This window comes from Nocardia transvalensis, from assembly GCF_015477765.1.
Classification (GTDB): Bacteria; Actinomycetota; Actinomycetes; order Mycobacteriales; family Mycobacteriaceae; genus Nocardia; species Nocardia transvalensis_A.
The window spans coordinates 564,494-679,836 of record NZ_JADLQQ010000005.1 but is presented as its reverse complement, the minus strand read 5'-3'; the positions used below and the strand labels follow the sequence as shown (position 1 = coordinate 679,836).

General features: G+C 68.4%; 44 protein-coding genes and 2 pseudogenes (2 of these 46 running past the window's edge). 25 read left to right on the top strand and 21 right to left on the bottom strand.

The genetic code is table 11. The annotated features are described in order from the left end of the window. The 5 genes from IU452_RS18110 to IU452_RS18090 all read left to right on the top strand — a co-directional run. On the top strand, window positions 1-7,188 hold the 3' portion of the coding sequence (locus tag IU452_RS18110) for a type I polyketide synthase (RefSeq protein ID WP_195110194.1). The gene continues 7,347 nt to the left of window position 1, outside the view; only the last 7,188 of its 14,535 coding nucleotides appear in the window; its start codon lies beyond the left edge, outside the window; it ends in the stop codon at window positions 7,186-7,188. A 150-nt stretch (window positions 7,189-7,338) separates the two neighbouring features. Continuing rightward, window positions 7,339-8,214, top strand: a complete 876-nt coding sequence (locus IU452_RS18105) for a hypothetical protein (RefSeq protein WP_195110193.1) — start codon at window positions 7,339-7,341, stop codon at window positions 8,212-8,214. Window positions 8,215-9,833: 1,619 nt separating this feature from the next. Next, a complete protein-coding gene (locus tag IU452_RS18100) occupies window positions 9,834-10,019 on the top strand; it encodes a hypothetical protein (RefSeq protein WP_195110192.1) in 186 nt (61 codons plus the stop codon). Window positions 10,020-10,227: 208 nt separating this feature from the next. After that, window positions 10,228-12,429 (top strand): UvrD-helicase domain-containing protein, encoded by a 2,202-nt coding sequence (locus IU452_RS18095; RefSeq protein WP_195110191.1) that lies wholly within the window; start codon window positions 10,228-10,230, stop codon window positions 12,427-12,429. Window positions 12,430-12,485: 56 nt separating this feature from the next. Continuing rightward, window positions 12,486-14,108 carry a DHA2 family efflux MFS transporter permease subunit gene (locus IU452_RS18090; protein WP_195110190.1) on the top strand — a complete coding sequence of 541 codons (1,623 nt, stop codon included), beginning with the start codon at window positions 12,486-12,488 and terminating at the stop codon, window positions 14,106-14,108. Window positions 14,109-14,116: 8 nt separating this feature from the next. Here IU452_RS18090 and IU452_RS18085 read toward each other — a convergent pair whose 3' ends face one another. The 5 genes from IU452_RS18085 to IU452_RS18065 all read right to left on the bottom strand — a co-directional run bounded on the left by IU452_RS18085 (window position 14,117) and on the right by IU452_RS18065 (window position 31,651). After that, window positions 14,117-25,012 (bottom strand): non-ribosomal peptide synthetase, encoded by a 10,896-nt coding sequence (locus IU452_RS18085; RefSeq protein ID WP_195110189.1) that lies wholly within the window; start codon window positions 25,010-25,012, stop codon window positions 14,117-14,119. 49 nt (window positions 25,013-25,061) lie between these two features. Continuing rightward, window positions 25,062-26,642, bottom strand: a complete 1,581-nt coding sequence (locus tag IU452_RS18080) for a salicylate synthase (protein WP_195110188.1) — start codon at window positions 26,640-26,642, stop codon at window positions 25,062-25,064. Beyond that, window positions 26,642-28,222 (bottom strand): (2,3-dihydroxybenzoyl)adenylate synthase, encoded by a 1,581-nt coding sequence (locus IU452_RS18075; RefSeq protein ID WP_324192689.1) that lies wholly within the window; start codon window positions 28,220-28,222, stop codon window positions 26,642-26,644. The genes IU452_RS18080 and IU452_RS18075 overlap by 1 nt, the downstream gene beginning before the upstream one ends. A gap of 106 nt (window positions 28,223-28,328) precedes the next feature. Further along, complete coding sequence (locus tag IU452_RS18070; RefSeq protein WP_195110187.1) at window positions 28,329-29,798, bottom strand: tryptophan 7-halogenase; 1,470 nt, start codon at window positions 29,796-29,798, stop codon at window positions 28,329-28,331. Continuing rightward, window positions 29,795-31,651, bottom strand: coding sequence for a non-ribosomal peptide synthetase (locus IU452_RS18065; RefSeq protein WP_195110186.1), 1,857 nt, complete (start codon window positions 31,649-31,651; stop codon window positions 29,795-29,797). Before IU452_RS18065 ends, IU452_RS18070 begins: the two co-directional genes overlap by 4 nt. 574 nt (window positions 31,652-32,225) lie before the next feature. Here IU452_RS18065 and IU452_RS18060 point away from each other — a divergent pair. Genes IU452_RS18060 through IU452_RS18040 form a run of 5 tightly spaced genes read left to right on the top strand, consistent with a single transcriptional unit; the run spans window position 32,226 to window position 41,260 of the window. Then, window positions 32,226-33,311 (top strand): ParB-like nuclease domain-containing protein, encoded by a 1,086-nt coding sequence (locus tag IU452_RS18060; RefSeq protein ID WP_195110185.1) that lies wholly within the window; start codon window positions 32,226-32,228, stop codon window positions 33,309-33,311. Further along, the gene (locus IU452_RS18055) at window positions 33,308-37,267 is read left to right on the top strand and encodes a non-ribosomal peptide synthetase (RefSeq protein WP_195110184.1); all 3,960 of its coding nucleotides are present in this window, start codon (window positions 33,308-33,310) and stop codon (window positions 37,265-37,267) included. Before IU452_RS18060 ends, IU452_RS18055 begins: the two co-directional genes overlap by 4 nt. A gap of 23 nt (window positions 37,268-37,290) precedes the next feature. After that, window positions 37,291-38,856, top strand: a complete 1,566-nt coding sequence (locus IU452_RS18050) for a phenylalanine aminomutase (D-beta-phenylalanine forming) (RefSeq protein ID WP_195110183.1) — start codon at window positions 37,291-37,293, stop codon at window positions 38,854-38,856. Between the two features lie 36 nt (window positions 38,857-38,892). Next, window positions 38,893-40,038 (top strand): class I SAM-dependent methyltransferase, encoded by a 1,146-nt coding sequence (locus IU452_RS18045; RefSeq protein WP_195110182.1) that lies wholly within the window; start codon window positions 38,893-38,895, stop codon window positions 40,036-40,038. A gap of 34 nt (window positions 40,039-40,072) precedes the next feature. Continuing rightward, complete coding sequence (locus IU452_RS18040) at window positions 40,073-41,260, top strand: 3-deoxy-7-phosphoheptulonate synthase (protein WP_195110181.1); 1,188 nt, start codon at window positions 40,073-40,075, stop codon at window positions 41,258-41,260. 329 nt (window positions 41,261-41,589) lie between these two features. Here IU452_RS18040 and IU452_RS18035 read toward each other — a convergent pair whose 3' ends face one another. Continuing rightward, complete coding sequence (locus IU452_RS18035) at window positions 41,590-41,754, bottom strand: DUF6374 family protein (RefSeq protein WP_195110180.1); 165 nt, start codon at window positions 41,752-41,754, stop codon at window positions 41,590-41,592. Between the two features lie 153 nt (window positions 41,755-41,907). On the opposite strand from IU452_RS18035, the gene IU452_RS18030 reads away from it, so the two are divergent. Next, a complete protein-coding gene (locus IU452_RS18030) occupies window positions 41,908-42,285 on the top strand; it encodes a DUF6300 family protein (RefSeq protein WP_228817989.1) in 378 nt (125 codons plus the stop codon). A gap of 30 nt (window positions 42,286-42,315) precedes the next feature. Here the strand turns inward: IU452_RS18030 and dnaE are convergent, their stop codons facing one another. The 8 genes and pseudogenes from dnaE to IU452_RS17885 all read right to left on the bottom strand — a co-directional run bounded on the left by dnaE (window position 42,316) and on the right by IU452_RS17885 (window position 91,903). After that, the gene (dnaE, locus tag IU452_RS18025; protein WP_195110178.1) at window positions 42,316-45,876 is read right to left on the bottom strand and encodes a DNA polymerase III subunit alpha; all 3,561 of its coding nucleotides are present in this window, start codon (window positions 45,874-45,876) and stop codon (window positions 42,316-42,318) included. 127 nt (window positions 45,877-46,003) lie between these two features. Beyond that, entirely contained in the window at window positions 46,004-46,789 is a 786-nt protein-coding gene (locus tag IU452_RS18020; protein WP_195110177.1) for a thioesterase II family protein, read from the bottom strand. Window positions 46,790-46,878: 89 nt separating this feature from the next. After that, complete coding sequence (locus tag IU452_RS18015) at window positions 46,879-47,337, bottom strand: nuclear transport factor 2 family protein (protein WP_186000869.1); 459 nt, start codon at window positions 47,335-47,337, stop codon at window positions 46,879-46,881. Next, window positions 47,334-51,695, bottom strand: a pseudogene (locus IU452_RS39510) (SDR family NAD(P)-dependent oxidoreductase); the annotation flags it as partial. The gene IU452_RS18015 and the pseudogene IU452_RS39510, both read right to left, overlap by 4 nt. 78 nt (window positions 51,696-51,773) lie before the next feature. Next, window positions 51,774-58,351, bottom strand: a pseudogene (locus IU452_RS39505) (SDR family NAD(P)-dependent oxidoreductase); the annotation flags it as partial. 7 nt (window positions 58,352-58,358) lie between these two features. Further along, window positions 58,359-72,626: a type I polyketide synthase gene (locus IU452_RS17970; protein WP_195110176.1), complete on the bottom strand. Its 14,268-nt coding sequence runs from the start codon at window positions 72,624-72,626 to the stop codon at window positions 58,359-58,361. Window positions 72,627-72,673: 47 nt separating this feature from the next. Beyond that, window positions 72,674-90,535 (bottom strand): type I polyketide synthase, encoded by a 17,862-nt coding sequence (locus tag IU452_RS38200; protein WP_228817987.1) that lies wholly within the window; start codon window positions 90,533-90,535, stop codon window positions 72,674-72,676. Between the two features lie 321 nt (window positions 90,536-90,856). Next, window positions 90,857-91,903 (bottom strand): aldo/keto reductase, encoded by a 1,047-nt coding sequence (locus IU452_RS17885; protein WP_195110175.1) that lies wholly within the window; start codon window positions 91,901-91,903, stop codon window positions 90,857-90,859. Between the two features lie 190 nt (window positions 91,904-92,093). Here IU452_RS17885 and IU452_RS17880 point away from each other — a divergent pair, with 190 nt between their 5' ends. The 4 genes from IU452_RS17880 to IU452_RS17865 are packed head-to-tail and all read left to right on the top strand — an operon-like array spanning window position 92,094 to window position 96,500. Continuing rightward, window positions 92,094-93,356, top strand: a complete 1,263-nt coding sequence (locus IU452_RS17880; RefSeq protein ID WP_228817985.1) for a cytochrome P450 — start codon at window positions 92,094-92,096, stop codon at window positions 93,354-93,356. 18 nt (window positions 93,357-93,374) lie between these two features. Then, window positions 93,375-94,640, top strand: a complete 1,266-nt coding sequence (locus IU452_RS17875; RefSeq protein ID WP_195110173.1) for an LLM class flavin-dependent oxidoreductase — start codon at window positions 93,375-93,377, stop codon at window positions 94,638-94,640. Further along, complete coding sequence (locus IU452_RS17870) at window positions 94,637-95,620, top strand: LLM class flavin-dependent oxidoreductase (protein WP_195110172.1); 984 nt, start codon at window positions 94,637-94,639, stop codon at window positions 95,618-95,620. Before IU452_RS17875 ends, IU452_RS17870 begins: the two co-directional genes overlap by 4 nt. Window positions 95,621-95,657: 37 nt before the next feature. After that, complete coding sequence (locus IU452_RS17865) at window positions 95,658-96,500, top strand: SDR family NAD(P)-dependent oxidoreductase (RefSeq protein ID WP_195110171.1); 843 nt, start codon at window positions 95,658-95,660, stop codon at window positions 96,498-96,500. Between the two features lie 63 nt (window positions 96,501-96,563). Here IU452_RS17865 and IU452_RS17860 read toward each other — a convergent pair whose 3' ends face one another. Genes IU452_RS17860 through IU452_RS17850 form a run of 3 tightly spaced genes read right to left on the bottom strand, consistent with a single transcriptional unit; the run spans window position 96,564 to window position 98,855 of the window. Beyond that, window positions 96,564-97,400, bottom strand: coding sequence for a methyltransferase domain-containing protein (locus tag IU452_RS17860; RefSeq protein WP_195110170.1), 837 nt, complete (start codon window positions 97,398-97,400; stop codon window positions 96,564-96,566). Next, window positions 97,381-97,629: a ferredoxin gene (locus IU452_RS17855; protein WP_195110169.1), complete on the bottom strand. Its 249-nt coding sequence runs from the start codon at window positions 97,627-97,629 to the stop codon at window positions 97,381-97,383. Before IU452_RS17855 ends, IU452_RS17860 begins: the two co-directional genes overlap by 20 nt. Before the next feature lie 8 nt (window positions 97,630-97,637). Further along, window positions 97,638-98,855 (bottom strand): cytochrome P450, encoded by a 1,218-nt coding sequence (locus IU452_RS17850; RefSeq protein ID WP_228817983.1) that lies wholly within the window; start codon window positions 98,853-98,855, stop codon window positions 97,638-97,640. Between the two features lie 187 nt (window positions 98,856-99,042). Between IU452_RS17850 and IU452_RS17845 the strand changes: the two genes are divergently transcribed. Both IU452_RS17845 and IU452_RS17840 read left to right on the top strand, forming a co-directional pair. Next, window positions 99,043-99,840: a phytanoyl-CoA dioxygenase family protein gene (locus IU452_RS17845; protein ID WP_195110168.1), complete on the top strand. Its 798-nt coding sequence runs from the start codon at window positions 99,043-99,045 to the stop codon at window positions 99,838-99,840. Between the two features lie 34 nt (window positions 99,841-99,874). Further along, window positions 99,875-100,801 carry an SDR family NAD(P)-dependent oxidoreductase gene (locus tag IU452_RS17840; protein ID WP_324192687.1) on the top strand — a complete coding sequence of 309 codons (927 nt, stop codon included), beginning with the start codon at window positions 99,875-99,877 and terminating at the stop codon, window positions 100,799-100,801. Window positions 100,802-100,814: 13 nt separating this feature from the next. Here IU452_RS17840 and IU452_RS17835 read toward each other — a convergent pair whose 3' ends face one another. Further along, window positions 100,815-101,762, bottom strand: a complete 948-nt coding sequence (locus tag IU452_RS17835; protein WP_195110166.1) for a LysR family transcriptional regulator — start codon at window positions 101,760-101,762, stop codon at window positions 100,815-100,817. 755 nt (window positions 101,763-102,517) lie between these two features. On the opposite strand from IU452_RS17835, the gene IU452_RS17830 reads away from it, so the two are divergent. Next, on the top strand, window positions 102,518-102,886 hold the full coding sequence (locus IU452_RS17830; RefSeq protein ID WP_195110165.1) for a response regulator transcription factor: 369 nt from the start codon (window positions 102,518-102,520) through the stop codon (window positions 102,884-102,886). Between the two features lie 66 nt (window positions 102,887-102,952). On the opposite strand, the gene IU452_RS17825 is transcribed toward IU452_RS17830, so the two are convergent. The 3 genes from IU452_RS17825 to IU452_RS17815 are packed head-to-tail and all read right to left on the bottom strand — an operon-like array spanning window position 102,953 to window position 105,857. Then, a complete protein-coding gene (locus tag IU452_RS17825) occupies window positions 102,953-103,228 on the bottom strand; it encodes an acyl carrier protein (RefSeq protein WP_195110164.1) in 276 nt (91 codons plus the stop codon). After that, entirely contained in the window at window positions 103,225-104,733 is a 1,509-nt protein-coding gene (locus IU452_RS17820; protein ID WP_195110163.1) for an amino acid adenylation domain-containing protein, read from the bottom strand. The genes IU452_RS17825 and IU452_RS17820 overlap by 4 nt, the downstream gene beginning before the upstream one ends. Continuing rightward, window positions 104,730-105,857: an acyl-CoA dehydrogenase family protein gene (locus IU452_RS17815; RefSeq protein ID WP_195110162.1), complete on the bottom strand. Its 1,128-nt coding sequence runs from the start codon at window positions 105,855-105,857 to the stop codon at window positions 104,730-104,732. The genes IU452_RS17820 and IU452_RS17815 overlap by 4 nt, the downstream gene beginning before the upstream one ends. A 291-nt stretch (window positions 105,858-106,148) precedes the next feature. On the opposite strand from IU452_RS17815, the gene IU452_RS17810 reads away from it, so the two are divergent. The 7 genes from IU452_RS17810 to IU452_RS17780 form a co-directional block, all read left to right on the top strand. Further along, window positions 106,149-107,177 (top strand): ketoacyl-ACP synthase III family protein, encoded by a 1,029-nt coding sequence (locus tag IU452_RS17810; RefSeq protein ID WP_195110161.1) that lies wholly within the window; start codon window positions 106,149-106,151, stop codon window positions 107,175-107,177. A gap of 574 nt (window positions 107,178-107,751) precedes the next feature. Further along, window positions 107,752-108,897: an acyl-CoA dehydrogenase family protein gene (locus IU452_RS17805; RefSeq protein WP_195110160.1), complete on the top strand. Its 1,146-nt coding sequence runs from the start codon at window positions 107,752-107,754 to the stop codon at window positions 108,895-108,897. A 107-nt stretch (window positions 108,898-109,004) separates the two neighbouring features. Beyond that, the gene (locus tag IU452_RS17800) at window positions 109,005-111,311 is read left to right on the top strand and encodes an amino acid adenylation domain-containing protein (RefSeq protein ID WP_195110159.1); all 2,307 of its coding nucleotides are present in this window, start codon (window positions 109,005-109,007) and stop codon (window positions 111,309-111,311) included. Further along, the gene (locus IU452_RS17795; protein ID WP_195110158.1) at window positions 111,308-112,027 is read left to right on the top strand and encodes a thioesterase II family protein; all 720 of its coding nucleotides are present in this window, start codon (window positions 111,308-111,310) and stop codon (window positions 112,025-112,027) included. Before IU452_RS17800 ends, IU452_RS17795 begins: the two co-directional genes overlap by 4 nt. Window positions 112,028-112,045: 18 nt before the next feature. Further along, a complete protein-coding gene (locus IU452_RS17790; RefSeq protein ID WP_195110157.1) occupies window positions 112,046-114,004 on the top strand; it encodes a primary-amine oxidase in 1,959 nt (652 codons plus the stop codon). A gap of 39 nt (window positions 114,005-114,043) precedes the next feature. Then, the gene (gene thpD, locus IU452_RS17785; RefSeq protein ID WP_195110156.1) at window positions 114,044-114,952 is read left to right on the top strand and encodes an ectoine hydroxylase; all 909 of its coding nucleotides are present in this window, start codon (window positions 114,044-114,046) and stop codon (window positions 114,950-114,952) included. After that, window positions 114,949-115,343 carry the 5' end (the start) of an aminobutyraldehyde dehydrogenase gene (locus IU452_RS17780; RefSeq protein ID WP_324192686.1) on the top strand. The gene runs 1,036 nt beyond the window's last position, so the window shows 395 of its 1,431 coding nt (coding positions 1-395); the start codon lies at window positions 114,949-114,951; the stop codon falls past the right edge of the window. The genes thpD and IU452_RS17780 overlap by 4 nt, the downstream gene beginning before the upstream one ends.

Sequence of the window (115,343 nt, the reverse complement as noted above, 5' to 3'; positions counted from 1 at the left end):
GCCACCTACGGCCGAGACCGGCCAGGGGACCGGCCGTTGTTGCTCGGTTCGGTGAAGTCGAATATCGGTCATACGCAGGCGGCTGCGGGTGTTGCCGGTGTGATCAAGATGGTGTTGGCGTTGCAGCACAGCGAGGTGCCGCGCACGTTGCATGTGGATGAGCCCTCGCCGCATGTGGATTGGGCGGCGGGGGATGTGCGGTTGGTGACGGAGCCGGTGCCGTGGCCTGTGGGGGAGCGCCCGCGTCGTGCGGGGGTGTCCTCGTTCGGGATCAGTGGCACCAACGCCCATCTCATCATCGAAGAACCACCCGCGCTCGAGATCGATGCGCCGAAGCGTGAGGGGGAGCCGGAAACCGGCACGGCCCCAGTGGTTTCGGGTGTCCACGCGTGGCTGGTTTCGGGTCGGTCGGCCGAAGGTCTTGCGGGACAGGCGGATCGGTTGTCTTCGTGGGTGGCTGCGCGTTCCTACTTGGATCCCGCTGATGTGGCGTGGTCTTTGGCGACGACGCGGTCGGTGTTCGAGTATCGCGGTGTGGTCGTCGGTGCCGATCGTGACGAGTTGGTCGATGGTGTGGCGGCGTTGGGTGGGGGTGTGCCGTCGGGGTCGGTGGTGTCGGGTGTGGCGCGGTCGGGTGTGCGGGTGGTGTTCGTGTTTGCGGGGCAGGGGTCGCAGTGGGTGGGGATGGGTCGTGAGCTGGCGGCGTGTTGTCCGGTGTTCGCGGCCAGGTTGGCCGAGTGTGCGGCGGCGTTGGCGCCGTTTGTCGACTGGTCGTTGACTGATGTGTTGTCCGGTGTGGAGGGTGCGCCGGAGCTGGTGGCTGCGGATGTGGTGCAGCCGGTGTTGTGGGCGGTGATGGTGTCGTTGGCGGCGGTGTGGGAGGCCGCGGGGGTGAGGCCGGATGCGGTGGTGGGTCACTCCCAAGGTGAGATCGCGGCCGCCACCGTCGCCGGGATGCTGTCGCTCGAGGATGGTGCGCGGGTGGTGGCGTTGCGGTCGCAAGCATTGAAAGCCCTGGCGGGTGCCGGGGGCATGTTGTCGATCGCCCAATCGGCGACACGGGTGCGGGAGCGTCTGGCCCGGTGGGGTGAGCGGCTGTCGTTGGCGGCGGTGAATGGTCCTGCGGCGGTGATTGTTTCCGGTGAGCCGCAGGCGTTGGAGGAGCTGCGGGCCGAACTCGAGGTCGAGGGTGTGCGGGCGCGGTTGGTGGCGGTGGATTATGCCTCGCACAGCCCGCAGGTGGAGCGGCTCGAGACCGAGATCCTGTCGGCGCTGGACGGGATAACTCCCCGGCGTGGTCGGGTGCCGATGGTGTCGGCGATGACCGGGGAACCACTGACCGGTGAGGAACTCGACGCTCGATACTGGTACGAGAGTTTGCGTGCCCCGGTCGAATTCGAGCGCGCGATCCGCGCTCTTGCTGCCGAGGGCCATGAGGTCTTCATCGAAATCACCCCGCATCCGGTGCTTTTGGGGCCCATGACCGACACCCTCAACGACATCGCGCACGAGATCGGGCCGGGCACAGCACCAGCCGTCGTCTGTGAAACCCTCCACCGCGATGATGGCGGCGCCACCCGGCTACTCACCTCCTTCGCCGAGGCGTTCGTCCACGGCGTATCGGTGGATTGGCGGGCCGTTCTCCGCCGAGGCAAGCAGATCGGGTTGCCGTTGTATGCGTTTCAGCATCAGCGGTTCTGGCCGCGGGCGGGTGGTGGCGACCCTGCCGGCGACGCGGTATCGCTCGGGCTCGGCGCCGTGGGCCACCCGCTGCTAGGTGCTGCCGTCGATCTCGCCGGTGGGGCGCGTGTGGTGTGTACCGGGCGGTTGTCGACACGGACTCATCCGTGGTTGGCCGACCATCGGGTGGGTGGCGTCATCCTGTTGCCGGGCACCGGTTTCGTGGAACTCGCGGTGCGCGCCGGTGACCAGGTCGGCTGCGGTCTGCTCGAGGAGCTGACGCTGCAGGCGCCCCTCGTACTTCCCGCCGACGGCGGGACACAGATTCAGGTCGTCGTCTCCGGCCCCGATGCCGCCGACCGCCGGGAGATCGAGATGTTCTCCCGCCCGGACGGTGAGGACGAGTGGACGCAGCACGCCATCGGCACCCTGGCTCCGGCAACCACGGCGGCGAATGCTCGAGCCGATCTCACGGTGTGGCCGCCCCGGGACGCCGGCGCAGTCGATATCACCGGTATCTACGACGGCCTGGACGGTCCCTACGGTTACGGACCTGCCTTCCACGGGCTACGGAAAGTCTGGCGACACGGCGAGGAACTCTACGCCGAAGTCGCGCTGCCCGAAGCCGTTGCCGAGGACGCGGGCCGGTTCGGGCTGCACCCCGCGCTGTTCGACGCGGTTCTGCACGCCGGCGGGCTGGCGGCCGAACCGGACGAAGCGCGTCTGCCGTTCGCGTTCACCGGTGTGACGCTGCACGCGAGTGGAGCGTCGACACTGCGGGCGCGCCTACGACGCGACAACGACGGCAACCTCGGCGTGTACGCCACGGACACCACCGGCGCACCGGTCATCACGGTGGATGCATTGACCACCCGGCCGGTGTCCACGGATCAGCTCCGGACAGTCGGCACCGGTATCGCGGACGCGATGTTCACCGTCGACTGGACGCCGATACCCACCGGAAAGCTCCCCGCCGGTGAATGGGTGCTCGTCGGCGACGATCTCTTCGGCGTCATCGCCCCCTTGGCCGGCGCCGGAGTCGCGGTAGGGCATTTCGCCGATCTGACGTCTCTGGCCGACGCGGCCGAAACCTGCCCGAGGGTGGTGCTCGCGTGTGCCGGTGCCGAGGCGACCGACGCCGACGCCGCACGACAGGCGACAGGCCGAGCCCTCGATCTTGCTCAGCAGTGGATCAGCGAGCGCCGATTGGCGGATGCCACGCTTGTCGTGCTGACCCGCGGTGCGGTCGCCGCAACGGAAGGCGAACGGGTGACCGATCTCGCGGCGGCCGCCGCACGGGGACTTCTGCGTTCGGCACAATCGGAAAATCCCGACCAGGTCCTGCTGATAGATCTACCGGCCGAGGCAACGGCCGAGGCCGTGACGATCCTGCCTTCGGTGTTAGCGACCGACGAACCGGAACTCGTCCTTCGCGGCACGACCGCCTATGGGCGACGCTTGACGCGTCCTGCCAACAGACCGGCCGCAGTTGAACGCCCTCGCCGCCGAGGCCGGCGGACGGCGCTGGTGACCGGCGGGACCGGTATGTTGGGCGGCCTGGTGGCCCGTCACCTGGCGGCGACGGGGCGAGCCGATATGGTCATAGCGACAAGTCGATCGGGCCCTGCGGCACCGGATGCGGCCGCACTCGCCGCGGACATCGCAGCCGAGGGCACCGCGGTCAGTGTGATCGCCTGCGATACAGCCGAACGCGAACCCCTCGCGGCGCTGCTCGAGAGGGTCCCGGTCGAATATCCGTTGAGAACGGTCATCCACGCCGCGGGTGTCCTCGACGACGCGACGATCCCATCGCTGACGCCACAGCGAGTGACAACAGTCATGCGCCCCAAGGTCGACGCCGCATGGCATCTGCACGAACTCACCGAGGATCTCGATGAGTTCGTCCTGTTCTCCTCCGCGGCATCGACCTTCGGTGTGCCAGGCCAAGCGAACTACGTGGCTGCCAATGCCTTCCTCGACGCACTCGCCGCCGATCGACGCGCCCGTGGATTACCCGGCACTTCGCTGGCCTGGGGACTGTGGGCGGATATCAGCGGGATGACAGGACGACTCACCGATGCCGAGCTGGCGAAGATGACCAGCACCGGTGCACGAGCCCTGAGCGCGGCCCAGGGACTCGCCCTGCTCGATGCGGCGCTCACCCGTGCGGAACCTGTCCTCGTCCCGGCCCGATTCGACCTCGCCGGGCTCCGCACCCGAGCCGCCGGAGGTGAGCAGGTGCCACCGCTGTGGCGGACCGTGGTGGGCGCGGTGACCAGACGTGCCGCCGCGTCCGATGAACCGGATGGGCATACGCTTCGGCGCCGGCTCGCCGCGCTGTCCGCCGCAGAGGGCCACGAGCTGGTGGTGGACATGGTGCGCTCGCACGTCGCCGCAGTTCTCGGCCATGCCGGCGCCGAGGCCATCGACCCGGCACGGGCGTTCACCGACCTCGGATTCACCTCCCTCACCGCGGTCCAGCTGCGTAACCGGGTCAGCACGGCCACCGCGCTGCGGCTGCCCGCGACGCTCGTGTTCGACTACCCCAACCCTTCCGCACTGGCCGTACACCTGCGCGGTCTGCTCGGCGGAGAATCCGCTACCGCCACAACGCTTCCGACCGTGGCGGCGGCACCCGGCGAACCAATCGCGATCGTGGGCATGAGTTGCCGCTTCCCGGGCGGTATCGCCAGCCCGGAAGACCTGTGGCGGATGCTCGCCGACGGGCAGGACGCGATCTCCAGCTTCCCGGACGACCGCGGCTGGGACATCGATGCCCTCTACGACGCGGACGCCGCCCACACCGGTACCTCCTACACCAAGGCTGGCGGATTCGTGGCCGACGCAAGCGAGTTCGACGCCGGGTTTTTCGGTATCAGTCCTCGCGAAGCACTCGCCATGGACCCACAGCAACGGTTGCTCCTCGAGCTCACCTGGGAAGCCTTCGAACGTGCGGGGATCGATCCCACAACCCTGCGCGGCAGCCGGACCGGGGCGTTCGTCGGTGGCTATGCGTCGGGTTACGAGATGAGCGTGCTCGCCGAGGGCGGGGCCGAGGTCGAGGGCCATTTGATGACCGGGGTGGCCACGAGCATCCTGTCCGGGCGTCTTGCCTACACCTATGGCCTCGAGGGGCCGACGATGACGGTCGACACGGCGTGCTCATCGGCCCTTGTCGCGCTGCACCTCGCGGCGCAGGCACTGCGCTCCGGTGAGTGCTCGATGGCGCTGGCCGGTGGGGTGACGATCATGGCGACGCCGGGGACGTTCATCGAGTTCTCCCGGCAGCGTGGACTGGCGCCGGACGGCCGATGCAAGGCCTTCGCCGCCGCGGCCGACGGCACCGGGTTCGCCGAGGGCGCGGGCATCCTTGTGGTGGAGCGGCTTTCGGACGCACACCGCAACGGGCACAGGGTTCTGGCGGTACTGCGCGGCAGCGCGATCAACCAGGACGGTGCGTCGAATGGGTTGACCGCACCGAACGGGCCGTCGCAGCAGCGGGTGATCAAGGCGGCGCTGGCCAACGCGGGGGTGCGTGCCGATCAGGTCGACGCCGTCGAGGCGCACGGCACCGGCACCACACTCGGTGATCCGATCGAGGCGCAGGCGCTCATCGCGACCTACGGCAAGGACCGCCCCACCGACCGCCCGGCGTGGCTCGGCTCGGTGAAATCGAATATCGGGCACACCCAAGCCGCGGCCGGCGTCGCCGGCGTGATCAAAATGGTGCTCGCCCTGCGACACGGTCGGTTGCCGGCGACGTTGCACGTGGACGAACCATCGCCGCACGTGGACTGGTCCGAAGGGAATGTACGGCTGGTGACCGAGCCGGTGCCGTGGCCGACCGGGGCAGAGCCACGTCGCGCCGGGGTGTCCTCTTTCGGTATCAGCGGCACCAATGCGCACGTGATCCTGGAGGAGGCACCCGAGACCCCGATCGTGCGCACAGAGCACTCGCGGCCCGCGCTCGTCCCGCTCGTGCTGTCCGGACGGACCAAGGACGCCCTGAAGGGACAGGCGTCCCGGCTCCGTGATCTCCTCGTACACCAGCCGGACCTCGACCCGGTGGACGTCGGTTTCTCTTTGGCGACAACACGACCCGCATTCACCGAGCGGGCGGTGGTGCTCGGCGACGACCGTGACGGACTGCTCGCCGGGCTGTCCTTGGTGGCCGCGGGCGTGCCCACCAAGGATGTCTTCACCGGCACGGCGGCGGCCGAGAAGACGATGTTCATCTTCCCCGAGGCCGACGTCGACCTGCTCGACTCCCTCAGCGGAGTCCTCGACGAGGTGCCCGGCTTCGCCGCGAAGATCGCCGAATATGACCAGGCATTGGCTCCCTACCTCGGCGCGCCATTGGCCGATGTGCTGCGCCGACCGGCCGCGCTCACCGCGCGCCGACCCGTTCTGTTGGCCGTGCTGGTCGCGCTGGCCGAGCTGTGGCGCTCCGCTGGCGTACAGCCTGCCGCGGTCGCCGGGCACGGTATCGGTGAGATCGCGGCCGCACACCTGGCCGGTGTGCTGTCGTTCGCCGACGCGATCGCACTCGCTGCCGCGTCGAACGGCGAGCAGGTCGAGGTCGATCCGCGACCGTCGACGATACCGCTGCTTTCCGCCACGCAGCCGACGGAGGGCAACCGATGGTGCCGGGCCGAAAAGCAGGATGCGCCAGTGCACGAGTGGCTGGATGCCGGAATCGACGGCGGGTTCGGCGTGTACATCGAGCTGAGCCTCGACCCTGTTCTCACCACCGATATCGCGCGTGCGCTGGGGGAGAAGGGCCTACGCAACGGACGCGACGTCACCGTCACCCGGACACTGCGCCGCGGCCAGCGGGCACTGCGGTCGTTCGTGGCCGCGTTGGCCGCCGTCCACGTCCGCGGTATCGCGGTCGACTGGACCTCCGTTCTGCCCGGCGGGCGCACCGTCGAGTTGCCGACCTATGCGTTCCAACGCCAGCGGTACTGGCCGTCGGTGCCGCCCGTCGAGAACGGTCGGCCGATGGTTGCGTCTGCTGGTGAGCACCGGTTCTGGGCCGCTGTCGAGACGGGCGATGTGGACACTTTGAGCGGTGTACTCGGGCTGAGTGAACCACTGCGGGAGGATATGCCGCTCGGCGCCGCCCTGGCGATCCTGTCGTCCTGGCGTCACCGGGAGCAGTCACCGGATACCTCGGGCGAGCCGGGGGAAGACACCCCGTCCCTCGGCTGGGTGCACCGGTTGACCGCGACCGCCTCGGGCGAACGGCAAGACCTGATGCGTCGGCTGGTTCGGGAAGCGATCGCCGCGGTACTCGGATACGACTCGCTCGACCTCGTCCCCGCCGACGGTGACGTGCTCGAAATAGGGATGACCTCACTGACCGCTGTTCAACTGCGGCACGTCATTTTCGATCGGACTGGACTACAACCACCAGAAGGCTTTATCTATGACTTGTACTCGCCGGCCGCTATCGCGGACTTCCTCCTCGAGGGGCTGTCGGCGACGCTGACGGAGGGAGGTGGATAGCGCATTGACACCTGCCCGCACGTATGCCGAGGCTTTGTTCAATTGCCACCTCAACTGCATACAAGCGGCCTTCAGTTGAGCAACGCTCCTTGATACAGTGCCTTTGTTGTCAGCGAAAACGCCGTCCTGTCCGGCATAGTCGGCCATGCTGTGGCGAACGCTCTACGATGGGATGAACAATTGCCAAACGATAGTTCGTGGAACGTCATCTCTCCCTCGACATCGAACCGAATTTTGCTTGCCGTCGACTTTCCCGCCGCCGGACGCCGCGAGGCGGGTTTCGGTGATCTCGCGGGGAAAATGGGATCGGCCTGGGGCGGCTACACTTTTCTGCAGACTACTCCTCCTACGGTGAACCTGACCGACCGTCCAACCGGCGATTTCTATACCGAGCATTGGCTGCAGGGCACTGATTGGAGTCAGTGCGAAGTTGTCGCGGTCTTCGGCTACTGCGTCGGCAGTGTTTATGCGGCGGAACTCGCCAAGCGTTTGGTCGAATGGCAGAGCGCCGAACCGAAGGTCGTTCTCTTCGACCCGCAATTGACCGATCACCAATTGCTCGTGATGGAAATGACCAAAATGGTCACCATGGCTGGTCCGGTTTTCTCCGACGACGAAGGGCGACAAGCTCGGCAAAAAGCGAAGGAGATCATCGAGAAACACGAGAACGATGTGACCGCCGCCGCGATCGATATCGTTGCCCTGTACCATGAAATGATTTCGCTGGCATTCCAGCGTATCGGCCTCGCCGACGCCCGCCGCGACGAAGTGGTCCGGCTGTTCGAGTCCTATATGTCCTGGCTCGCCGCCGCGGGACAGGTCGACCCGAGCGAGGTCTGGGGCCGGTCGACCGCGATCACGTCCTCGGACTGGGTGGGAATGGAAAGCCGTGGCGAGACGACCGTACTCAACGCCAGCAAGGTCGTCGGCGCCACATTTCCGCTGGACGTCAGCCACGCGGACCTGATGCGATCGGACGAGGCCGTCGCGCTGCTCATGGACCACGCCGGCATCCCGACCTCATGACAACCGACGTGCCGTCCGTCGGATTCGCTGAGCCGGGGAGCGCCTCGACAGTGGCCACGAGTAAGGAAAAAGCGCTGTGGCTACTGGAACAGCTGATCCCGGAGACGGGCATCAACAATATCGGGCTCGCTTTCCAGGTGGCGGGTCGGCTGCGTCCTGACGCGCTGCGAGCGGCCCTCGCGGTCGTTGTCGGCAGGCACGAGGCCTTGCGGAGAGCTCTTCCGGAGTCCACTCTTGGTTCTGCCTGTTCTTGGTTCTGTCGACCACGACGAAAAGCAAGGTGACAAGAGTGAACAAGTACATCCCGGCGGTGATTGTGAGGCCGAGCGGGGAAAAGATGACCGACGCAATGCTTTCGCCGCGCAAACCACGTATCACGGCCATCACTATGTAAGCAACCGGTAGGATCGTTGCGGCGAAGACGATCATCGTCCGCTTGTACCACGGGTAAGTCGACGGTCCGATCAAGGTAACGCGCCGCTTGTTCGGCCTCGTACTCCTGCCGCACCTGGTACCCCGATGGCCCACCACGAGCAGACACGACCGCGGATAGATCGATATCGCAGTCGGATCCCAGCCGAGCCGCAAACTCGGTCACCCGCACATCTCGGCCGTGATCGAATGCCACATGCGCGAGTTCATGCAGGAACACATGCCTCAGTTGGGCAGGGTCCAGGCCATCGGTACGTACGAGAATCAGATTCCTGTCCCGACACCGCAGCCACAGCCCGCACACGCCCTCCGGCATCGAAGCTGGCAGAGGCGCGCACTCTATGGGCCCCCGAACGGCCTCAACCGCCTTCACGAGCTCCTCGAGCGTCGGGTCGACAGGTAACTCGAGACTGTCGACAAGAGCTTGCACGCGAGCACGCGTGGAAATCCTGCGGGCAGAAACCCTGCGGCGCAAGCGTTCCGGCGCCAGCGTGGAGACCTTGTGCCAAACACTGATCACAAGATTCAGCATCTCACGCTGTCGCACTCTTCCCCGTTCCGTGGGCGGTGAGCTCGAGTAGTGACCAGCTTTCGCCAACCTCGGCCCACGGGCCCCCCAACACGATCGGCCGCGAGGTTTGTTTGCCGCGCGCTGGGGATCCAGCCCGTATCGCGTATCTGCTGGGGCTGAATCCCTTGACAGTGCACCGAGTCCTGGCTCTTCGGTGTGCTCCGCGTCGAGTCAGGTTGGAAGGGCGTGCTTCGATCTGGGGTCTGCGCGCTGCGGCGGCCGCGTGCGACCTCGTGCAGGCCGCTGAAGTGTCCGGTAATGTTCGGCTACCGCTTCCTCGACCATTCGATGGGTTACGCACGGTCGGTTCGGCTCAACATGAACGACGCTCGCGTTCCAGCCCACGTTCCTCGGCACTGCCACCATAGACAGCAAGCGCGGCAACGGAATTCCTCGTGGCACCCGGAGACGGCTCGGCCTAGGACGCCTCCTTCCCGCGACAGACCCTAGGCAGGACGTGCCTGATACCCGCGCACACGCTAAGGCGCAGACACGGGCGGTTGGGCGCACATACCCAACGGCAGGATCACTTCGACCGATTGGTGGAGTGACACGTGAAACAGGCTGCACAACCGTAGACCTCGTCACGCCCTCAGGTCCTGTCGACGTTGCTGCCATGACGATCCCCTCGGATCGCACCCTGAAACCGCGAAGTGACGTCGAGCGATACCTGGACAGCGCCGGCACTGCCACGTCCAAGCCTGGCAGCGATGTCATTGCCGATCGGACGACGAACCGGTTCATCGAAACACGTGCCGCCGCTATCGAACTGCCGGACCAGCACTCGTTCGAGGACTGCTGACTGAGGTGCATCGATCAGGCGATCCGCCGCCTTGCTCGCACGACACGGTCAAACCCTCACGCAGAGCGTTTTCGGCGCAACAGTCCACATTCGAAAGAAAAGCAATTTCAGGTAATATTGATCGAAGTTCAAAAGAATACGAAAAAGGCCCCTCAATTAATTATCTCACAGTGAGGCTAACGTGTCAAACTCCGAGCATGATGCTGAATTGCAGGCCGAACGTGAATACGTGGCATTCCTCTACCGCGAGCTAGATTCGGCGCGAGATGAGGCGGAGCAGCGGCTGGAGGAGTCACTGCAGGAAAACACAACGCTGAGTCCGGAGGAGCGGTGGGAGCGACAGGTGTCGGTGAACAACCTGACGGGCAGGTTGGAGGCCTACCGTGCCGCCGAGAACGGGTTGTGCTTCGGGCGGCTGGACCGTGTCGCGGAAGACCTTGCCTATATCGGGCGTATCGGACTATTCGACGAGGCGCGCGACTACGAGCCGCTGCTGCTGGACTGGCGTGCTCCTGCGGCCCGCCCGTTCTACACCGCCACTGTCGCCTGCCCCGAGGGCGTGGTGCGGCGGCGGCATTTCCGCGCCCGCGGCCGTGCCGTCACCGGATTTCACGACGACGTCCTCGACCTTGCGGCAGCGACCGACGGGTCCGATGCCGACGCGGCACTGTTGGCCGCGGTGAACGCACCACGGGAGCGGACCATGCGGGACATCGTCGCCACGATCCAGGCCGAACAGGACGAGATCATCCGCCTGCCCAACACCGGCATCGTGGTGATCGAGGGCGGACCAGGAACCGGGAAGACCGCGGTCGCGCTGCACCGGGTCGCCTACTTGCTCTACACCCATCGAGAACGGTTGTCGCGCTGGGGAGTTCTCGTCATCGGGCCCAACCCCACGTTTCTCGACTACATCGGCGACGTCTTGCCGTCGCTCGGCGAGACCGACGTCGTCTTCGCGACCCCGGGTGAACTCATGCCGGAGGTGCGCACGGTTACCGAGGAACGACCCGAGGTCGCGCGCGTGAAGGGCGGCCTCGCGATGGTCGAGGTGCTGGCTGCGGCGGTCTCGGACCGGCAAGGGCTGCCCGACCGACCCATCCCGATCATGTTGAGTGACGTGACGATCGAAGTGGACAGCCGAGTGGCGGGTGCGGCGCGAGAACGCGCCCGCGCAACCGGCTTGCGCCACAACGATGCTCGCGAGATCTTCCGCGAGCAGTTGATCGAGGGATTGGTCGAGCGGGCGGTGGCCGAGATCGGCGAGGGCTGGCTGACCGCCAGCGACACTCATGTGCACGAGGAACTGGCCGCCGATGCGCGAGCGGAACTGCAAGGCAGCGGCGAGGTGCGCACAGTCGTGGATCGGCTGTGGCCGTACCTGAGTCCGCAGCGGCTGCTCTCCGAGCTCTACACCTCGCGCGCTCGGATCGAGACCGCCGCGACGGCGCTGGATGAACAGGATCGCGCCCTGCTGTTCCGCGAGCAAGGCACGGCCTGGACCGTTTCCGATGTGCCACTGCTCGACGAGGCGGTCGAACTGCTCGGCACCGATCGCACCGAGGAGAAGAAGGCGGCCCGCGAGCGGCGTGAACAGATCGAGTACGCCAAAGGGGTGCTGGAAATCCTCGACACCGACGAGGAATTGGATGAGGAGCGATTGCGAGCGGCCGACCTCGTCGATGCCGAGACACTCGCCGAGCGACACCTCGCGCGAGATCATCGCTCATTGGCCGAGCGGGCCGCGGTGGACCGCGAATGGACCTACGGTCACGTGGTTGTCGACGAAGCTCAGGAACTGTCGGATATGGATTGGCGCGTGATCATGCGCCGGTGCCCGAGCAAGTCGATGACCATCGTCGGTGATCTCGCCCAGCGACGATCGTCCGCCGGCGCAAGGTCCTGGGCCGACATGCTCGACCGCTACGCGCCGAGCCGGTGGATCCACCGCAAGCTCACCATCAACTACCGCACCCCCGGCGAAATCATGGATCTGGCCGCGAAAGTGCTCGCGCTGGTCGATCCTGCAGCGGAACCTCCGAAGTCGGTGCGCCGCACTGGTATACCTCCGGCTGCGATCGCGGTTTCGGAGCGGGAGTTGGCCGTAGTCGTCGCCAACCTGATTCACGACAGTGAGCTCGCCGACCGGCTGGTCGGCGTGATCGCCCCCGACGGCACCCACCTCGATATCGGGCACGATGTGCTGACTCCGGCGGCAGCCAAGGGATTGGAATTCGACACCGTTGTCGTCGTCGATCCGCAGGCGATTCTCGCGCATCCGTCCCAAGGTCCGGCCGACCTCTACGTCGCGCTGACGCGCGCGACCCAACAGTTACATCTTGTCCATACGCAACCCCTGCCAACCGTATTCGATGATCCGGCGGCGCTGGTGTCGACCCAGTCCGCATGAAATCCGCACGAATACCCGAACAACGCCTCGCAGGACAACAAAACCAAGGAGATGTCATGCCGTCTTCGGCCGCGGCCCGCCGCTGGTTGGGCCTGGGCTTCCTCGCGCTCGGAGTGTCCCTGATCGTCGTGGATACCACGATCGTGAATGTCATTGTCCCCTCACTGGTTTCGGAGCTGGGGGTCAGTTCCGTGCAGGCCCAGTGGATCCAGGAGAGCTATCCGATCGTGCTCGCGGCGCTGCTGCTGCCGACCGGGCGGTTGTGCGACATTTTCGGGGCACGGAGACTGTTTCTCACCGGCGTGACACTGTTTGTCGCCGCCAGTGTGCTGGCCAGCGTGGCACCGAACGGCGCCGCGCTGGTGGCGGCCCGGTTCCTGCAGGGTGTGGCTGCCGCGATGATCATGCCCAGCTCGCTGGCCATCGTGAACACCGCATACACCGGCGTCGACCGGGGGCGGGCGTTCGCGGTGTGGGGGGCAACGATCGGGGTGTCCGCCGCGGTGGGGCCGCTGCTCGGGGGTGCCCTTGCCGAGCTGTCGTGGCGCTGGGTCTTCGGAATCAACGTCCTGCTGGGCGCGGTGATCGTCGCCGGTGTCGCGCTGTTCTTCCCGGCGTCGACACGTCTGGCGGGCACGGTCGACATGCCCGGCGCGATCGCGTCGGTCGCCGGGTTCGGGCTGCTGGCGTTCGGGCTGATCGAAGGACGAAGCTATGGGTGGATCGCCAGTATCCGTCCGGTCGAATTCGCCGGGGTCACATGGCATAACGGGCCCTCGGTGGTCCTGATCGCATTCGTGGTGGCTGTGATCGCTCTGGCCGCCTTCGTGCGGCGCCAACGGGTGCTCACCCGCGGTGGGCGGGTCGACGCACTGCTGGATGTGCGGTTGTTTTCGATCCGTTCGTTCCGCTATGGCAACTTCACGCTGCTGATCGTCGCGCTCGGCGAATTGGGCATCATCGCCGTTCTCCCACTGTGGCTGCAGTTCACCTTGGACTACAGTCCGCTGCAGTCGGGTCTGGCGCTGGTGCCGCTGGCGGTGGGGACATTCGTGGCCAGCACCGCGAGCATGAGCCTGGTTGCGAGGTTCGCACCGGTGCGGTTGGTCCGTCTCGGGCTGATTCTCGAGATCGTCGCGCTCGTCGTCCTGGGGTCGTCGGCTACACCCGACACCCCGTGGTGGCCGATTGCGTTGGCGCTGTTCGTGCTCGGGATCGGCAACGGTTTCGCCTCCGCTCAGATCGCCAATGTCATTCTCGCGGGTGTGCCCCCGTCGAGTGCCGGCCAAGGCGCGGCCGTGCAGGCCACCACCGCCCAAATCGGCTCCGCACTCGGCATCGCCGTGCTGACGACCACCTATTTCACCGTGCTCGGCATGGGCGTTCGCGACCGCCTGACCGGCGCCGGGATCGCGCATGCACAGGACTATGCGGCGTCGGTCACCGCCAGTGCCGGCGCGGTCATCTCGTCCATGCGCGCCGACCCGGGCACCGCCGCGGTCGCCGAAGCCGCCCGCGCGGCGATGAGCCAGGGCGTCGGCACAGTCGGCTACGTGGCCGCCGCGCTGCTGGCGGCTGCCCTCCTCGCCACGGCCCTGATCCCACGCCCTGGGTCGCGAGCCGATACCGGGAGCGACCGCGCCGACACGACGGCCGAGACCGATTTGTCCGTGGAATAGCAAGCGGCTCAGCCGGATTCGCCCACTGCCGTCCCGGCGCCGCGTTCCCCGCCGGGACGACGGCGAATCGGCGCGGGACGGCGGCGGGCACCCTGCGGAACCTCCCGAAGGCGTTGGGCTACACCGGCCACGGTGGGCGCCTCGAACAGCGCCCGCACGGAGACATGTGCGCCGAGCGTGCTTGCGACTCGGCTCACGAACCGGGTTGCGAGTAGCGAATGCCCGCCCAGCGCGAAGAAATCGTCGTCGATCGACACCTCCGGCACGCCTAACACCTCGGCGAACAGCCGACACAGCGCCTGCTCGCGGGCGTCGCGGGGAGCGCGCCCCTGCGCGGTTTCGGGCCGCGGCGCCGGCAGCGCGAGCCGGTCGAGTTTGCCGTTCGGGGTGAGCGGCAAACTCGCCATGACCACCACGGCCGAGGGCACCATGTACTCCGGCAGCCGAGATCGCAGGTGCTCGACCAGCTCCCGCGTCGCCACGCCGTCTCGCGCCGCCACCACATATGAGCTGAGTCGTCGGTCTCCGGGACGGTCCTCGCGGACGACGGTGACCGCCTGTGTGACGTCCGGGTGTGCCGTGAGCGCGGCGTCGACCTCACCTGGTTCGACCCGATACCCGCGAACCTTCACCTGGTGGTCCGCACGACCGACGAATTCCAACCGCCCGTCCCGACGCCACCGGACCCGGTCACCGGTCCGATACATCCGCTCGCCGACCGGGCCGTGCGGGTCGGCGACGAATCGCTCCACGGTGAGATCCGGGCGACCGAGATAGCCCCGGGCCACCCCCGAGCCGCCGATGTACAGCTCGCCGATGACGCCGGGCGGCACCGGCCTCAGTCGATCGTCGAGCACGTAGACACGAGTGTTACCCACCGGTCGCCCGATCGGCGGAATGTCATCCGGGCCGTCGAGTACGGTCGCCGTCGACCACACCGTCGTCTCGGTGGGGCCGTAGAGGTGCACGACCTCGGTGGCCGAGGCCTGCAGGGCCGTCGCGAGTTCTCGTGGGAGGGCCTCCGCACCCACCAGCACACGCCGCCCGCTCGCGACGGACGGGTCGTGGGCGATCAGTGCCTGCCACAGCGACGGCGTCGCCTGCACGACGGAGACCGCTTCGTCGGTCAGCACCCGGATCAGTTGCTCGGGATCTCGGCCGGGCCCCGTGCCCGTCAGAACCATCGTCGCCCCCGTGACCAGCGGGAGATGGAATTCCGGGGTGGCCATGTCGAAGGCGGCCGTGGTCTGTGCCAGCATCCGGTCGCCCGGCGTGAGACGAACGATGTCCTGGATGGCGCTCAGGAAATTTCGCAGTGCCAGGCCCGGAGTCACGACGCCCTTCGGGCGTCCGGTGGAGCCGGAGGTGTAGATCACGTACGCCGGATGGCCAGGGTGCAGGGGCGCGCGCCGGTCGGCGTCGGTCAGCACGGCATCGGGCTGTGCCGCGATCGCCGCCACCACGTCGGGGGAGTCCACCACCAGTGTGGGGGCCGTCGTTCCCGGCGGGATGCGATCGTCGACGGTCGATGCGGTGAGCAACAGGGCCGGGCGGGCATCGCGCAGGACGAGATCGATTCGCGTCGAGGGATGGTGCGGATCGAGCGGCAGGTAGGCCGCGCCCGCCTCGAGGACGGCCAGCAACGCCACCACGAGTTCCACCGTCCGGGGCAGCAGCAGAGCCACAATCGTCTCCGGTCCCGCACCCCGCTCGATGAGCACGCGCGCCAGCCGGTGTGCCCGGGCGGCAAGATCGGCGTAGGAAACCGTCTCGCCGTCGAAGACGAGGGCAGCCGCATCGGGTGTCCGTCGTACTCGGCGGTCGAACAGGGCGGGCAGAGTCGCGCCGGGCAGAGGTCGATCGGTGGCGTTCCATTCGGCCAGAATCCGGTGGTGCTCCTCGGGAGCCAGCACCTCGATCGCTCCCACCCGTCGGGATGGGTCGGCGACGAAGGCGCGCAGCACCCGCGTCCAGCGATCCAGGAAGGTGGCGACGGTGTCGACGTCGAACAGGTCGGTGGCGTATTCGAGGAACCCGTCCAATCCGGCGGGAGAGCCTTCGGAGTCGCGAAGTTCGTGCAGATTGAGCGTCAGGTCGAATTTCGCGACCGTCGTCGGGATCGACATCCTGCTCGCCCGCAACCCCTCGATCGTTCCCTCGGGGGGCGCGGTGTTCTGTAGCGCGAGCATGACCTGGAACAGCGGGTGATGCGCAAGCGACCGGTGCGGTTCGAGGACCTCGACGAGGTAGTCGAACGGCACATCCTGATGGTTGTAGGCCCCCAGCACGGTTTCACGGGCCCTGGCCAGCAACTCCGCGACGGTGGGATCACCGCCGACATCGATCCGCAACACGAGGTTGTTGACGAAGAATCCGACCAGATCGTCCATGGCCTGGTCGGTACGTCCGGCGATCGGACTGCCGATCGGGACGTCCGTACCCGCCCCGAGCCGCGTGAGCAGCGTCGCGAGCGCGGCCTGCAGCACCATGAACAGGGTGCCGCCGGTGCGGTGGGCCAAGTCGATCAGCTCGTGGTGCAGTGCGGTGTCGAGCCGGACATCGACCTGAGCCCCCCGGTACGTGGCCACGGCGGGCCGCGGGCGGTCGGTGGGCAGAGCCAGCTGTTCGGGCAGGCCGGCCAGCGCCCGACGCCAGTAGGACAGTTGAGAGGTCAGCAAGCCGTCCGGGTCGGTGGGCTCGCCGAGCAATTCGCGCTGCCAGAGGGTGTAGTCGACATAGTCGGCCGGCAGGGGCTCCCATGCGGGGGGTTGTCCGCGGCGGCGGCGTTCGTAGGCGGTCGTCAGATCCCGCCACAGCGGACGCAACGACCAGCCGTCGGCCGCGATGTGGTGCACCACCAGCAGCAGAACGTGGTCGGTGGGCGTGATCCTGAGCAGGTGCACCCGCAGCGGCGCTTCGACCGACAGGTCGAAGGCGTAGCGGGTCGCGGCGGACAGGGCGTTCGGTAGATCCGCCTCGTCGATCGCCGCGACCGTGAGCGGCGCGGTCGCCTCGTCGACCGATTGCACGCGCTGGAACGGCGTACCGTCACGCTGGTCGAATACCGTCCGCAGGCTCTCGTGCCGGGTCATGACATCGCAGATGGCCAGGCACAGGACACGATCGTCCAACTCGCCCGACAAGCGGTGGGCGAGCGGGATGTTGTAGGTCGGCGAGGGTCCCTCGAGTTGATGGAGGAACCACAGCCGGCGCTGGGCATAGGACAGCGGGACAAGGTCGGGTCGCGCTCGCCGGGTCAGTGCGGGGCGCGCCCGATCTGCGGAGTCGAGCTGATGCACCAGCTTGGAAACCGTCGGGTTGTCGAACAAGGTCCGCAGGTCGAGTTCCGCATCGAAGGCCGCGCGGATCCGGGCCAGTAGCCGGGCCGCCAGCAGGGAATGGCCACCCAGCGCGAAGAAGTCGTCGTCCAGGCCGACCTTGTCGACCCCGAGGATCCGGGCGAAGAGTTCGGCGAGGAGCTTCTCGCGTTCCGTACGTGGCTCGTGCCCGTGCTCGTGGCCGGCGCGCTCCGGAGTCGGCAACGCCGCGCGGTCGAGCTTCCCCTGCGGGGTGAGCGGCAGATGCTCGAGGACCACCAGGTTGGTCGGCACCATGTGCTCGGGCAGTTCGGCGCGCAGGTGCTCACGGACATCGCGTAGCAACGAGTCCACCGCGAGGGCGGGCTCGTTGGCGGGCCGTGCAGGCATGGCCGCGACGCCGCCCTCGGCGGGGGCGAGCACCGCGGTCGGCACGAAATCCCCCGACGTCCCGCAGGCGGAGGTGTCGACGAAGACGATATCGAGAGTGTCGTCGGCGGCAGTCCACGTGACCGCGACCCAGTAGCCCAGCTGCGCACCCAAGTCGTGGAATGCCTCGGGGTCGAGCGGGTCCCGCTCGGCCCGCCACCGCGGGCGGGGCGGGATGCCCTCGCGCAGATCGGCGGCGAGTTCGGCGTCGGCGGCGGCCCGGCGATGGGGCACGCCGGTAATCCGCAGCCGTGCCGGTCGTTGCCGCATCAGGTGCTCACCCAGCTCGGCCAGTGCGGATTCCTCCCCGAACTCGCCACTGTGCCCGATCCGTGTTGCCTCCATGTGCCGCGACCAGGTGAGGTGGGGAGCGTCGTGCAGTGGGACCGTCCGCACCGGATGTTTGTGCAGCACTACGTCGTAGCGATACCGGGTCAGCTCGTTGTGGTGGCGCCCGCGCTTCAATCGCACGTCGGCACCGGCGACGGTGTCGAGCCGCCCCGGCAGTGCGGCGAAGAACGCCGGATCGATCAGCAGTTCCTTCTCCAGCGCCAGGGCGCGGTCGACCGCGTGGCGGATCGAGGCGATGTCGTCCGACTGCGCCCGATGCGCCTGCACGGCGGTGGTGAACAGGCGATGGAGGCGCAGATTCCGCACGTCCCCGAGGAACACTCGGCCGCCGGGCGCCAGCAGGTCGAGAACTCCTGTCAGCACGTCGAGCAGATAATCCACGGACGGGAAGTACTGAACGACCGAGTTGAGAACGACGGTATCGAAGACCCCGCGCGGCAGACCGGCGAAGTCGTGCGCCGGCTGTGCTCGCAGCACGACTCGGCCGGCAATGTCGGGGTCGGCGGCCACACCGGCTCGCACGGCCTGTACCGCGGCCGGGGAAACATCTGTCGCCCAATATATTTCGCAGTGCCGTACCAAGGGGCCGAGTAGCAGGCCGGTGCCGACGCCGATCTCCAGCAGTCGCCCGGGGCGTAGCTCGCGAATCCTGGCGACCGTCGCATCCCGCCATTCCCGCATGTGCGGCAACGGAATCGGGGCACCGTCGTAACTGCTGGTCCAGCCCGCGAAGTCGGCGCCGAGCCCGCCCGCGCTCGGCGCGGCGTAGAGCGTGTCGTAGATCTGTCGCCATTCGGCGACCTGCTCGCTGCGGCTTGCCGATTCGCCCCGGCGCTCCGGGCCGGACGTGGGCACTAGGTAGGCGACCAGGCGCACGTCGTCCTCGTCGACCTGGCGTGCGTCGACGGCCGCGTCGGCGATACGCGGGTGGCGAAGCAGGGCGTGGCGGATCTCGCCGGGCTCGATGCGAAAACCGCGGACGCTCAATTGCTGGTCGGCCCGGCCGAGGTGATCGAGCCCGCCGTCCGGCCGGCGCCGCCCGAGATCACCGGTGCGATAGAGCCGCTCGCCGGATGTGCTGTAGGGGTCGGCCACGAACCGGGCCGCGGTCAGGCCGGGGCGGTTCAGGTAGCCCCGGGCCAGTCCCGGCCCGCCGACGTACAGTTCACCGGCCACCCCGATCGGCGCCGGTTGCAGAGCGCGATCGAGGACATGGACGCGCAGGTCGGGCAGTCCGGTTCCGATGGCGCTGGTGGTCTCGCGGACTACCCGGTCGGCATCGAGCGTGAGATGGGTGACGTGCACGGTGGTTTCGGTGATTCCGTACATGTTCACCAGAACCGGTCCGTCCGGATGTCGCTCGTACCAGCCGGCCAGCCGCCCCAGGTCGAGCGGCTCTCCGCCGAAGACGACCAGGCGCAGCGATCCTGTTCCGGCGTGCTCGCCGCGGTCGCTGTCGGCCTGCATCAACGGATAGAACGCGGACGGTGTCTGACTGAGTACGGTGACGTTGTGCCGGGCGAGCAGGTCCAGGAAGGCCGCGGGTGTGCGGGAGACCTGGTGCGGGACCACGACCAGCCGTCCCCCGTACAGCACGGCGCCGAACAGTTCCCACACCGAAAAGTCGAAAGCGTAGGAATGAAACAGGGTCCAGGTGTCGTGGTTGCCGAAGCCGAGTAGTTCCCTGGTGGTGGCGAACAGCCGAACGACATTGCGGTGCGACACCATGACCCCCTTGGGGGTCCCGGTCGACCCGGATGTGTAGATCACATAGGCGATGTGGTCTGCGCGCAGAGTTCGGGGTCGGTCGGCGTCGGTCGGCGGCGTGCTCGGACATCGGTCGAGCCGGGCCGCCGTTTCCGGTTCGTCGAGCACCCAGACGGGAACAGATACGTCCGCCGGGACGCGGTCTCGGGTTTCGGCCACCGCGAGCACCACTGCCGGGCGGGTGTCGTTGAGGGCGAGGGTGATTCGCGCCCGTGGGTAGGAGGGATCGATCGGCAGATACCCGGCACCGGCCGCGAGCGTGCCGAGGACGGCGACCACCAGATCCGCCGAGCGCGGCAGCATCAACGCGACGATGTCCTCGGGGCCGACGCCCTGCGCGATGAGCGCATGGGCGAGCCGGTGTACCCGGGTCTGCAGCTCCGCATAGGACAGTGCGGTATCACCGTGAACGACCGCGGTCTGCTGTGCGGCAGCCTGGGCCGCGGCCTCGAACAGGTCCACGAGTGTCCGGCTGTCGGGGGAGAACCCGGTCGGGGACACAGGCACCGCGGGGCCCGCGAGAGTGAGCAGCTGATCGCGCTCGCCGTCGCCGAACAGATCTAGTCGGCCGACCGCCCGATCGGGTTCACCGACGGCCTGCTCCAGCAATCGAACCCAGCGTGCGACGACCGCCTCGACGGTGGTGCGATCGAAAAGGTCTGTGGCGTACTCCACAAGGCCGGTCAGTCCACCCGGCGCTCCATCGGAGTCGAACTTCTCGGTCAGCGTGAACCACAGGTCGAACCGCGCGGTCTTGGTCGGCACCCAGCTCATTCGGGCGCGCAGACCGGGGAGATGGAATTCGGGCGTCGGCGCGTTCTGCATGGTGAGCGCCACCTGGAACAGCGGGTGATGGGCCGACGAGCGCCGCGGATTGAGCCGTTCCACCAGATATTCGAAGGGCACATCCTGGTGCTCGTAGGCGCTCAGCGCGGTATTGCGCACCTGTGCGACGAGTTCGCGGAAAGACGGATCTCCGGTCAGGTCCGTCCGCAGCACAATGGTGTTGACGAAGAAACCGATGAGATCGTCGGTGGCACGGTCGGTGCGTCCGGCGATCGGACTGCCGATCGGAATATCGGTGCCGCCCCCCAACCGACCCATCAATGCGGCCAGACCCGCATGCAGGACCATGAAGACACTGGCCCCGCTCGTTCGGGCACACTCACGCACGGCTCGATGCAGCGCCGCGGGCAGGGCGATCGGCAGCTGGTCGCCGCGGTGCGAGGCGACGCGCGGGCGCGGCCGGTCGGTCGGCACGGTCACCAGATCGGGCAGGTGGGCCAACTGGTCCACCCAGTAGCGCAATTGGCGACTCAGCATGCTGTCGGGATCGTCCTCGCCACCCAGCATGTCCCGTTGCCACAGTGTGTAATCCGCGTATTGGACCGGCAGCGGATTCCCGTCCGGTGCGGCGCCGCGGGTCCGGGCGGCGTAGGCGCGAGACAGTCCGTGCGCCAACGGCCGCATCGACCAGCCGTCGGCGGCGATGTGGTGGACCACCAGCACCAGGATGCTGTCCTCCGGTGAGACGGCGAGCAGTTCGGCGTGTACCGGCGGCCGGGCGGACAGATCGAAGCGATGTCGCGCTGCGGCAACCAAGGCCTCGGGCACCGCGGCGCGGTCGACGTGGGTGACGGCAAGTTCAACCCGCGCGGAAGCGATGGACAGCACGCGCTGGAACGGTGATCCGTCGACCTCGGGGAAGATCGTGCGCAGGCTTTCGTGCCGCGCCACGACATCGTTGATCGCCTCCTGCAGCGCGCGCCGGTCCACCCGGCCCGACAGCCACAGTGCGAGCGGGATGTTGTACGTCGGGGAGGGGCCCTCCCACTTCCACAGGAACCACAGCCGCTGTTGGGCGAACGACAACGGCACCAGCTCCGGACGCTGCCGGGGTGCCAGGGCGGGACGGGCGCTGCGGTTCTCGCCCAGCTGCCGGACCAACTCGGCGACCGTCGGCGCGTCGAACAGCGTCCGGATGCTCACCTCGGCACCCAGCGTCTGCTGCAGGCGTACCACCAACCGGGCGGCGGTCAGGGAGTGCCCGCCGAGTGCGAAGAAATCATCGTCCAGCCCCACGCGCTCGACCCCCAGCAGTTCGGCGAACTGCGCGGCGACGATTTCTTCGATGGGGGTTCGTGGCGCACGGGTCTGCGCGCCCGCGGTCTGTGCGACGGGAGCCGGCAACGCGCGGGTATCGAGCTTGCCGTTCGGGGTCAGCGGTAGCGCGGAGATCTCCACCAGATGGTTCGGCACCATGTGGCCGGGCAACAGCCGACCTAGGTGACTGCGGATCGCTGCCGTGTCCAGCTCGGCGCGGTGCGCCGCTACGAGGTAGGCGACCACGTCGTTGTGTTCGGCCGAATCACGGGCGATGGCAACGACTTGCGCGACGGCAGGATGGCGGCGCAGCGCAGCTTCGATCTCGCCGAGTTCGATGCGATAGCCGCGGACCTTGACCTGTCGATCGGCGCGGCCGCGGTACTCCAGTCGCCCGTCGGCGGTCCAACGGGCCAGATCACCGGACCGGTAGAGCCTCGACCCGGGAGGTCCGAAGGGATCGGCGACGAACCGGCCGGCGGTCAAGCCGGGACGGCCGGTATAGCCGCGAGCCACGCCGTCGCCGCCGATGTACATCTCGCCCGTCACGCCCGGAGGCGCCGGTGCCAGTGCGGCATTGAGGACATGGACGCGGGCCGCGGGGAGCGGGCGGCCGATGATGTCCGCATCCGAGACGGAGTTGCGGGGGAGAGCGTGGCGAGTGACGTGCACCGTCGTCTCGGTGATGCCGTACATGTTGATCAGCCTCGGTCCGCTCGGGTGCCGGGCCGACCATTCCGCCGCGAGGTGGGGCGGGAACGGTTCGCCGCCGAATACTATGGCCCGCAGCGCAGCGGAGGCCAGTACCGCCGGGGCCTGCCGATCGGCGTCCAGGAGTTCGCGGAATGCGGACGGCGTCTGACCGAGTACCGTCACCCCCTCCTGCGCGAGCAACTTCAGCATCGCCGTAGGTGTCCGGGAAACCTCGTAGGGGACGACGACGAGACGCCCACCGTGCGCCAGCGCCCCCCATACCTCCCACACCGAAAAGTCGAAGGCCGCGGAGTGGAACATCGTCCAGACGTCCGATTCGGTCGGAGTCACCACCTCACCGGCCGCCTGCAGCAGCCAGGCCAGATTGCGGTGCCGGACCTCGACTCCCTTGGGGCGGCCGGTCGAGCCGGAGGTGTAGATGACGTAGGCGATGTCATCGGGCGACGGGCCGACCGGCGGCCGCGAGATCGGGCCCGGACTCGGCGCCACCTCGGGTCGACGGACCGAGACGGCAGGAACATCCCCGGTGTCGCGGTCGTCGGCCACCACAACCAGTGCCGGCGCGGCGTCGCGCAGGATGAAATCGATGCGTTCGGCGGGATAATCCGGGTCGATCGGCACGTAGGCGGCACCGGACATCGTCACGGCGAGCATCGCGACAACGAGGTCGATCGACCGCGGAAGCAGCAGAGCGACCGAGCGGCCCGGCCGCGCGCCGCGGGCGATGAGTGTTTCTGCGAGATCTCGTGCGGTCCGGTCCAGTTCGGCGTAGCTCATCGACACGGCGCCGAGGGTGAGCGCAATCGCCTGCGGCTGTGTGGTCACGCTTTTCGCGAACAGATCCGGCAGTGTCCGAGGCTCGTGCGCGCCGAGTGTGGGTGCCGAGACGCGGTCGAGCAGGCGGCGCTCGTGGTCCAGCATGACGGGTGCCCGCGTCAGCGGGACCTCGGGGGCGGATCGGGCGAACCAGCCGATCAGATTCTCGATGCGTGCACAGTGACGATGCGCATCGTCGAGGGAGGCGGCTCCGCCCGCGGCGTCCACGGCGAGTTCCAGGGTCTGCGCGCGTTCGTGGGCCACGAAGGACACGTCCTCCACCACCGGATTCGGCGGCGAATCCGATACCAGGCGGACGGGGCCTGCCGAGCGTGATTCGGACCGCAGGATGGTGATCAGCGGACCGAAGAAGCGGTGGGTCCGGCCGGATCGGGCCAGGTCGCGGGCCAACTCCTCGCCTCGGAACGACTGGTGGGCCTGGGCTTCCCACAACGCGGTTGTCGCACACCGGATCGCCTCGCCGACGGTGGGCGTCGAGGAGAAACGCAGCCGCAACGGGAGCACGGTTGCCGTGCTGGCGGGTGCGGTCGCCGTGACCGGAGAGGTGCGAGCCGCGGCCGACAGCCCGATGACGACATCGCGTCGACCGGTGAGTCCGGCGACGTACCAGGCGACCGCGGCGACGAATACGGCAGGCCATGCCGAGCGATACCGCCGGCCCGCGGATACCACCTGCGTGTGCAGGTCCGCCCGAAAGGATGTCGCCGCACGCACCACCTCCGCATCCCGCGGTGAGGTGGGTGCCAGCTCGATCAACCTGGGCATGTCGGCGACGCCGTTCATGCGGTCGTGCCAATAGGCGCGGTCACCGTCGTATGCACGGGACCGGCGGTAATTCTGCTCCTCCGCGAGAACCTCGTCGAGTCGTGAGAACCACCGTGGCGCGGGTGCTCGCTGCTCGGTGGCTGTCTGGTAGAGCTCGGCGACGCGGCGCTCGAACAATTCGGCGCCGACGACGTCTTGGACGATGTGGTGGTACCGCTGAACCCACCACGCGCGTTCGGGTGCGAGCAGCAGGAGGGTCTGATCGATCAGCCGCTCGGCACGGATATCGAGGGGGCGGCGGCGCTCGGCCTCGACCCACTCCTGCGCGGCATGGTCCGGATCCGCGCTCGGCCGGAGATCGACGATCTGCGGCGACCAACCCTCGAGGGGCCACAGCACCTGACGGACGCCGTCGGCCGTGTCGACCAGGCGTGCCCGCAGCGGCTCCGCCTCGTCGAGCGCGGCGGTGACGGCCGCCCGGAAGCGGGCGATCTCCAGCGGTCCGTGCAGCTGTGTCGTCCTGCACCAGACGTAGCGGTCGGCGGCGTCGATGGCGGCGGCCACCCAGATCTCGTGTTGAGCGGCGGTCAGCGGCCAGGACGGGATGTCGGCATCGGACACGGCGAACCCTCCCCTGTTTCGGTCGTTGTCGAGTCGGAGCCGGTCGCTCTCACCCGACCGGATCCTTCGGCAGGAGCGTCAGCCATTCGCCGATGGTCGACGCGGCGGCGAGGTCGGTGAGCCGGACGGGCGAACCGGGTCGGCTCCACAGCGTGGCCAGCCGCATCAGGCCGACCGAGTCCAGCGCCAGGTCGGGTCCGCTGGAATCGAGCGAGATCTGGTCGGCGGATACCCCGAGCACGGCCGCGACGTCGGTGATCAGCTGCTGTTCGCGGCTGATCGGGGTGCGCACGTCATTGGCCACGATCGTTCGGGAGACGCTGCGCAACTTCTCGCACGTCTCGACGAATTCGCGGGCCGGACTGGATGTTTCGATGATTCCCGCGCCGGCCCGCAGCCACGTCCGCTCCGGCCGCCGATACATGGCCCGCAGCACGAGGGCCGCGTCGAAGTCGCCGTCCTCGGCCGCCATGAGCACCGCGCCCGCATAGAGTTCGCGGCTCGGTTCGACCCTATGGATGTATTCGCAGGCCGCGGCGCGCGGGATGCCGGATGCGGTGATCGCAGGGAAGAGCCGGGCCAAGGCATCCCAGGCCGTGTGGTCCAGAGTCAGTTGCCCCGATACCCGCGATGCCAGATGCAGTACCGTCCCCCGCTCGACGATCTTCATGAACTCGTCGACGACGACAGAACCTGGGGCGCATACCGATTCGAGGTCGGAGCAGGCTGCCTTGACCGACAGCGCATGTTCGGAGACCTCCTTCGAATCGGTGGTGAGCACGACCGTCCGCGCATCGTCCACGGCTGGGTCGCCGGTGCGGGCGCGAGTCCCGGCCAGCGGCTGCGTGGACACCCGCCGGTTCGCGTCCAGTTCGAGAACGGTTTCCGGGCTGAACCCCGCGGCGTCGAGACCATCCAGGCGCAACCGGAACGACCGTGCCGGAGTGTTCTGTTCGCGGCCCAGTAGGAAGGAGCCGTTGAAGTCCACATCGATCTCCGAGGGAACCTCCACTTCGCGCGAGAGGATGACCTTGCACAGCTCACCGGCACGGATCCGCTCCACCGCGCTCGCCACACGCGCCACATAGGCGTCGTCGGTTCGGCCGTCTGCCTGATCCGGTATGACCGGTCCGCATGGCCGGGCGCCGGCGCCGCTGAGCACGCCGACGACCGGGTCGGCGTCCGCGGGGTGCAGGGCGCGCACCCAGCCGTCGTCGGCACCGAACCGGGCTTCGATCTCGGGGACGAACAAATGCACCAGTATCGTGTCCGGATCCAGGTCCGCGGTCGCGGCGGTGCCGAGCAGGCCCAGCTCGAAGGCCGCGGTGCCGAACGCTCTCCACCCTTCGATCCCGACTCGGTGCAGCATCTCCTCGAGCGGGGCCAGCGGATGGGCGCCGGTCGGTGCCTGCTCGCAATGGCCGTCGGCGGCGCGCAGTGTCACGGCGCTCGGAGTCACGATGATCTCGGCGGCGCGACCGAGACCGGCGTACCAGATTTCTGCGCGCTCGTAGAGGACGAACGCCTCCATCCGGCGGCTCTCGGCGTAGTCCGCGAGTGCGACCGCCGCGACGAGCGGCGCGGTGGCCGATTCGATCCGTCGGCAGGTGTACTGGAGAGATTCGGGCATCAGGACCCTTCCGTCACGGGGGTTGCGGCATGCTGTCGCTGCTCGGTGACCATTCGTGCCGCTCGTCGGCGATCGGGCTTTCCCAGGGCGGTCAACGGCAGCTGGTCGAGGATGTGGATACGCTGCGGCCACTTGTATGCGGCGACACCCCGCCCACGCAGGAAGGTGCCCAGCGCCGCCGGTGACAGCCGCGTGGTATCGGCGGCGTCGCGCAGGCGCAGGCAGGCGGTGACCTGCTGTCCCCAGGCCGGGTCGGGGACCGGGACCACGACCGCATCCTCGATATCGGGGTGGGTGCGCAGGTGGGTCTCGATTTCCGTTGGATCGACCTTCTCTCCGCCCCGATTGATGATGTCGTCGGCCCGGCCCGCTACGACCAGGTTCCCCTCCGGGGTCAGCCGGACCAGATCGCCGGTGCGGTAGAACCCGTCCGCGGTGAAGGCGCGGGCATTGTGTTGTCCGGCCCGGAAGTAGCCGCGCAGCGTGTACGGTCCGCGGACCAGCAGTTCGCCGGTCTCGCCGGGAGGGACAGGGTCGTCGTTCCCGTCGACGATGCGCAATTCGTCACCGGGGGACAGGGGACGGCCCTGAGTGCTCTCGATCACCGGATCCGGGTCGTCGAGCCGCGTGGCGACCAGCAGCCCCTCGGCCATCCCGTACACCTGCTGCAAGGTGCCGGGCAGCGCCACGTTGATTCGGTGTGCCGAGGGTTGTGTAAGTTTCGCCCCGCCGACCTGGACCAGCCGAATCGTGCGGACATCCGGCGCCAGCGCGTCGACCGCCTCGGCCCACAGTGTGGCCAGCGAGGGGACCAGCGAGGTCACGGTCACGTTCTCACGAGCAATGATCTCGAATGCCTCCGACGGATTGGCACTGCGGGACAGCACGACTCGGCCGCCGCATCCGAAAACACCGAGTACGCCGGGACACGCCAGGGCGAAGTTGTGGGCGATCGGAAGTACGGCCAGGTATGCATCGTCCCGATCGATCCGGCACAGCTCTGCCATCGCCCGGGCGTTGTAGGCGTAGTCGTCGTGAGTGCGGGGAATCAGCTTCGGCAGCCCCGTGGAGCCACCGGACAGCAGGAACAGCGCCGGTGCCGCGGGGTCGGGCAGCGACGGAATATCGCCGGCGTCGAGGTCGCGTGATACGGCGCCGTACGGTTCGGTCCCGGCGGGCGCGGCACCACCCACGACGACGACGTGTTCGAGAGCGCAGACCGACCGCAGTCGCTCGACCGCGGTCTCGACCCGGTATCCCGGCAGATCCCCGCCGACGATGTAGCCGTATGCCTGCGCGACCCGGTGCAGGTGAACAATCTCCGACTCCCGATGAGCGGGCAGGGCTAGTACCGGGACCGCCCGAGATCGCAGCAGGCCGAGCAGCACGACCACGGTCTCGACCCGATTCGGAAGATGCACGATCACGCGGCAGCCGTCGGTGAGTCCGCGGTCGACCAACCCGGCGGCGAATCGGTCGGCCGCCCGGTCCAGCTCACGGTATGTCATTTGCTGTGCGTCGTCGACGACGGCGATGCGGTCCGCGAATGTGGTTGCGGCCGTTCGGAAGACCTCGCTCACTACGACGCCTCGCCAATAACCGCTCGCCCGGTAACGCGTGGCCTCGGCCGCCGGCCACGCGGTGAAGTCCCGGTCCTGCGGCGTCATAGCATCGCGGAACATCTCGTCACGCCGCTTGCCATCGCCGCCCGTCCGCGCTGGGGACCAAGCCGCCCTCGAACAGCGGGGTCTCCCCACCACTGTCCTCACCGAGCAGGGCACGCGCCTGCATCTGGGCGCTCTCGGTCATCAGCTCGGATACCAGCGGGGCGTCGTGGATGTCGTACACGTCACCGGAGCCGTCGAGGTGGGTGAGCGAGTCGGTAATGCTGCGGGCGGTCGCCTCGGCCCGGCTCGCCTCCGATGCGGCCAGGTCACCGGAGGACACTCCGCCCACGAGATCCACGAATGCCTCGGCCGCACTTCCCTCATGGCGGGTGATCTTGCGGGCATGCCAGAAGTACGACTCCTCGTCGGTGTGGGTCTGGTAGAAGGCGGTGAGGAAGTCGTGGAAGAGGTCGAACTCGCGGTGGTAGCGCGCCGCGAACTCGCCGAAGCACCGGTCTTCCGGCAGCTCTCCCGCCAGCACCGTGTTGATCGAACGAGCCGCCAGCAGTGCGCTGTAGGTGGCCAGGTGGACACCGGAGGAGAAGACCGGGTCGATGAAGCATGCGGCGTCTCCGACCAGGGCCAGGCCCGGCGTCCATAGTGTCTCGCGGGAGTATGAGTAGTCCTTGCGGACCCGCAGCACATCGTAGGGTTCGTAGGTGGCGCGTTTGGCGTCGCTCAGGTACTCGGCAATGAGCGGGCATTGTTCGATGAACGATCCGAACGCTGCTTCCGGATCGTGCTGGATCGCGTCGGCCTGCTCCCGGTGGACGACCGCGCCGACGCTGGTCAGCTCGTCGGACAGCGGGATGTACCAGAACCATCCGTTGTCGAAGGCGGCGCAGAGGATGTTTCCCGAATTCGGTTCCTCGAGGCGGCGTCCGCCGGTGAAGTAACCGAACAGCGCCAGATTGCGGAAGAACGTGGAGTACCAGCGTTCTCCGGGCACCTCACGGTGGATCCGGCTGCTGCCGCCCGAAGCGTCGATCACGAACGACGACCGCGCGATCCGTTCCTCGTTGTCGGGGGTACGGTATCGAACCCCGGCAACCCGCGTGCCGTCTCGGACCACCCCCATGGCCGGACAACCCTCGCGGACCTCGACGCCCACCCGCTCGGCGTTCCGGAGCAGGATCTCGTCGAATTTGGCGCGTTCGACCTGATAGGCGAACGAACTCGGGCCCGCCATCCGGGGCGAGGCCGCGAATGCGAAGGTCCACGGTTCGGGATTGGTCCCCCATCGGAACGTGCCGCCGCGCTTACGGGGAAAACCCGCGTTCGCGATCGCCGCGTCGGCGCCTATCAGCGGGCAGATGCCGTGGATTGTCGAGGGCAGCAGGGATTCACCGATCTGATACCGGGGGTGCCGCTGCTTGTCCAGCAACAGGACGCGATGGCCGTCGAGGGCTGTCAGTGCCGCTGCCGTGGACCCGCCAGGTCCGCCTCCTACGACGATGACGTCGTACTCGGATCGTTTCGTCTCGGTCATTTGTCCCTCCCTTGTCCCGACGCCTGTTCGACCGCATCCGTATGCAACTTGTGTGCGAGCGCGGCGATGCTGGGGTTCTGCAAGACATCGCGGACGAAGCACGAGATGCCCCGCCCCCGCAGCCGGGCGGCCACACGGGCGGCCAGCAGACTGTGGCCGCCCAGATCTACGAAGTCCGCGTGGATATCTGGGTTCGCGATGTCGAGGACTTCAGCCCAAATGGTGGCGATCGTCTGCTCGAGCGCGGTCCGCGGCTCGGTGGTGTCGCTGCCGCCGGCGGGCACGGTGAGTAGTGCCGCCAGGTCGATCTTTCCGCTGGGCAGCGTCGGCATCTGGTCGATGAGAACGAACGCGGCCGGTACGGCGTAGTCGGGGAGAAGTTCGGTGAGCCGTTCGCGCAGCGTCGACACCAATCCGTCGCGGGTCTCGACCGCGACGACATACGCGACGAGCCGCGTGTGCCCCCGATGCTGATCGGCGGTGACCGCGGCGTTGCGCACCTCGGGCTGGGCGAGCAGAGCGGCCTCGGCCTCGCCCGGCTCGACGCGGTGGCCGCGCACCTTGACCTGGTTGTCGAACCGCCCGAGGAACTCCAACGAGCCGTCGGATCGAAACCGGCAGCGGTCTCCGGTGTGGTACCAGCGGATCGGCTCGCCGTCATGGATTTCGGTGTGGAACCGCAGCGCGGTGAGTCCGGTGTCGTTGAGGTAGCGATCGGCGACGCCGGCACCGCCGACCCACAGTTCCCCAGGCTCGTCGCCGACTACCGGGTGGCCGGAATCGTCGACGAGGCGGACGTGGCTGTTGGCGATAGGGTGCCCGATCAGGGGCTCGGCACCGTCGCCCGAGCGGTGCCAGGTCGTGAACACGGTGCACTCGGTCGGTCCGTAGAGATTGAATGCGGTGGTGTGCGCCCGCCCGGAAAGTCTGCTCCACAACCGTTGTCCGACCCGTTCGCCGCCGACGAGGACGACCCGGGGATACGGTTCGGCATCGAGCAATCCGTGCTCGGTCATCTCTTCCAACAGCGTCGCCGGCCCTTCGACGACCGACAGCTCACGGTCGCGAATCGCCCGCACATACAGCTCCGGATCTTTGCGGACGGTATCCGGCAGCAGATGCAGCTCGTATCCGCCGCACATCCACAGAAGCGGGTTCCATGCCGCGTCGAAGCTCAGCGACAAGCCGTGTGCGATCCGGACCGGACGCGGTGAATTCGCAACTGCCGGAAAGAAATTCCGTTCGATCTCCTGGTAGAGATTGACGAGGCTGCGGCTGTTGATCACCACGCCTTTGGGCCGGCCGGAGGTTCCCGACGTATAGATGATGTAAGCCGGGAGATCGGGCCCGGTCGGGTCATCGGTGCGGACCGTGCTCCGACGCGAATCCGTGCTCGCCCGGCCGCCGAGGGCACTCGGCGTCACCACCACGGCTCCGTCGGTCTCGAATGGTGGATCGGTGTCGGCGATGATCAGATCGGGCCGCGCGTCGGAGATGATCGCTCGGAGCCGGTTTTCCGGGGCCGCCGTATCGAGAGGCAGATACACGGCGCGTGCTTTGCCCACGGCCAACAGGGCCACCACCGCCCACTCCGAGCGCGGCAGGAGGCAAGCCACCAGGCTGCCGGATTCGACGCCGCGGCCGACGAGACTATGGGCCAGGCGAGCGCTCCACTCGTTCAGTTCGCCGAAGGTCCAGCTCCCCGAATCCGTTACCAGCGCTACCCGGTCAGGTGTTCGGGCGGCCCGCTGCTCGAACAGCCAGGACCAATGAACCTCGGGAATCTCGCAAATCGGTCCGGATCCGAACTGTTTCTCGTGCTGCTGCGTCGGTCTGTCCAGCGTGTATGACATCGCTCCCCCGGTTCACGCGTACTGTTTTCCGCTCGTGCGGTCCGATGAATCGAGACGACCGAAATCGAATCGGAACGACCGGGATCCCGGAAGGATCGGCCGGCCGACCAGAAGAATGCATGGTGCCGATTCGAGGGATGAGGCCATCTCGATCACCGAGCGCTGTCGATCATGGTTGTGTCCTCTCGCCGAATTGTCAAGCACGGCAAAGGTTCTGGCTTCATGTGTAGGTTTCCGATGGATAGCTGATTGGTCCGTGCGAGGCGATTCGGGCTGGACTGATATCGGATCGGACGGGTTTGCTGAGGCCTGTGTGGTCGCCGATGAGTTTCAACCTTGACTATCGACGGCCAGCGGGTTAGCTTGCTTCCGAGCAGAATTATGCGGAACTGCTGACTATTCGGCTACTCGCAGATCTGGGGTTGGGGCTACCCGAGCGTTGCGGTCGGGTGCAAATGTATGACGTAAGGGGGGATATTCAGATTGATTCATTCGATTTCGGACCGGTGCGCAATGCCTGATGCCGCCGGTGCCCACTACCGGATAAGCGAGCTCTCGTGATTTAGGTAAGTGAATGCATTCGGATAATCATGTACGTGTTCTGATTGATCCCGATGAATCCTCGGATGATCGGTCCGTCGCCCGGGAATGGTTGGCGTCCGTTGCGACCGTGCCGGTGGAGATGGTCCCGGTGCACACGATTCGATCCGGACCCGCGCTGCGGATGGACGAACGGAGAAGCGCCGAACATATCCGCCTGCTGACCGAGTCGACCGATCCGTTGCCGCCCCTCATCGTTCACCGCTTCACCATGACGCTCATCGACGGCGCCCATCGCCTGTGTGTCGCGCGAGCGCGCGGGCAGGCCGTCGTGCCGGTGCAGTTCTTCGACGGTACTGAAGCCGATGCGTATGCGCTGGCAGTGCAGGTGAATGTTACGCACGGCCTGCCACTGTCGGTCACGGAGCGAAAGGCTGCGGCGGCACGTTTGATATCGACCCATCCGCACTGGTCGGATCGCTTGATCGCAATCACTACGGGGCTGTCGCACAAGACCGTAGGCGTCGAGCGCCGTCGTGTAACCGGTGACTCCTCCCAGTTGCACGCCAGGACCGGTAAGGATGGCAAGGTTCGCCCGCTGGTCGCCGCGGAGGGGAGACGGATCGCGGCGGAAATCATCCGTGACAATCCGACGGCTTCGCTACGCGAGATATCGAGTATTGCCGGGATCTCGACGGGTACGGTCCGGGATGTGAGGGCGCGCTTGAGTCGTGGCGAAGACCCGGTTCCGACGCGCGGAGAACCGAAACACATCGATTCTCCCCCTCAGTCCCCGCGGCTCTCCGATGATTCGGATGAAACTACCGTCGAGGTCGAGCGGAATGCTCCTGTTCCGGAGGTACCCGTGCTCCCGAAGCGGACGGTCACCGTGCCCATTCAGTCTGCGATACTGCAAACTCTCCAGAGCGATCCGGCGCTACGCTTCAATGTCAAAGGCCGAGCTATTCTTCGGCTGGTCAGAAATACGATAAGCGAAACTGGGGCAGCGGAACAAGTTCTCCTCGATGCCCCCAGTCATTGCCACGGCTCGCTCGCGAAACTGGCTCGCGCCAATGCGCAATTTTGGAACGATCTCGCCAACAGGCTGGAGAATCAATGACCCCGTTGTCGTTCGCGCAGCAACGATTGTGGTTTCTGCACGAGATGGGTGGGCCCTCGCCGGCTTACAACGTCCCGGTCGCGTTGCGGATTTCCGGCGATCTGGACCGGGCCGCCCTGCGCGCGGCCGTCCAGGACGTCGTCGACCGGCACGAGAGCCTGCGCACTGTCATCGCCACCGAAGCCGGGCAACCATATCAGGTGCTGTTGGATGTGGATCGGGCCCGGTTACCGTGGGAACACCGCAGCGTCGACGAGGCCGACCTGTCCGATGAGCTCGGTGAAACCGCCCGGCACACTTTCGATCTCACGAGCGACCTACCGGTGCGCGCCACATTGTTCGAGACTGGGCCGGGTCAGCATGTGCTGCTGATCGTCATGCATCACATTGCGTCGGACGGCTGGTCGGTCGGGCCGCTGCTGCGCGATATCGGCACGGCCTTCGAGGCGCGCCGGTGCGGGCGCGCGCCGGATTGGGCGCCACTGCCGCTGCAGTATGCCGACTACGCTGAATGGCAACGCGACGTGCTGGGGGACGCAGGTGACCCGGACAGTCTTGCTGCCCAACAGCTTTCGTATTGGAAGAAGCAGCTTGCCGGGTTGCCGGAACAGCTGGACCTGCCCACCGATCGGCCCCGGCCCGCAGTGGCCTCGCATCGCGGCGGGTACGCCACACTATGGTTGGAGCCGCCGCTACATCAGGCGCTGATCGAGTCGGCGCGCGGTCATCGCGCGAGTCTGTTCATGGTTTTGCAGGCCGCGCTGGCGGCCTTGTTCGCACGGCTGGGAGCGGGTGAGGACATCGCGATCGGCGCGCCGATCGCCGGGCGCACCGACGATCTGCTCAACGATCTGATCGGACTGTTCGTCAACAATCTGGTGATCCGGTCGGATGTCTCGGGCAATCCCACGTTCACCGAACTCGTCGCCCGCGTCCGCGAGACGGCGTTGGCTGCCTACGAGCATCAGGACGTGCCATTCGAGTACCTGGTCGACGAGTTGAACCCAACCCGTTCGCTGGCACGCCATCCGCTGTTCCAGGTCATGCTCGCCCTGCAGAACGCGCCGGACATGATTCCGTGCCGACTCGCTGGACTGGACACCCAGCTGATTCCGGTTCCGGCGTTGACCGGCACGACCAAATTCGATCTGGGCTTCGGGGTTTGGGAATACGGCACATACGCCTCCCCGGAGGGCCTGCAGATCGTCGCCGAGTACGCCACGGATCTGTTCGCCCCCACCACGGTCGAGTTGCTGCTGCAGCGGTTGCGGAGATTTCTGGAAGGCGTGGTCGTCCACCCGGACCGGAGCGTCAGCCGCATCGATATCCTCGGCGCCGACGAATACCGCACGCTCGTCACCGAATGGAGCCGGAACCGGCACGGTATCACGGAAGCGACGATCCCACAGCTTTTCGAGTCACAGGTGCGGCGAACTCCAGACGCCACCGCGGTGGTCTACGGCGACATCTCGCTGTCGTACCGGGAACTCGATGTCCGCGCCAACCGTCTCGCGCACGCGTTGCTCGCCCGCGCGGTGGCACCCGACCAGATCGTCGCCACGGCCGTACCCCGCGGAATCGAGTTGCCCGTCACCGTTCTCGCGGTGCTGAAGGCCGGGGCGGCCTATCTGCCCATCGATCTCGAATATCCTCGCGAGCGCATCGAATTCATGCTTGCCGACGCCCGACCCACCGTGGTCCTGGTGACCACCGAAACCGCATCGGTGATCTCCGGCGCGGAAACCGTTCCCCGGCTGGTGATCGACGACCCGGACGCGGTGGATTTCGGCTCCGGTCGTGCGGACGACCCGACCGATGCCGATCGTGTCGTCCCACTGCATCCTCAGCACTGCGCATACGTGATGTACACCTCCGGCTCCACCGGGACACCGAAAGCCGTTGCCACCACCCATATCGGAATTGCCAGCCAGATCACCGCTCAGGTGACCCGGCTGAACGTGACCGCGCAGAGCCGGGTCCTGCAGTTCGCCTCGCCGAGTTTCGATGTCTCGCTGTGGGAGCTGTGTATGGCGCTGATGTCGGGTGGGACGGTTTTTCTCGCCGATGCCGCGACGCTGGCTCCCGGCGCGCCGCTGATGCGATTTGTCGAGGAACGGCGGATCACCCACGTCACCTTGCCGCCGTCCGTGCTCGCGGCCCTGCCGCCCGGGAGCGAATCGTCGCCCACTATGACGACGATGGTGTTGGCCGCCGAGGGGCCCTCGCGGGAGTTGATCGTTCGTTGGGCGCGCGGGCGCCACATCATCAATGCCTACGGTGCCACCGAGAACACCATGTGCGCCACGATGAGCGAGCCATTGGCGGAGACGATCGAAGGTGAACCTCCGATCGGCCGGCCGAATATCAACAGCGAAGTGTATGTCTTGGGGAGCGGCCTGCAGCCCGTCCCATGCGGGGTGATCGGCGAGCTCTACATCGCCGGGCTGGGGTTGTCGCGCGGATACCACCGTCGGCCCGGCCAGACCGCCGAACGCTTCGTAGCGTGTCCGTTCGGACCTCCCGGACGGCGAATGTACCGCACCGGTGACCTGGCCCGGTGGCGGGCGGACGGCAACCTGGAATGCCTTGGGCGAGTGGACGATCAGATCAACATGCGGGGCTTCCGGATTGAGCCACGCGAGATCGAGAGCCTGCTGGTGCAGCACCCGGACGTGGTTCGCGCTGTCGTGCGAACTCGTGCGGAACAGCCCGGAGACATCCGGCTTGTGGCGTATGTGGTGCCGGCCCGGCCGGGGTGTCGTCCGACGACCGTGCGGGAATACGCCCGAAGCCGGCTACCGAAGCATATGGTGCCGGCCGCCGTCGTACTCGTGCAGAGCTTTCCGTTGACGCCCAACGGCAAGTTGGACTGGGATGCCCTTCCGCCTCCGACATACGACGACACCGCGACCGGTGCCCGCGCCCGGACCCCGCAGGAGCAGACGCTCGCCGAATTGTTCGCCGAGGTGTTGGGGCGCACCACCGTCGGGGTGGACGACAACTTCTTCGACTTGGGCGGTCACTCCCTGCTGGCCACACAACTCATCGAAAAGATTCGAATCACCCTCGACGCCGACATCGGGGTGGCGGCGCTTTTCGAGGCGCCGACACCGGCGGGTCTGGCAGGACGATTGGGGATCGACGACGGCGATCGTGCTTTCGATGTGATCCTGCCCCTGCGCTCCGCGTCCGGCGGGCCCGCACTGTTCTGCGTTCACCCCGTGGGTGGGCTGAGCTGGCCTTACGCCGGGCTCATGAAACACCTCGACCGCGACGTCTCCCTGTTCGGTATCCAGGCCCGGGGCCTCTCCCGCCCCGAGCGGCTGCCGGAGAGTGTCGAGCAGATGGCCCTCGACTACCTCGACCACATCCGGTCGGTCCGACCGGCCGGGCCGTACAACCTGCTCGGATGGTCGTTCGGCGGCATCGTGGCCCACTCGATGGCCGTCGAACTGCAACGCCGTGGCGAAAGCGTCGACGCACTGTTTCTGCTCGACGCGCACCCTCAGTGGCATCCGAGCGACGACGGTGCGGTCGACGAACGATTGCTCCTGGCCAGGGTGCTGGAGATCTTCGACTGCGACACCGATGGCCTGACCGACCGATCCCTGACGCCCCTCGCGGCGCTGAACGTGGTCCGTAGTCGAGGCGGCCCCCATGCCCTGGCCAGCCTGAGCGAGCGACACCTGACCTCGATGGCCGAAGTTCTCACGAACAACACCACGCTGATGCAGGGCTACACCCCGGCGGTCTATGAGGGAGACGTCGTGCACTTCACCGCCGTGCGCGCACAGTCCAACGACGATCCGGCAGCGGAAATCTGGCGTCCGTACGTCGAGGGCCACATCGAAACCATCCCGGTCGACTGTGCACACGACGACATGACACGGCCGGAGCCACTGGCCCGAATCGGGTCCGTTGTGGCCGAGAAACTGCAGCGAATCCGCATCCCATGACCACGAATCAGGAGGCCGAGACGATGACATTCACAGTGAAGCTGGGCGAGGACGTCCGACTGGACCAGCTCGAGCATCTTGCGGTGAACCGGATACCCGTCGCACTGGATGACGCGGTGCGCGTGCGGGTACGGGCGTCACGCGATGTCGTGGACCGGTTCGTTGCCGAGGGCCGGGTGATCTACGGCGTCAACACCAGTCTCGGCGGTTTCGTCGATCACCTCGTTCCGGTCGACCTTGCCGGGTCCTTGCAGAAAAACCTCATCCGTACGGCCGCCACCAATGTGGGCGAATACCTCGACGAAACGACGGTGCGGGCGATCATGTTGTCCCGCATTGTATCTCTGGCCCGCGGTAACTCGGGTATCTCCCTCGACAACCTCGACAAACTGGTCGCGCTCTGCAATGCAGACGTGGTCCCGTGTGTGCCGCGCAAGGGTTCGCTCGGGGCCAGTGGGGATCTCGGTCCGCTGGCGGCCATCGCGCTGGTGTGTATCGGTGAATGGAAGGCGAGTGTCGATGGCCGCGTGCTGCCCGGTGCGCAAGCGCTCGCTTCGGCGGGGCTGGAACCGATGGAGCTGAGCTACAAGGAGGGGCTGGCGCTGATCAACGGAACGTCGGGGATGGTGGGCCTCGGCGCGCTGGTGCATCAGGGGGCCCAGCGACTGGTGGACACCTACGTGCTGGTGTCGGCCCTGTCGGTCGAGGGCTTGGCCGCAATGACCCGGCCGTTCACTCCGGCGGTTCATCGGACCAAACCCCATGTGGGTCAGCTCGCGGTGGCCGAGAAATTGTGGACGGCGCTGGCCGACTCCGGACTCGCGGTCAGCGAGGAACGCACCGCCGAGAAACTGGCGGGCGAGATGAGCCTGTCTCCCGGGGCAGCGTCGGCTCCGATCGAGGACGCCTATTCGATTCGCTGTACGCCGCAGATCCTCGGGCCCGTGGTGGACAATCTCGCCACCATCGGTGCGACATTGCAGAACGAACTCAATTCGTCGAACGACAATCCCATCGTCTTGCCCGAAGACCAGCAGATCTACCACAACGGTCATTTCCACGGCCAATATATCGCGATGGCAATGGATCACCTGGTCATCTCGCTGGCGACGGTGACGAATCTCGCGAACCGCCGGGTCGATCGGTTCTTGGACAAGAGCAGCAGCAACGGTCTGCCCGCATTCCTGTGCGCCCAGGATCAGGGTTTGCGCATGGGCCTGATGGGTGGCCAGTTCATGACCGCCTCAGTGACCGCGGAGACGCGGGCGACGAGCGTACCGATGTCGGTGCAGTCCCTCACCGCGACAGGTGATTTCCAAGACATCGTGTCGCTGGGTCTCGTTGCCGCGCGCCGGGCGAACGAGGCGCTGGTGAACGCCGCTTACGTCGTCGCATTCGAGCTGCTGTGCGCCTGCCAGGCGGTGGACATCCGGGGGTCCGACGGGTTGTCGAGCGCAACGCGAACCCTCTACGAGCGGGTACGCCGCATTGTCCCCTTCCTCGAACTCGATGTCCCACTGACCGATTACCTCGAGGCCCTCGCCGCCGAACTACTGACCCCGACCGTCCCGGCGGTCCACCGTGTGTGACGCCATACCGCTTTCCGCGAGGACAGGAGCAGATTCATGACCGACGGTGGCCTCAGTGCCTCTCGCACGATGACTGTGGAGACAGCGCAGCTGCCCGTGATCGATTACGGTGCGTTCGCGCCGACCGGTTCGGACGACGAGAAGACGGTGATCGCGGCCCATGAGCTGTACACCGTTCTCATCGGGCTGTGGGCGCCGGCGATCATCGAGGCCGCCCACGACCTCGGCGTATATCCGCAGCTGTCCGGTGCGGGAGTGAGTAGCGACCAGGTGGCGGATGTTCTCTCGCTGCCCGGCACTGCCTCGCGCATCCTGCTGGACGGACTGCACGCCTGCGGCATCGCCGAGCGGTTCCGGTCCGACGACGGGATTGTCCGGTACCGGCTGCGGGAGCGCTTCGCCCCGCTGCTGCTCGGTGGCGGCGCCTACCATCTGCTCGGAAAGCTGTCCTATGACCGGAGCGTGGCCTGGTCGGCGTGGTGGCGCCTCCCAGATTCGATCCGCAACGGTAATCCGGGTCCCGGGGAATCGGACGGCCGAAATCAGAACTCCGAGCAGGACTTCGTGGCGCTGGTGAGTGGAATCAATTTCTGGGCGCCGCATGTCGTCCAACAGCTTCGAGCGGGCCTCGCCGAGGACCTCGGATGGGATCTGTCGCACCCGAGATCGATACTCGACGTTGGCTGCGGCACGGGAATCTACAGTCAGCTGTTACTACGCAAACAACCCGAGTGGACCGCCGTCGGAATCGAGACGCCAAAGGTGGCACACATTGCCCGCGAGCAGGCACTGCGCTTCGCAGTGGCGGACCGATTCGACTGCCGTGAAACGGATTTTCTCGAGGACGGCTGGGATGTTTCGTGCGACATCGTGCTCCTGGTCAATGTCGTCCATCTCCTACCCGCTGCCACCGCAGCCGAATTCATCGAGCGGGCGTCGCGAGCCGTGCGACCGGGCGGCTGCCTGTGCGTCATCGACACCATTCTCGACGATTCGAAGGACACCTTCGACCAACCGCAGGACCGCTTCGCCGCGATGTTCGCGGTCTCCATGCTCGCTACCGGTGGGGGAGACGCCCACTGTGTCTCCGATTACCGGCGGTGGCTGCACGCTGCCGGACTGCGCCCGACAGCGGTGCGGGAGACGCCGATGCACCGGGTGCTCATAGCGGTTGCCCCCTGAATCCTCCCGAGAAAACTATCACGAGGTACCGCTGGTGACCCGCCTCTCCAATGCCATCTATGTCGATGCGGCGCAGCAGCCGCAGTGGAGCGATCGGAAATCGTTGGCTCGCGTATTGGAAGAATTGCGCCGACGGTTGCCGCTGGTTGATGCGCAGTCCTGTCATGCACTCGGGGACGAGTTGGAGTTCGTCGCTCGCGGAGACTCGTTTGTGGTGCAGGCAGGCGAATGCGCCGAGCTGTTCGAGGATTCCGCACCCGCCAGAATGCTGGCCAAAAATGCTCAGGTGAACGAGCTTCGCACTATCGTCGCGTCGGTCGGGCTACGGACCGTGGGAATCGGCCGATTCGCCGGACAGTACGCGAAACCGCGGTCGTCAGCCCTCGAAATTCTCCCGGACGGAACCGCGGTGCCCGTCTATCGCGGAGATGCGGTCAACGGGTTGGCGGAAACGAAATCGGCTCGCCGGGCCGACCCGCTGCGATTGCTCGCCGCCTATGACAATGCCGCACGAGCGCTGAGCGTCCTGCACAGCCGGCCCTCACCGATAGATCGTGACACTGTCACCTATGTCAGCCATGAGGCCCTGCTGCTCGGTTTCGAACGCGCTCTGGCCCGCCCGGATCCGGTGGTGGGAGCAAGCTATGCCTCCTCGGCACATATGGTTTGGGTAGGGGATCGAACCCGGCAACCGGACGGGGCACATGTGGCCTTCGCCGAGAGCATCAACAACCCGATCGGAATCAAGATCGGACCTACCGCCGAACTCTCCGAAGTGGTCGGCGTGGTGGACCGTTTGGCGGCTGGTCGGCGCCTCGGTCGGCTCTGTCTCATCGTGCGCCTGGGTGTCGATGCGATCGGTCAACGGTTTCCAGCCCTGATCACCGCTTTGGGCCGCACGGCCGGTGAGGTCGTTTGGCTGTCGGACCCTATGCACGGCAACACGATTCGAACACCGGACGGTCAGAAGACGCGGACCATGACCGACATCCTGGGGGAGATCGAACAGTTCTGGGACATACTCCGGCGGCATGGCCGCTGGCCCGGCGGAGTACACCTGGAGGTCACGCCGGACCCGGTAACAGAATGCGTATCGACACACAGTGAGGCGATCGCCGGCTCGGCACCGAGAAGGTTCGAATCCCCCTGCGACCCGCGCCTGAATGCCGATCAAGCCCGGACGGTGATGCACTGTGTAGCCGAATTGATAAAGGCTGGTTGAGATCTGCGACATATTCACGGTCACTGGACAGATGTTCTGGTGGCGGGTTGATTCAAGGTAACGTCGCGGCTCGGAAAGCAGATGCACCGAGCGGCCACATTCGAGCCGGTCAGGCCCATTTTCAGTACGGCTTCCGGTTCCCTTACACACCAGCGGTCGGCGGTTCGAACCCGTCTGCGCCAACCCAGAGAGCCTTCTTCGAAGGCGGGGAGATCGACCGGGCGGCGAACCTGCCTCACGCCATCGACGTCGGCTGGGTCGGCCGTGTGTCCGCTGCGGCTCCGCAATGCTCCCTATTCGGAATTGGCGCGGCGGGTTGGGTGGGTTGGTCAGGTTTGCTCGGTGAGAATTCGTAGGCTTTCGGCGAGCTTTGCGGCTAGGTGTTCTAGTTGGTCGGGGGTGATGCTCTTGCCGAAGGCTGCTGCGTCGAGGAGTTGGCGCCGGACATTGTCGATCTGCGTCTGGGCGAACGAGATTCGAGAGAGTTCGAGCACTGGGGGAGAGTACCTCATCGTGGGATCCGTTCTTGCGGGCTGCGGTATTGACAACTGACGGTTGGGGATTGGGAGTGTTGTTTGTTGGACAAGGGGGTGGGGATCTAGTCGAATCGTTTATCGACGCCTGCTCACAACTGAAGAAAGGCGGCGATGGTGACGCGAACGGGGGATGGGCGACCCGGCGGTTCGTCGGGTCTGGAATGCGAGCTCTTGTTGGTGGACGATCTTCCGTGTCACCGGTGTGGTGACGCGTTGATTTGCTCGGTGCGGGCGCCGCATTCGTTTCTGCGCGAGGACGGTACCGAGGTGCGCGGAATTCGGACCGTGGGGCTCTGTCCGAACTGTGACAAGGGAAATCCCGCGGCGCACGCGGTCATCGAGCACGTCGCGAGGCATCGCGAGATGACCTGTTCGCCCCTGTCCGAGCTTGCCGCGGTGTTGGGAGACTGGCTGAGCGAGGTCTTGCCCGCGCGGGTCGACGACGCCCAGCTGGCGGTGCTCCGTACGGGAGGCTCCTGTCCGGCCTGACAAGCCGCGGATGTGGGGCGAAAGCGGCTGTCAGGTCAGCACTTTGACGCCTCGGACCGCCCGCAGCTCGCCCAGCAGTGCCGAGCTCACCGTCACCGGGTAGTCGTCGACCGCGAGCGTGGTGCGCCGCTGTCGATAGAACAGCACCAGACGCACCGGCGTTCCGCCGTGGTGGGACCGCAGCGCCGACTTGAGTTCGAGCACGCTGTCCCGATCGGTGGTCTCGGCATTGATCTCGAGCATCAGAGGGGGCGCTTGGTCACCGCGTTCCACGGAACTGACGTCGAGTGGTGCGAGGTGCGTGCCGAAGACTCCCATTTTTTCCTCCCGCCAATTGACTCGACCCTCCACAACCACAACCGCGTCCACGACGAGATCGGCCGCGAATACGGCGTAACTCTTGGGAAAGAACAAAACCTCGACCGACGCATCCAGGTCCTCGATGACGGCGATCGCCCAGCTTTCACCCTTCTTGTTGACCCGGCGTTCCAGCGAGGAGATCATTCCCGAAATCGTGATCGTCCCCTCGCGCGGAGCGTTGGCCAAAACGGCCGCGATCGGCTTCGGAGCCGCCTTGCGGAGAATGTGATTCGTACCGTCGAGGGGGTGACCGGAGACATAGAGGCCCAGCATTTCTCGCTCGATTCCGAGCAATACTTTGCGAGGCCATTCCTCGCCGTCGAAGCTCAGGTGGCTCAGTGGCGAGGAATCGCTGGAGCTCTCCTGGGCGCCGCCCTCGATACCGAACAGATCGAACTGCCCCATCGCCTCTTGCCGCTTGAGGCCGGTGACGGCATCCACCGCCTCCTCGTGGACGTCGATGAGCGCCTTGCGGGGATGGCCGAACGAGTCGAACGCACCGGCCTTGATGAGCGATTCCAGGACGCGCTTGTTGCAGCAGACCAGTTCCGACTTCTCGACGAAATCGGCGAACGAGGTGTACTTGCCCTTTTTGTTACGGGTCTCGATGATCGACTCGACCACGTTGGCCCCCACGTTGCGAATTCCGCCGAGCCCGAACCGGATGTCGTTGCCGACGGCGGAGAACCGCAGTGAGGACTCGTTGACGTCCGGCGGCAGGACCTTGAGGCCCAGCTGCCGGCACTCGGCCAGGTAGATCGCCGACTTGTCCTTGTTGTCCGCCACCGAGGTGAGCAGGGCCGCCATATATTCGGCCTGATAGTTGGCCTTGAGGTAGGCGGTCCAGTAGCCGACCAGTGCGTACCCTGCGGCGTGTGACTTGTTGAACGCGTACCCGGCGAACGGCAGGACCGTGTCCCACAGGGCCTGCACCGCCTCGTCGGAGAATCCGTTCTCGCGCATGCCCGCCCGGAAGCCCTCGAATTCCTTCTCCAGGACCTCGAGTTTCTTCTTACCCATCGCCCGGCGCAGCACGTCGGCGCGGCCCATCGAGAAACCGGCCACGCGCTGGGCGATCTGCATGATCTGTTCCTGGTACACGACCAGGCCGTAGGTCTCGGCGAGGATGTCGCGCAGCGGCTCGGCCAGTTCCTCGTGGATCGGCTCGATCGCCTGCCGGCCGTTCTTGCGGTCGGCGTAGTTGTTGTGCGTGTTCATCGCCATCGGCCCCGGCCGATACAGCGCGTTGACGGCGATGATGTCCTCGAAGCCGGTGGGCCCCAACCGGCGCAGCAGATCGCGCATGGCGTTGCCATCGAGCTGGAACACGCCGAGGCTGTCGCCGCGGCCCAGCAGCTCATAGGTCTTCGGGTCGTCGGTCCCGAGCGAGTCGAGCTCCACCGTCTCGCCGCGGTTGGCCTCGATGTTGTCGATCGCATCGCCGATCACGGTGAGGTTGCGCAGCCCGAGGAAGTCCATCTTCAGCAGACCGATGGCCTCGCAGGACGGGTAGTCCCATCCGGTGATGACCGCGCCGTCCTCGCGCTGCCACAGCGGAATCACATCCACCAGCGGCTCCGAGGACATGATCACCGCGCAGGCGTGCACGCCCGCGTTGCGGATCAGGCCTTCCAGTCCGCGGGCGGTCTCGAAGATGGTGGAGACGTCCTTGTCGGTCTCGATCAGCGAACGAACTTCGGCGGCCTCGGGATAGCGCTCGTGCTTCGGATCGACGATGCCCGCGAGCGGGATGTCCTTCGCGGCCACCGGCGGCGGAAGCGCCTTGGAGATCCGGTCGGCGATGGAGAACCCCGGCTGACCGAAGTGGACCCGGGCGGCATCCTTGATCGCCGCCTTGGTCTTGATCTTGCCGAAGGTGATCACCTGCGCGACGCGATCGGTGCCGTACTTTTCGGTGGCATAGCGCACCATCTCCCCGCGGCGACGATCGTCGAAGTCCATATCGATATCGGGCATGGACACGCGCTCGGGGTTGAGGAATCGCTCGAACAGCAGGCCGTGCTCGATGGGGTCCAGGTTGGTGATGCCCAACGCGTAGGAGACGAGCGATCCGGCCGCCGACCCACGACCCGGGCCGACCCGAATGCCTTCCCGGCGTGCGTGGTTCATCAGGTCGGCGGTGATGAGGAAGTAGGCGGGAAACCCCTTCTGCACGATGATGTCGATCTCGAACTCGGCGCGGCGGATGTACTCGTCGGTCACGCCCGCGGGCAACCGCCACTCCAGGCCGCGCATGACCTGCTCGCGGAACCACGAGGTCACGTCGTAGCCCTCGGGCGCCTCGTAGATCGGCATCCGGTCGGTGTGCTGCCACACCTCGGCATAGGACTCGACCCGCTCGGCGATCAGCAGGGTGCTGTCGGCCGCACCCGGGACCTGGGTGTCCCAGTACGCCCGCATCTCCTCGGCCGATTGCAGGTAGTAGCCGTCGCCGTCGAACTTGAACCGAGTCGGATCGCTGAGCGTCTTGCCGGCCTGGACACACAGCAGCGCGGCGTGGGCGTCGGCCTGATCTTTGGTGACGTAGTGAGAGTCGTTGGTGGCCACCGGGGGCAGGCCGAGTTTCGCGCTGATCTCGAGCAGGCCCTCGCGGACCGACCGTTCGATGGGCAGGCCGTGGTCCATCAATTCGACGAAGAAATTGTCCTTGCCGAAGATGTCCCGGTAGTCGGAGGCGGCCTGGAGGGCCTCGGCATGCTGGCCGAGCCGCAGCCGGGTCTGCACCTCGCCGGAGGGGCAGCCGGTGGTGGCGATGATTCCCTCGGAGTGCGCGGCGATCAGTTCCCGGTCCATGCGGGGCTTGCGGTAGTAGCCCTCCATGCTCGCCAGCGAGGACAGCTTGAACAGGTTGCGAAGCCCTCGGGCGTTCTGCGCCAGCATCGTCATGTGCGTGTAGGCGCCGCCGCCGGAGACGTCGCCGCCGACGCCCTCCCCGTTGGAGCCGCGCTGGTTGGCCTGGCCCCAGAACACCGGCTTCTTGTGGAAACGGCTCCCGGGAGCGACGTAGGCCTCGATGCCGATGATGGGCTTGATGCCCATCTTCGTGGCGACCTGGTAGAACTCGTCCGCGCCGAACATGTTTCCGTGATCGGTCATGCCCACCGCGGTCATACCGAGTCGACCGGCCTCCTCGAACAGTGGCTTGATCTTCGCCGCACCGTCCAGCATCGAGTATTCGGTGTGAACATGCAGGTGAACGAACGAGGACAACGGACGCCTCCAGACGCGACTCAGGCTCGGATCGACCTATTCGAGCCGAGCCGACGATCGAGGGTCAAACAATCGACACGCACACTGTGACAACCATTGGTTGTCTTGGCTGGCCCTGTGCCGCAAGCTATTCCGCGCGCGGACCGGACACGCTGAGCAAGGTTTTCGTGATCGTGTCGAGGACGGCGGTCCGGTGGGCGGTCAGGTAGAAATGCCCGCCGGAGAAGACCAGGGTCTCGCACGCCGCGGTGGTGTGCCGCGCCCAGTCGCGCGCCTCGTCCACGGTCGTCTTCGCGTCGTCGTCACCGACGAGCACCGTGATCGGGGATCGGACGGTGGCCCCGGGGGCACACCGGTAGGTTTCGATCGCCTTGTAGTCGCTGCGGATCGCGGGCAGGATCATGCGCAGTATCTCCTCGTCGCCGAGCAGCGTGCTGTCGGTGCCGCTGAGGGATCGAAGCTCTGCGACGATCGCGTTGTCGTCGCCGGTGTGCACGTGTTCGTCGCGATGCCGGGACGGTGCGCGGCGACCGGAGGCGAACAGCATGGTCAGCACGACCCCGTCCCGCTCCTCGAGCAGTCGGGCGACCTCGAAGGCCAGGATCGCACCCATGCTGTGGCCGAAGAAGGCCAGCGGGATATCGGTCCACGGCGTCAGAGCGGCGTAGATCTGTTCGGCGAGTGCCCCGACATCGTCGATACACGGGTCCAGGCGCCGGTCCTGTCGCCCCGGGTATTGCACGGCCAGCACTTCCACCGCACCCGAATTCGAACCGGACAGCGCCGCCGACACTGGGAAGAAGAAGCTCGCCGAACCCCCGGCGTGCGGGAAGCAGACCAGCCGGATCGTCGGTGCGGATGCCGGATGGGGCCGTCGGATCCAGGGCGCGTTGCCCACCGTCGGTTCGGCCATGCGTGGGGTACTCCTGTGTTCTCTCGGTCGAAATTCCCGCTCCGCCAACCGGTAATCGGCCGGCGGAGCGGGGGATGGGCTCGCGGTGGTCAGTAGCGGCGCTCGCCGTCGCCGCTCAACGGCGACCACCACTGGGTATAGTTCGTGGCGCCGTCACCGAAGATCCCGCCGGCGCCCTCGACGACCTTTCCGTTCTCCCACTTGAGCATCTGCACGCCGGAGATGTCGAGCACGTCGAACGGGGAGGTGCTGCCCTCGGGCGCGCCCTTGCGTACGGCGTGGATGTGGTTGGCGTCGATCGAATAGCCGTCCTCGTTGTTGATGAGCAGCGTGACGGGCCGCATGCTCCAGGTGCCGCCGGAAGCCTCCAGCATGCCCTGCACGTAGTCCATGAAGTCGTCGATGCCGATTCGCCAACCCGCCTGCGCGTGGCTGCCCGGCGCGAGGAAGCGCAGGTTCTCCGACCAGTATTGCGCGGTCTTCTCGCGGTCTCCGGAGCTGACCGCCTCATAGGCGGCGGCGACCAGTTCGGGGGTGATCTCGGTCATTTCTTCCTCTCTTGTTCGGTTGTCACCGGCAGTGCGGTGAGCCACGAATCCACCGCTCGCGCGGCGTCTTCGGCATGCTCTCCCACGATCGTGAAGTGGTCGCCCGCGACCGTGAGGTCGGCGTCGCAGAGCTTCCAGGACGGTCCCCAGTCGGCGTCGGCCAGCGGGGTTTCGTCGGTGTCGGGCAGCGCGTCGGCGGCGCGCAGGAACAGTGTCGGGACGCCGATGCGCTGCGGCTCCCAGGTGCCGAAGACCTCGAAGTAGCCGCCCATCGCGGTCAGCGACACGTGGTCCATCGACACCAATTCGCTGCGCCGCGCGAACAACCCGTGCGTGAACGCCCTGCTGAGCCTGGGGTTCATCTCCAGGGGCAGATAGGTGTCGACGAGCACGACGGCGGTCGGCGGCGAATCGGTCTGTTCCAGGCGGGCGGCCACCTCGTGGGCGATCCATCCGCCCGACGAGTAGCCCAGCAGTGCGTAGGGCTCGCCCGCCGCGTGCTCGAGCACCGCCTGCGCCTGCGCCTCGGCCAGGGCGGCCACGGTGGCCGGGAGCCGCTCTCCGGCACCGAATCCCGGCTCCGGCAGCACGACGGTGTCACGGCGGTCGCGCAGTGTCGCCGCGAACCGCGCGTATTGGTGCGCGCCGGACATCGCCACCACCGCGGGGAAACAGATCAACCGCGGTCGATGCGGCCCACGGGCCAGTGGTACCGGATTCGGTCGCCGGTCGAGTTCGTCCGGTCCGTGGAACACCGGGCGCAGGCGCGCCGCCACGCGCGCCAGCTCCATGCCCGCATCGATCCGGTCCTCGACGCAGGCGAGGCGGAACAGGGCGCCGAGCGTGTCGTCGGCCGCCGACGACGTCGGCGCGGCCGTCTGCGCCAGTTCGTCGGACAGGAATCGGATCAGCGCGGGTGGCGTCGGGTGATCGAACACCAGGCTCGCGGGCAGGCGCAGTCCGGTCACTCGTTCCAATCGGTTACGCAGATCGACGGCGGTCAGCGAGTCGAAGCCGAGCTCGGTGAACGCCCGCCCGGCGTCCAGTTCATCCGGCGAGGCCTGGCCGAGCACGAGGGCAACCTCGCGCCGGACCAGGTCGAGCAGCGCCAGTTCGCGCTCCCCGTCGGACAATTCGGCCAGTCGCGCGGACAGATCCTGCTGCGCCGCCGCGGGCGTGCCCGTCCGGGTGGGGCGGATCAGCCCGTGCCAGATCGGTGGCAGCGGCTCCCGGGCGGCCGTGGCCCGGAGCCCGGCGGTATCCGCATGGACCGGCACGAGCAGGGGTTCCGGCCGGGTCAGTGCCGCGTCGAACAGTGCCAGACCCTCCTCGACCCGCAGCGGGACGAGCCCGCCGCGGACGAGCCGGCGTTGCTCGGTCGCCATGCCGTCCTCGATGTCCCAGGGGCCCCACGCCAGCGAGACCGCCGGGAGTCCGTTCGCGGCGCGGTGGGCGGCGAGTGCGTCGAGGAATGCGTTGCCTGCCGCGTACGCGGCCTGGCCCGCCGAACCGAGGATGCCCGCCACCGACGAGAAGAGCACGAATGCCGTGGGGTTCCCGGCCAATTCGTGTAGGTGCCAGGCCGCGTCCACCTTCGGGCGCAGCACCCGCGCGAGTTGTTCGGCGGTGAGCGACTCGACCACGCCATCGTCGAGCACACCGGCGGCATGCACCACTGCGTGCACCGAACGACCCGCGAGCAGGGCGGCGACCTGGTCGCGCTCGGCGATATCACAGGCGGCCACCTCGACGCGTGCGCCCAGATCCGCCAATTCCGTACGCAGGGTGTCCATTCCGCCACTCCGGCTGACCAGCAGCAGGTCGCGGACGCCGTGTGCGGTGACGAGGTGGCGGGCCAGCAACTGCCCGAGGGCCCCGGACGCACCGGTGACGAGGACGGTGCCGCCGCTCAAATCCACCGGGGCCGAGGCGGTCCCGGTGAGCTGCGCGAGCCGGGGCACGTGCACGCCGCCGTCGCGGATCACGGCCTCCGGTTCGCCGGAGGCCAGCACCGCGGCCAGCTGTCGCCAACCGGGTCGATCGGCGCCGGATGCGATATCGACCGTGGTTACCCGGCCGGGATGCTCGGCCTGGGCCGCGCGCAGGAGACCGGTGAGCGCGGCCATGATCGGGTTCGTCGCGGCGTCTCGGGTCACCACGACCAGGCGGCTCGTCGAGAAGCGCGAGTCGGCCAGCCACGCCTGCAGGAGCGCGAGGACGCGGGAGGTCAGCCGCGTGGTGGCCGCCGGCAGGTCGCCGCAGGGTTCGGTCGGTGCGAGGAAAACCGCATCGGGGGTGGCGCCGGAAGTCGTTGCCGCCGAGGCCAGCTCGGCCAGGTCGGCATACGGCTCGACGCGGGCGCCGCTGTCCTGCACCATCGACGTCAGCCATCGCTCCTCGTCGTCGAGGACGACCCACCACGACGGGACGGCGGCCTGTTTCGCGGGCAACTCGTGCCAGCGCACGCCGAGCAGCGCCCTGGGGGTCTCGGTCCGCACCTGGTCGATGGCCAGCCGGCGCAGGGTCAACGCTTCCACGCTGCCCACCTCGTGGCCGTCGGCGTCGGAAAGATGAAGTGCCACGGTGTCGTTGCCGGTCGACCGGAGCCGCACACGCACAGCGGTGGCGCCGGAGGACACGACACGGACACCGCGCCAGGCGAACGGCAGGTTGGGAGCGGAGTCGGAGGCGTCGACGAAGTCGCCGAGCCCGATGGCGTGCAGTGCCGCATCCAGCAGGGCAGGGTGGACGACGTGTCCGGTGACGTCGGTTCCCTCCGGCAGGGCCACCTCGGCGAACACCTCTTCGGACGTCCGCCACGCGGCACGCAGACCACGGAACGCTGGGCCGTAGTGCAAACCGTTGTCCGCCAACCGATCGTAGATCGTGTCGAGGTCCAGGCTCTGCGCGTCGTGTGGCGGCCACGGCGGCACGGCCTCGGTGGCTCGAGACGAGCTCGGTTCGGTGAGCACCGCGGTGGCGTGACGGTTCCAGGTGTTCTCCGTGCCGGACTCGCGGCTGTGCACGCGGGCGGTCCTGCTGCCCGCGGCGTCGGGCGGCTCGACGGTCACCCTGATGTCCAGCGCCGCATCGGCGGGGAGCACGAGTGGTGCCTCCAGGATCAGGTCGTCGAGCTCACCGAGGCCGCATTCGAGGCCCGCGTGCAGGAGGAGGTCGACGTGCGCGGTGCCGGGGAGCACGACCCGATCCCCGACGGCGTGATCGGCGAGCCAGGGATGTGTGCCGAGGCCGATGCGGCCGCAGAACATCAGCGCATCCGACTCCGGGTCGGCGACCACCGCCGTCAGCAGGGCGTGCCCGGCCCCGTCGACACCGGCTGCTTGGAGATCCGCGGGGCCGGATGCCCGGTGGTCGAGCCAGTAGCGCTGGTGTTGGAACGGGTAGGTCGGCAGCGCCGTGACGCTTGCACCGGAGCCTGCGAAGTAGTTGTGCCAGTGGGGAGTTGCGCCACCCGCGACCAAGTGGGCGAGAGCCGTGGTGAGGGCGTGGGGCTCTGGCTCATCGGTGCGGAGACTGGCGACGGCTCCGGCGGGAAGGTGGGGGACGAGGGCGGATTTGGGGCCGATCTCGAGGTAGGTGTCGGTGGTGATGTGTGCGAGGGCGTCGGCGAAGCGGACGGTGTTGCGGGCGTGGCGGACCCAGTAGTCCGGGTCGGCGAGGGTGGTCGCGTCGACGGGGCCGCCGGTCACCGTGGAGATCATCGGCAGGGTCGGTGACGAGAACGTCAGTTGCGCAACGACTTCGCGGAACTCACCGAGGATGGGGTCCATCAGTGGTGAGTGGAAGGCGTGCGAGACCCGTAGCCAGGTGATGCGGTGGCCGTGCAGGGTGTCGGTGATTGCGGTGAGTGCGGCGCGGTCCCCCGATAGGACGAGGGATTTGGGTCCGTTGACGGCGGCGATGCCGACCTCGTTCTCGTATCCGTCGAGCAAGGGCCGGATCTCGTGTTCGGTCGCCTCGACGGCGACCATGGCGCCGCCCTCGGGCAGGGATTGCATGAGTCTGCCGCGGACGCCGACGAGGGTGGCGGCGTCGGTGAGGGTGAGCACGCCCGCGATGTGGGCGGCGGCGATCTCGCCGATGGAGTGTCCGGTCACGACGGTGGGGGTGATGCCCCAGTGTTCCCAGAGTCGGTAGAGGGCGACATGGACCGCGAACAGGGCGGGTTGGGCGTATTGGGTTTGGTTGAGGAGGCCGGGGTTGTCGCCGAAGATGATGTCGCGCAGTGGTTGGGGGAGGTGGGGGTCGAGCTTGGTGCAGGCGGCGTCGAAGGCCTCGGCGTAGACCGGATAGGTGTCGTAGAGTTCGCGGCCCATGCCGGGGCGTTGGGTGCCTTGGCCGGTGAACACCATCGCCACTCCGCCGCGGGACGCGCGGCCGACGATGACGTCCGGATGCGAGCCGCCCCGCGCGAAGGCGAGAAGCGCCTGGGCGCCGCGAGCCGGATCGTTCGCGACCACCACGGCGCGTTCGTCCAGCGCGGCCCGGCCCACGGCCAGCGAGTAGCCGACATCCGCGAGGGCCTTGTCGTCGAGGGCGTCGGCCAGCCGAGCTGCCTGGGCGCGTAAGGCCGTCGGCGTGTGCGCGGACAACACCAAGGGTACGGCGGTGCCGTGATCGGATCGTGGTGTGACGGGGTCGGCCGCGTGTGGTGGTTGTTCGAGGATGACGTGGGCGTTGGTGCCGCTGATGCCGAACGACGACACGCCCGCGCGGCGCGGTCGATCGTGGTCGGGCCAGGGCTGGTTCTCGGTGAGCAGTGCGACCGCGCCGCTGGTCCAGTCGACGTGGGGTGTGGGCTCGCCGATGTGCAGGCTGCGGGGCAGGGTGCCGTGTCGCATGGCCATGATCATTTTGATGATCCCGGCGGCGCCCGCGGCGGCTTGGGTGTGGCCGATGTTGGATTTGATCGAGCCGAGCCAGAGGGGCTCGTCGCGGTGCTGTCCGTAGGTGGCCAGGAGCGCTTGGGCCTCGATCGGGTCGCCGAGTCGCGTTCCGGTGCCGTGGGCCTCGACGGCGTCCACCTCGGATGGCTGCAGGCCCGCGTTGGCCAGGGCCTGGCGGATCACCCGTTGCTGCGAGGGGCCATTGGGTGCGGTGAGGCCGTTGGAGGCGCCGTCCTGGTTGATCGCCGAACCACGGACCATCGCCAGTACCGGGTGACCGTTGCGTCGCGCATCGGAGAGGCGTTCGAGCAGAAGCAGACCCACACCCTCACCCCAGCCGGTGCCGTCGGCATCGCTGGAGAATGCCTTGCAGCGTCCGTCGGGTGAGAGCCCGCCCTGCCGACTGAATTCGGTGAATGTGGTCGGCGTGGCCATCACGGTGACGCCGCCCGCCAGTGCCATCGTGCATTCGCCGTTGCGCAGTGCCTGGGCGGCGAGGTGAAGTGCGACCAGTGACGACGAGCACGCGGTGTCGATGGTGACCGCGGGGCCTTCGAGCCCGAAGGTGTAGGAGATGCGACCCGAGGCGATGCTGCCCGCGCTGCCGTTGCCCAGGTATCCGGCGACCTCCTCGGGCGCCCGGTCGAAACGGGCGGCGTAGTCGTTGTACATGACGCCGGTGAAGACGCCGGTCTTGCTGCCGCGCAGCGACATCGGGTCGATACCCGCGCGTTCGAAGGCCTCCCAGGTGATCTCCAGCAGCAGCCGCTGCTGCGGATCCATCGCGAGCGCCTCGCGCGGGGAGACCCCGAACAGCGCGGCATCGAATTCGGCGGCCTCGTGCAGAAATCCGCCCTCTCGGGTGACGGAGCCGCCCGCGGTGTCCGGGCCGTAGATTCTCGCCTCGTCCCAGCCACGGTCGGTGGGGAAGGCGGTGACCGCGTCCCGGCCGGAGGCCAGCAGCCGCCACATGTCCTCCGGGCTGTCGATGCCGCCCGGGTACCGGCAGGCCATGCCCACGATGACGATCGGATCGTCCTGGGATGCACGGGAAATCGCCGGTGCGGCGTCGACCGCGGCCGTGCCGAGCAGCTCCCCGCGCAGGTATTCGACGAGCGTGGCCGCGTTCGGATGATCGAAGACGAGCGTGGTCGGAAGTTCGAGCCCGGTCGCCGCATTCATGCCGTTGCGGAACTCGACGGCGGTGAGCGAGTCGAAGCCGAGGTCGTGGAAGGCGCGCTCGGGCGCGATCGCGGACGGGTCGGCATGGCCGAGCACGGCCGCGACCCGCTCGCGGACGAGGGCGAGCAGGGCGGTGTCGCGATCCGCGGGGGACATCCGACGAAGCCGTTCGCGCAACGAATCCGCCTCGCCCGCAGCGGCTCTGCGTGGCGCGCTGGACACGAGTGCACGCAGCAGAGCGGGCACCGACCCCGTGGCGGCGGCGACCGCGTGCGGGTCCAGATGCATCGGGACGATGACGCGGGCACCCGACGTCAGTGCCGCGTCGAACAGCCGAAGACCCTCGTGTTCGGCCAGCGGCCGCATGCCGCGCCTCGTGGTCGCGGCGTTCGCCATGCCGGTGTTCCAGAGTCCCCAGGCGATGCTGGTGGTGGGGTGTCCGGTGGTGGTGCGGTGGTGGGCGAGGGCGTCGAGGTAGGCGTTGGCGGCGGCGTAGTTGGCTTGGCCGGGTGAGCCGAGTGTGGCTGCGGCGGAGGAGAACAGGATGAGGTGGGTGTTGCGGTCGCGGGTGAGTTCGTGCAGATGCCACGCCGCGAGGGCCTTCGGCGCGAACGCGCGGTGCAGGTGCTCGGGTGTCTGGTTGGTGAGGACCGCATCGTCGAGGACGCCCGCGCAGTGGACGACCGCGGCGAGGTCGCGGCCGCGCAGGACGGCGGCGAGCTCCGCACGGTCGGTCAGATCACATGCGACCGACGCCACGTGAGCTCCGGTGGCGCTCAACTCCGCCAGCAGTTCCGCCGGAACCGGGCGGCGTGCCAGCAACACGAGGTCGCGGGCGCCGTGCGTGTGCACGAGGTGGCGGGCCACCGAACCGCCGAGCGCACCCGTGGCTCCGGTGATCAGCACCGTACCGGCCGCCCAGTCCGGGCCCGCGGTCGTGTCCGGTACCGCGCGCACCAGCCGGGGCGCGTACACCTCGCCGCGCCGGACCGCGAGCTGGGTTTCCCCCGCGGCCACCGCGGCGAGGACCTGCCCGCGCCACGATGCGTCGAGATCGTCCACGTCCACCAGCACGAACCGGTCGGGGTGCTCGGACTGCGCCGATCTCGCCAGACCCCATACCGCCGCATTCGCCAGGGCCGCCCGCACATCGGTCGGCTCGTCGTCGTCGAGCAGATGGGAGCCGGTGGTGACCACCGCGAGGCGCGCGGTCGAGCCGCGCTCGTCCGTCAGCCAGTCCTGCAGGATCGACAGTACCTGCGCCGCAGTGCCTTCGGCGTCGTCGGCCGGTGGCGACGGGAGGAAGACCACCTCCGGTTCCGTGGCGGGCCGGGCCTGCGGCAGTGACACCCAGCTTGTCCGGAACAGCGAGCGGTCGAGCCGACTCGTGGTGCGCGACTGCGGCAGCGGCCGCAGCGTGAGCCGGGCGACATCCAGCACCGGACGGCCCGAGGCGTCGGCGAGCAGCAGCGCCACGGTGTCCCGTCCCGCCGAGGAGATGCGCACCCGCAGATGCCGGGCGTTGACGGCGTGCAACGCGAGTCCGCTCCACGAGAACGGCACGACGGGTGTGTCGGCGTCGTCGAGGAACGGCGTGAGCCCGAGGGGGTGCAGTGCGGCGTCGAGCAGGGCCGGGTGCACCGCGAAACGGTCCGCGTCGGCGTATTGCGCCTCGTCCAATTCGACCTCGGCGAATACCTCGCCGTCGCGCAGCCATGCCCGGCGCACTCCCTGGAATGCGGGTCCGTACCGCAGGTCGGGCCGATCACCGTACAGCGCATCGGTATTCAGCGGTGCGGCGCCTACGGGCGGCCACACGATGAGATCCTCGACCGGACGTGCGATCTCGGCGGTGAGCCGTCCCTCGGCATGTTTGGTCCACGGCTCGCCAGACTCGGCGTCGGTGGCGCGCGAGAAGACGGTGACCCTTCGCCCGGCGGCATCCGGTTCGTCCACCAGAATCTGCAGATGGACACCGGCGTCTCGGGGGAGGACGAGGGGAGCGCCGAGGGTGAGCTCGGCCAGCTGCGGATGGTTCACGTGTTGCCCGGCGTGCAGGGCGAATTCGACGAACGCGGTACCGGGTAGCAGTGCGTCACCGTGCACGGTGTGATCCGCCAGCCACGGGTGCGCGGCCAGGGACAGCGTGCCGGTGAGGAGCGCGCGGTCCCCGTCGGCGAGGCCGACCACGGTGTGCAGCAGTGGGTGTGCCGAGTGTCCGCCGACCTCGGCCGATTCCAGCCAGTACCGTGCGTGCTGGAAGGGGTAGGTCGGGAGTGGCACCTGCTGCGCGCCGCTGTCGGCGAAGTAGTTGTGCCAGTTCGGGTTCAGTCCGCCGGCCACCAGGTGGGCCAGAGCACTGGTGAGCGCGTGCGGCTCCGGGTGCCCGGTGCGCAGGCTGGGGACGGCACCGGCGGGCAGGTGCGGGATGAGCGCGCTGCCGGGGCCGATCTCGAGGTGGGCGGCCGGTTCTCGGGCCGCGACGGCGGCCATGGCGTCGGCGAAGCGGACGGTGTCGCGGGCGTGGCGAATCCAGTGCTCGGGGTCGGCGAGGGTGCCGTCGTCGACCGGCGCTCCGGTGACGGTGGAGATGAGCGGGACGGTGGGTGAGCGGAAGTCCAGACCGGCGACGACGTCGCGGAAGCGGTCGAGGATCGGGTTCATCAGCGGGGAGTGGAAGGCGTGCGAGACGCGCAGCCACTTGGTCCGATGCCCGTCGAGGTGACCGACGATCTCGGCGAGTGCGGCGCGATCACCGGATAGGACAAGCGAATTCGGGCCGTTGACGGCCGCGATGCCAACCCTGTCCTCATATCCGGACAGCCGGGGAAGGATGTCGTCCTCGGTGCAGTCGACCGCGACCATCGCGCCGCCCTCGGGCAGCGACTGCATCAACCTGCCGCGGTGGGCGACCAGGGTGGCGGCGTCGCCGAGGGTGAGGACGCCCGCGACATGGGCGGCGGCGATCTCGCCGACGGAGTGCCCGGCGAGAACGGCGGGTGCGACGCCCCAGTGCTCCCAGAGCCGGAACAGGGCGACCTGCAGGGCGAACAGCGCCGGTTGGGCGTATTGCGTGCGGTCGAGCAGTTCGGCATCGTCCCCGAAGACGATCTCGCGCAACGGATTCGGAAGATGCGGATCGAGTGCCGCGCAGGCGGCGTCGAAGGCCTCGGCGTAGACGGGGTAGGCGTCGTAGAGTTCGCGGCCCATCCCCGTGCGTTGGGTGCCCTGTCCGGAGAACACCATGGCCACACCGCCCTTGGCCGCCCGGCCCGTGATCGCCGCGGCGGGATGCTCGCCCGCGGCCACCGCGAGCAGTGCCTGCCGGTACTCGTCGCGGTCGCCACCCAGCACCACGGCACGTTCCTCGAACGGGGCGCGCGTGGTCGCCAGCGAGTAGCCGATGTCGAGCATCGTGGCGTCGGAGTCGACGCGGTCGGCCAGCCGGGCAGCCTGGGCGCGCAGTGCCTCGGGTGTTTTGGCCGACAGTAGCCAGGGCACGACTGGCGGGGGAGTTCCGATGGCCGCCAATGCTTCCGGTTGCGGCGCCTGTTCGAGAATGACATGGGCGTTGGTCCCGCTGAAGCCGAACGAGGACACGCCCGCGCGGCGGGTGCCGTCGCGCTCGCCCCAGGCGACGGGTTCGGTGAGCAGTTCGACCGCGCCGGAACTCCAGTCGACCTCGGGGGTGGGTTCGTCGACATGTAGCGTGCGCGGCAGGGTGGCGTGCCGCATGGCCATCACCATCTTGATCACGCCCGCGATGCCCGCGGCGGCCTGGGTGTGGCCGATATTGGATTTGATGGAGCCCAGCCGCAGCGGCTGGTCGCGGTCCTGCCCGTAGGTGGCGAGCAGGGCCTGCGCCTCGATGGGATCGCCGAGCCGGGTTCCGGTGCCGTGTGCCTCGACCGCGTCGACCTGCTCGGCGCGCAATCCGGCGTCGATGAGGGCGTCGCGGATGACGCGTTGCTGCGACGGCCCGTTCGGCGCGGTGAGACCGTTGGATCGGCCGTCCTGGTTCACCGCGGTGCCGCGCACGATCGCCAGGATCGGATGGTGGTTGCGGACGGCGTCGGAGAGCCGCTCGACCACCAGCATGCCCGCGCCCTCGGCCCAGCCCGTGCCATCGGCGGTGCGGGAGAACGACTTGCACCGGCCGTCCGATGCCAGGCCCTGCTGCCTGCTGAAGTCGATGAACGGCGCCGGGCTGGCCATCACGGTGACGCCGCCGACCAGGGCGAGCGAGCATTCCGAACGACGCAGCGCCTGGCCCGCCAGATGCAGTGCCACCAGCGACGACGAGCAGGCGGTGTCGATCGTGACCGCGGGCCCCTCCAGCCCGAGCGTGTACGCGAGCCGACCCGAGGCGATGCTGCCCGAGTTGCCGGTGCCGAGAAATCCCTCGACCACATCCGGGATCTCGGCCAGGCGCGACGCGTAATCGTGGTACATGACGCCCACGAACACGCCGGTGCGGCTGCCGCGCAGCGCATCGGGAACGATGCGCGCGCTTTCCACCGCCTCCCAGGCGGTTTCCAGCAGCAGCCGCTGCTGCGGGTCCATGGCGAGGGCCTCGCGCGGGGAGATGCCGAAGAATCCCGCGTCGAATTCCGCCGCGTCGTAGAGGAATCCACCCTGCAGGGTGTCGCTGCTGCCCGCTTCGCCGGGGCGCGCACCCCGCAGTCGGTCGATATCCCAGCCGCGGTCGTCGGGGAATCCGCCGATCGCGTCCCGCCCGGACGCCACCAGCTGCCACAACTGTTCGGGCGTGGTCACCCCGCCCGGATACCGGCACGCCATGCCCACCACGGCGAGTGGTTCCCGGCCGCTCTCCTCCGCGGCGCGCAGCCGCTGGCGGGTGTCGCGCAGCTCGGCGGTGAGGCGCTTGAGGTACTGAAGGGTCTTTTCCTCGTTCACGTCACGTCACTCTCGTCAGGACAGGCCGAGCTCGTCGTCGATGATGTCGAAGACCTCGTCCAGGTTTGCGTTCGCCAATTCGTCGTCGCCGCCGTTGTCGTCGCCGGTCGCGGTGTTCTCCCAGGCAGCGAGCAGGGTCCGCAGCCGACCGCGCACCCGGGCCGCGTGTTGCGGCTCGATGTGGGCGAGGCCGGCCTCCAGTCGGTCGATCTCGGCGAAAATCGAGTCCGCCGTGGTGGATTCGCCGGACAGCAGCGCGGACTGCAGGTGCTCGTGCAGCGCGGCGGGCGTGGGATGGTCGAAGACCAGCGTCGCGGGCAGGCGCAACCCGGTGGCCGCGTCCAGCGCACCGCGCAGTTCGACGGCCATCAGCGAGTCGAATCCGAGGTCGGTGAAGGGCTGATCCATCGAGATCGCCTCGGCCGAGCCGTGACCCATCACCGCGGCGATGCGGCTCCGGATCAGCTGCGCGAGCCGCTCGCGCTGCTCGTGCGGCGGCAGGCCGCGCAGGGTCTCGGCCAATGCCTGCTGGGGCGCGGCCGACGCCGCGGCCACGCGGGCCGGCCGCGGGACCAGATCGCGCAGCACCGCCGGAAGCCGGCCGTCCACGGCACGACGGCGCAGCACCGCCCGGTTCACCGGCAGCGGCACGACGACCGGTTCGCCGCCGGCCACGGCCGCATCGAACAGCGCGAGCCCGTCGGCCTCATCGATCGGAGCCAGGCCGGTGGCGGCCAGCCGCCGCCGATCGGCGGCGCTCAGCCTCCTCGCCATGCCGGTGTTCCAGAGTCCCCAGGCGATGCTGGTGGTGGGGTGTCCGGTGGTGGTGCGGTGGTGGGCGAGGGCGTCGAGGTAGGCGTTGGCGGCGGCGTAGTTGGCTTGGCCGGGTGAGCCGAGTGTGGCTGCGGCGGAGGAGAACAGGATGAGGTGGGTGTTGCGGTCGCGGGTGAGTTCGTGCAGATGCCACGCCGCGGCCGCCTTGGCGCCGAAGGCCACCCGGAGGTGTGCGGGGGTCTGGTGCTCGATCGTCGCGTCGTCCAGCGCGCCCGCGGCGTGGACGAGGGTGAGCGGGCGATCACAGGGGATCGCCTCGATCGCGGCGGCGATCTGCCGCGGATCGGTGACGTCGCACGCGATCCGGGTGACGGTGGCACCGTCGGGTTCCGGTGCGTCGCCGGTGCGGCTGAGCAGCACCAGATCTCGGGCACCGTGTGCGTCGACGAGATGTTGGGCGATGAGGGTGCCCAGCGCGCCGGACGCACCGGTGATCACGACGGTTCCCGAGCTCCAGTCCGGGGCGGCCGGGGCAGCGGCGGGTGCGGGAACGAGACGAGGCACGCGAATCTCGCCCCCGCGCAGCGCCATTTGCGGTTCGTCGCAGGACAGCGCGTGAGGCAGGGCCGCCCACGACCGCTCGTCGTCATCGATGTCCACCAGCAGCACGCGACCGGGCTGCTCGACCTGTGCCGCGCGGACCAGTCCCCACACCGCCGCACCCGCGGGCGCGGGTTCGCCGTCCACCGCGACCGCGTTCTCGGTCACGACCACGAGAATTCGATCCTCGGCGAAGGATTGGATCGTGCTCAGCACCTCCGTCACCGCCGCCAGCGCGGCGTCGGGGTGGAGGTCGTCGCCATGATTCACGCGCAGCAGCACGTGGGTGTCGTCCGCGGGTCCCTGCTCGTCGCCGAGCGTCGTGAACGCTGTTGCCGCTGTCGGAATTTCCCGGGGCTGCCAGGCCGGTACGAACATCGACCGCTGCGTGCTCGCGAACTGTTCCGGCGCGATCTTGCGCATCGTGAGGCGATCGACCTCGGCGATGGGCCTGCCCATGACATCGGAGACCAGCAGCGCCACCGCGTCCTCGCCCTTCGGCGACAGCCGGGCGCGCAATACCGACGAACCGGCGCCGTACAGGGTCACTCCGGACCACGAGAACGGCAGCCGGGCCTGGCCGTCCTCGCCGAACATCCGTCCGATGCCGACGCCGTGCAGCACGGCGTCCAGCAGCGCCGGGTGCAGGTCGAAACCGGCGGCGCGGTGGTCCTCGCCCGGGGGAAGCGCCACCTCGACCGCCACGTCCTCACCGATCCGCCACGCGGACCGCAGGCCCTGGAACAGCGGGCCGTAATCGAGTCCGGCGGAGGCGAATTCGGCGTAGACGTCCTCGACGGGCAGTGCGACCGCGCCCCGTGGCGGCCAGGCGTCGAGTGACCACGACGGTTCGGAGACGGGTGCGGCGTCGAGGATGCCGGTGGCATGCGGCTGCCACCCCTCGCCGTGTCCGTCGTGCCGGGAGTGGACCGTGACCGCACGGCGGCCCTCGCCGTCCGGTTCGCCCACGGCGATCTGTACGTCGATCGCGCCGTTCTCCGGCAGCGTCAACGGGTTCTCCAAGGTGAGCTCCCGCAGGCTCCGCAGTCCTGCCGCCCGGGCGGCCTGCAGGGCCAGCTCCACGAACCCGGTGCCGGGGAACACCACCGCGCCCGCGACGTTGTGGTCGGCCAGCCAGGGATGGGATGCGAGGGACAACCGGCCGGTGAGCACGACGCCACTGGTGTGGGCGAGCTCCACGCTGGAGGTGAGCAGCGGATGATCGGAACCGTCTCGATCCGGTGCGGCGGTCGCGTCCGGCCAATAGCGGATGTGCTGGAAGGCATAGGTGGGCAACGGGATTCGACGCGCGCCGGTTCCGGCGAAGTAACCGTGCCAGTCGGGGGCGATGCCGCCCGCGACGAGCCGTGCGAGGGCGGCGGTGATCGCCTCGGTGTCACCCTGCTTGCGGTGCAACGACGGGATCGCCGTGCCCGGGATGTGCGGGATCAGGGCGGCGTCGGGACCGATCTCGAGGTGGACCGACGCCGCAGTGCGCGCCATGGCCTCGGCGAAGCGCACGGTGCCGCGGGCGTGCCGGACCCAGTAGTCCGGGTCGGCGAGGGTGGTCGCGTCGACGGGGCCGCCGGTGACCGTGGAGATGATCGGGAGGGTCGGTGGTGAGAACGTCAGTTGCGCAACGACTTCGCGGAACTCGTCGAGGATGGGGTCCATCAGCGGTGAGTGGAAGGCGTGCGAAACCCGCAGCCAGCGGGTGCGGTGTTCGCGCAACCGGCTCGTGATCGCGGTGAGTGCGCCGCGATCGCCCGACAGGACGAGCGAATTCGGTCCGTTGACGGCGGCGATGCCGACCTCGTTCTCGAATCCGTCGAGCAGTGGTCGGATCTCGTGTTCGGTCGCCTCGACGGCGACCATGGCGCCGCCCTCGGGCAGGGATTGCATGAGCCGCCCTCGGACGCTGACCAAGGTGGCGGCGTCGGTGAGGGTGAGCACGCCCGCGATGTGGGCGGCCGCGATCTCGCCGATCGAGTGCCCGGCGACCACGGTGGGGGTGATCCCCCACGATTCCCACAACCGGTAGAGCGCGACCTGCACCGCGAACAGTGCGGGCTGGGTGTACTGCGTCCGATCGAGGAGTGCTTCGTCGTCGCCGAACACCGCATCGCGCAACGGATGTGGCAGATCCACCGCGGCACAGGCGGCGTCGAAGGCCTCGGCGTAGACGGGATAGGTGTCGTACAGTCCGCGGCCCATGCCGAGGCGCTGGGAGCCCTGGCCGGAGAAGACCATCGCCACGCCGTCGCCGGTGGCGCGACCGGTGAACACCCCGGGCACGACCTCTCCGGCGGCCAATGCGGTCAACGCTCGCAGGCGTTCACCGACATCGCCCGCGACCAGGACCGCTCGGTGTTCGAATGCATGGCGGGTGGTGGCGAGCGAGTAGGCGATGTCCAGCATCGAAGCATCGCCGTCGAGCCGATGTGCCAGGCGCTCGGCCTGCGCGCGCATCGAGGCCTCGTCCCGTCCGGACAGGACCCACGGCACGGTCACCGGCGCGGGTTGTGGCGCGTCGGATTCGTCGGTAGGGGGTGCCTGTTCGAGGATGATATGGGCGTTGGTGCCGCTGACGCCGAAGGAGGAGACGGCGGCGCGGCGGGGTCGGTGCTGGTCCGTCCAGGTCTGGTTCTCGGTGAGGAGGGCGACTTTGCCGGTGTCCCAGTCGACTTCGGGGGTGGGTCGGTCGATGTGGAGGGTGCGGGGCAGGGTGCCGTGTCGCATGGCCATGATCATTTTGATGATGCCCGCGGCGCCTGCGGCGGCTTGGGTGTGGCCGATGTTGGATTTGATCGAGCCGAGCCAGAGGGGGTGGTCGCGGTCCTGTCCGTAGGTGGCGAGCAGCGCTTGGGCTTCGATGGGATCGCCGAGTCGGGTGCCGGTGCCGTGGGCCTCGACGGCGTCCACCTCGGATGGCTGCAGGCCCGCGTTGGCCAGGGCCTGGCGGATGACTCGTTGTTGGGCGGGGCCGTTGGGTGCGGTGAGCCCGTTGGAGGCGCCGTCCTGGTTGATCGCCGAACCACGGACGATCGCGAGGATCGGGTGGTTGTTGCGTCGGGCGTCGGAGAGGCGTTCGACGAGGAGCAGGCCCACGCCCTCGGCCCAGCCGGTGCCGTCGGCGTCGCTGGAGAATGCCTTGCAGCGTCCGTCGGGTGAGAGCCCGCCCTGTCGGCTGAATTCCACGAAAGTGGTGGGGGTGGCCATGAGGGTGACGCCACCGGCCAGTGCCATCGTGCATTCGCCGTTGCGCAGTGCCTGGGCGGCGAGGTGAAGTGCGACCAGTGACGACGAGCACGCGGTGTCGATGGTGACCGCGGGGCCTTCGAGCCCGAAGGTGTAGGAGATGCGCCCCGACGCCACGCTGGTGGTGTTGCCGGTGAGGAGATACCCCTCGGTGCCCTGGATCCCGTTGTGCAGCAATGACACGTAGTCCTGGCTGTTTCCGCCGACGAAGACACCGGTCCTGCTGCCGCGCAACGCCATCGGATCGATGCCCGCACGTTCGAAGGTCTCCCACGCGGTCTCGAGCAGCAGGCGCTGCTGCGGATCCATGGCGAGTGCCTCCCGCGGCGAGATCCCGAAGAACGCCGCATCGAAATCCGCGGCACCGTCGAGGAATCCGCCCGCAGTCGCCGTGCTGCTACCGCGCTCACCGGAGGCGGTTTCCAGCAGCGAGCCGAGGTCCCATCCGCGATCGGTGGGGAACGTGGACACGGCATCGCGGCCCGACAGCACGAGCTCCCACAGATCCTCGGGGCCGCGCACACCGCCGGGGAAGCGGCAGCCCACCGCAACGATGGCCAGCGGCTCGTCGGACTCCGCGCGTGCCGTGACGTGCTCGTGCTGCGGCTCGTCGCCGAACAGTGCGGTGAGGTGAGCGACCAGTCGCTCCGGGCTCGGGTGATCGAACACCGTGGTGGCCGGGAGCGTGACGCCGATGGCCGCGCCGAGGCGGTCGCGCAGCTCGACCGCGGTCAGCGAGTCGAATCCGAGGTCACGGAACGCGCGGTCGGGATCGACATCACCGGTCTCGGCGTGCCCCAGCACGGTTGCCACCTCGGCCAGGACCACCTCGAGCAGATGCGACCGCCGCTCCGCGACACCGAGTGTGGAAAGTCGATGCCGCACAGCGGTTTCGGGCACCTCGGGCGTGCCGAGAATTGCGCGCGCCTCCGGCAGGTCCGACAGCAGCGCACTGGGCCGGGCGGAGACGAACAGCGGCAGGAAATCCTCCCAGCGCACGTCCGAGACGGTCGAACAGGGCTCGTCGTCGTGCAGCGCCTGTTCCAGCGCCGCGATCGCCATGGTCGGCGGCAGCGGGACCAGGCCGCGGCGGCGCATGTGCGTACCCGACTCACCCTGCGCCATCCCGCCTTCGGCCCACGGGCCCCACGCCACCGACGTCGCGACGAGCCCGCGATCGCGGCGGTGTCGCGCGAGCGCGTCGAGGTAGGCATTGGCGGCGCCGTAGGCGGCCTGTCCGCCGGTGCCCCACACGCCGGACACGGAGGAGAACAGGACGAAGGCGTCGAGCGCGCGGTCACCGATGAGCGCGTCCAGATGTGCCGCCCCGGCCGTCTTCGCCCGCACGATATCGGCGAACTCGTCGATCCCGGTATCGGCCAGCGGCGTCAGCTGACCCACACCGGCGGTGTGCACGACGGCGGTCAACGGCCGGTGATCCGGCACGGCCGCAAGCAGATTCGCGACCGAGGCTCGATCGGAGACGTCGCACGCCGTGATGGTCACCTCCGCGCCCAGCGCGGACAGTTCGGCCTCCAGGTCGGCCGCGCCCGGTGCCGCCGGGCCGCTACGGCTGACGAGCAGCAGATGTTCCGCCCCGCGCCGCGCCAGCAGGCGGGCGACATGCGCGCCCAGCGCCCCGGTGCCGCCGGTAATCAGGACGGTGCCCCGCGGGTTCCACTGCGCGGCGGCCGGTGCGGCTTGGGGAGCGCGCGCGAGGCGCCGTCCGAACATGCCCGAGGCACGCAGGGCGAGCTGGTCCTCGCCGTGCGGATCGGCCAGCAGCGCGGGCAATCGGGCGAGGGTGCGGTCGTCGAGCGTCGCGGGCAGATCGACCAGCCCGCCCCAGCCCTGCGGCCACTCGAGCGCGACGGCGCGACCCATGCCCCAGAACTGCGCCTGAGCGGGTGAGCGCAGCCGCTCGGAGCGACCGATGGCCACGGCGCCGCGGGTCAGACACCACAGCGGTGCGCCGACCTCGTTGCGCTGCAACGCCTGAATCAACGCGACGGTCGCGGTAAGTCCGCGCGGCAGCGCCGGATGCGTGTCGTCGGGCTCCTCGTCGAAGGCCAGCAGCGACACCACCCCGGTCAGTTCGGAGCCGTCGCCGATGTCGGCGACGTGTCCGACCCGCACATCCGCGCCGGTGCCGCGTAGGGCGGTGAGCACGGCGCTCACGCCCGCGTCCTCGCGATGAGACGGGGGCACGACGGCGAACCAGGTGCCCGAGAGCTCGTGTGCCGTCGTGGTCAGGGGCGCCCAAGTAACGCGATAGCGCCACGAATCCACCACGGACTGGGTGCGTTTGCGCTGCCGCCAGCCCGCGAGCACGGGCAGCGCGGCCGCGAGCGTCTCCTGATCCTGGCTGCCCAGTTCCCGCGCCAGCGCCGGAAGATCCGCCCGCTCGACCGCATCCCAGAACCGGGACTCGGCCGCGTCCGACGTCGCCTCACCGCTGCGCGCCTGCTCCTCCCGCCCGAGCCAATAGTGCTTGTGCTGGAACGGGTAGGTCGGCAGGGGAGTGGTGCGCGCGCCGGAGCCCGCGAAGTAGTTGTGCCAGTCGGGATTCGCGCCGCCGACGACGAGGTGGGCGAGAGCGGTGGCGAGTGCCTGCGGCTCGGGGGTGTTGTGCCGCAGGCTCGGGACGGCCGTGCCGGGGAGGTGGGCGGTCAGCGCGGCATTGGGGCCGATCTCGAGACAGGTGCCCTCGGTGATCTGTGCGAGGGCGTCGGCGAAGCGGACGGTGTTGCGGGCGTGGCGGACCCAGTAGTCCGGCTCGGCGAGAGTGGTGTCGTCGACTCGTTCGCCGGTGACGGTGGAGATCATCGGCAGGGTGGGCGGGGAGAAGGAGAGGCCCGCCACGGTTCGGCGGAACTCGCCGAGGATGGGGTCCATCAGTGGTGAGTGGAAGGCATGCGAGACGCGCAGCCAGGTGATGCGGTGGCCGTGCAGGGCGTCGGTGATCGCGGTGAGCGCGGCGCGATCTCCGGACAGGACAAGGGATTTCGGTCCGTTGACGGCGGCGATGCCGACGGTGTCGCTGTGGTCGCTCAGGTGCGGGAGCACCTCGTCCTCGGTGGCGTCGATCGCCACCATCGCGCCACCTTCGGGGAGCGACTGCATGAGCCTGCCCCGAACGCTCACGAGGGTGGCGGCGTCGGTGAGGGTGAGTACGCCCGCGATGTGCGCGGCGGCGATCTCGCCGATGGAGTGTCCGGCCACCACGTCGGGGGTGATGCCCCACGACTCCCACAGTCGGTAGAGCGCGACCTGCAGGGCGAACAGTGCGGGCTGAGCGTATTGGGTTTGGTTGAGCAGGTCGGGCTCGTCGCCGAAGACGATGTCGCGCAACGGTTGGGGGAGGTGGGGGTCGAGTTCGCTGCAGGCGCTGTCGAAGGCGTCGGCGTAGACGGGGTAGGCGTCGTAGAGTTCGCGGCCCATGCCGGGGCGTTGGGTGCCTTGGCCGGAGAACACCATCGCCACCCCGCCCTCGGCGGCGCGACCGGAGATCACGCCCGGCACGGCCTGCCCGTTCGCGAACGACCGCAGCGCATCCGCGCGTTCGGCCGCATCGCCACCGGTCAGTACCGCCCGCTCCTCCAGCAGGGCGCGAGAAGTGGCGAGGGAGTAGCCGATGTCGAGCACGCTGGTCTCGTCGCCGACATGGTCGGCGAGTCGGGCGGCCAGCGCCGACAGGGCGCCCTTGTCACGCGCCGACACCACCCACGGAACCACCGGGGGAGGAGCCGGAGTGGTGACGACCGGCTCCTGTTCCGGCGCCTGTTCGATGATCACGTGCGCGTTGGTTCCGCTGACACCGAACGCGGAGACACCCGCCCTGCGCGGCCGGTCGACCTGCGGCCAGCTCCGGTCCTCGGTGAGCAGCGACACCGCACCCATGCCCCAGTCGACGTGCGGTGTGGGCTCGTCGACGTGCAGGGTGCGGGGCAGGATGCCGTGCCGCATGGCCATGACCATCTTGATGACACCCGCGGCGCCCGCGGCGGATTGGGTGTGACCGATGTTCGACTTGATCGTTCCCAGCCACAGGGGCTCGTCGCGGTCCTGTCCGTAGGTGGACAGCAGCGCCTGGGCCTCGATGGGATCGCCGAGCCGCGTGCCGGTGCCGTGTGCCTCGACCGCGTCCACCTCGACCGGCCGCAGGCTCGCATTCGCCAACGCCTGGCGGAGGACGCGTTGCTGCGCGGGGCCGTTCGGTGCACTGAGGCCGTTGGAGGCGCCGTCCTGGTTGACCGCCGAACCGCGCAGCACGGCCAGCACCGGATGGCCGTTGCGTCGAGCGTCCGACAACCGTTCCAGGAGAACGACTCCGGCACCCTCGCCCCAGCCGGTGCCGTCCGCGGCCGCCGCGAACGCCTTGCACCGGCCGTCGGCGGCCAGACCCCGCTGACGGCTGAATTCCACGAAGGCCGCGGGCGTGGACATCACCGTCACGCCGCCGGCGAGCGCGAGGGAACACTCCCCGGCCCGCAGCGCCTGCGCGGCCAGGTGCAGCGCGACCAGCGACGACGAACAGGCGGTGTCGATGGTGACGGCCGGACCCTCGAGACCGAATGTGTAGGAGATGCGGCCCGAGACCACGGCCGTCGCCGTGCCGGTGATGAGATAACCCTCCGCGCTCTGCCCGGCGTCGCCGGTGGCGTAGTGCGAGGTGGCGGCGCCGATGAACACGCCGGTTCGGCTCTCCCGCAGGGCATCCACCGCGATGCCCGCCCGTTCGAACGCCTCCCAGGAGGTCTCCAGCAGCAGTCGCTGCTGCGGATCCATCGCGACCGCTTCCCGCGGCGAGATCCCGAACAGCGCGGCATCGAACTCCGCGGCCGAGACGAACGCGCCTTCGCGGGCGTAGGAGGTGCCCGGCCTGGACAGGTCCGGATCGTAGATGCCCTCGACGTCCCAGCCGCGATCGGCGGGGAATTCGGAGACCGCGTCGCCGCCGCGCGTCACCAGCTCCCACAGCGCCTCGGGCGAATTCACGTCACCGGGGAATCGGCAGCTCATGGCGACGATCACCACGGGATCGTCGTCCCGGGGCGCCGCCTCGACCGTCGGTGCGGTCCGGGACGCGTCACCGGACAGCTCCTGCTCCAGGTGCGTCACCAGCGCGGCGGGCGACGGGTGGTCGAACACGAGCGTGGCGGGCAGCGCCAGGCCGGTCGCGGTCCGCAGCCGATTGCGCAGCTGGACGGCGGTGAGGGAGTCGACACCGAGGTCCCGGAACGCCGCGCGCGGCGATACCGCCTCGGGCGAGGCGTGCCCGAGCACGGCGGCCGCCTCCGCACGCACCAGGTCGAGCAGGACGCGATGGCGTTCGGTGGCGGTGAGCCCGGCGACCCGCTGCTGCCAGGGGGTGTCGCTCGAAGCCACTGCGGCAGAACGTGGTTCGTCGAGGGCCGCGCGCGCCTCGGCGAGGTCGTCGATCAGCGGGCGGCGGCGCGCGGCGCTCAGCGTCGGTGCGAAGGTGTCCCACACGATGTTCGCGACCGTGACGGTGGTGTCGTCGCCGTCGAGCGCCTGCCGCAGCGCCTCGACGGCGAGTTCGGGTGCCATGGCGGGTAAACCCGTGCGGCGCAAGGCTTCCGCGGCCGTACCCTGGGCGGCCATGCCGTCGCCGCCCCACGTTCCCCACGCGACGGCCAGGGCGTGGACCCCGCGGTCACGGCGGGCCTGCGCCACCGCGTCCAGGTAGGCATTCGCGGCGGCGTAGGCGCCCTGCCCGCTGCCGCCCCACACCCCCGCGCCCGAGGAGAACAGCACGAACGCATCGAGTTCGGTGTCGGAGAACGCATCGTCGAGGTTGCGGGCGCCCAGCGCCTTGCCCTCCCAGGCCTGCGCCAGCAGTCCGGGGTCGGTGTCTCGCAGCGACGCGGCGGTGCCGATGCCCGCGGTGTGGAACACGGCGGTTATCGGGTTCCCCACCGAGCGCAGCAGTCCGTCGAGCGCTGCGCGGTCGGCGACGTCGCACGCCTCGATGTCCACGCGGACCCCGGGGGCGATCTGCTCCAGTTCGGCCCGCAACTCCCGGGCACCGGGGGCGTCGATTCCGCGCCGACTGGTGAGCACGAGATGCCGCACCCCCGAGCGGGCCAGCCACCGCGCGACGTGACCGCCGAGGGCGCCGGTGCCGCCGGTGACGAGCGCCGGACCCGTGGTGGACCACGAGTGTCCCGCGGTCGCGCTCGAGGCGCGGGTCAGTCGGCGGGCGAACACGCCCGAGGCGCGCACGGCGAGTTGGTCCTCGTCCCAGCCGCCCGCCAGGATCGTGGCGAACCGGGCGGCGGCGCGGTCGTCGACCTGCTCGGGCAGGTCGACGAGACCGCCCCACCAGCGCGGGAATTCGAGGCCGGCCACCTGACCCAGGCCCCACACCGACGCCTGCGCCGGATCGCGGAGCCGGTCGGCACGGCCGAGGGAGACCGCACCGGACGTCACGCACCACAGCGAGCCGTCCAGGTCGGCGTCCGCGCAGGCCTGCAGCAGCGTCAGGGTCGCGGCCGCCGGGTCGGCGGCGAACGCGAGGAACGAGAGCACGTGCCGCGGCCGGTGTTCGGTGAGCAGCGCGGCGATCGAATCGCGAGTCAGCGTGTCGTCGAAGGGGATTCGGACAACATCGGGGAGCGTGTCGAGGGTGGCCGTGATCGCGGGATGCTCGGCGTGTTCGGCCGGAACGAAGGCGAGCAGGCGCCCACCGATCTCGGCCGCGGCGCGCGACGCCGGAAGTGGGCGCCAGGTGACCTGGTATCGCCACGCGTCGACGGTCTCTCGCGTGGCGCGCTTACGGCGCCAATCCGACAGCAGCGGCAGCGCCGGGCGCAGCACATCCTGCGAGTCCTGGTCGCCGACCGCCAGCATCGCCGCCAATGCCTCGAGGTCCTCGTGCTCGACCGCGCGCCAGAAGTCCGCATCGGCCGCACCGTCGGCCGCGACGGCCCGGGCCGGGGCGTCGAGCCAGTAGCGGGTGCGCTGGAAGGCATAGGTGGGCAGGGGGATTCGGCGCGCGCCGGGAAATTGCGCGGACCAGTCGATGTCGATGCCGCGCGTCCAGGCCTCGGCCGCGGAGACGAGCAGCCGGGTGAGGGTGCCGTCGTCGCGGCGCAGCGTGCCGATCGCGACGACCGTGTCGGCGGACTCCTCGACGGCCGCGGTGAGGACGGGGTGTGGGCTGGGTTCGATGAAGGTGGTGTGGGTGGGCAGGAGGGACTGGACGACGGGGTGGAACAGGACGGTGTGGCGGAGGTTGCGGAACCAGTAGTCGGGGGTGAGCTCGGTGCCGTCGAGTCGGGTGCCGGTGACTGTGGAATGGAAGGGGATGCGCCCGGCGCGCGGGGCGATCGGTGCCAGGGCCGCCGCCAATTCGGATTCGAGGGCGTCGACGTGGGCCGAGTGCGAGGCGTAGTCGACGGGGATGCGGCGCACCCGGACACCCTGCTGTTCCAGTGCGGCGAGCAGGTTTTCGATCGCATCGGCGGAGCCGCTGACAACCGTGGACCGGGGTCCGTTGAGTGCGGCGATGTCGAGGTCGGGGTGGTTGGTGAGGTGGTTTCGGACGGTGTCGGCGGGGAGGGCTATGGAGGCCATGGCGCCGTGTCCGGCGAGGTGGTGGGCGATGATGGTGCTGCGGAGGGCGACGATGCGGGCGGCGTCGTGGAGGGTGAGGATGTCGGCGATGGTGGCGGCGGCGATTTCGCCTTGGGAGTGGCCGATGACGGCGGTGGGTTCGATGCCGAGGGAGCGCCAGGTTTCGGCGAGGGCGACCATGATGGCCCAGAGGGCGGGTTGGACGACGTCGACTCGGTCGAGTGCGGCATGGTTGTGGCGGAGCACGTCGGTGAGTGACCAGTTCACGAACGGTTCCAGTGCTTGTTCGCAGCGGTGGATCCATTCGGCGAATATGGGTGTGGTGTCGAGGAGTTCGGCGCCCATCCCGGCCCATTGCGAACCTTGGCCGGGAAAGACGAACACAACCTTGCCCGCGGAGTCGGCCGTGCCCTCGACCACGGCCGGGTGCGGAATCCCGTCCGCCAGCGCCTGCAACCCGGCGAAAATCTCGGCCTGATCACCGCCGACCACGACCGCCCGGTGGGCCAGCGCCGCGCGCGAGGAGACCAGCGACCAGCCGACGTCGGCCGGGTGAGAGTCGGTCAGCGTCATCAGCCGCCGGGCCTGATCACGCAGTGCCGCACCGGTGGTGGCCGAGACCGCCCACGGCACCGCGACCGGCGCGGGTCGTGGCTCGTCGGATTCGTCGGTGGCGGGCGCCTGTTCGAGGATGACGTGAGCGTTGGTGCCGCTGATACCGAAGGACGACACGCTCGCGCGACGCGGTCGGCCGTTCTCCGGCCAGGTCTGGTTCTCGGTGAGGACGGCGACTTTGCCCGTGTCCCAGTCGACTTCGGTCGTGGCCCGATCGACATGCAGGGTGCGGGGCAGCATGCCGTGCCGCATGGCCATGATCATCTTGATCACGCCCGCGACCCCGGCGGCGGCCTGGGTGTGACCGATATTGGATTTGATCGATCCGAGCCAGAGCGGGTGCTGACGGTCCTTGCCGTAGGTGGCGAGCAGGGCCTGCGCCTCGATGGGGTCGCCGAGTCGTGTTCCGGTGCCGTGGGCCTCGACGGCGTCCACGTCGGCGGGTTGCAGCCCGGCGTTGGTGAGGGCCTGTCGGATGACGCGTTGCTGGGCGGGGCCGTTGGGTGCGGTGAGCCCGTTGGAGGCGCCGTCCTGATTGACGGCCGAGCCGCGCACGACCGCCAGCACGGGATGGCCGTTGCGCTGCGCGTCGGAGAGGCGTTCGAGCAGCAGCAGGCCCACGCCCTCACCCCAGCCGGTGCCGTCGGCGCCGTCGGAGAACGCCTTGCAGCGTCCGTCGGGCGACAACCCGCCCTGCCGACTGAACTCCACGAATGTTCTCGGCGTGGACATCACGGTCACACCGCCGGCCAGGGCCATGGTGCATTCGCCGTTGCGCAACGCCTGCGCGGCCAGATGCAGCGCGACCAGCGAGGACGAGCACGCCGTATCGATGGTGACCGCTGGACCCTCGAGTCCGAAGGTGTAGGAGATGCGGCCCGAGGCGATGCTGCCCGCACTGCCGTTGCCGAGATGCCCCGCAACCTCGTCGGGAACCCGCTCGAAACGTCCCGCGTAGTCGTTGTACATCACGCCGGTGAAGACGCCGGTCTTGCTGCCGCGCAACGACATCGGGTCCATGCCCGCGTGTTCGAAGGTCTCCCAGGCGGTTTCCAGGAGCAGCCGCTGCTGCGGGTCCATCGCCAGCGCCTCGCGCGGCGAGATCCCGAACGGAGCCGGGTCGAAATCGGCCGCGTCGTGCAGGAATCCGCCCTCGCGCACGGCCGAGGCGCCGGGTGCGTCCGGGTCGTCGCCGAACAGCTCGGCCAGCGGCCAGCCGCGATCCTGCGGGAACGCCGAAATGGCGTCGCCACCCGAGGACACCAAGCTCCACAGCGCTTCCGGGGTGTCGGCACCGCCGGGGAAGCGGCATGCCATCGCCACGACCGCAATGGGCTCGCGGTCCCGGTTCTCCACCTCCGACAGGCGTTCCCTCGCCTGCTGGAGATCAGCGGTGACCCGCTTGAGATAGCCGAAGAGCTTTTCCTCCTGCGCCATGCGCACAACCACCTGTCGATTCGAGCGGATTTCGGGACGGGACTGCGTCAGAGGTTGCGGTCGATGAACTCCATCAACTCCTCCGGCGTGGTGGTGTCGGCAAGGTCCGTGCTGTGGTGTCCGTTCCCGTTGCCGGAGCCGCGCAGGTTCCAGACGGTGAGCAGACTCGTGATGCGCTGGGCGACCTGCTCGTGGTCGGCGGCCGACTCGGCCCGCAGCAACGCCTCCAGACGATCCAGCTCCGCGAGCAGAGTGTCGGTGGCGCCGGGCAATTCGTCGTCGAGGAACGCGGCGAGCGCCTCCGGCGACGGGTGGTCGAACGCGAGAGTGGCCGGGAGCGGCACTCCGGTGACGGCGGTGAGCCGGTTGCGCAATTCGACCGCGGTGAGCGAATCGAAGCCCAACTCGGTGAAGCTCCTGCGGGGGTCGAGCGCGGCGGGGGAGGCGTGCCCGAGCGTCGCGGCCACCTCGGCACGCACCGCGTCGAGCAGCAGGCTCCTCCGCTCCTCGCCGACGAGACCGCCGATCCGATCCCGCAGCGATTCGACGGCCCGCTCGGCGGATTCGGGTTGCCGAGTCGCGGCCGGTGCGAATCCGCGCAATACGGCGGGTATATCGGCCGCCTCCCGCAGCGCCGCACGGTTCAGCAGCAGCGGGACGACGAGCGCGTCCTCGGATCCGAGCGCGTCGTCGAACATCGCCAGGCCCTGCTCCTCCCGGATCGGTACCACACCCGTGCGCGCCAGGCGGCGACGATCGGCATCCCCGAGTTCGCCGGCCATGCCGTCCGCGGCGCCCCACAGGCCCCACGCCAGCGAGAGCGCGGGAAGTCCCTGTTCCCTCCGGATTTCGGCGAGCGCGTCCAGGACCGCGTTCGCCGCGGCGTAATTCGCCTGTCCGGCCGAACCCAGTACTCCGGCGGCGGAGGAGAACAGCACGAACGCCGACAGATTCCGATCGCGGGTCAGCTCGTGCAGATGCCATGCGGCATCGACCTTGGGCGCGAACACGGTCCGCAGGCGTTCGCCCGACTGGCCCGCCAGCGTCGCGTCGTCGACCACTCCGGCGCAGTGCACGACCGCCGACAGCGGCCACCGCTCGGGCACCGCGGCCAACAGCCGCGCGAGCGACTGCCGGTCCGCGACGTCGCAGGACGCGAATTCCACCTCGGCGCCGAGCTTACGCAGCCGGGCGGCCAGGTCGTCGGCGCCCGGAGCGTCTGCGCCCCGGCGGCTGACCAACAGCAGCCGGCGAACCCCGTGCGATTGGACCAGATGCCGGGCGACCAAGCGGCCCAGCGCCCCGCTCGCCCCGGTCACCAGCACGGTGCCGTCCCAGGAAACGTCGGCGGCGGACGCAACCCCGCGTACGAGCCGCGGAGCGAAAGCGTGACCCGAGCGCAGCGCGATCTGTGCTTCGCCGGACGCCACGGCGGCGGCGAGTCGATCGGTGCCGCCGTCGGTGTCGACCAGCACCACCCGGCCGGGATGTTCGACCTGCACCGATCGCACCAGACCCCACACCGCGGCGGCGGGCAGACGGCGGTCCGGATCGGCGGACCGGACGCCGTCGGTCACGACGATCAGCCGTGTGGCGGTGGTGGTCTGCCGCTCGAGCCAGTCCTGGACGGAATTCAGCACATGCTCGGCCGTGAGCCGGGCGGATTCGGCGAGATCACCCCGATCCGACCGTCGCACAACGACTTCGAGCATCGCGGTGTCGGTCGGAAGTTCCGTCGCGGGCGGCAGCGCGATCGGCTGCCAGTCCATTCGCAGCGACGATGCCCGCGCCGCACGCAGCCGGTCGTCGGAGACCGGCCGCCCCACGAGCGAGGAAACCGAGACGAGCGGAGCACCGGACTCGTCGGCCAGGTCGAGCGAGACCTCGTCGGGACCGCGGCGGACGAGCCTGACCCGGAGCTCACGGCCCACACGGCCGTGCAGCGCGACACCGGACCAGTGGAACGGCAGGTTCGCCTGCGCGTCGGCGGCGACCGCGGTGATGTGCAGTGCGGCGTCGAACAATGCCGGGTGCACGGCGAAACCGTCGGCCGCGTCGTCCAGTTGGACCGAGGCGAACATCTGGTCGCCGCTGCGCCACGCCGCCCGCAGACCGCGGAACGCCGGACCGTACGCGATGCCGGTCTCGGCCATTCGCGCGTAGAAGTCGGTGACGTCGACCGGTGTGGCGTCCGCGGGCCACTGGATGGGCTCGGGCCGCGCGACGGGTGCGGCATCCAGCACACCGTCGCAGTGCCGCGTCCACGGCTCGTCGGAATCCGCACCCTCCGGTTGGGAGAACACCGCAACCGCCCGGCGGCCGTCCACCGGTTCGTCGACCTCGACGCGAATCCGGACGCCTTCGTTCTCGGCGAGGACCAGCGGGACACCGGAGGTGAGCTCCACCACCCGCGGGTGGCCGCTGCGGCGTCCGGCGTACAGCACCAGATCGACGAATGCGGTACCGGGGAACAGCACCGCGTCGTGCACGGCGTGATCGGCCAGCCACGGCTGCGCCTGGAGTGACACCCGGCCGGTGAACAGCATCCGATCCGACGACGGGAAGGTCACCGACGCCTTGAGGATCGGGTGGTCCGCGCTGTCCAGACCCGCCACACCGAGATCGACCACCCCGGAGGGCTGGTTGTCGAGCCAGAGGCGCCGGTGCTGGAACGCGTAGGTCGGCAACGGTATCGCGCGGGCGTTCGTATCCGCGAAGTAGTTGTGCCAGTTCGGGCTCTGGCCCGTGACGACGAGGTGCGCGAGCGCGAGGGCGAGCGCCTGCGGCTCGGGCCGGTCGTGACGCAGCGACGCGACGGCTGTGCCGGTGACGTGTGCGGTCAGCGCGGCGGTCGCACCGATCTCCAGATACACGGCGGGGGTGTGCGCCACGATCGCGGCGAGGGCGTCGGCGAAACGCACCGTCTGGCGCGCATGCCGGACCCAGTGATCGGGATCGGCGAGGGTGGTGTCGTCGATCGGCGCCCCGGTGACGGTCGAGACCATTGGGATCGTCGGTGCCGAGAACGTCAAATCGGCGACAGCGCTGCGGAATTCGTCGAGAATGGGCTCCATCAACGGGGAGTGGAAGGCGTGGGAGACGCGCAGCCAGCGCGTCCGATGCCCGTCGAGGCGCTCGGTGATGTCGACGAGTGCGCCGCGCTCACCGGACAGCACAAGGGAATTCGGACCGTTGACCGCGCCGATGCCGACCCGGTCCCGGTATCCGTCCAGCAAGGGCAGGACGTCGCTCTCGGGGATGTCCACGGCCACCATCGCCCCGCCCTCGGGCAAGGACTGCATCAACCGGCCGCGGACCGCGATCAGCTCGGCCGCGTCGGCGAGGGTCAGGACTCCGGCGATGTGAGCCGCGGCGACCTCGCCGATGGAGTGCCCGGCCACGACGGCGGGGGTGATGCCCCACGATTCCCAGAGCCGATAGAGGGCCACCTGCAGGGCGAACAGTGCGGGCTGGGCGTAGCGGGTCTGGTTGAGCAGATCCACGTCGTCGCCGAACACGATGTCCCGCAACGGTTCCGGAAGGTGCGGGTCGAGGTGGGCGCATACCGCGTCGAACGTCTGCGCGTACACCGGGTAGGCGTCGTAGAGGCCGCGGCCCATGCCGAGCCGCTGGGAACCCTGCCCGGAGAACACCATCGCCACTCCGCCCTCGGCGGCACGTCCGGTGATCACCGCCGGGTGCGTGACACCCTCGGCGAGCGCGCGCAGCGCCGCTGTCCGGTCGGCCTCGTCCGTCGCGAGGACGACCGCGCGGTCCTCGAGTGCGGCACGGGTGGTGGCGAGCGACCAGCCGACGTCGAGCGTCGAATCGGCCTCGGTCACCGCGTCCGCGAGCCGAATCGCCTGGTCCCGCAGTGCGGCCGGGCCGCGAGCCGACAGCACCCACGGCACGACGGGCAGCGCGCGCGGGTCGCCCGCAGCAGGCTCGATCGCCGGTGCCTGTTCGATGATGACGTGGGCGTTGGTGCCGCTCACGCCGAAGGAGGAGACGGCGGCGCGGCGCGGGCGACCGTGGTCCGGCCAGACCTGGGTTTCGGTGAGGAGCGCGACTTTGCCGGCGTCCCAGTCGACTTCGGGCGTCGGCTGGTCGACGTGCAGCGTGCGGGGCAGCGTGCCGTGCCGCAAGGCCATGACCATCTTGATGATTCCGGCGGCGCCCGCGGCGGCCTGGGTGTGGCCGATATTGGATTTCACCGAGCCCAGCCACAGGGGTTCGTCGCGGTCCTGTCCGTAGGTGGCCAGGAGTGCTTGGGCTTCGATGGGATCGCCGAGTCGGGTTCCGGTGCCGTGGGCCTCGACCGCGTCCACCTCGGACGGGCGCAACCCGGCATTGGCGAGGGCCTGGCGGATGACCCGTTGCTGCGCAGGGCCATTCGGAGCGGTGAGACCGTTGGACGCGCCGTCCTGGTTCACCGCCGAGCCACGCACGACCGCCAGGACCGGGTGGCCGTTGCGTCGAGCATCGGAAAGCCGTTCCAGCAGCAGCATTCCGGCCCCTTCGCCCCAGCCGGTGCCGTCGGCGTCGCTGGAGAAGGCCTTGCACCGGCCGTCGTGCGACAGCCCGCCGTGCCGACCGAACTCCACGAACGGGGCGGGCGTCGCCATGATCGTCACACCACCGGCCAGTGCCATGCTGCATTCGCCGGAGCGCAGCGCCTGCGCCGCGAGATGCAGCGCGACCAGCGACGACGAGCACGCGGTGTCGATGGTGACCGCGGGCCCCTCCAGGCCGAAGACGTAGGCGACCCGTCCGGAGGCGACGCTGCCCGCGCTGCCGTTGATCAGATATCCCTCGACGTCGGCGGGCACATCGGTCAGGCGGGCGCCGTAGTCGTGGTACATCACGCCCGAGAAGACGCCGGTTCGGCTGCCCCGCAACGACATCGGATCGATACCCGCGCGTTCGAACAGTTCCCAGGAGGTCTCCAGCAGCAGTCGCTGCTGCGGATCCATCGCGAGCGCCTCGCGCGGGGAGATCCCGAACAGGTCCGGGTCGAACTCGGCCGCGTCGTACAGGAACGCGCCCTCGCGCGGCGCGGTCGGGTCCCATCCGCGGTCGGACGGCATGGCCGATACGGCATCGCCGGCGTCGGAAACGAACTGCCAGAACGCTTCCGGGGTAGTGCCGCCGCCGGGGAACCGGCAGCTCATCGCGACGATGACCACCGGATCGTCGTCGATCTGCCCGGCGGGCAGGGCCTCCGGTGGCGCGTCCGCACGTCCGTACAGCGCCTGTTCGATGTGCTCGGCCAGCGCGATCGGGTTCGGGTGGTCGAAGACGATGGTGGCGGGCAGGCGCAGGCCGGTCGCGACATTGAGACGGTTGCGCAATTCGACGGCGGCGAGCGAATCGAACCCGAGGTCGCGGAACGCGCGACTCGACGGAACCCCGTCGGCGGAGCCGTGCCCCAGCACTGCCGCGGCCCGGGTCCGGACGAGTTCGAGCAGGACGCTCGCCCGCCGATCGGCGGGGATGTCCGCCAGCGGGCGTGCGTCGTCGTCCGGACGTGCGGCCGCACGCCGAACCGGCACGCGAACCAGGTCCCGCAGCAGCGGGGGGATCGGGCCGCCGGATGCGATCAGCGCACGGGCGTCCACCCGTACCGGAACCAGCGCGGCGTCGTCGTGCTCGCCGTTCCAGGCCGCGTCGAACAGCGACAGCGCGGACTCGGTCGGCATCGCGCCGATACCCAGTTCGGACAGGCGGCGCAGGTCCGCGTCGGTCAGGTCGGCGGTCAGCCCGCTGCGCTCGTCCCACAATCCCCACGCCAGCGATACCGCCGGTGCGCCGTGCTGCCTGCGGTAGCGGGCGAGCGCGTCGAGGAATGCGTTCGCCGCGGCATATCCCGCCTGGCCGGCGGGACCGAGAACCCCTGCGGCCGAGGAGAACAGGATGAACCGGCGCACGCCGTGCTCGCGGGTCAGGTCGTGCAGGTGCACCGCGGCATCGACCTTCGGCCGCAGCACCGCGTCGAGCAGTTCGGGGGTGAGCGAGTCGACGACTCCGTCCGCGAGTGCACCCGCGGCGTGGATCACGGCGGTCACCGGGTGGGTGTCGCGGAGATCGTCGAACAGTCGCGTCAGCTCGTGCCGGTCGGCGACGTCGCATGCGACGATCTCCGCCTGCGCGCCGGCGGCCCGCAGGTCGGCGAGCAACTCGGTGGCTCCGTCGGCGCTGCCGCCCTGCCTGCTGACGAGCAGCAGGCGGCATACCCCGTGTTGCTCGACCAGATGCCCAGCGACGAGTCGGCCGAGAGTTCCTGTGCCGCCGGTGATCAAGACGGTGTCGTCGGGACCGACGGGCGCGTCGGCCTGGGCAGCCTCGCCGACGCGCACCAGCCGGGGGAACCGGGGTCGGCCCTGGCGCACGGCGATTCGCGGCTCACCGCTGGCGACCGCGATGGGCAGCCTCTGATACGAGGCGTCGGCGCCGTCCACGTCGGCGAGGACGAATCGGTCCGGATGCTCGGTCTGGGCCGAGGCCACCATGCCCCAGACGGTCGCGAACCGGGTGGACGCCGGATCGTCCGGGAGCACCGGAACGGCGTGCCGGGTGACCAGCACGAGCTGTGACTCGTCGAACAGCGGCTCGGCGAGCCAGTACTGCAGGAGTTCCGACGCTCGCACGGCCTCGGCGCGCGCGATCGAGGCCGATGGCTCCGCGCCCTCGTCGAGCCCGAGGTCGAGACGGGCGAACACCAGGCTCGGCAGCTCGGCGTCGTCTTCTTCGAATGCGGCGGCCAGCGCGGCGAGCTCGGCCGCATCCGACACGTCGACATGCGAGACGACATCCGCGGGCACCACCGAGGCCGGGGTGAACTCGCTCCACTCGACGCGCAACAGCGCGTCACTGCGCCCGACGCCGAGGCGGGTCAGCCCGGCGAGGTCCACCGGGCGCAGCACCAACGCCTCGGCCTCGGCGACCGGCACGCCCGAGGGGTCGGTGATCGACAGCCGGGCCTCGGTCGGGGAGACGGTGTGCAGATGCACCCGCGCCGCCACGGCACCGGTCGTGTGCACGGTGAAGCTGCGCCACTCGAACGGCAGCACCGAGGGCGCGCCGTCCCGCAGCGGAGCCGCGAGCAGGACGGTCTGCGCGGCCGCGTCGAGCAGTGCCGGGTGCAGGGTGAACCGTTCCGCGCCCGCGCGCTGCTCCTCGGGCAACGCGATCTCCGCGAATACGTCACGGCCCGAACGCCATACGGCCCGCAGCCCCTGGAACGCGGGGCCGTAGGAGTAGCCGTGCCCGGCGAGGCGTCCGTACACGGCGTCCACGGACACGGGCTCGGCGTCGGGGGTCGGGCGGGCGGCGGGCGCCGCGGGGGCCGGGCGGCCCGAGCGCGTCAGCGTGCCGCTCGCGTGCAGGGTCCACCCGTCACCCTCGAGCACATCCTCCGGTCGCGCGTGGACGCTGACCGTGTGGCGGCCGTCGCCGGTCGACGACACCTGCACGCGCAGGTGGATTCCGCCGCGCTCGGGCACCGCCAGGGGCGTGGTGAGCGTGAGCTCCTCGACGAGATCGCAGCCGACCTCGTCGCCCGCCCGCACCGCCATCTCCAGCACGGCCGTCCCCGGCAGCAGGAGCACGCCCGCCACGGCGTGATCGGCGAGCCACGGATGGGTGTCGATCGAGATCCGGCCGGTGAGCAGAATCTCGCGCCCGTCCGGCTGGTCGACGCGCGCCGAGAGCAACGGATGGTTCAGCGCCGTCTGCCCGGCCGCCGCCAGATTCGCCGCGCCGGTCGCCTGTCCCTCCAGCCAGTAGCGGGTGCGCTGGAACGGGTAGGTGGGCAAGGGAATCGGTCGTGCCCCGGGGAATTGCGCGGCCCAGTCGACGTCGATGCCGTGGGCCCACGCCGTCGCCGCGGAGGTGAGCAGGCGGTCGAGGCCGCCGTCGTTGCGGCGCAGGGTGCCGATGGCGGTGACGGTGTCGCCGGATTCCTCGAGGGACGGGAGGAGGACGGGATGCGGGCTGGGTTCGATGAACGTGACGCGGTGGCCGGAGACGAGGGTTTCGACCGTGGGGTGGAACAGCACCGGCTGCCGCAAGTTGCGGAACCAGTAGTCGGCCGTGAGTTCCGTGCCGTCGAGCGGGGTTCCGGTGACGGTGGAATAGAAGGTGATGTCGCCCGGCCGCGGAGTTACGGGTGCCAGCGCCACGTCGAGCTCGGCTCGGATCGCTTCGACGCCCGGTGTGTGGGAGGCGTAGTCGACCGGGATGCGCCGCAGCCGGACGTCGCGCTGTTCCAGGGTCGACAGCAGATGTTCCAGTGGCTCTCGAGGTCCGGCGACGACGGTGGATTGCGGTCCGTTGAGGGCGGCGATGCCGAGGGCGGGATGGTCCGCGAGGAGGTGCTCGAGGTCCTCGGCGGGCAGGGCGATGGAGGCCATGCCGCCGTGGCCGGCGAGATGGTGGCCGATGATGTGGCTGCGCAGGGTGACGATGCGCGCGGCGTCCTCGAGGGTGATGATCCCGGCGATGTAGGCGGCGGCGATCTCGCCCTGCGAGTGGCCGATGACCGCATCGGGTTCGACACCGAAACAGCGCCACGTCTCGGCGAGGGCGACCATGACCGCCCACAGCGCCGGTTGCACCACGTCGACGCGGTCGAGCACGGAGTCGTCGGTGCGCAACACCTGTGTGAGCGACCAGTCGACGAACGGCGCCAGCGCTCGTTCGCAGCGTGCGATGGATTCGGCGAATACCGGTGCGGTGTCGAGCAGTTCGGCACCCATACCCAGCCATTGGGAACCCTGGCCCGGGAAGACGAACACGATCTTGCCGACGGAATCCGCCGTGCCCTCGACCACCGTCTCGGCCTGCGCCCCCTCGGCGAGGGCGGTCAACCCCGCCAGCAGTTGCTCGCGGTCACCACCGACGACGACCGCGCGATGGTCGAGCGCGGCACGGGTGACGGCCAGCGACCATCCGATATCGGCCAGGTCCTCGTCGGCGACCGTCAGCAGTCGCCGGGCCTGATCACGCAGTGCCTCGGGAGTTTTCGCCGACAGCACCCAGGGCACGGCCCCAGGGGCAGGGCGCGGGGTGTCGGGCTCGTCGGCGACGGGAGGCGCTTCGAGGACGACGTGAGCGTTGGTGCCGCTCACGCCGAAGGACGAGACCGCCGCGCGGCGCGGGCGGTCGTGATCGGGCCACCGCTGCTGCTCGGTCAGCAGTCGAACCGCGCCGGAGTCCCAGTCGATCTCGGGGGTCGGCTCGAGGACGTGCAGCGTCTGCGGCAGGATGCCGTGCCGCAGGGCCATGATCATCTTGATGACACCGGCGGCGCCTGCCGCGGCCTGGGTATGACCGATATTGGATTTCACCGAGCCGAGCCACAGCGGCTCCTCGCGGTCGCGCCCGTAGGTGGCCTGCAGCGCCTGCGCCTCGATGGGGTCGCCGAGACGTGTTCCGGTGCCGTGAGCTTCGATGGCGTCCACGTCGGCGGGCCGCAGTCCGGCATTGGCGAGGGCTTGGCGGATGACGCGTTGCTGCGAAGGACCATTCGGGGCTGTGAGCCCGTTGGACGCGCCGTCCTGGTTCACCGCCGACCCGCGCACGACGGCGAGCACCGGATGGCCGCGCCGCCGGGCCTCGGACAGCCGTTCCACGAGCAGCAGGCCCACGCCCTCCGCGGAGCCGAACCCGTCGGCGTCGCTGGAGAAGGCCTTGCACCGGCCGTCCCGCGAAAGTCCTTGCTGGCGGCTGAATTCGGTGAACATGTGCGGCGTCGCCATGACCGCGACACCGCCGGCCAGGGCGAGGGAACATTCGCCCCGCCGCACCGCCTCGGCGGCAAGGTGCAATGCCACCAGCGACGACGAGCATGCCGTATCGATGGTGACGGCCGGGCCTTCGAGGCCGAAGGTGTAGGAGATCCGGCCGGAGGCGACACTGGGTGTCGCACCCGTCAGCAGGTACCCCTCCAGATCCTGCGGCGGCTCGGCGACCCGGGTCTGATAGTCGTGATAGGACATGCCGACGAACACGCCGGTATCGCTGCCGCGCACCGACATCGGATCGATACCGCCGCGCTCGAAGGCCTCCCAGGCGGTCTCCAGCAGCAACCGCTGCTGCGGGTCCATCGCGAGCGCCTCGCGTGGCGAGATCCCGAACAACGCCGCATCGAAATCCGCCGCATCGTGGAGGAACCCGCCGCGACCGGTGACCGAGGTCCCCGGCCCGCCCGGCACCTCCGGCAGCAGCCGCGCGAGATCCCACCCGCGGTCGGTCGGGAAGTCGCCGATGGCATCGCCGCCGTCGACGACCAGCCGCCACAGCGCCTCCGGCGAGTCGATCCCGCCCGGATAGCGGCACGCCGCCGCGACGATCACCACCGGGTCGTCGTCGCTCGCCGCCGCGGTCGTGGGGCGCGCCTCGGTCTCGTTCGCGCCCAGGATGACGGATTCGAGATGGCGGGCCACCGCGGCGGTCGTCGGGTGATCGAACACCAGGCCCGACGGCAGCCGCACGCCGGCCTCCGCACCGAGCCGGTTACGCAGTTCCACACCGGTGAGCGAGTCGAATCCGAGGTCGTGGAAAGGCTTTTCGACATCGACGGCGGCCGTGTCGGCATATCCCAGTACCGCGGCCACCTGCGCCCGCACCACATCGAGCACCGCCGCCGACCGCTGTCTCGCGGGCAGCGCGCGCACCCGCGTCGCCAGCCCCGAACCGGGTTCGTCGCTCCGAGTGCCCGCGCCCGCGTCGAGCTGCGCGCGAACCTCGGGCAGGTTCTCGATGAGAGGCCGTCGGCGGGCCTCGGTGTAGGCGAGGAAGAAACGGTCCCAACGGAAATCGGCCACCATGACGGTCGCCCTGCCCTCGGGCTCGTCGCGGGTGAGAATCGCCAGCGCGCGGTCGGGCGCGAGGGGCGGCACACCGTGGCGGCGCAGCCGGTCCTCCACGCTGCCGATCGCGGCCATGCCGTCACCCGCCCACGGACCCCACGCGTAGGAGGTGGCCGGAAGGCCGCGCCCGCGGCGGTGCTCGGCGAGCGCGTCCAGATAGGCGTTGCCGGGCGCGTAGCCGCCCTGGCCGGGGATGCCGAGAACACCGGAAATCGAGGAGAACAGGACGAATTCGTCCAGTTCCGTGTCCGCGGTGAGTTCGTGCAGATGCCGCGCACCCTCGGCCTTCACCCGCAGCACCCGGTCGAGCTGGTCGACGGTGAGGGAGTCGACCACCGCGTCGTCGAGCATGCCCGCGGCGTGGATCACCGAGGTCACCGGGAACCGAGCCAGCAGCCGCGCCACGGCCTCCCGGTCGCCCATATCGCATGCCACGACGCTGACCTCGGCGCCGAGGGCCCGCAATTCGGCGGCGAGCTCGTCCGCGCCGGGTGCCTGCGGGCCGCGGCGACCGGCGAGCACGAGATGGCGCGCCCCCTCCAGGGCGAAGCGCCGAGCGACCTGCGCGCCGAGCGCGCCCGTCCCGCCGGTGATGAGCACCGTGTCGCGGGCGGCGCGCTTCTCCGGGGCCGGTGCGGCGGCGGTGGCGTGCACCAATCGGCGTGCGAATACACCGGTTTCGCGGATGGCGACCTGGTCCTCGGTCCGCTGAGTCAGCACGGCGAGCAGCCGCTCGATCGCCCGATCGTCGGGCTCGGCGGTGACGTCGACGAGCCCGCCCCAGCGTTCGGGCTGTTCCAGCGCCACAACGCGACCGAGTCCCCACACCTGGCTCTGCACGGGGCTGCGCAGGTCGTCGGCGCGGTTCACCGCGATCGCGCCCGAGGTGAGGATCCACAGCGGGACCTCGAGTTCGGCATCGGCGAGCGCGTGGACCACCGTCAGCGTCGTCGCGATACCCGTCGGGACCGCGGGGCTGCCCGGATACGGCGACTCGTCCAATGCGAGCAGGGACAGCACCCCGTCGACGGCGTGGGGAAGACGATCGCGCAATGCGACGCGATCGGCGGCGCCGAGCCGCAGCTCGACGACCTCCGCGCCGCCCGCGCGCAGCGCAGTGCGCACCGCCGGTGCCCAGGCGGGCTCGTGCGCGGTGTCCGGCACGAACACGAGCCACGTCCCGGCCGGGGCTGCACCGTTGATCGTGGTCGATGGCGCCCACTCGACCGAGTACCGCAGGGCATCGAGTTCGGTGTTCGCGCGCCGCGATTCGCGCCAGTGCGCCAGCGCGGGCGTCGCCTGCGCGAGCCAGCCCGGCCGATCCTCGAGCAGACCCAGCACCGACGCCACCGCGTCGGCGTCGTGGGATTCCACTGCCGCCCAGAATCCGTCGTCGTCCGCTTCGGCGGCGACCGGATGCACGGCGGTGCCCAGCCAGTAGCGGGTGCGCTGGAACGGATAGGTGGGCAACGGGATTCGAGGTGCGTCGGGGAACTGCGTGTGCCAGTCGACGGGGACACCGTGCGCCCAGGCGTGGGCGACGGAGGTGAGCAGGTCGGCACCGGTGCCCTGGTCGCGGCGCAGCGTGCCGACGGTAGTGACGGAGGTCTCGGAGGCGTCGGCGGTGTCCTGGATGGCTGCGGTGAGGACGGGGTGTGGGGTGGGTTCGATGAAGGTGGTGTGGGTGGGCAGCAGGGACTGGACGACGGGGTGGAACAGGACGGTGTGGCGGAGGTTGCGGAACCAGTAGTCGGCGGTGAGTTCGGTGCCGCCGAGCCGGGTGCCGGTGACGGTGGAGTAGAACGCGATTCGGCCCTGTCGTGGGGTGATGTTCGCCAGTGCCGCGTCCAGCTCGGCTCGAATGCCGTCGACGTGCGCGGTGTGTGAGGCGTAGTCGACGGGGATGCGGCGTACCCGAATCTCGCGCTGTTCGAGGGTGGACAGCAGTTCTTCCAGCGGCTGCGGTGATCCGGCCACGACGGTGGATTGGGGTCCGTTGAGTGCGGCGATGTCCAGGTCGGGGTGGTCGGTAAGGTGGTCTCGGACGGTGTCGGCGGGCAGGGCGATGGAGGCCATGGCGCCGTGTCCGGCGAGGTGGTGGGCGATGATGGTGCTGCGGAGGGCGACGATGCGGGCGGCGTCGTGGAGGGTGAGGATGTCGGCGATGGTGGCGGCGGCGATTTCGCCTTGGGAGTGGCCGATGACGGCGGTGGGTTCGATGCCGAGGGAGCGCCAGGTTTCGGCGAGGGCGACCATGATGGCCCAGAGGGCGGGTTGGACGACGTCGACTCGGTCGAGTGCGGCATGGTCGTTTCGCAGGACGTCGGTGAGTGACCAGTTCACGAACGGTTCCAGTGCTTGTTCGCAGCGGTGGATCCATTCGGCGAATACGGGTGTGGTGTCGAGGAGTTCGGCGCCCATCCCGGCCCATTGCGAACCCTGACCGGGAAAGACGAACACGACATCACCCGCGGCGGCCGCCGAACCGCGAACGAGTCCCGGATGCGGTTGTCCCAGGCTCAGCGCGGCCAGCGCCTCGGCGCGCTCGGCGGAATTCGCGCCGAAAACCGCGGCCCGCAGCCCGAAGACGGGACGTGCGGTCGCGAGCGTGGCACCGACCGCGACAGGATCGATCTCCTCCTGCTCCTGCAGGTGTTCGCGCAGACGCCGCGCCTGGGCGCGCACCGCGTTCTCGTCGACAGCCGACAGCAGCCACGGCGCGTCGAGCCCGCGATCGGCCGCGCCGTCCCGCGGACCGGCCGCGGGGACCTCCGCGTCCGGCGACTCCTCCAGCACCACATGGGCATTGGTGCCGCTGATGCCGAAGGACGAGACACCGGCGCGCCGCGGTCGATCGTGTTCGGGCCAGGCCTGCTGCTCGGTCAGCAGCCGGACGGCGCCCGCGGACCAGTCGACGTGTGTGGTGGGACCGTCGATGTGCAGGGTGCGGGGCAGGACGCCGTGCCGCATGGCCATGACCATCTTGATCACGCCCGCGACACCGGCGGCGGCCTGGGCGTGGCCGATATTGGACTTGATCGACCCCAGCCACAGCGGTTGCGGGCGGTGCTGTCCGTAGGTGGCGAGCAGGGCCTGGGCCTCGATCGGGTCGCCGAGTCGCGTTCCGGTGCCGTGGGCCTCGACGGCGTCCACATCGGCGGGTCGTAGTCCGGCGTCGGCGAGGGCCTGTCGGATGACCCGTTGCTGCGACGGGCCGTTGGGTGCGGTGAGCCCGTTGGACGCGCCGTCCTGATTGATCGCGGAGCCACGCACGATCGCGAGGACGGGGTGGCCGTTGCGCCGGGCGTCGGAAAGGCGTTCGACGAGAAGCAGACCCACGCCCTCGGCCCAGCCGGTGCCATCGGCGCTGTCGGAGAACGCTTTGCAGCGACCGTCCGGTGACAACCCACCCTGCCGGCTGAACTCGACGAAGATTCCGGGCGAGGACATGACCGTCACGCCACCGGTCAACGCCATCGAACACTCGCCGCGCCGCACCGCCTCCGCGGCGAGGTGCAGGGCGACCAGAGACGACGAGCACGCGGTGTCGACGGTGACGGCCGGTCCCTCCAGACCCAGCGCATAGGCCACCCGGCCCGAGGCCACGCTGCCCGTGGTGCCCGTCAATCGGTAACCGTCGGTGCCGTCCGATGGTTCATGCAGCCGTGGGCCGTAATCCTGCGCCATCGCACCGATGAACACGCCGGTGTCGCTGCCGCGCAGTGTCTGCGGGTTGATGCCGGCGCGTTCGAGGGCCTCCCACGCGGTTTCGAGCAGCAGCCGCTGCTGGGGGTCCATGGCCAGGGCCTCGCGCGGGGAGATGCCGAAGAACGCCGCGTCGAATTCGGCCGCGTCGTAGAGGAATCCGCCGCGGGAGGTGATCGAGGCACCCATGCCGTCGAGGTCCCAGCCGCGGTCGGCGGGGAAGGTGCCGATCACGTCACGGTCGGCCGCGACCAGCCGCCACAGCTCCTCCGGCGTGGACACCCCGCCCGGATAGCGGCAGGCCATACCCACGATCACCACCGGATCGTCGTCGCGGGCCGCCGTCCGTGCCGGGGCGACCGGGACGGCGGCGGCAGTGGTGCCCCGCACGCGTTCTTCGAGATGGGCGGCCAGGGCCAGCGGCGTCGGATAGTCGAAGACCGCCGTCGGCGGCAGGCCCACCCCGGTCGCCTTGGCGAGGCCGGTGCACAGCGTCGCCCCGACGATCGAGGTCAACCCCTGCGACCGGAACGGCGTCGCGTCCTCGACCTCGCCGGGCGTGTCGAAGCCCAGCGCCACCGCCGTATGCCTGCGCACCATATCGAGCAGGACATCGCGCAGATTCTCGGTGCCCGCCTCCCGCAGGCGTAGCGCCAGCGCCGACATGTCCTCCGCAACCACGGCGTCGACGGTGTCGAGCCAGTGGCGCGTGCGCTGGAACGGGTAGGTGGGCAACGGAACTCGGCGCGCGCCGGTGCCGTCGAGCACCGCGGTCCAGTCGATCGCGACCCCGGCGGTCCAAGCCTCGGCGGCCGAGCTCAGCAGCCGCGTGTGCGTGCCCTCGTCACGACGCAGTGTCCCGATCGCCGCGACCGGCACCCCGGCCGCCTCGGCGGTCTCCTGTACGCGGACCGTGAGCACCGGGTGCGGGCTCGGTTCGATGAACGCGGTGTGCCGCTGCGACAATGCCGCCACGACGGGCTCGAACAGCACCGTCTCGCGCAGGTTGCGACACCAGTAGGCCGCGGTGAGCTCGGTGCCGCCGAGCTCACCGCCGGTGACGGTGGAATGGAAGGCGATATCGCCGGCCCGGGGCGTGATCGGGCCGAGGGCGTCGAGCAATTCCTCGGTGACGGCGTCGACGTAGGCCGAATGCGAGGCGTAGTCGACAGGGACGCGCCGCACCCGAACCGCACGGCTGTCCAGCAGCTCGAGCAGTCGCTCGAGCGGTTCGGACGGGCCGCTGACCACGACCGACCGCGGGCCGTTGAGCGCCGCCAGACCGACCTCGGGATAGTCGGAGAGGATCTCGCGCAGCTCGTCGGCGGGCAGCGCGACCGTCGCCATGCCGCCCCGGCCCGCGAGCTGACGAGCAATGATCCTGCTGCGTAACGCGACCACACGCGCACCGTCGGACAGCGAGAGCATGCCCGCCACGCACGCGGCGGCGATCTCACCCTGCGAGTGACCGACGACGGCGGCGGGCCGCACACCCAGCGATCGCCACACGTCCGACAGCGCGACCATCACCGCCCACAGCGCGGGCTGCACCACGTCGACACGGTCGAGGGCCGCGGCGGACCCGTTGCCGCGCAGCACCTCGGTGAGCGACCAATCCACGAACGGCGCAAGGGCGTTCGCACACCGGTCGATCGAGGCGGCGAAAACGGCCGAGGAGTCGAGCAATTCGGCCGCCATGCCGACCCACTGCGACCCCTGACCGGGAAACACGAATACCGGGCCGGCCGCGTCGACCGCCCGTCCGGACACTACCGCGGGATTCGGCTCGCCGGACGCGATCGCCGCAAGCCCCTCGAGCGCCGAGCCGACGGCATCGCGGTGGGGTGCGAGCACCACGGCGCGGTGCTCGAACTCCGAACGCGTGGTGATCAGCGACCACCCCACATCGAGCAGGTCCGCACCGTTTTCGAGCACCGTGGCGAGTTGGGTCGCCTGTGCCCGCAGGGCCGCCGCACCGGCGGCCGACAGCACCAGCGGCACCGGTGTCGCCGCGGCGGACGAGCCTTCCGCTCGGCGCGGCGAGGGCGGCGGCGCGGAAACCGCGACGTGGCAATTGGTTCCACCGATGCCGAAGGAGCTGACGCCCAGCACCGCCGAGTCGCCGGGAATCGGCTCGACGTCGGTCTGGACACGCAGATTCAGCTCGTCCAGCGGGATGTCGGGGTTGGGTATGCGGAAATCCGCGGTGGGAACGAGAGTTCCGGCGCGCACGCACAGCGCGGTCTTGATGAAACCGGCGATACCGGCCGCGGCTTCGAGATGACCGATGTTCGACTTGATCGACCCGACGTGCAGGGGATTTCCCGCCTCGCGCGTCGCGGCGAGCACCGCGCCGAGCGCGGCGGCCTCGACCTGATCACCGGTCGGCGTGCCGGTGCCGTGCAGCTCGATATGCGCGACCGTGGCGGGGTCGATGTCGGCCTGCCGGTACGCGGCGCGGATCGCCTCGGCCTGACCCTCGACGGTCGGCGTCGAAAGGTGCTCGCCGCCACCGTCATTGGTCACCGCGCTGCCGCGAATGACGCAGTAGATATCGTCGCCGTCGGCGAGCGCGGCGGCCAGCGGCTTCAGCACGACGGCGCCGCCGCCCTCGCCCTGCGCGAAACCGTTGGCGCGCGCGTCGAACACATGGCACCGCCCGTCCGGAGACAACGCCCCGATCCGGTGGGCGGCGAGGGCGTGATGCGGCGTGAGCCGGAGGGTCACCCCGCCCGCGATGGCGAGGGAGCATTCGCCCCGGCGCAGGCTCTCCGCGGCGAGGTGGACCGCGACCAGTGAGGATGCCTGTCCGGCATCGACGACGAGGCTGGGCCCCTTCGCCTCCAGGAAATACGACACGCGATTGGCGACGATGGAGCGCTGGGATCCGGTGAAGGTGTGCGCGGTGATCGCGTCGGCGCCCCGGTCGCGCCCGAGCGTGGTGTAGTCGTCACCGGCGACGCCGACGAACACGCCGGCGCGGGTACCCGACACCGATCGACCCGCGATTCCCGCGTCCTCCAATGCCTCCCAGCTCAGCTCCAGCATCAGCCGCTGCTGGGGATCCATCGTCGCGGCCTCCCGGGGTGACACCCGGAAGAACTCGGCATCGAACCCGGCGACGTCGTCGAGGAAGGCGCCGCGCCGGATGATGTCGGCCTCGGCATCGGACACGCCCGCCAGTGCGTCGGGCGCCCAGCGCCCGTCCGGAACCGGTGAGTCGACGGCGGTTCCGGACGTCAGCAGCGACCACAACGCCTCCGGGCCCGCGGCGCCGGGAAACCGGCAGGCGATTCCGACCACCGCGATGTCACCATCCATACGCAGCGGCATCTACTTCCCCCTTCGTGGGTTCGTGTTCACTGGAGACCGATCGTGTCGTCTCGCGGTCGGCGGCGCGGCGGTGTAAATCGAACGACGAATACACGTGCTCGAGTCGAAAACGGAGATTCGGTGCGGGGGTGCATCGAACATCCATCATCAATTGACCGGTGCTGGCGGACCGGCGAGAGTAATCTCTGACGAATAATTTCTACGTAATACGGACCCGGAGGTAAAGTGGACCTTTGTACACGCAAAATGGGGTTGTGTACAAAAGTTCAATTCCCTGTACGAAGGTTCGATTCGTGGTAATTCCGGTGCCGGCGCGTGCCGTCACTGCAGCAGGCGAGACCGCAGGGCGGCGCCGAACTCGCCGTAGGGATAGCCGCTCGGGCACGGATCGCTCGCCTCGGTCAACCGTGCCATCTCGTCGTCATCGAGGGTGAGATCGCGGGCCGCCAGGTTGTCGGCCACCTGCTCGCCGTTGCGCGCGCCGAGCACCACGCAGCTGACCCCGGGCCGGGCGGCGACCCAGGCCAGGGCGACGCCGGCGGGTGTCACATTCCTCGCGGCGGCGATCTCGTGCAGGATCTTCAGCACTTCCCAGGTGCGCTCCCGCGCGACGTGTGAGCTGTAGAGGGCCGCAACGTAGTTGTCGTGCATCATCCCTCGCTCCAGGTGCTCGCCGAAGCGGGAGCCCTCGGGGCGGGTGTGCGCGGAGTACTTGCCGGTGAGCAACCCGCCGGAGAGCGGGGACCAGGCCAGCAGCCCCAGGTTGTTGGCCATGCCCGCCGGGATGATCTCCCATTCCACCTCGCGGCACAGCAGGCTGTACTGCGCCTGGTACACCACCGGTCCGATCAGGCCGAGCGCCTTGGCCAGGTCGACGGCCTTCTGCAGCTGCCATCCGGTGAAGTTGGACAGCCCGATGTACTGAATTTTGCCCTGGCGCACGGCGTTGTCCAGGAACGACAGCGTCTCCTCCAGGGGAGTCAGGGGATCCCACGCGTGCACCTGGTAGAGGGGTATGGAGTCGATCCCGAGTTTGGTGAGCGAGGTGTCGAGTGCCCGGGTGAGGTTGTGCCTGGTGTTTCCCCATTCGTTCATCGCGGCGGTCGTGGTGTACCCACCGCCCTTGGTCGCGATCAGGACGCGCCCGCGGATCTCGGCGGGCTGCCTGCTCAGCCAGCGGCCGACGATCTCCTCGGCGCGCCCGCCGGTGTAGCCGTCCGCGGTGTCCACCAGCAGTCCTCCGGAGTCCACGAACACGTCCAGCGCGCGGCCCGCCTCGGCTTCGTCCGTGGAATCGCCGAATGTCGCGGTGCCGAGCGCGAACACCGACGTGCCGATGCCACTGGCGCCGAGTAATACCTGCTTCATCTAATTGCCACCTCGCTGGCCTGTGGTCACGAGCAAACGTTTTCATCCTGCCTACCGGTGCGGCGCAGTTGAATTGAACTTTCGTACAGGAACGGCGGAAAATGCACCAAGGTTCAATTCACATGCGGGTTTCGGTGCGGTACGAACGAATTGATGTGCAGCGCACCTTCCACGGGATTCGAGGATGAGAATGTCCGATAAAGTGCCGGAAGTCGACTACGACCACCATTCGGCCGAGTACGCCCGTGATCCATGGGCCGCAAACATTGCACTGAATCGTCATACGCCGGTGGCCTACAGCAGGCATCATGGCGGTTTCTGGCTGGTGACCGGCTACCAGCAGGTGTCGCATGTCGCACACCAGCCGCAGCTGTTCTCCTCGGCGCACGAACTGCCCAACACCCCCGGGCGGCCGCAGGGGACCGTCGTGCCGGCCTCGTCCTTCCGCGGGCTGCCGCTCGAGATCGACCCGCCCGAATTCCTGGAGTGGCGCAAGGCGTTGAATACCTTCTTCTCGCCGCAGGCGGCACGGCGGCTGCGCCCCCGCATCGAGCAGTTCGCCACCTGGTGCGTGGACCAGCACATCGAAAGCGGCGAGATCGATCTCGTCCTGGATCTGGCGAATCCGGTGCCCGCGCTGGTCACGCTCGACCTCGTGGGGCTGCCGATGGACGACTGGCGGCTCTACGCCGACGTCGTGCACGCACTGGTGTACACACCTCCGGGCACACCGGAATTCGCGCGGGTCGAGGCGGGCTTCGCCCAGCTCATCGAGACCGTGGCGGAGTTGATTCCCAAGCGGCGTGCTCAGCCCGGTGACGATCTGCTGAGCTTCCTGACCCAGCTCGAGATCGGCGGGGCCAAGATCTCCGACGAGGACATCATCGCGGTGTGCAACGCCGTCATCCCCGGCGGAGTGGACACCACGACGGCGCTGCTCGCCTCCACCCTGGACTATCTGGATCACAACCGGGAAGCCCGCCGGCGGCTGATCGACTCGCCGGAGCTGATCGCCTCGTCCTGCGACGAGTTCCTGCGGTACTACACCCCCGTCATGGGGGTCGGCCGCACCGCGATGGAGGACACCGAGATCGACGGCTGCCCGGTGGGCAAGGGCGAGCGGATCCTGTTGTCCTGGGCCGCAGCGAACCTGGATGAGAAGGTCTTCCCTCACCCGGACGTCATCGACCTGGATCGCGATGCACGCAAGCAGGCCGCCTTCGGCATCGGGATCCACCGCTGCATCGGACGCCATATCGCCCGAATGGATTTCGAGGTCGTCCTCGCCGAGGTGCTGCGACGCATGCCCGACTACCGGATCAGCGGGGCCGAGAAGTACCCCACCGTCGGGCAGATCAACGGCTTCGTCAGGATGCCCGCTCACTTCACCCCGGGGCCCCGGATCGGCACGACCGCCGCCGACGCCTCCGCGCTGCCGATCCTGTCGGACTGACCCGAGACGAGGAAAACCATGACACAGCAGCACAGAACGCTGCGCCTGGGTGCCTGCATCGATGGCCCCGGCGGCCACATCGCGGCCTGGCGACATCCGCAGACCCCGGCCGACGCGCAACTGGATTTCGCGTTCCATCGGCGCAACGCCCAGACGCTCGAACGTGCGGTGTTCGACTGCATTTTCGTCGCGGATGTCGTCGCGCTGTGGGGCACGGATGTGGAGCACCTGAGCAGGACCGCCCGCAACGAGCACTTCGAGCCGCTCGCCCTGCTGTCGGCCTACGCCGCGACGACCGAGCACATCGGGCTCGTCGCGACCGCCACCACCACCTACAACGAACCCTACGACCTCGCGCGGAAATTCGCGTCCCTCGACCACCTCAGCGGTGGCCGGGCGGGCTGGAACGTGGTGACCTCCGCCGCGCCGTGGGAATCTCGCAACTTCGGGTTCCCGGAGCATATGGAGCACGATCTGCGCTATACCCGCGCGGACGAGTTCGTTTCGGTGGCGAACCGGCTGTGGACATCGGGCGCCGAGCCGATCGAGCACAGCGGCCGTTTCTTCAGCGTGCGCGGTCCGCTCAATGTGGCGCCCCCGCCGCAGGGACGGCCGGTCATCTTCCAGGCCGGCGCGTCCCCGGTCGGCCGCGCGTTCGCGGCCCGGCACGGCGAGGTGCTCTTCACCCGGCACACCCAGCTGTCCGACGCCCAGGAGTTCTACGCCGACATGAAGTCACGCGCCGCCGCGAACGGCCGTGCCCCCGACACGATCCAGATCTGGCCCGGATTGCAGCCCATCGTCGCCGGCACCGAGGCCGAGGCGAAGGATCGGCTGCGGCAGCTGCAGGAGCTGATGCCGGACATCGTCGCGCTGCGCGCGCTCCAGGCCCAGCTGGGTGATATCGACCTGACCGAGTATCCGCTGGACGGACCGGTACCGGACCTGCCGGTCACGAACAACTCGCGCAGCACCGCCCAGCGCTGGATCGCCCTCGCCCGCAGGGAGAATCTGACGCTGCGCCAGCTGTCGCTGCGGACGGCGGGAGACATCGTCGCGGGCACCCCCGAACAGCTCGCCGACCATATGGAGACAATGTTCACGCAGGGCGCCGCGGACGGATTCCTCGTCGACTTCCCCTGTCTTCCGGGGTCATTGGACGACTTCGTCGAGCACGTCGTGCCGGAGCTGCGCCGACGGGGGCTGCTGCGCACGTCCTATGTCGACGGCACACTGCGGGACAATCTCGGCCTCGCCGAGTCGGCTCTGGCAGGTGCGCGATGACCATCGTGCTCTTCGCGCAGTTGACCACCGCGGGTGGCGGCGGTGGCAACGGCCGTGCCACCTTCGCCCACGTCTGCGAGTGGGCCCGTGCCGCGCACCGCGCCGGAATCGACGCCCTGCTGTTCGACGACCGCCAAAGCCTCCAACCGGAGGGGGCCGGGGCTTTCGAGGCCGGAACCCTCACGGCCGCACTGGCCGCCGCGACCGACGGCCTCGGCCTGGTGCCGTCGATCTCGGCCGAGCATCTCGCGCCGTACCACGTGGCCCGGCTGCTCGCGACGATCGACTACCTCAGCGGCGGCCGCGCCGGGTGGGAGATGAGGACCCCCGGCGACGGCGGCGAAACCGCCAACTACCGCGCGGACGGCATGGCGGCGATCGATCGACAGCTCGCCCGCGCCGAGGAATTCGCGCAGGTCGTCGGCGGGCTGTGGGACAGCTTCGATGACGACGCGTTCCTGCGCGACCGCGAATCCGGCGTCTACTTCCTGCCGGAGCGGCTGCACACGCTCGATCACAAGGGCGAACACTTCGAGGTGGCGGGACCGCTGAACATCGCCCGCCCGCCGCAGGGACATCCGGTCTCGGTGCGTCGCGTCGACAGCGCCGAGGCCGCCGCGCTCGCGGGCCGGGTCGCCGATGTCGCCATCGTGCCGATCGATCGGGCCGACGAGGTGCGCGAGATCGGGGACGCGGTGACCGAAGCGGCGCTGCAAGCCGGCCGGCGACGCGGCGACGTCCTGATCCTGTTGGAGCGGTCGGCAGCCACACCCGTCGAACACCTGCTCCGACTGGCCGGTACCGGCGTGGTCAATGGCTTCAGTCTGCTTGCCTCGCAGCACGATTCCGCCGAAAAGGCGTACGCCGACGTATTGGAGACCGCCACCGCCGTGCGCAGCCGGTCGGCAGCGGCGTCGGGCGGAACACTACGGGCACGGCTGGGACTTCGCCGCCCGATCAGCAGATGGACCGCGGCATGATCCCCGCTCGACCACACCAGACAGGAGCGAATCACACATGAGCGCATACCCGAACCTGCACGGAAAGGTCGCCGTGGTCACCGGTGGCGCCTCCGGCATCGGCAAGGGCACCGCCCGGCGACTCATCGCCGAGGGGATGCAGGTGATCATCGCCGATATCGAGCCCGATGCCCTGGAGAAGACCGCGGCCGAGATCGGTGCGGTCGGCATCCGGACCGACGTCAGCGATGTGGACAGCGTGCGGGCACTCGCCCGGGCGGCGACCGATCGATTCGGCACCGTGCACGTCGTTTTCAACAATGCCGGTGTCGGGCCGATCGGGCGGATCGCCGACCTCACGATCGAGGACTGGCAGTGGATGCTCGGCGTGAATCTCTTCGGCGTCATCCACGGCGTGCAGACCTTCCTGCCGATCCTGAAGGCCAACGAGGACGGCGGCCATATCGTCAACACCGCATCGATCTTCGGCTTGTTCTCTCAGCCGCCGCTGGCGGCCTACGCGGTCAGCAAGTACGGGGTGGTGGCGCTCACGGAGGCATTGGCAGGCGAGCTGGAACAGGATGGCTCGAAGGTGGGAGCGACCGTATTGTGTTCGGCCACAGTGCGAACCAATGTCGCAACGAGCACCCGCAACCGGCCGGAGCGTTACGCGGGCGGTGGACTGACCGACTTCACGATGACCGAGGAGGAGTATCGGTCCCAGCGGTGGCTGGAGCCCGAGGAGGTCGGGGCGATCGTCGTCGATGCCATCAAGAGTGGTGACCTGTACGCCGTCACCCACGCGGAGTGGTACGCCCCGATCGAGCAGCGTCACCGGGACATCGCCGCCGCCTTCGATCGGGCTGCCGCTCATGCCCCGAAGGTCGATTCTGCGAAATAAGAGATAGACGAGAGGGGCGCGGCTTCCAGGGAAGCCGCGCCCCTCTCGTCTATTCGTCGGCCGTCAGCGGCGCGTGGCGGTGATGAACAGATAACCGTTCTCCGGCGTGGCGGCCGCGCGGCGCATGAAATCGGTGAACGCGTCGATCTCCTGCTCGGTGGCATGCGCCAGGAATTCGGCACGCTTCTTTTCGACGGTGTCGGCGAGCACGATCCCGGTGCGATTGACCTTGTCGGTGATATCGGTGATCTCGACGTCGACGAAACCGTTCGCGGCCAAGTGCTCCCGGTACTCCTCGGCGGTGCCGAGCGAGCCGATCTTGTAGGTGGTGCGGATGTGGTCGAGCACCACCTTCCCCTCGGGGCTGACCGGTCCGCGCTCGACGACATCGGCGATCGCCAGTCGTCCGCCGGGGCGCAGCACGCGGGCGGCCTCGGCCAGCACCCGGCCGCGGTCGGGCATGTGCAGCATCGACTCCAGCGCCCAGGCGAGATCGAAGGAGGCGTCGGGGAACGGCATATCCATCGCATCGGCCAACCGGAATTCGGCGCGCTCGGCCAGACCGAGTTCGGCGACCCGAGCCTGGGCCTGTTCGGCCTGCAGCCGGCTGATGGTGATGCCGACGACGGACACGTCCTTGGTGAGTGCCAGGCGCAGCGTCGGATTGCCGTTGCCGCAACCGATGTCGAGCATGCGCTGACCGGGCTGCGCGTGCAGGCCCGAAATCATCAGGTCGGTGAGCCGATCCGTGGCGGCCTCGATGGGGCCGTCCGCGTCGGACTCGCTGTCCCAGTAGCCGTAGTGCAGATTGGCCCCCCACAGCTCATCGATCTTGCCGGCCAGACTGAACTTGTCGGTTCCGTCATAGAAGCTGGCCACATCATCCGTGCTGACTGTCATCAGTCTCTTCCCGTTCGGTTGCGGATTTCTCTTGGGGGTCTTCTCGAAGTGCGATGGCGGCATTGGGGCAGAGCCGGACGACCTTTCGCACGGTGTCGGCCAGTGCCGGATCGGGTTCGGGATCGAGGACGACGACCCGCCCGTCCTCGCCGGAGTCGAAGAGGTCCGGGGCCGTGCGAAGGCAGTGACCGACGCCGATGCAGCGGTCCCGGTCCGCGGAGATGCGCATGCGGTCTCCTACCAGGTGACGGGGAACTCGTCCAGGCCGAAGATCGCGGCGTCGTATTTGAACGACAGGTCCTCGACCTCCGCATTCAGCCGGAGCGTGGGAACGCGCCGGAACAGCGTCTCGTAGGAGCTCTCCAGCCAGGCGCGGGCCAGATTCTGGCCGATGCATTGATGGACGCCGTATCCGAAAGCCAGGTGATTGCCGGCGCTGCGGTGGATGTCGAACTCACCGGCCCGGGCGAAGGCCCGCTCGTCGTGATTGGCCGAGGCGCACAGCGCGAAGACCGCGTCGCCCGCCCGAATGACCTGATCGCCGACCTCGATGTCGCCGAGGGCGATTCGGGCGAAGGTCGGCCCGTCCGCGACCGAGTGGTACCGCAGCAACTCGTCCACCGCACCGGGCCACAGCGCCGGGTCGGCCCGCAGCTCGGCGAGCTGTTCGGGGTGCCGCAGCAGGGTGAGGGTGCCGAGCATGATCATGTTCGACGTCGTCTCGTGTGCGGCGATCAGCAACTGCAGGACCATGCCGACGGCCGCGTTGTGGGTGATCTCGCCGGTCAGGACCCGCTGGGTGACCAGTCGGCCGATGAGGTTGTCGCCGGGGTCGCGCTCGGCCCGGGTGATCACGTCATCGGTATAGGCCCGCAGCTCCGCGACCGGGGCCAGCATGTCCTCGGATGCCTCGATCTTGCGGGTCCGCACCCGGGACTGGAAGAACCTGTGGTCCTCGTAGGGGATGCCGAGGAGCTGGCAGATGCCCAGCGATGCGACCGGCAGGGCGAACGCCTCGGCGAGATCGGCCGGGGGACCGGCGGCGAGCATGGTGTCGAGCAGCTCATCGATCATGGCCTGAATGCCCGCACGCAGCGCCTTGATGCGCTTGAAGCTGAACTCCGGGATCAGCATTCGCCGATAGATGTCGTGCTCGGGTGAATCCATGTTGAAGAACTCGCCCTCGAACAACTGATAGCGTTCGGCATCCGGGGCCGAGGTCAGCTCGGGAAAGCCCGGGCGGGTGATGTCGGTACTGATCTGCGGGTGCGCCAGTACCCGCTGCACCTCGTCGTATCGGGTCACCACCCACGCCTGCTGTCCGCTGGGCAGCATGACGCGGGCGAGCGGTCCCTGCTCGCGGAGCTCGGCGTATTCCGCTGCCGGAGCGAACGGACATTGACGTCGCATCGGAAAGTTGCGGACCGCGGCCTGATTTTCGTCGAGCGTCGTCATTGTGCTGACTCTTGTAACTCTGCAACGGATGTCGACATGGTCGCAGTCTTGCTCAGGTCGGCGGCGAATTAGAAGTGAACCTTCGTACATTAAACCTTGGTGCGATGCACGAAGGTTCACTTTACGTCGGGACTCGGGCGCGTTTAGAAATAGTTCGTTCATGCCCAGGAATGACGGGAGAATCGACGTGACCGAAACGAGTAATCAGACGCGATCGGACGTCGTTGACCAGCGATTTGTTACGCAGTTCAGAGAGGACGGTTTCACGCACATCCCGAATGTGCTCACCCCGGAGGAGGTAGCGCACTACCGGGAGGCGGCGCTGGAGGCCATCGAGCGCGAGGGCATGGTGGCCGGCATGGGCATGAAGGTCGGCCGGACCGCGGTTCGGACCACCAAGGACGCCTTCCGCAACAACGAGGTGCTGCGCGGCCTCGCTCGTCACCCCAGGATCGGCGCGATCGCCGAGCAACTGTCCGGTATTTCGTTGCGGGTATGGGGCGGTGAGACTCTCGTCAAGTCTCCCGGCGACGAGCTGCCCACCATGTGGCACGACGATCTGACGCTCGCACCGCTGGACGGCCGGCTGCTGCTGAACGCGTGGATCGCGCTGGTGGATGTTCCGGTCGAGCGCGGGTGCATGACCTTCATCCCCGGCTCGCATCGGCGGCCGGAACCGTTCCGTGCCCCGCTGTCGGCGGCGCAGCAGAACCCGGATTCCTATCTGTTCGACACCTATCCGCAGCTCGCTTGGGAGCGACGGGTCACCGTTCCGCTGCGCGCCGGCGACGCCACGTTCCATCAGTGGCGGACCGGGCACACCGCCGGCGGCAACTTCTCGCAGGCCGACCGCGTCGCCTTCATCACCACCTACACCGATGCGGAAGCGACCTATCGCCCGCATCCGGGTCACCAGTGGGCGGATCTGGAGACCGGCCAGCTGCCGCCCGATGACATCTATCCGCGGGTCGCCGACTTCGTGTGAGAACACCACAGTTCGTATTCGACGAGGGAGAGCAGTGAAGCACGCGGTCGTAACAGGGGCGACCAACGGGATCGGTGAGGCCATCGCACGTCGCCTCGCCGGACCCGGTCGCACGGTAACACTGGTGGGCCGCAGCGATTCTCGGCTTCGGGAGGCCCGGGAGCGGATCGCGGCGGCCGTCCCGGGCGCCGATCTCGTTCTGGAACGGGCCGATCTCGCGGAGCTGGACCAGGTACGCGGCCTCGCCGAGAGGTTGTCGGCCGGGCCGCCGCCGGATGTCGTCGTCAGCAACGCCGCCGTGGTGGCTCCCGTGGATCGAATGACCTCCGCGGGGTTGCCGCGGATGTTGACCATCAACTATCTGGCGCCGTATCTGCTGTTGCGAACCCTGTCCACGACGGTGCAGCACTCCCGGTTGATCATCATCGCCTCCGATCCGGTTCTGCTGGCGCACGAGCCGGTCGACCTGGACGACATCACGAACTCCGACCCGAAGCGCCTGGGCGAGCACACCGGCCTGTGGCCGTACTACGGATACGCACGCAGCAAGAACATGAACACGATGTTCGCCTACGCCCTCGCCCGGCGCCTGGCGGGGACGGATGTCACCGTCAATGTCTGTCACCCCGGCACGATCGCCGGCACGGGGCTCGGCGGGGAGGCGCCCGGGCTCGGCCCGGTCATCGTGCAGGCTCACCGCGACGGGATCCTGCCCCAGCCCGGCCCCCAGCCGGGCGTCGGGCAGTGGGAGCACGGCCGGTCCGATCCCACACAGTTGCCCGGTCCCGACGTCGGCGCGCTGACCCCGGTATGGCTGGCCACCGCGCCCGACGTGGCGGGTGTCTCCGGCCGCTTCTTCGTCGGGCGCGCCCCTGTCGAAACCGCGCCCCACACCACCGATCCCGAACGCTGCGAACGACTGTGGCACCAGACCGCCGCACTGGTCGGCCTCGCTCCGTGAAACATCATGTCACTCAGGCGGATCGGGCCCACAGGCCGCCGCGGATCTCGGCCGGCGGAAGCCAATGACGTTCGGGGTCGATCGGGCGGAAGTCGGCGGCGATGTAGCCGATGAGGCGAGGCAGGGCGCGGTGCCGGTTGCGTCGGTGCCACAGCATTGAGTGCGGATAGCCGGGTGTCGGATCGACGAGGGGAATCCGGCAGATGTCGGGATGCCAAGGGACGCGCAGTCGCTCGCCGGAGAACATGTACTTCTCGCGTGATGCGGCGATCTCGTCGAGCATGTGATCCAGGCCGAAGTTCGGTCCCTCGGTATCGATGGTGAGCCCGAAGGCCTGGGCGAGATCGTCGTAGAATTGCGCCCATTCGCTGCCCGGTTCGTTGCCGGGCATCCGGGCGATCGAACTCTCGAGATCGGCGAGCCGGACCCGCCGCTGGTCGGCGAGCGGGTGCTTGCGGCCGACCAGAATGTGCAGGGGTTCGAGATACGCCGGCATGTGTTCGATGGCGGGGTCGAGTGCGCCGACCACTCGCGCGAAGGCGACGTCGATCGTGCCGTTGACGAGAGCCGATCGTCCGCTTCGCAATCCGCTGGACGTCACGATATCGATCTCCACGTCGGGGTGGGTCTCGTGGAACGTCCTGATCAGTTCGGTGGCCGCGAGGCGCGTGCCGAGCACGTCCACCCGCAACGGCCGGTTACTTCCCCGCAACGACGCGGTGGCCTGATCGGCGAGCGCGATGAGGGCTCGGGCATGGGGGAGGAAGGCCGCCCCGTCCTCGGTGAGGGCGCTTCCCTGCCGAGAGCGGTGGAACAGTGCCGTGCCCAGCGCGGCTTCCAGCTTCGCGATGCGCTTGGAGACCGCCTGCTGAGTCAGCCCCAGCTGGTCCGCCGCCTCGCCGAAGTGCTGGTGGTCGGCGATGACGACGAATGCACGGACCGCACCCAGGTCCAGTTCCACCCCTGCTCCTCTCACAACAGTCGGATGTCGGCCGGGCGTGCCGGTTGTTGGACAGAGGTCTGCCCTATCGAGTCAAATGTTTTCAACCGGGACGACAGTACAAGAAGGGGCGTCCAGCGCTGGAACCCAGCCCCGCAGATCCGGTCCCGTCGAGGAGGCGAGAATTTTACATTCAGATGTGAATGGATTTTCACCGCGATCACCGTCCGCCCTCTCACCGCGCCGCATCGGCCGGAAGCCGTGCCTCGAGCTGCTCAGCTGCGCGTGTGCTCGAGAGCCGTTGGCGGATAACGACTTCACAGTGATGGCCCGCCGCAGCGGTGTGGTGGGTGATTCCAACCCCCATATAGCACAACGCCTTCGGCGCGTGGGTGCCGAACCGGCCGGGCGACAGAGTGTGATCGCTGGTGTGGCAGTGGGCGTATCGTCGAACGGATGGCATCGCGCACCGAACTGGAAGTCGTCATCCTTTCCCGGTTCCGGTTGGAACAAAATTTCAGGTACGGTATCATCCCGATAGGTAGGATGAGTGTTGTTCGATCGCCTGGAAAAGGGGGATACGCGAGTCGGAGTTAGCTGAGGGCGTCCAATTGTAGTTTCCTGCGGACACTTGATCTTCCGCTACCTTCGAGTGCATGGTATTGCCTGTGTAGGAGCCACTGTCGCCGCAGGAGAAATGATCGCGCGTTTCTCTGGAATTGCGCGGAAGTCGGACGGGTATTGTGAACCCGCGGCAGCCACGGGAAGAAAGTTTGATGTCTGAAGAGCTTGGGCATGGAAAGCTGGATCGGCAAGATTGCTTGACCGAGATTACTCCTCCGACATGGCAGAACGAGACGGCGCGCGCAGCATTGCTGTCGTCTCGGGAGATTCAAGTGTTCTGGCTGCTTGGGAATGGGCGATCGAACCGAGCCATTGCCGGTCAGTTACAGATCACTGAACGCACGGTGAAGGCGCATGTAGCGCGAATCATGGCAAAGCTCGGTGTCGAATCACGGCTGCAGGCCGGCCTGGTCTCGTACGCCTATCAGCTTGCGCAACACGGCCGTAACGTGAGCAACACGATGGGACGCCGCTGCGGGTGTGCCTACATACCGAATCATCTGGAATCGGCGATCTGCTGAACGCGATCCGTCTCGGTGCGGTGGTGCTCATCCGACGGATGACCACCACCGCACCGAGACGGAATCTCACGCCGACTGGTCACGGCCCGTCGCGGTGGTGTCGAGGATCAGGGCGGCAATGCAGTTCGCGTTGCGGAAATTCCGCACGTTGACGCTGGACTGGTCGACAGGACAGTCGAACTCCGAGCGGATGAAGCTGATCAGCTCCGCCGTGTTGACCGAGTTGAGGATTCCCCAGTCGAGTAGCGGGGTTTCGCCGTCCAGCTTGCTGGCCGGGTCGTCATCGAGAAACCGTTCCCGGATGAAAGCCAATAGTTGTTCGGTCAGTTCGGCCTGTGTCATGGTGTGCTCCTTGTGCTTTCGGCAGGGATCGGTGATGGGTGCTTGCGTTCGGGCGCCGTCGCGAGCAGAGCGGCACGGTCGGTCTTCCCGGTCCGGGTTCTCGGCAGCGATGACACGAAGTGCACCTCGTCCGGGATCATGTAGCGCGGCAGTCTTTCGGCGCTGTGCCGCTTGATCTCCAACACGCTGAGCCGGTGCCCCGGCCGCGCCACCACGAAGAGGACGAGACGGGCATCGATACCCGTTCCGCGCACGGCCGCAACGGCTTCGGCCACGGCGGGATGCGCGACCAGTGAGGCCTCCACCTCGCCGAGCTCGACGCGGTGGCCGCGGACCTTGATCAGATGATCCCGGCGCCCGAGGTAGTCGAAGGTTCGGTCGTCGAGAACCCGCACCATGTCTCCGGTGCGGTAGACCCCGCGCTGCGGGTCCTGTCCCCAGTAACCCAACATCACCGTCGGGCCCGCGACGACCAGCTCGCCCTCCTCGCCCGGCCCGGCCACCACCCCGTCGGGCCGCTCGGCCCAGACCTTGTTGCCACAGGTGGCCTGTCCGATGGGGACCGGCCGGTCGCGCAGCAGGTCGGCGTCGGTCACCTCGTGAGCGGTACACACATTGGTCTCGGTCGGCCCGAACAGGTTCAGCAGCCGCGCACCGGTCCATGCCCGCAGGTCGCGTACGTGTCCGATGGGAAACGGCTCGCCCGCGAACAGTACGGCGCGCAGTGCCGCCGGGGCCGGGGCATCGAGCAGCCCTCCGTCTCGCATCATCAGGATCAGGACCGACGGGACCGAGTACCAGACCGTGATCTGCTGGTCGCGCAGGAACTCGGCGAGTTGAACCGGGGCATAGGCGAGTTCGGCCGGGATCGGATGGACCGAGGCCCCGACCGCGAAGGCCGCGTAGAGGTCGAGTACCGACAGGTCGAAGGTCAGCGGCGCATGGTTGGCGAACCTGTCGCCCGGTCCGGCGTCCAGCATGGTGACGGCCCAATCCACGAAGGCACGGGCATTTCCGTGACTGATACAGACGCCCTTGGGCGTCCCCGTCGAGCCCGACGTGTACAGGATGTAGGCCGGATCGGCGGGGTCGACGTCGACGACTTCGCCGATCGCGTCGTCGGGCGCGGGCGGCGGGGCCGACGGATCGAGCCATGCCGTGCCCGCAGGGAGATCTGCGACGGGTGGACGTGTGGAACACACCGCCGCCGCGCCGCAGTCGCCGACGAGCGCGGCCACCCGGCTCGGCGGAGTGGAACCGTCGACGGGCACGTAAGCCGCGCCGAGGCGCAGGACCGCCTGCATCGCGGCAATCGTATTGGGGGACTTGTCGTCCCAGACGATGACCCGGTCACCTCGACCGACTCCCCGCTGAGTCAGCGCGCGGGCCAGTCCGGTCGCGATCCGGTCGAGTTCAGCGTAGGTCATTTCACCCAGCGGGCCCGCGACGGCCACTCGATCCGGATACCGCGCGGCCGTGTCGAGGAGTAGTTCGTGCAGACTCACAGGCCCATCTCCCGCGCGATGATGTCCCGCTGGATCTCGGTGGTGCCCGAGAACAGCCGCGTCGGCACCGAGTCCCGCAGGTATCGTTCGACCCCGCCCTCGACCAGATAGCCCTCCGATCCGAAGATCTGAACGGCGTCGAGGCTGTTGGCAACGGCCGCTTCGGACACGGTGACCTTCGACAGCGCGGCAGCGGCGGCTTGCTCGCTGTGGTCTCGATCGATCAGCCAGCAGGCGCGGTACACAAGCAGTCGGGCACTCTCGAGGCGCTGCTTCATCGTGGCGATGCGGTGCGAGACGGCCTGGAACCTGGCGATGGGACGGCCGAACTGCCGTCGTCGGCGCGCGTGCGCGACGCAGCGGTCCAACTGGTCGTCCATCATGCCGATGTAGCCGGCGAACAGGCAGGCACGCTCCCAGGTCATGGCGTGGGCGAAGATCGCCGAACCCTGCCCTTCGGCACCGAGCAGGTAGTCCTCGGGCACGAGGCAGTCGTGGAATCCCACCCGTCCCGCCAGGCAGCCCTCCAGCCCCATTTTGGTGAAGGGCTCACCGAGGTGGACGCCGGGCAGCTCGGACGGGACGGCGAATGCCGAGTTACCGAGGAACCCGCCGTCGGGAGCGGTGGACGCATACGTCACCAGCACACCGGCGGTGGGACCGTTGCTGACGAACGATTTCTCCCCGTCGATCACATATCCCGTGTCGCTGCGGCGTGCGGTCACCGCGAGCCGACTGGTATCGGAACCCGCATCGTCTTCGGTGATGGCGTTGGCGGCCGTCAGATCGCCGGAGGCCAGGCTCGGCAACAGCTCGCGACGCAGGCGCTCGGAGCCGAAATCCCGGACGGCTACGGCGCCGGCGAGCAGGTGGGCGGAGACCGCGAAGACGAGCCCGGTGTCGGGGCACCCGCGCCCGAATGCCTCCAGGCACAGTGCCGTGTCGAGCGCGCCGAAACCGCTGCCACCATACTCGGCCGGGATGCACAAGCCGGTGAATCCGAGGGCCGCGGCGGTTTTCCACTTGTCCGCGGCGGATGCGCCGCTGTCCGCCAGCCGATTCCGTGTCTCATCGAGCAACTCCTCGTATCGCTCGAGCTGCGCGGCAGTCAGTGCAAAATCCATCTATTTCCTCGCAAACGAGATATGGGACTGGCGTCCGGCACGAACTCCGGAGGAGTGGTCGTAAGGCATGCCGCCGCGCATTTCATCAGATGAAGTGGAATTCCGTCGGTGTCGGCCTGCTTGCATCCTTGCGCAACGGCGATCCGGCATTCAATAGAACCTTCGGACATGAACCTTTGGTCAAGTGCAATGGTTCAATTTACGCCGGGCTTCACAAAGCCTAGAACTTGACTGGAGTGACCTACGAGCGTCGTCATGGGCGAGCTCTGTAAGAAAGCGGGTGTGTGCACCGTGGGTAATGTATTTCTCGCCGGAGTCGGATGCGTTCTGCCGCCGGCCGTGCCGGTCGCCGAAGCCGTGGCGGCGGGGGCTTGGACGAAACGCGACGCCGCCGATACACAACAACTCGCGGTCACTGTTGCCTCGGATGAGCAGTATTCGCCCGATCTGGCGGTGGATGCGGCACGGCTGGCACTCGGGCGCGCCCGGCGCTCGCCGGACAAAATTGCGCTCGCGCTGCATTGCATGATGCTCACGCCCGGTGGGCGACTCTGGCACGGGGCGCCCTACGTCCACCGGCAGTTGGGAGCACCGACCGGTCGGTGTCTTGCCAGTGATCTGGACGCCGGATGCGACGGTGTCCTGGTGGCCCTGGAGCTGGCGTCGGCGTATCTCGCGGCACGCAATGAGGACGACCTCGCAATCATCACCGCGGGGGACTGTTGGCGTGAGCACGAGGTGGATCGCTGGCGTACGTCCAGCAATCCGTTCGGCGACGGAGCCGCGGCGGTGGTTGTCTCCCGCGAGGCGGGCTTCGCGCGCATTGCGGGCATTGCCTCCCGCAGCGATCCGGAATTGGAGCCGATCGGGCGGGGCCTGAACCCCTTCGCTCCCGAGCGTGAGAAACTCACCGGTCCGGTCTACCTGCGGACGCGGCACGAGGAGATCGTGGATGGCGAACGAATTTGGGAGGCGATCGCCGAGGATGTCCGATCGGTTGTCCGCTCCGCGACCGAACAAGCGGGCATCGCTCTCTCCGACGTCGATTATGTCGTATGCCCATTCCTGGGCTTGCAACTGACGACGCAGCAATTCCTCGCGCCGTTGTCGATCGACCTGAGCATCACGCCGTGGGAGTTCTCGCGCCGCGTGGGGCATATCGGTCCGGCGGACCCCCTGGCAGGCCTGGATCACCTGGTCAACGTCGAGCGCGTCAGGTGGCGCTACATCCTCCTGCTCGCCCACGGACTCGGTGGAACGACAACGGCGGTAGTCCTCGAATCCAGCGGTCAGGATCGCCAACTGAACGGGGACCAGTAGCAGCTGGGCTTGTTGGTGAGGATGCGTCGGATCGCGGCGATCATGGCTGTTCACCTCCTCTCCGGAGCGTGGGCATGAACGCAGACTGACCACGAGCACACTCCACGGACGCGTCGGTGGGGACACCGGCGCGTCTGCTCGTCAGGTGCTTTCATCCGGAACCTACCCGCTGCACTGTGGCACAAACTCGCAGGGAATGTTCCGGGCCGACGGGCGCATCGAATGCCGAGATATTTCCGGTCGGGAGATCGTTAAACCAAATTCGTCGAAGAATTCTCTTCCATTTCACTATGTGGGAAGGCCGGCTGTGGCAAATCATATTTGCCCATCTGGATATTACCTTCGAAATGAAGTATTTCATCCGGTTGTCCCGCCAGGTCATGTATGTGAGAAGCGGTCGCGTTCTCCGTTTCGTCGCAGTTAGCCGTCCCGGCCGTCGTGGCGGTATCGAAACCAGTCTGTTGAGATCGGGTATGAAGTGGACTAGGTATCGATACAAGTTGAAAGTACCGACAGGCTGGTAGGGCCCGGGAGGGCCGAGGGGGTGGAAAACAGTGTATTCGAACGGTGAAGCATGTTGACGAAACCTTTTCATTTCACAGAACAGCAGGAGCGTTTTCGGGCCGAGGTGCACGAATTGCTGAGCACGCCCACCGTCCAACAGGAGGTAGCGCGTGGCGGCGGTGGGCAACATGCGCGGCGTACCTATGAACTGCTCGGCGAACGGGGGTGGCTGGCGGCGCATTGGCCGGCCGAACACGGCGGTCGAGGCGCCGGCTGGGTGGAATCCGCGATTGTCGCCGAAGAGCTCGCCCTCGCCGGCGTCCCGGACAGCGCCCGGATCAACACCATCGACAACATAGGGTCGACAATTCTCTCCGTCGGCACGGCACAGCAGCGCGCGGAGTATCTGTTGCCGATCGCGCGGGGAAAAATGCTGGGGTGTGTGCTGTTCAGCGAACCGGACGTCGGCTCCGATTTGGCGTCGCTGCGCACGACGGCCACGCCGGAGGGGCAAGGATGGCGATTGAACGGCGTCAAGACATGGACGGTCGGCGCGGACTGGTCGGATATCGGGGTCTGCGCCGCGAGGACTCCGCGCGAGGGCGGGTCGAAATATGCCGACATCAGTCTATTCACCGTGCCGATGACAGCCGAGGGTGTGCACGTCGAACCCGTATCAGGTGTCAATCCCGAACCATTTCACCGGGTTTCGTTGAATAATGTCGAATTGACTTCCGATGCGCTGCTGGGCGCCGCCGGACAGGGATGGGAACTGATCAACAGCGCCTTGGGGCTGGAAAGAACCGGAATACCGTTCTGGGGCCGGGCGCGTAGGTGGCTCGACCTGGTGTCCGCGCTGAGCCGGCACGCCGAGTCCGCCCCGGTGGATCGCATCGTCGAACTGGATGCCGAGTTGCACGCGGCCCGGCTGCTCGCCTGGAGTTGTGTGGATCTGCTGTCTCGAGGTGAAGACATGCTGTCGGCGGCGGCCGCGGCAAAGTGGTGGACGAGCGAATTGGCAAGCGCGATAGCCCGGTTGGGCCAGCAGGTGCTCGCGACGCTTCCCCCCGAGCAGGCCGCGATTCCGGCAGCCGACAAGGTCGCGGCGGCCGTGCGCGAGGCACCCGGCCTCACCCTGGCCGCCGGTACATCCGAGATGATGCTGGCGACCGTGTGGTCGTCGTTGCCGGCCGAGGGAAGTGACGCCCCGCTATGAGGACCGAGCCGACCACCACTCAGACGGAGTTCCGCCGCAGGGTCCGTGCCATATGCACGGCCTCGGGCCGGCAGCGCCGGTGGAACAGTGCCCTGAACCATCGATGGGTGACCGGCCCGGTGACCGAGGGCGGCATGGGCCTGGGAGAGGCCGAAGCCGTACTTTTCGCGACCGAGGTCGGCCACGCGCTGGGACCACTCGAATTGATCGGCCGATCTCCGTTGCGCCAGTTGGCCTATCTGGTCGGTGTCGCCCGTCGCGCGGTCGATCTGGCTGTCGGGCACGCTCGTCGCCATCGCCAGTTCGGCGTGCCGATCGCGGACTTCCAAGCGGTGAGTTATCCCCTGGCCACCCATTGGACGCGGCTGACAGGCTGGTACCGGCGACTCGGCCAGCTCGCCGCGGACCTGGACGACGGCCACGACATCGAAAGTGCCGTCGCCGCACTGGCACCGGTGCTCAGGCGAGATGTGTTCGAGGCCGTGAGCGGGGCGGTGCACGCGCACGGTGCGGCCGGTCTCGTCGACGAGAACCCGATCAGCGCGTGCTATCGCGCGATCGCCCAGCCGATCGGCGGCGACCGCGGCCCGCGACCGCACTGCCGGTCCACTCCCGCGGATCTGCTGGCGCGCCGTATTCCGGAGGACTGGACGAGTCCGGGCACGCTGGAGATCCCGGCTCGTACGGTGACTCGGTTGTTCACCGCGGCCGCGGAGCAGTTCCCGGCTCACACTGCCGTGCAGATGGATGACGGCGGCACGCTCACCTACCGCGAGCTGGACCTGTGGTCCAACCGTCTCGCTCATGTGCTCCGGCGCACCGGCGTCGGGCCGGACTCGTTGGTCGGTGTGTACCTGCCACGCAGTATCGAGCTGGTGGTGGCGCTGCTCGGCGTGCTGAAGGCGGGCGGCGCATTCCTCCCGCTCGACCCGGACTACCCGGTCGACCGGGTCCAGATGATGATCGACGACGCGCGTGCGGAGGTCATCGTGACCCAGGCCGCGCTGCTGGAGTGGTTACCCGAATCCTCGGCCACCCCCATCTGTGTCGACAGCGACACCACCGACGCGGAGGACACGGCGATCGACGCGGCGGCCGGCGAACGGCTCGCCTATCTGATGTACACCTCGGGTTCCTCGGGCAGGCCCAAGGGGGTCGAGGTCGAACACGTGGCGCTGGCCAATCGACTGGCTTGGGACCTGAAGCAGTTCGGGTTGGGTCCGGGTGACGCGGTGTTGCAGCACACCTCACCGAATTTCGACATCGCCGTCTGGGAGATCTTCGCGCCCCTGGTCGGTGGTGCGCGGCTCGTGCTGGCCCGGCCCGGGGGAGCGCGGGATGTGGATTATCTGACCGAGGTGATGCGAGAGCACGACATCACGGCGCTGGCGGTGGTTCCTTCGCTGCTGGATGTCCTGTTGGAGGTGCGACCCGGCCTGGCCGACGTGCGGCGGCTCCGGTACGTGTTCTGTGGCGGGGAGTCGTTGTCGCCTGCCCTCTGTCATCGAGTGTTCGAGCAGTTGCCCGCCGCGGGGCTGTACAACTTCTACGGGCCCAGCGAGGCATCCATCGACGCCACGTGGTGGCACTGCACGGCCGAAAGCATCGCCGAGGGTGTTCCCATCGGGCAACCACTGCCCAATGTTCGGGTGTATCTCCTGGACGACATCGGTGAGCCGGTGCCGGTGGGCTTCACCGGAGAGCTCTATGTCGGCGGAGTCTGCGTAGCCCGGGGATACCACTGCCGTCCCGAGCTGACCGAAGCGAACTTTCTGCCCGACCCGTTCGTGAAGCCCAGCGGCGCGCGGATGTACCGGACCGGCGATCTGGGCCGATACCGGTCCGACGGCGCCATCGAATTCCTCGGCCGGGCCGACCAGCAGGTCAAGATCAGGGGTTTCCGGATCGAGCCGGGCGAAATCGAGTCGGCCCTGGAGGAGCATCCGTCGGTTCGGCAGGCGGTGGTCCTGGCGCGGGGCGAGCGACTGGTGGCCTACGCCAGTCGATTCCGGGACACGAGTGCGGACGAGTTGACTGCGTATCTGCGCGGACGACTGCCCGATCACCTGGTGCCCTCGGTCATCACGGTGCTGGACTCGTTTCCGCTCATGCCCAACGGAAAGGTGGATCGGGAGGCGCTCCGGAACGTCGAACCATCGACGCAGCGAGACCGAATCCACCACGGGAGCGGACACGACGGCATGGTCGAGGCCGTGGCGGCCCTGATGAGCCAGGTGCTGGGGCTGCCCGAGGTGGGTGCCACGGACGACTTCTTCGCCTTGGGTGGCACATCGCTGCAGGCGACTCGATTCGTCACCCGGGCGCGCACAGACCTCGGCCTCGATCTGGACCTCAGTAGTTTCGTCGACTCGCCGACCTGCGTAGCGGTGGCCGACAGGAGGCGGGAACGATGACGGCCGACACCGTTCGGCTGCTCTGCCTCCCGCATGCGGGTGGCACGGCATCGGCCTACCACGGCTGGCACACCGAGCTGGGCCCGGATGTCACGGTCGTGGCGGCCGAACTGCCCGGTCGCGACGGGCGACGCGCAGAGCCTCCGCTCACCGACGTGCACCGGCTGGCCGAGGATCTGGCCGGTCGGCTCGCCGGGGGCACAGACCAGCCCTATGCGCTGTTCGGGCACAGCTTCGGCGCGATCGTCGCCTTCGAGATCGCAAGGCTGCTGGCCAGGGACCGGGCCGGGCAGCCGAGGCGATTGTTCGTCTCCGCCTCCCCGGCACCGGACGATCAAGACATCCCCGACGAGCCACTGCACCGGCTACCCGACGACCAGTTCATCGCCCGGCTGGCGGAGCTCGGCGCCATTCCGCGCCGAGCCGTCGACGATGCGGAGCTTTCGGCGGTGTTGCTGCCCCAGCTGCGGGCCGATTGGACCGCAGCGGAGACCTATGTGTTCGCGCCGGATGACCCGCTGTCCTGCCCGATTTCGGTGCTGGGCGGCCAGCAGGACCCGATGGTCGGCACCGACCATCTCGACGGATGGCGTCGCCACACTACGGGCGAGACCGTCGTCCGAGTCTTTCCCGGCGCCCATTTCTTTCTCGCCGACAACCGGACGCTGATCGCCAGGGCGGTCCGCAAGGACCTCTCGGGCGCCACCGGACGCTGATTTCGGAGGAAATCACCAGTGACTTCACTCAACACAGCACCCCCTGAGACGCGGACCGACCAGCACCCGCTGGCACCGCTGTCCGCGGCTGAGATACGCACCGCGGCGACGGTTTTGCGCGCGGAGCAAAACCTCGACCCCGGTGCGCGGTTCATCAGCATCGCCCTGCGGGAACCGCCGAAAGCGGTCGTTCAGGCGCTCCCGGCGGGACCGACGCCGCCGCGGGAAGCGTTCGTGGTGATCCGCGATCCTCGCCGACATGCCACCTACGAGGCCGTCGTGGACCTGGACGATGAGCAGGTCACCACGTGGCGGCACGTTCCCGGCGTACAACCGTCCCTGACCCCCGAGGAGTTCCGGGACTGCGAAGCAGCGGTCAAGGCGGACCCGCGCTGGCAGGCCGCGATGGCGCGGCGCGGCGTGACCGACCTCGGCCTGGCAATCACCGATGCCTGGACGGTCGGCCACACCCCGGAACTCGGCGATCCCGATCGCCGGCTGGTCCGGCCGCTCACCTTCGTGCGCACGGGACCGGAGGACAACCCGTACGCCCGGCCCGTGGAAGGGCTGACCGCGCTGGTCGACCTCGACGAGATGCGGGTGCTCGACGTGACCGATGTCGGCGAGACCCCGCTGCCGCCGCGCGCCGGAAATTACCGGCCGGACTCGACCGCCGACCCGGACAACTGGCCTCGGGTCACCGCACCGCGCCACGACCTTCGGCCGGTGACGATCACTCAACCGGACGGACCCAGTTTCACCGTCCAGGGCCACTGCGTGCACTGGCAGAAATGGAAGTTCCGGCTCGGCTTCACGCCCCGCGAAGGTCTGGTTCTCTACGAACTCGGCTATCTGGACAAGGGGCGGGTGCGGCCGATCATCTACCGGGCCTCGCTGTCGGAGATGTTCACCCCGTATGCCGATCCCAGTCTCGTGCAGCGCACCAAGAACGCCTTCGACGAGGGGGAGTACGGCGCAGGGTTCATGGTGAACACCCTCGAGCCCGGGTGCGACTGTCTCGGCGAGATCCACTATTTCGACGCCGTGGTCAACAACCAGAACGGCGATCCCGTGCCGTTGACGAATGCCATCTGCATGCACGAGGAGGATTACGGCGTCGGCTGGAAGCATACGGACTTCCGCACCGGCAGCGTCGAGACTCGGCGATTGCGGCGGCTGGTGATCTCCAGCTTCGCCGTGCTCGGGAACTACCAGTACGGCTACTTCTGGTACCTCTACACCGACGGCACCATCCAATTCGAGATCAAACTCACCGGGATGATCTCCACCGGAGCGATCGGACCGGGCGAGACTCCCCGCTACGGCACCATGGTGGCGCCCGGCCTGTACGGCCCGAACCACCAGCACTTCTTCAATGTCCGACTCGACATGTGCGTCGACGGCAACGCCAACTCCGTCCACGAGGTCAACGCGGAAGCCGTGCCGACCGGCGAGGACAACCCGTACGGCAACGCCTGGGTGGCGCGCCGGACGTTGCTGCGGCGGGAGAGCCGGGCGCAACGCGTGATCGAGCCGCTGACGGGGCGGCACTGGCTGATCAGCAATCCGAACGTGCGCAACGGCCTCGGGGAGCCGGTCGCCTACAAACTGATGCCGGGCGCCAATGTGCTGCCCTTGCAGCAGCCGTCCTCGCAGGCGGGGAGGCGCGCCGGATTCGCCTTCAAACACTTCTGGGTCACCGCCTACGATCCCGCCGAGCTCTATGCGGCGGGCGATTATCCGAATCAACGTCCGGGACACGACGGCCTGCCTCGCTACACCGAAGCCGACCGCCAACTCGAGAACAGCGACATCGTCGCCTGGTACACCTTCGGGGACCACCACGTCGTCCGGCCGGAGGACTGGCCGGTCATGCCGGTCACCTGTGTGGGTTTTCAGCTCAAACCGGCGGGTTTCTTCGACGGCAATCCCGCGCTCGATATGCCGCCGACGCAGGGCCACTGCGGCATCGGGTGACGCGCTCGTCCCGACCACGCAGGAAAAGGAGAACATGTAATGCAGACCGTGATCGACGACCGCTACCCGACCCGGCAATCCGCCGATGTGGAACTGTTGGATCGGCACGACCCGGTCGTCTGGGGCACCGCCGACGGGGGCCCTTTGAGCCACCGGCAACTGGCCGACTACGACACCGCCGGATTTCACGTCGAGGAGTCCCTGCTCGGCGAATCCGACGTAGCCGATTGCCTGGCGGAGATGACCAGGCTGGCCGAAGACGAGGAACTGCGTCACGACGACCGGCTCATTCGCGAGAACGGCGACGGCGAGGTGCGTTCGATCTTCGAGGTGCACCTGCTGAGCACGGTGGTCTTCGACATCATGCGGCGACCGGCCGTGCTCGACGTGGCCCGGCAGATCCTGGGTTCCGAGGTGTACATCCATCAGAGCCGGATCAACTACAAGCCGGGCTTCGACGGCGGCCCGTTCTACTGGCATTCCGACTTCGAGACCTGGCACGCCGAGGACGGCATGCCGGCTCCGCGCGCGCTGAGTGTGTCCATCGCGCTCACGCCCAACCGGGTGTACAACGGCAGCCTGATGATCATGCCTGGTTCTCACCGGACCTTCGTGACGTGTGTGGGATCGACGCCCAAGGACCATTTCCGGAAGTCGTTGAGCAGTCACACGCCGCAGGTGGGCATGCCGGACCGGCGCAGCCTCGGCAGGCTCGCCGAGCGACACGGAATCCACTTGTTCACCGGTGCGGCAGGCGGAGCCACGTTCTTCGACGCCAACTGTATGCACGGGTCCAACGGCAATATCACGCCGTTTCCACGCTCGAACCTCTTCGTGGTGTTCAACAGCGTGGAGAACACCACGGTCGAGCCGTTCGCGGCGGAAAGCCGGCGTCCTCCGTTCATCGCCAGCCGTGACTTCACCCCGGTTACCAGGAGCGGATCGTGACGTTACAGCTCCACAACGTCATCGACGGAAGACCCGTATCCCCTGATGGCGTACCGACATCGGCGATCGAAAACCCGGCCGACGGAACCACTTACGCGCGAGCACCACTGTCCGGCCGAGAACAGGTGGACGACGCCATGAATGCCGCGCACCGCGCATTCGCGCATTGGAAGCGGACCACACCGGCGGACCGCCAACGGATTCTGCTGGAGTTGACCACGGCGCTGACACGACAAGCCGATGATCTGATCGGTCTGGAGTGCCGCGATACCGGCAAGCCGATGACGATGATGCGCGAAGCGGAGTGGACCCAAGTACTCGACCAGATACCGTTTCTCGCCGGTGCCGCCCGCTGCCTGAACGGCCTGGCGGCGGGGGAATACCTCGACGG

Excerpts from the sequence above, each read along its gene's own strand:
- IU452_RS17855 (WP_195110169.1), bottom strand. The coding sequence starts at position 97,629 with ATGCGCATCTCCGCGGACCGGGACCGCTGCATCGGCGTCGGTCACTGC.
- IU452_RS17815 (WP_195110162.1), bottom strand. The coding sequence starts at position 105,857 with ATGGATTTTGCACTGACTGCCGCGCAGCTCGAGCGATACGAGGAGTTG.
- IU452_RS18050 (WP_195110183.1), top strand. The coding sequence starts at position 37,291 with ATGACATTCACAGTGAAGCTGGGCGAGGACGTCCGACTGGACCAGCTC.
- IU452_RS18015 (WP_186000869.1), bottom strand. The coding sequence starts at position 47,337 with ATGACCGAGATCACCCCCGAACTGGTCGCCGCCGCCTATGAGGCGGTC.
- IU452_RS17830 (WP_195110165.1), top strand. The coding sequence starts at position 102,518 with ATGTCTGAAGAGCTTGGGCATGGAAAGCTGGATCGGCAAGATTGCTTG.
- IU452_RS17825 (WP_195110164.1), bottom strand. The coding sequence starts at position 103,228 with ATGACACAGGCCGAACTGACCGAACAACTATTGGCTTTCATCCGGGAA.
- IU452_RS17875 (WP_195110173.1), top strand. The coding sequence starts at position 93,375 with ATGACACAGCAGCACAGAACGCTGCGCCTGGGTGCCTGCATCGATGGC.
- IU452_RS17805 (WP_195110160.1), top strand. The coding sequence starts at position 107,752 with ATGTTGACGAAACCTTTTCATTTCACAGAACAGCAGGAGCGTTTTCGG.
- IU452_RS17860 (WP_195110170.1), bottom strand. The coding sequence starts at position 97,400 with ATGACAGTCAGCACGGATGATGTGGCCAGCTTCTATGACGGAACCGAC.
- IU452_RS17885 (WP_195110175.1), bottom strand. The coding sequence starts at position 91,903 with ATGAAGCAGGTATTACTCGGCGCCAGTGGCATCGGCACGTCGGTGTTC.
- IU452_RS17970 (WP_195110176.1), bottom strand. The coding sequence starts at position 72,626 with ATGGCGCAGGAGGAAAAGCTCTTCGGCTATCTCAAGCGGGTCACCGCT.
- IU452_RS17870 (WP_195110172.1), top strand. The coding sequence starts at position 94,637 with ATGACCATCGTGCTCTTCGCGCAGTTGACCACCGCGGGTGGCGGCGGT.
- IU452_RS18060 (WP_195110185.1), top strand. The coding sequence starts at position 32,226 with ATGCATTCGGATAATCATGTACGTGTTCTGATTGATCCCGATGAATCC.
- IU452_RS18090 (WP_195110190.1), top strand. The coding sequence starts at position 12,486 with ATGCCGTCTTCGGCCGCGGCCCGCCGCTGGTTGGGCCTGGGCTTCCTC.
- IU452_RS18030 (WP_228817989.1), top strand. The coding sequence starts at position 41,908 with ATGGTGACGCGAACGGGGGATGGGCGACCCGGCGGTTCGTCGGGTCTG.
- IU452_RS38200 (WP_228817987.1), bottom strand. The coding sequence starts at position 90,535 with ATGCCGCTGCGTATGGATGGTGACATCGCGGTGGTCGGAATCGCCTGC.
- IU452_RS18055 (WP_195110184.1), top strand. The coding sequence starts at position 33,308 with ATGACCCCGTTGTCGTTCGCGCAGCAACGATTGTGGTTTCTGCACGAG.
- IU452_RS18080 (WP_195110188.1), bottom strand. The coding sequence starts at position 26,642 with ATGCCCGAATCTCTCCAGTACACCTGCCGACGGATCGAATCGGCCACC.
- IU452_RS17865 (WP_195110171.1), top strand. The coding sequence starts at position 95,658 with ATGAGCGCATACCCGAACCTGCACGGAAAGGTCGCCGTGGTCACCGGT.
- IU452_RS18020 (WP_195110177.1), bottom strand. The coding sequence starts at position 46,789 with ATGGCCGAACCGACGGTGGGCAACGCGCCCTGGATCCGACGGCCCCAT.
- IU452_RS17880 (WP_228817985.1), top strand. The coding sequence starts at position 92,094 with ATGTCCGATAAAGTGCCGGAAGTCGACTACGACCACCATTCGGCCGAG.
- IU452_RS18070 (WP_195110187.1), bottom strand. The coding sequence starts at position 29,798 with ATGACCGAGACGAAACGATCCGAGTACGACGTCATCGTCGTAGGAGGC.
- IU452_RS17850 (WP_228817983.1), bottom strand. The coding sequence starts at position 98,855 with ATGACGACGCTCGACGAAAATCAGGCCGCGGTCCGCAACTTTCCGATG.
- thpD (WP_195110156.1), top strand. The coding sequence starts at position 114,044 with ATGCAGACCGTGATCGACGACCGCTACCCGACCCGGCAATCCGCCGAT.
- IU452_RS18100 (WP_195110192.1), top strand. The coding sequence starts at position 9,834 with ATGACGATCCCCTCGGATCGCACCCTGAAACCGCGAAGTGACGTCGAG.
- IU452_RS18065 (WP_195110186.1), bottom strand. The coding sequence starts at position 31,651 with ATGTCATACACGCTGGACAGACCGACGCAGCAGCACGAGAAACAGTTC.
- IU452_RS17795 (WP_195110158.1), top strand. The coding sequence starts at position 111,308 with ATGACGGCCGACACCGTTCGGCTGCTCTGCCTCCCGCATGCGGGTGGC.
- IU452_RS18045 (WP_195110182.1), top strand. The coding sequence starts at position 38,893 with ATGACCGACGGTGGCCTCAGTGCCTCTCGCACGATGACTGTGGAGACA.